This is a genomic window from Thiorhodococcus minor, assembly GCF_010820565.1.
GTDB classification, from domain to species: domain Bacteria; phylum Pseudomonadota; class Gammaproteobacteria; order Chromatiales; family Chromatiaceae; genus Thiorhodococcus; species Thiorhodococcus minor.
This window is the reverse complement of sequence record NZ_JAAIJQ010000007.1, coordinates 1-106,309: the sequence shown is the minus strand read 5'-3', so window position 1 is coordinate 106,309 and position 106,309 is coordinate 1. Positions and strand designations below refer to the sequence as shown.

Sequence of the window (106,309 nt, the reverse complement as noted above, 5' to 3'; positions counted from 1 at the left end):
CGATACTGGGCTCGCGGCGCACGATTACCCAGGCGGGAGTCACACCCGCTAGAACACGCGGCCTTGCCAGGCCGCACTGACCCGTTTCGCCATCGATCGCGGAATCGACCTCAGCTTCATCGAGGAGATGCCGATCGGCGCCCTCGACGGCCGCGATCGGCCCCTGACCTATCATCCTAGATCCGGCAGTTGACCGCTTCGCACTCCATGCAACACATGGATCATTATCGAGACCCTGGCTTTCTGCTGCTTCACCCGCAGGGTGAAGGTCGCTACGGCCCCCAGTGCACGCCCCGCGCGGCGCCTGACTGCGTTGCAACGCCTTGTCGTAGAACCACTACGACGCCTGGTTGCGCCTTGCCAGACACCACGCTGGACGCACCCTGGAGGCCGTCCAACCGCCGGATCTAGGATTATCCCTGCGCCGCGATCCTGCGAGATCTCGAAGCCGCCGGCCTCGCCCTGGCACCCAGGGTCGAGCGCACTGGAGGCCCCTCCAGGTACTACCGCGTTATGGGAACGGATACCCGCGTCGGCTTCATCTCGCCGCACAGCCAGAGCTTTTGCGCCGACTGCAATCGCATCCGTGTGACGGCGGAAGGCCGCCTGCTGCTCTGCCTCGGGCAGAAGCACTCCATCGATCTGAGACGCCTCCTGCGCGCGAATCCAACCGAGGACACGCCGCTCAAGACAGGGATTCGCGCCAGCTTGGAGAGAAGCCGCGAGGTCATGATTTCGGCCGCAGGACCGGATCCGTCTTGGCGCGGCACATGAATGCCACTGGCGGCTGACCCACCGCCCCCGGCCCTGACCGCAGCGGCAGCGACGCCCTGCGGCGGCTTCCCTTTACCTGCGCTCAGCCCCATTCTGCTGCTCAGAGCCGAGCATCCAGCTCGAGCAGCCAAATCGACATCGGCGGATCCTGGATCGATTCCGGAGGATCCAAAGAAAGAGGCGAATCCCATGTCAGACAAGTCCAAGCTGTTCAATTTGCTCGCACACGGGCACTACGCATCGAGCTTCGAGCCCGAGCATGACGAGGAGGTTTACGATCCGAAAAAGGAGGCCCTGGTTCGCAGCATGCTTACGGAGATCGGCGAAGACCCCGACCGAGAGGGGCTGAGGCGGACCCCCCTGCGCGTCGCAAAGGCCATGGACTTCCTGACGAGCGGCTATACGCTCTCGGCGGAAGACATCATCAAGGGCGCGGTCTTCGAGGAAGAGGTCAAGGAGATGGTGATCGTCCGCGACATCGAGTTCTACTCCATGTGCGAGCATCACATGCTGCCCTTCTTCGGACACGCGCACGTCGGCTATTTGCCGAATGGCCGCGTGGTCGGTCTCAGCAAGGTCGCCCGCGTCGTGGACGTCTTCGCACGGCGCCTCCAGGTACAAGAACGGCTCACCAATCAGGTCGCTGACGCCCTCATGGAGCACCTCGACGCACATGGCGTCGCCGTCGTCATGGAGGCCAGTCACACCTGCATGATGATGCGCGGCGTACAGAAGCAGAGCAGCACGACAGTCTCCAGCGCCATGCGCGGGGCCTTTCAGGACGACCCGAGAACACGCTCCGAATTTATGGCCTTCATCAAGAACTGAAGTGGGCAGTGGGCAGTGGGCAGTGGGCAGTGGGCAGTGGGCAGTGGGCAGTGGGCAGTGGAGGATAGTTGGCTCGCTTGGCTCGTCCCATCTCGGGGTAGCGCCTGAGTGCACAAAGACTCGACCAGCGCCCTCCTGAGATCGACCGCACTGAAGCGACCAAACAAAAGGGGCTCACCCCTCAGGCGAGCCCCCTTCTTGCGTCGATCCCGCGCCCTACCGGGGGCCAGGGCGCTGAGTCATTAGTTCTTGCTCTTGTCGACCAGCTTCTTCTCGCGAATCCAGGGCATCATCTCACGCAGACGCTCGCCGACCTCTTCGATCTGGTGCTCGGCACCGAGACGGCGCATCGCCTTCATGGAAGAGGCGCCGGCCTGGTTCTCCAAGATGAACTCCTTGGCGAACTGCCCGGTCTGGATCTCGCCGAGAATACGCTTCATCTCGGCCTTGGTGTCGCTGGTGATGACACGCGGACCGCGCGTCAGATCCCCGTACTCGGCGGTGTTGGAGATGGAGTAGCGCATGTTGGCGATGCCGCCCTCGTAGATGAGGTCGACGATCAGCTTCACCTCGTGCAGACACTCGAAGTAGGCCATCTCGGGCGCATAGCCAGCCTCGACCAGGGTCTCGAAGCCGGCCTGGATCAGCGAGGTCAGACCACCGCAGAGCACCACCTGCTCGCCGAAGAGGTCGGTCTCGCACTCCTCGCGGAAGCTGGTCTCGATGATACCGGCACGGCCGCCACCATTGGCGGAGGCGTAGGCCATGGCGAGGTCGCGCGCCTGGCCGGTGGCGTCCTGGTAGACAGCGATCAGGCTGGGAACACCGCCGCCCTGAGTGTAGGTCGAGCGGACCAAGTGACCCGGCCCCTTGGGCGCGATCATGATGACGTCGAGGTCTTCGCGCGGCGCGATCTGGCCGAAGTGGATGTTGAAGCCGTGCGCGAATGCCAGCGCCGCGCCCTGCTTGATGCTCGGCGCGACCTGATCTCGATAGAGGGCCGCCTGGTGCTCGTCGGGAGCCAGAATCATGACCACATCCGCGCCCGCGACGGCTTCCTCGATCGACTTGACCTCGAGACCGGCGTTGGAAGCCTTGGCGGCGGACGCAGAGCCCGGGCGCAGACCGACGGTGACAGAAACCCCGGATTCCTTGAGGTTGTTGGCGTGGGCATGGCCCTGAGAGCCATAGCCGATGATGGCAACCTGCTTTCCTTGGATGAGGGAGAGGTCGGCGTCTTTGTCGTAATAAACGTTGATGGTCATTGCGTGGATCCTAGTGGATTAAACGATCGACCCGGGACGGCACGCGGCCACCGCCATGATAGCGGCGTTCCGGACGACCATCCCGGGCGACTGATTCAGGGCTAGAGTGACAGTCCCTTCTCGCCGCGCGCGATACCGGTCGGACCGGAGCGCACGACTTCGATGATAAGGCCTTCGGGCACGGCGTCGATGAAGGCATCGAGCTTCTTCGAGGCGCCGGTTAGCTCGACGACATAGCTGGTATCCGTCACGTCGATGATCTTGGCGCGAAAGATGTCGGCGAGCCGCTTGAGCTCCTCGCGGTCGTCGCGCTCGGCGCGCACCTTGACCATCATCATCTCGCGCTCGATGTGTGGCCCTTCGGAAAGATCGAGCAGCTTGACCGTATCGATCAGCTTGTTGAGCTGCTTCTTGATCTGCTCGACGATCTCGTCGTTGCCCGTGGTCACGAGCGTCATGCGCGACAGGGTCGGATCGTCGGTCGGGGCCACGGTGAGTGACTCGATGTTATAGCCACGGGCCGAGAAGAGGCCTGCGACGCGCGACAAGGCGCCCGCCTCATTCTCGAGCAGCACGGCAATGATATGTCTCATGGGTGGATCTCGTTTCGAATCAGGTCAAATCTGCGACGGCGTCAAGCCAGCTCCCGGTCGGTCAGGCTGGGCGAGAGATGCATCTCGTGATGTCCCTTGCCGGCCGCGATCATCGGATAGACGTTCTCGGTCGGGTCGACGATGACGTCCATGAACACGAAACGGTCCTTCATCGCGAAGGCCTCACGCATGGCGTCTTCGAGATCCGCTGGCCGCTCGATCCGCATGCCGACGTGGCCGAAGCTCTCGGACAGCTTCACGAAGTCCGGCAAAGCGTCCACATAGGAATGCGAATAGCGGCTCTCGTAGAAGAGCTCTTGCCACTGGCGCACCATGCCCATGTAGCCGTTATTCAGTAGCAGAACCTTGATCGGCAGCTGGTATTGCTGACAGGTCGCCAGCTCCTGGATACACATGAGGATACTGGCATCACCCGTGATGCAGGCGACCTGCGCATCGGGATAGGCCAACTGCGCGCCGATGGCTGCCGGAAGCCCATAGCCCATGGTGCCAAGCCCGCCCGAGTTGATCCAGCGCCGCGGCTTGTCGAACGGATAGAACTGGGCGGCGAACATCTGATGCTGACCGACATCGGATGCGAGATAGAGCTCGCCGTTGGTGACCTTGTAGAGCGTCTCGACCGCAAACTGGGGCTTGATGGCGGAGCCTGAGCCGTCGTATTTGAGGCAGTCCAGACCACGCCACTGATCGATCTTCGCCCACCAATCGGCCACTGGAGGCTCGCTCGACTTGGGCTTGCGCTCCTGATAGAGACGCAGCATGTCGGCAAGCACGCTCGCCACCTGCCCGACGATGGGGATGTCGACCTTGACGTTCTTGGCAATGGACGACGGATCCACGTCGACGTGGACGATCCGGGCGTGCGGACAGAAATGCTCGATCTTACCCGTCACGCGATCGTCGAAGCGCGCACCCACGGCGATGAGCACGTCCGTCTCGTGCATGGCCATGTTGGCCTCGTAGGTGCCATGCATCCCCAGCATGCCGAGAAACTGAGGATCCGTCATCGGATAGGCCCCCAGCCCCATCAGGGTGCTGGTGATGGGAAAGCCAGTCGCTCGCACCAGCTCGGTCAGCTGGGCGGAGCCCTCGCCGAGCACCACGCCGCCGCCCGTGTAGAAGACCGGACGCTTGGCTTCGAGCATCAGATCCACGGCCCGCTTGATCTGCCCGTGATGCCCCTTCTCCACCGGACTGTAAGAGCGCATCTTGATCTCCCTCGGATAGCTGTAGGGAACCTTGATGCCCGGATCGGTCACGTCCTTGGGAATATCGACGACGACGGGTCCAGGACGCCCCGTGGTGGCGATGTAGAAGGCCTTGCGGATGGTGATCGCCAGGTCCTTGACGTCCTTGACCAAGAAATTGTGCTTCACGCACGGGCGGGTGATCCCGACGGTGTCCACCTCCTGAAAGGCGTCGCTCCCGATGACGGGCGTTGGCACTTGCCCGGTCAGGATGACCATGGGGACCGAGTCCATGTAGGCAGTCGCAATGCCGGTCACGGCGTTGGTCGCACCCGGCCCTGAGGTGACCAGACAGACGCCGCACTTTCCGGTCGCGCGCGCATAGCCGTCCGCGGCGTGCGCCGCGGCCTGCTCGTGCCGGACGAGGATGTGCTTGAGCGAGCCCCGCTTGAAGAGGGCATCGTAAATGTGCAGAACCGCCCCACCAGGATAGCCGAAGACGTACTCGACCCCTTCGTCGATCAGGGCCTGAATGACGATCTCCGCCCCGCTTAGCTGCGTGGTCGTCACCCTTGCCTCCTCCGGCTGCGCCTCAGTTAGTGCCACCTTGAGCGACCTCCGAACGACTCCACCCGCTAGCCCGGGGCGAATCGAATCGCGCGCACTGCCGAGCGGCATGCGCATGCGATCGAGCCCAGCGCGCGACTAGCCGCAGCGGGATTCGTTTAAAGCGTTGAAAAAGAGACTGAAGTTACCGCGATCGCTCGCGACGGTCAAGCCAGACAGCGGGGGAACGCGCAGACGAGCAGGCGGCCGAGCGCGGGACGCCATCGCCGCTCGCTCGATCAAACTGCCGCAGAGCGAGCTCGCATCGCAAAGTCCTTGCAGACGACGGTGGCGACCATGATCGAGCCCAGCTCAGGGCAGTGGCGGCGAGCTCTCCAGCAGTGTCAGATCGCCCTACCGCCCTTCAACAGGGCCTTTCGATTGCCGGACATGCCGTAGGCGCAGTCATGCACGTTCTGCAGCAGCTCGAGCTCCACCCATGCCTCGGTCGGCCAGCCGCCAGGCTGGCCTTGGTCACCCAGCACGAGATCCCGAAACATGATCTCGAAGGCCTCGGGATCACCCCAACCGGCGATGAGCCGCGTCAGCGCCTCGGGGAAATCGCGCTCGAGGGCACTCGGAATCCCCGACGCCCCCGCGCGCCGCGCCGCGTCTGCGCGCGATGGCTTGGCAAGGGGCACGGATCGGATCCAGTCGGGCAGCTCCCCTTCCCGACCCGAGCGATCGCCCGGCTCCGGGAGCTGATCGATCAGCATCTTGGCGAAGGAGCGAATCGCCTTCTTGGGGTGCTCGAACTCCAAGACCAGGGTGTGCAAATTCGTCCAGTCGAAGCCAGTGGCCTTGGACTCCCTAACCTCGACGACCCGGGCGCGCAGCCGGATGCCGGGCAGATCGCGGGTTCCGGTGATGGAGAGACTGATACTCTGGTTTGGCTCGTAGGCGTCGAAGACGGTCACCGTGTGCCGCCCCTTTGCGATCTGGCGGAGCATATGGCGAAGCTCGTCGGCATCGCTCACGGTGACCTCGAGCTCTCGCACCAGTCCGCTGGTATCGCCAACCTCGATGCTCTCGTCGCTCGCGCTCAGCATCTTGAGAAGACGCTCCAGCCTCGATTGGCTGCGCGGCGAGAGACTGATGAAACGAACCGCGATGAGATATTGACCGCCTTGCAGCGGGCGGGCCCGCAGGAGCTGGGCGTGAGCCGTGATCTGCTCGTCCCGCTTCCATGGCAAGGTCAGCTTGAGCGGCCCCGCGTGCGTTGGGAGCGGCTCTGAGATCAGCAGTAGCGCACCACCCCAGGAGATATCCTGATTGATCGCGGTGATGGGCTCGTCATGCCCGGGAAACTTGACCCGAACCGGGATCTGTACATCGATGCGAACCTGGGTTCGACGGTCTGAGACGCTGGGGTCAACGGGTAACTGTTGCTGCAACTGACTCATAACGGATTAACCTAAGGCTACGCTGACGAAGCATCCCTGATCAACAATGTCGATGCGGAGCGAGCAGAATGCTGGGCACAAAAAGTGCCCAGCGGGCAAAGGGTGGCAATTATTCAACGCTTTGTCCATTCTCGAGCATCGGGCGAAGGAAAGCGTCCGACTTTAGTGCGAACGGCAGCCGATCAGGGAAGAACCGGCGACGGACCGCGACGACATTGCCGAGTCTACCCCACCGGACGGCTCGATTCTGAGACCTAGAAGTTGTTTCTGCAGGCCAGGATCAATAGACTTCCGCGCTTTATTTCGACCAAAGGCGTTCTGATGCGCACTTCTCAGTTCCCCCTCCAGACCGTCAAAGAGACGCCCGCCGACGCCGAGATCGCTAGCCATCGGCTGATGCTGCGCGCGGGCATGATCCGCAAGCTCGCCGCTGGGCTCTACACCTGGCTTCCGCTAGGGCTCAGGGTGCTGCGGAAGGTCGAGCGGATCGTGCGCGAGGAGATGGACCGCGCGGGCGCGCTGGAGGTCTCCATGCCGGCGGTGCAACCGGCCGAGCTCTGGCAGGAGTCGGGACGCTGGGATCAGTACGGCCCCGAGCTGCTGCGCCTGCGCGACCGCCACCAGCGGGACTTCTGCTTCGGCCCGACGCACGAAGAGATCATCACCGATCTGGCCCGCAACGAGCTGAAGAGCTACAAGCAGCTGCCGATCAATTTCTATCAGATCCAAACCAAGTTCCGCGACGAGATCCGGCCCCGCTTCGGCGTGATGCGGGCGCGCGAGTTCCTGATGAAGGATGCCTACTCCTTCCATCTCGACGAGGCATCCCTGGCCGAGACCTACCGGCAGATGCACGAGACCTATTGCCGCATCTTCACAGGCTGCGGACTGGATTTCCGCCCGGTGCAGGCCGATACCGGCAGCATCGGCGGAAACGCCTCGCACGAGTTCCACGTCCTCGCGGCCTCCGGCGAGGACGCCATCGCCTTCTCGACCGACAGCGACTACGCGGCGAACGTCGAGCTCGCCGAGGCCGTCGCACCGTCCGACGCGCCGCCCGCCCCCCGGCAGGAAGCGCGCCTGGTCGACACGCCAAAGGCCAAGACCATCGCGGATCTCGTCGAGCAGTTCGAGCAGCCGATCGAGCACACGGTCAAGACCCTGGTCGTCGCGGCGTCCGACGAAGCGCAGGCCGCACTGGTCGCCCTCCTGGTGCGTGGCGATCATGACCTGAACGCCGTCAAGGCGGAGAAGCTACCGCTCGTTGCCTCTCCACTGCGCATGGCTACCGAAGAGGAGATTCGCGCCGCCGTTGGCGCCGGCCCCGGCTCACTGGGTCCCAAGGACCTGCCGATCCCCTGCATCGTGGACCGGACAGTGGCGGTCACCGCGGACTTCAGCGCCGGCGCCAACCAGGACGGCAAGCACTGGTTCGGCCTCAACTGGGGCCGCGACCTGCCGCTGCCGGAGGTCGCCGACCTGCGCAATGTGCTCGAGGGGGATCCGAGCCCGGACGGCAAGGGCACCCTGACCATCGCCCGCGGCATCGAGGTAGGGCACATCTTCCAGCTCGGCCGCAAATACAGCACCGCCATGAAGACCACGGTGCTCGGCGAGGACGGCAAGGCCACCACGCTCACCATGGGCTGCTACGGCATCGGCGTCTCGCGCGTGGTCGCAGCCGCCATCGAGCAGCACCACGACGACCGCGGCATCTGCTGGCCGGCACCCATCGCGCCCTTCGAGGTCGCCCTGCTGCCCATGAAGCTCGGCAAGTCCTATCGCGTCCGCGAGGCCACCGAGCAGCTCTATGCGGACCTCCAGGCCGCAGGTATCGAGGTCTTGCTCGACGACCGCGACGCCCGCCCAGGCTTCATGTTCGCGGACATGGAGCTGATAGGCATCCCCCACCGAATCGTCGTCGGCGACAAGGGGCTTGACGAGGGTCAGGTCGAGTACAAGGGCCGCACCGACGCCGAGATGCAGCTCGTCCCCATCGCGGAGATCGTCGGCTTCGTTCGGGATCGCCTCAGGACCTAGAACCCGGACCGCGGGCGCGCCATGCGGCCAATCCAAGCGCGGGCCTGCGATGCGGCAACGAGCGTCGCGGAAGAGTCCGAGCCCGGTGCCTTTGGGTCAGCAGCACGGCCCTGATGACCGTCGCGGTCTCCTTGTGATCGCACGGCACCAAGGCGCCTTCCCCATTTCATCACGAAGACCCAGGATCAATAGTGGATAACAAAGAAGCTTCTTTCGATCGCGACGCGCTACTGGCCTGTGGGGCCGGCGAGATGTTCGGGCCAGGGAACGCCCAGCTGCCAGTGCCCAACATGCTGATGATGGACCGCATCATCCGGATCGCGAATTTCGGCGGCGCCAACGGCAAGGGGGAGATCCTCGCCGAGCTGGATATCAAGCCAGATCTCTGGTTCTTCCAGTGCCACTTTCCGGGCGACCCTGTCATGCCCGGCTGCCTCGGATTGGACGCGCTCTGGCAGCTGGTCGGCTTCTACCTCGCCTGGATCGGCAACCCCGGACATGGCCGCGCCCTCGGCGTCGGCGAGGTCAAGTTCACCGGACAGGTCCTGCCCGAAGCCGCCAAGGTCACCTATCACATCGACATGAAGCGTGTCATCACGCGCAAGCTCGTGCTGGGGATCGGTGACGGCGTGGTGCAGGTCGACGGCCGCACCATCTATACGACCAAGGACCTGCGGGTCGGCCTCTTCACCTCGACCGAAGGATTCTGACCAAGCCGCCGGCGGGCCTCGCTGCGGGGCCTGCCCGCAGGGCCGCGCTTGGCATTGGAGCAACGCATGAGCAGAGTCGACTTCTACAGTCTCCAGCAGGGCAGTCGCGGCGATCGCTTTCTGCTGGTTTGCCGGCTCGTCGAGCGGATCCTTGCCAAGGGGCTGCGCGCGCTCATCTACTGCCCGAAGGCCGAGGAGGCACGCCACCTCGACCGCTTGCTCTGGACCTATCGCGATGACAGCTTCCTGCCCCATGGGCTGGTCGGCAAGGTCGACACGGCGCTGACGCCCATTCTCATCAGCGCCGATGGTCGTCCGGAGACCGAGCGCCAGGTGCTGATCAATCTCGCCCTGGATCCGCCGGCCTTCCTGGAGCGCTTCGAGCGGGTCTGCGACCTGGTTGATCAGGACCCCGCAGTCCGCAACGCCGGACGGGCGCGTTATCGCTTCTATCGCGACGCCGATCTCGAGCTCAGCCACCACGAGATCAAGCTGTAGCGATTTCGGCGGGAATAGCTCGAACGGCCAGGCGCACCCAAGCAGCGGCCGCATCCGGCCCACCTTGGAGACGCCTCCAGCTTGCTGGACCCAATCAGCGGGGGCTGCGCATCCGCCAACTGCATGTCAGCCAGAAGGCTCCGCTGCTTTTCTTCGGGTCCTTTGCGCCTTGGGGCTTGAGCTACCGATCTCAGGCTGGAAGCTGGGAGCTGGCGTCACATCTCAGGAGGAGTCGTTCTCGCTGAAGCGCTTGGCCACCTGGCAGAATCTCTCGAAGGTCGCCAGGAAGGCATCTGTCACGTCCGGGTCGAAGTGGCTGCCGCGACCTTCGCGGATGATGTCACGCGCGGCCTCGTACCTCATGGCCGGCTTGTAGACGCGCACTGAGATCAGGGCGTCGAAGACATCCGCAAGCGCCATGAGGCGCGCGGAGATCGGAATCCGCTCGCCCTTGAGACCATCCGGATAGCCCGTGCCGTCCCACCGCTCGTGATGATAACGGGCGATCTCCTTGGCGAGGACGAGAAACTCGACGGGTCGCTCGACGTCGCGCTCGGCCAGCTCGATGGCATCGCTGCCGAGCTTGGCATGCGTCTTCATGATCTCCCATTCTTCCGCCGTCAGCTTCCCGGGCTTGAGGAGGATGTGGTCGGGGATACCGACCTTGCCGATATCGTGCAGAGGTGCGGACTTGACCAGCAGATCGACGTTGTGAGGGGTCAGAAAGGCCCCGAACCCGGGGTGGCTCTGCAAATGCTCGGACAAGGCACGCACATAGCCCTGCGTCCTGCGTAGATGGTTGCCCGTCTCCGGATCCCGGATCTCCGCCAGATGAGCCAAGGCATGGATGCTGACCTCCTGGACGACCAGGTTCTCGTGCAGACGACGCTGAAGCTCGGTCTCGAGATAGGCGTTCTGATTCTTGAGCCAATCCCGCGCCTGCTTGAGCTCCAGCTGCGTGTTGACCCGTGCCCTGAGGATGGGCGGCACGATGGGCTTGGCGATGTAATCGACCGCGCCGACGTCCAGGCCGTGGATCTCCGCCTCGGTGCTGTCCATGGCGGTCACGAAGATCACCGGGATGTCCGCCGTCTCCGGATCCGCACGCAGCCGCTCGAAGACCTCGTAGCCATCCATCTCCGGCATCATGACATCGAGCAGGATGAGATCCGGCGTGGGCGTGGTCTTGACGACGCGCAGCGCCTTGACGCCAGAGGTCGCGGCCCGCACCCGGAAGTCGGGCTGCAGAAGCTCGTTGAGGACGGCGAGATTCTCGGGCGAGTCATCGACGATGAGGATGGTCGCAAGCGTCTCGCGCGCCGCGCCGAGCACACCCGAGGCCGGCGTGCGAGCACCGAGCAGCGCAGATTCGCCGGCCAACTGCGAGCCCTCGGCCTGCTCTTTGTGTAGCCTCAGATAATCTTGCATCCGCCTATTCAAAGCCTGTGTGTCGGAGGGCAATCCGCGCCTCTAGCTCGCAAGAGGTCGCCCAAAGGCTGCCGGGCGCTTCGCAGAAGACGATCCCTGTAGTCCCAAGTCTAGCCCAGCCTCGGTCTGCGATCCGTCTTACCGGCCCGTTTCGGCCGTGGTGGAGGAGGCGTCAGCGGGCGGCAGGCACCCCGAATCAACCTGCCTGCTCCGCGATGAGGGATTCGACGCGCTGGAATCCACGCGGCAACAGCCGCCCCCGTCTGCCACGCTCGCCCCTGTAGAGCTCGAGATCCGCTGGCTTGAGGGTCAAGGTGCGCTTGCCCGAGACCACCATCAAGCTCGCGCCTTCGGCCAGCACCGCAACCGCGATCATGATCTCCTCGCGTGTCTGAGCCTTGGGCGTGGGAATACCGACGATCTTGTTTCCCTTCCCGCGCGCCATCTCAGGCAGCTCGGAGAGCGGGAACAGCAAAAGGTGCCCGGCGCTGGTCGCCGCGGCGAGCAGAGCGCCAGCGCCAGCCCCCTCCCCGGCCCGGACCGGACGCAGGACCTCCGCACCCTTGGGCAGCGTCAGCACCGCCTTGCCCGCCTTCGGCTTGGCGATCAAGTCCTCGAAGCTCGCGACGAAGCCGTAGCCGGCATCGGAGGCGAGCAGATAGCGCGCCTGAGGAGAATCGCCCAGCACGGTGACGAAGCGCGCACCCGACGGTGGATCCAGACGCCCGGTCAGCGGCTCGCCCTGCCCCCGGGCGGAGGGCAGCGTATGGGCTTGCAGCGCATAGCTGCGGCCGGTCGAATCGAGGAAGACAACCGCTTGATTGCTCCGCAGGCGCGCGGCGCTCAGGAAGGTGTCGCCCGAGCGGTAGCTCAAACCGGCGGGATCCACCTCATGCCCCTTAGCGGCCCGCACCCAGCCCTTCTCGGAGAGGACGACAGTCACCGCCTCGCTCGGCGCCAGCTCGGTCTCGTCGATGGCAGCCGCCGCGCTGCGCGCGACCAGGGGCGATCTGCGCGCATCGCCGTACTTCTCGGCATCCGCGGTGATCTCATCGCGGATCAGCGCCTTCAGGGCCTGCTCGTCGCCCAGCACCCGCTGCAAGCCATCCCGCTCCTCGGCCAGCTCCGCTTGCTCGCCGCGGATCTTCATCTCCTCCAAGCGCGCGAGCTGGCGCAGCCGCGTGTTGAGCACATACTCCGCTTGGGTATCCGTGAGTCCGAAACGGGCCATGAGCACGGGCTTGGGCTCGTCCTCGGTGCGGATGATCCGGATCACCTCATCGATGTTGAGGAAGGCGATCAGCAGGCCGTCCAAGAGGTGCAGCCGCTCGAGCACCTTCTCCAAGCGATACTGGAGCCGGCGACGCACCGTCTCGGTCCGGTAGATCAGCCACGCGACCAACAGCTCGCGCAAGTCCATGACGCGCGGGCGGCCGTTCAGGCCGATCATGTTCATATTGACGCGATAGCTGCGCTCCAGGTCCGTGGTCGCGAAGAGGTGCGACATGAGCCGATCGACGTCGACGCGGTTGGAGCGCGGCACGATCACCAGACGTGTCGGGAACTCGTGATCGGATTCATCCCTGAAGTCCTCGATCATCGGCAGCTTCTTGGCATTGAACTGGGCGGCGATCTGCTCAAGCACCCGGCTGCCCGAGACCTGATAGGGCAGCGCGGTGATGACGATGTCGCCCCGCTCGACCTCGTAGCGGGCGCGCTGCTTCACGCTCCCGCTACCAGTCTGGTACATCTTCACCAGCTCATCCCGCGCGGTGACGATCTCTCCGGCCGTCGGGAAGTCCGGCCCCGGGATGAAGCGCATCAGGTCGCTCAGGGGCGCATCCGGATGCTCGAGCAGATGGATGCAGGCCTGCGCCACCTCGCGCAGATTGTGCGAGGGGATGTCGGTCGCCATGCCGACCGCGATTCCGGTCGCGCCGTTCAGCAGGAGATTCGGCAGACGCGCAGGGAGCAGACGGGGCTCGCTCAGGGTGCCGTCGAAATTGAGCTGCCAGTCGACGGTGCCCTGCCCGACCTCCCCAAGCAGGACCTCCGCATAGGGCGCCAGCCGCGACTCCGTATAGCGCATGGCGGCAAAGGACTTGGGATCGTCCGGTGAGCCCCAGTTGCCCTGCCCATCGACGAGCGGATAGCGGTAGCTGAAGTCCTGGGCCATGAGGACCATGGCCTCATAGCAGGCGGAATCGCCGTGCGGATGGAACTTACCCAGCACGTCACCCACAGTGCGCGCGGATTTCTTGAACTTGGCCGCCGCCGAGAGACCCAGCTCGGACATCGCGTAGAGGATGCGCCTCTGCACGGGCTTGAGGCCATCGCCGACGTGCGGCAGCGCCCGATCCAGGATGACGTACATGGAGTAATCCAGGTACGCCTTCTCGGTGAAATCCTTCAGGGGCCGACGCTCGAGGCCCTCCGCGTTATAGGTGGCTATATCCGACATCTGCAAACGGCAATTTGATCAAGAGAAGGGCGCGCATGATGCGGCAAGGCGGGCGCAAGGACAAATCGAAAGGTCAGGCGAGGCCCTGACGGGCGCCCTTGATCGCGGCAATCCGCACGGCGCGGATACGCTCCGGGATGAGGCGTCGCTCGCTGGTCGCGCGGGCGATGCCGCCGACATCCACGGCCGTGACGGCGCGCAGCAGCAGGCGCAGGGTATCGGCCTGAGGATAGGGCCGCTCCGCGTGGCCGGTCCGGCCACGATAGTCGGCCTCGCAGGCGATCAGCATCTGCTCGAAGCGGGCAGGCCGACGGATGCCATCGGCACGCTCCAGCAAATCCAGGATGGTCGAGGCACGCAGCTCATCGACCTTGTGCACCAGACCATGACTGCCGGCCGTGATCCGCGCCAGCTCGCGACAGCGGCTCGGGATCTTGAAACGCTCGCAGACATCGTCGACGAGTGCGACCCCGCGCTCCTCGTGACCATGATGCCGGGGCAGGATGTCGGCAGGCGTCGTGCCCTTGCCGAGGTCGTGACAGAGCGCGGCGAAGCGCACCTCCAGATCCCCGGACAGACGCGCGGCCATGTCGACGACCAGCATGACATGGACACCCGCATCGATCTCCGGATGCCACTTCTCCGGCTGAGGCACGCCCCAGAGCCGCTCCAGCTCGGGCAGCAGGCGCGCCAGCGCACCACAGTCGCGCAGCACCTCGAAAAAGCGCGACGGCCGATCCTCCATGAGCGCGCGGGACATCTCCTGCCAGACACGCTCCGGGACCAGGGCATCGACCTCGCCGGCATCGACCATGTCGCGCATCAGGACCAGCGTCTCGTCGGCGACCTGGAAGTCGAGATCGGCATAGCGCGCGGCAAAGCGGGCCAGGCGCAGGATCCGCACCGGATCCTCGCAGAAGGCTGGAGACACATGGCGCAAGATGCGGGCCTCGAGATCGGCGAGACCGCCATAGGGATCGATCACCCCCCCATTGGGGTTCAGGGCGAGCGCATTGATCGTGAGATCCCGGCGCATCAGATCCTGCTCCAGCGTGACATCGGGCTCGGCGTGGACCTGAAAACCGTGGTAGCCGGGGGCCGTCTTGCGCTCGGTGCGCGCCAAAGCGTATTCGTCCTTGGTCTCGGGGTGCAGGAAGACGGGGAAGTCCTTACCGACCTGGAGGAAGCCGCGATCCAGCATCTCCTCGGCCGTGGCGCCGATCACGACGTAGTCGCGCTCCCGGGCGGCGCGCCCCAGAAGCTGGTCGCGGACGGCGCCGCCGACCAGGTAGGTCTCGAGCCCTTGCGTCGCGCTCACGCCAAGCGCTCGCACGCCACGCAGTCGCTCCAAGGTGCTGGAGGCCATGCATCGAGGCGGGTTGTGGGGATTTCCTGCTGCATCCGAAGGTCCAGTGGGCGATCGCTGCCGACGCGGGATTATATCCGCCGCGGCGATCCGGTTAGAATCTGAATGGACTGACTCCAGTACTCAACATGGACCCGAGCCCCCCACTTCTCCACCAATGTCCGCGAGCCCCCCTCGATGCGGTATATCGGATACATCCTTCTTCTAGCACTCATCGGCTATGGTCTCTGGCCTTATTTCGGCGTCTACCGCCTGGACGGAGCGATCAACGCGCCAGGCACCGCCGAGCTGGCCGAGATGGTGGACCTCCCCGCCATTCGCGCGAATTACAAAGACCGCGTCTCCGCCGGCGTCAAGGGCGTCCTGCCCTCGGACGACCCCGACAGCGTGGTGAGCTGGATTCGTCAGAATCTGGAGCGCCTCGGCGACTCGGCCCTCGAGCAGGCCATCACCCTGGATTGGGTCCGCGACACCCTGCGCGGCGCGGTCACTCAGGCCACCGGCCAAAGCCCGCCCTACCTGCTCGCCGGAATCGACTGCGCCTTCTTCGAATCCTACAACCGCTTCCTGATCAGGATTGGAGAGCTCGGCCGAGGAGCGACCCATGTCCGTCTCTCGCTGGTCGACGGCCAGTGGAAGATTACGGACATCATTCCCTGACGCTGAAAAGGACCTTCAGCCACGCGGCCAGCAGCTGACCGCCTCGGCCTGGCGGACGGCATGCGAGCGGAAGCTCGGCACCCAGACTCACAGGGGCCTCAGCGCCACCAGCGTCATGTCGTCGCGCCGCGACTCCTCACCGCGATAACGCTCGAGCATGGCGCACAGACCGCGCACCTGGTCGCTCAGATCGAGGGCGGCGCTGCCTTGCAGCCATTCCACGACGCACCGACGCCCAAGAAGACGGCGTGGCGTCGTGCCCATCTGATCCGTGATTCCGTCCGTCATGAGATAAAAGGTCGCCCCAGGCTCGATCTCTATCTCGTGATTGAGGATCCGACGCGGCGACGACAGGCTCTGATAGCCCAGATGCCCGCGCGCCCCTCGAATCGTGCTCGCCTCCCCGGTCGGAGCGATCTTCACCAAAGGAATGCCGCCCACGCCCGCAAACCGCATCCGCCGGTCGCGACCGCCCCACAGGAGCAGAGCCGCATCCAGTCCGTCATCGGACTCCCAATCCGCGCTGGCCGGCCCCGCTCGATCTTGATGCAAACGCGCCCGGACCTCTCGATCCAGTGCGGCGAGGATCTCGGCCGGGCTCCAGTCTGGAGACTCACGCAGCACCTGCTGCGTCGCCGAGGCCAGGACCAGGGTGATGAAAGCGCCGGGCACACCATGCCCCGTGCAATCTGCGACGAGAATCAGGTTGAGATCGCCACGCCGCTCGAGCCAATACCAATCCCCACCGACCAGATGCAATGGCTCCCAGAGGATCTCGATCTCCGCCACCACAGCGTCCAGGGCGTCCTTTGGCGGCAGCATGGCGGTCTGGATGCGGCGCGCATAGCGATGGCTCTCCAGCAACCGACCATTCGCCTCGCTCAGCCGCTGATGCGCGCTATCGAGCTGCCCGAGCGCGCGCTCGACCTCGCGCTTCTGTCGCTCGAGATCGCGGGTCCGCGCCTGGACCCGCGCCTCGAGCTCCTGAGTGAGCGCGGTGAATTCACGCTCGGCACGATCACGCGCATCGAGTCCATCTTGAGACGCTTGAAGAAGGGTCTTCAGATGACCGAGCAGCAGGCCAAGCTCATCTCGCCTGCGCCCGAGAGCGGGCGGCGGCGACCAGGCACCCGGCAGCGCCGGGTCCACCCTGGCGATCGCGCCGGACAGCGCCAGCAAGGGGCGCGTAATCATAAAGTAGAAGATGATCACCACCAGGACGGAGATGAAGAGCGCCCGCGCCAGGCCGAGGATCGAGTCGCGCAGGGCCTGCCGCAGGAAACGCTGAGCAAGGACGTCCGCAGACAGGTCCAGCTCGAGGACGCCCACCGCGGTGAGCCCGCCCCCGGGCACGTCATATTGCAGGCGTCGCTGGAAGTGGATGACGTCGGCGAAGAGCCAACGCCAGGCGCGCATGTCGCCGGAGGTCCGGCGTTCGCGCTCTGCAGAGGCAAGCACCTGCCCGAAGTCGTCGCGAAGCTCGACGCGGCGCACCGTATCGAAGGCGAACAGGCCTTCGACGAGCTCACGCCCGAGCGCGGGATGCAGCTGGTAGGCCGCCTCGGACGCGGAGCCTTCGACCAGTGCCAAGGTCCTCTCAGTGCCCTGCTCGACGTCTTCGCGAACCATGCGCCAGTCCAGCACGAGCTCGATGACACCAATGATCATGCCCAGAGCCAGCACGATGAACAGGGTGACGGCCGCCTGCTTGAAGGTCAGCCCCCGCAGGGGAGGCACGGCGCCAAGATGCGGTCCCGCCCGCTCAGGGGTGCCGAGGCGAGGCCCCGAGCTAGTCTTGCCAGACATCGTCCAGTCCGGCGCGGCGGACTAGCCCGGCGACGACCTCGGACTCGGCCTGCATCCAGGCATTGAGCCTATCGATCACCTCGGGATGGCGCAGCGTCGACAGCCGATAAGACCCCTGAGTGGACGGCAGCCCCGGATCGAAACGCAGCGCATCGGGCCGACCGAAAAGCCGCATCGACTGATCGCGCGCAACGGCGACATTGGCGTAGACGGCATCGACACGGCGATTCGTCACTTGATGAAACAAGGCCGAGAAGTCTGCGTTCTCCAAGAGTGAGACCTGTCCCTGACGCAGCCGCGGCTGCCAGGCGATGGGCGTGAACCCGACGACGGTGCCGAGGGCTCGGATCTCATTGACCGGCCGCCCCAGATGCCGAGGCAGCACCAGGGTCCCGTCGACATAGCCGACGATGGGCCTGCTGTAACGGATCTCATGCCCCTCGCGTCGAGCTGGAGCCCAGGCGGGATCGTCCGGGTACTTGAAGTCGATCCGCCCCCGGAGAAGGCTCGGAAGCAGCCTGGACGGCGGAAGCGGCAAATAGTCGAGCTCGAGGCGCTCCGCCGCGGCGAAGGCGTCCAGAAGCTCGCGGCCGAATCCCTCGAATGCGCCTGTATGGCCGGCCTGATAAGGTCGGTAGTCGATGTTCTCCACGCCGACGATATAGCGGTCCGCGAAGGTCTGGCCCGTCGGCACCACCCACAAGAGGGCCAGGACAGCCAGCAAGAGGGGCGCCTGCAGGGTCTTCACACCGAGCTACTCCGACCCAGAACTGGCTTGCCCGATCATCACCCGATCGCGCCCCGCGGCTTTCGCGGCATAGAGGGCGTGATCCGCGCGCCCGATGACCTTGTCGAGGGTTTCATCGGCGCATAGCGCCGCGACCCCCACGCTGACGGTCACGGACAGCGTCCGACTGTTCCAGAGTGTCTCGTTGGCGCGCACGCGGGCGCAGAGACGCTCGGCCACGGCCTTCGCCGTCTCGAGGTCCGTTTCCGGGAGTATGGCCAGGAACTCCTCGCCGCCGAAACGTCCAGCGATATCGCCCTTGCGCAGACTCGAGCGCAACAGAAACCCGAAATCCCGCAGGAGCTGATCCCCGGCCGCATGGCCGAAGCCGTCGTTGATCCGCTTGAAGTGGTCGAGATCCATCATCAGCACGGCCAAGGCATGCCCGTGGCGGGACCGGCGCCGCTGCTCATGCTCGCCCAGCTCGAGCAGGTGCCGCCTGGTATGGGTGCCGGTCAGCTCGTCGATGGAGGCGATGCGCCTCAGCTCCTGCTCGAGCTGCTCGCGCCGCTCGATCTCCGCCTGCAGCGCCGCGTTCAATCGCTTGAGGTCTTCGGCCTGCGAGGTCAGCTTCCGATTTGCCTCGTGCAGATCGAGCTGCATGCGATCGCTGATCCGCACCAGCCGGGCCGTCTCGCGATAGCCCTCGCGGTAGGCCGTGGCGAGATCACGCACGCCCCCCGAGACCTCTTCGAGCTTGTCGAGCATGTCCTCGGCCCGACGAATCACCGACTCCTCACGGGCGTAAAGCGTGTAGCCCTCGTCGACCTGGCGCATCTCTTTGGCTGCCATACCGCTAGGCCAGCTCGGTTTCAGAGGCGCACAGGTTGAAGCGGACCGACTCGAAGTCTTCGCTGAAGTCTTCCCCGAACTCCATCATGGTCTCGTCGTCCAGGTGGTAATGCCAATTCACGTCGATCTCGACCCCAGCTCGGGCCGTCGACTCCAGACGCTGGAACACATTCATTAGGGCCTTTGCGCTGCTGCTGTTGAAGTACAGTAGGCGAACATCCATTACGATCGGCGAGTCCGGCGGAGTCGGCCGGCACTGCCCCAGATAGGCATCGAGCCAAGCGAGAATGGGACCAAAGAAGGCGGCGGCGTCCTCTGGGTAGGACTCGCCTTCGATGCGCAGTCGATGGCTGTCGACATCCAGCTCAACGAGCGGCGAGCGATCTGTCCGGGGCAAATAGAGTCTATCCATTATCGCGCGACTCGCCAGAGGTCAAATGTAGGCCTTGAGACAGAAAAAGGCGCGGCCATCGCCGAGATCGGCCAGCCCGAACTCGATCGGCCGCGTCGAGCGCCGGGCGATCTCGATCAGCCCGATACTGGCGCCTCGGTCGCTCTCTTCGGCTGGCTCGCGCAGCTTCTCGCGATAGTGGCTCCTAATGGCCGCGGAATCCATGGCCGCGAGCGCCTCGAGCCGGCGGCACAAGGATGCACCTTCGTCATGCTTCACGATGTTGCCACAGACGACAAAGAAGTGCGCCTCGTCGCGACCGACCGTCACCATCCCCGAGCCCATCTCCGAAGGCCGCCCACTGCCGGCCTCTAGACGCTCGTCGGAATAGCGAATGATGTTCTGAACCTGCTCGACGAAGACGGAAAAGAGGCGCTTGGTCACATTGGCGTCCGTCGCCTCCAACCGCATCTTCTGCTTCAGCGCCTCGCCGAGGGAGAAGAGGATGGACTCGGACACATAGCCGACGAACGAGAAGATGACACCATGACCGAGCATCCGCTGATGGAAGTACAGATAATCATCGGCGATGGACATAGGCTGCTGACTCCATCTGAAAACCGGGCGCGACGAGGATGGGAGCGACCCCGCTCCGGAGGCCGACGCAAGCCCGGCCTCTAGCCTTTCGCCTCTATTCTAACCCGGCGGATTGGGAGATTTGGACGGACCCTGTCGAACAATCTCGGACTCTGGGCACGGCTCACAGAAGTCCGCGACGGCACCAGATCGGCCGACAGCCCTGTCAGCAACACCTGCGGCCTATCCACGCGGCGCTTCACCCGCTGAGGTTTCGCCGAGCGAGCCAGTAATGGTGCATCCACATCCGCACGCGCTTGTAAGCACGACCGGTCGAGAGTATCGCAACCAAGATGGCTCGATGCCCCAAGGCCAGATCGCGTCTGTGCCAGAGCCCGGAGGTCCATTGCGTCTGCTTGATGTAGAGGATGACCTCGCGTCGATCCCGCGACGAGATGAGACCGCGCAGGATCTTGAGAGGCGATGGCACCTGACGTTTGTCGACGAAGGCTCCCACACCGAACACATCATTGTGATTCAGCCTGGCGTAGGCCTCGGAGATCTGCCGCTCAGGCTTGGTGATGAGGCCGCCCCAGACGCCGCAGGCGAGCTCACGCAGCTCGGCGCTGCGGATCCCGTGACGCGCGCGGGCCTGCGCCCAGTGATCGCACGCAAAGAGCACTCCGTCCTGAAAATGCCTGACGATGTCGTCGTGGATCCGCGTCTCGGAAGGCTCGGCGAGCCGCCTCGCGGTCGGATGTCCGTCAGGGTCGACGCCATAGCCCATGACGCTGCCGTTGGGCGAGCTACAGAGCATCTCCATCGGCGAGACGGCGTCGAGCAGATGACTGAAGCCGAGACCGCGATTCGCGTCTGGCCCATAGGCATGCTTGAGGCAATTGGGCGGCTGGACATTGAGGAACCGCTGCAATCCCAGGTAGTAGCCGACGAACCGGTTGCGCGGAAACATCAGGGCCAGATTGTCTTGAATGGTGCCCCGCCAACCGATGTCCACCACGCCCACGGCGCTGCCATCGTTGACGAGACCGCGGCGCGCGAGCAATGCAAGGGCCGCATCCCGGTCGGCGCCGATTCGGTCGGCCAGGATGGCGCGAAACGCCTCATCGGCGAAGAGCCGCTTGACACGCTCGTCTTGCCAGGGGTGCAGGATGCTCTCGTCGAGTAAGATGCCGTGGCGAGCGCAGGAGCGCTCGATCGCGCAGGGCTCAAGCCGCAATGATCGCGCGAGCGCGAACATGGATTGACTGCTGTACAGACTCCAGAGGCGCATCAGCTCCTCGATGCTCACCGTCCTCAGCGAAACCGAAAAGGTCGCGAGCCGGCTGACTTCCAGGATGGAGGAAGCCGGCAGCTGGCTGCCATCCAAGCAACCGTCCTGGAAGAGACGCCGAAAGACGCCGTGGAAGAGCTCCCCTTCCCGCGTGAAGAAGAACAGCCGATCGACGCCGTCGATCAGGCTCCGCTCGGCGATGAAGAGGCCGTAGCCGAAGAACAGGGGTGCCGCGCGCACGCCGAGCCGGAAGATGTCCCGCTGGGTGTCCGGCATGGCGCCAAGACGATCGGCCGCACACTCGAGCGCCACGCGCTCGATATCGTGGAAGAGAGACCGGCGATCCGCGTAGCGCTTGTTCAATAGTCTGGAGGTCGTCCGCTCGTCCTCGGAGAGGTCATTTGCCGCGTGCCAGCCGTAAGGACCTGGCTGCGCCCTAGGCCGCCCCGGCGATCATCCGCATCAGTCCCCGGAGCGACGATCTGCGCCGGCTCCCGACCGCGGGCGAGCGCGGACACCCTTGGCTGGCGCCGCGAGCTTAGCATCATTCTCACTTTCGTTGGCGGGCGCGACCATGGCGGGCAGACTGCGGCTAGCCGCCGCTTCGAACGCCCGCACCGGCGAAGCAGACCGCAAGTTGAGGCGCACCCGGACAAGAAGCCTGCATCCGAGGGTCTCGACCTAGATCCGCAAGATCGACCGACAGGCACGCAGCATGGGCGCCGGAAATGTACGCTTCACCCAGGAGATCATGGGGTAGGGCAAGAGATGCACAAGGCCACGTGGGTGGAGCCCTTTGAGCAAGGCGAAGAAGGCCGTGGACTTGGACGAGAGCAGATAGCGGACCCAGGGGTCGCTGTTGGCGAGACTCCCCTGGCGCCAGCGCGTGATGCGCCCGCGTCGAGTCCCGGAGCTCATCTGGAACCGCATGGCGTCGAGCCCGTCGATGGGTGGGGCGAAGGGGAGGAGCATCCCGGTCGGATCCGGCGAGTAGGGAAAGCGTCCCATGGCGCTGGCCAGGACCCGGCTCGGCCGCTGAATGAGGTGCTCCAAGCGCCTGAAATAGTAGGGCATGAGCGCGAGGATCTCATCTTGCCCCAGCATCCCGATGATGCGGCCGACGAAGAAGTCCACGCCCCGCCTGAAGTCTCGAAGACCCCAGGCGAGCACCTCGGGACCCTCGGCGTTGAGGATGGGCTCAATGCGTCCGCCGTTCTCGCGGTACCCGAGGGTGCTGCCATGATCGGCCGCGGTGAAGCACTCGACCAGCTCGCGTAGCGCCGCCGGGTCGCGCCAAAAGCTGTCCGGATGGAAGGCGAAGGAGGACTTGAGGTTGGCACCGAGGTCGGTGAGCGTATGCCGCTGCAGTCCCCAGTAGTAGCCGGCGAGCGGCCCGCCATCGACCGAGCCATGTGTCCGCAGCACCTGAAGCAGTGAATCTTGAATGCTCCCGCTCCAGCCGATGTCGACCACGCAGGCATCGTCGAGGCGCGCGAGCCCTTCCTGATCCAGGTAGCGCAGCACCCGCTCGCGCTCGCTGGACACGAGCCCCATCACTCGCGCCCTGAGATCGGGATCGGACTTGAAGCGATTCCGCAGCGCCATGCGCTGCTTGTCCGTGAGCAGATCCTCACGACTCAAAGCCGCGTCCACACAGCCCAGCAAGTGGTCGACCAGATCGCCAGGGTCTGAGGTGACGCGGTGAGCGACGTCCTCGATCGTCATGCCCTGATGTGAGACGAAGACCCAGTCCAGGAAGGCCTCGAAGTCCGTATTGACGCAGCGATGCAGGGCCAGACGAGAGACGTGCAGGTAGCGCAGCTCCAGATCCTCGACCGATAGCCGCCGCGCGATCTCCAGGAGGATCTGTCCGTCGCGCGCGAAGAAGTACAGCCGCTTTCTCCCTGCCTCGCGGGCCTGGTCCAAGACCCAGAGGACGAAGGGCAGCAGCACCATGGCCGCGTAGCTTCCACCGACCCGTGCCGCGTCGGTGGGTAGAGAGAGCCGCGATTCGCGAAAGAGGCCGACCGAGACCTGCCAGCCGAGATCGTCCTCGTTGCGCTCGAAGGACTCGTCCAGCGTCAAGTGGCAAGCGTCGAAGAAGGTCACCTGACAGCCGCGCTCGCGCGCGCGACGGACATCGCTATGGGGGTTGTCGCCGATATGGTGAATGGCGCCCGGCGCGATGCCCTCTTGCGCCGCGACATGGTCGAACATCAGACCCGAGGCCTTGTTCAGCTTGACCTCGGAGGAGAGATAGAGGCTGGCGTGCTGGAGGAGCGCGGGGTCGACCTTGTCGAGCAAGCGCGCCAAATCCTGCCGTCTCAGGTACATATCCGAGAGCAGGAGAATGCGCTCGCCCTTGGCCACCAAGGCGCGAAAGCGCGCGAGCATCTCTGGCACGCCGATGATGAAACGCTCTTCGGCCGCCAGCTCGATCTCGATGAAGCGCGCGATCCAATCCGCGTCGAGCCCATGCTGACTCACGAGCCAGCGATAGACGTCCTCGATGTCGATCTCTTCCGGAATGAGGCCTGTGTCCGCTGGGGCCTGCTCCCGCGCCTGGATGCGCGCACTCTGCTCGGCGTGCATCCGCTCGTGGGCGAAGCGCTCCAGCAGGGGTCTCGGCAGCTCGGGATGCTGCGCCGCGAGCTGCCGCTGCATGGCGACGAAGACACCGCGCGGCGTCGCGACGCGGCGCGTGATCAGGGTGTCGAAGACGTCGAAGGAATGGATCATGGCGCGCGACTCATTGATGCGACTGGAGCCAGCGCCAGGCATGCGTAACGGTCTCGGAGAGCTCGGTGTAGCGCGGCGACCAGCCGAGCAGGCGCTGCGCCTTCTGGGCATCCGCATAGAGCACTGGCGGATCGCCGGCGCGGCGCTCGACGATCTCGCGCGGCACGGACCGGCCCGAGACCCGCTCGATACAATCGATGACCTCGAAGACGGAGGCGCCCTTGCCGGTCCCCAGATTGAAGGCGCCGCTCTCACCGCCATCGCGCAGATAGCCCAGGCTTCGGACGTGGGCGTCCGCCAGATCGCTGATGTGGATGTAGTCCCGGATGCAGCTCCCGTCCGGCGTCGGATAATCGTCGCCGAACACCTTGAGGACAGGCTCCCCGCTCAGGGCCGCTTGCAGCGCGAGCGGGATGAGATGGGTTTCGGGATCGTGCGCCTCCCCCACCTCGCCGTCCGGATCCGCCCCAGCCGCGTTGAAGTAGCGCAGCGCGATCCAGCCAAGGCCATGGGCCGCCTGAAAATCCGCCAGCATGCGCTCGACCATGAGCTTGGAGGCGCCATAGGGGTTGATGGGCCGCTGCGGGTGATCCTCGGCGATCGGTGTCGTCTCGGGATTCCCGTAGGTCGCGCAGGTGCTCGAAAAGATGATGTGCGGAATACCCTGATCGCGCATCGCCTCGAGCAGCGTCAAGGTGCCTGCCACATTGTTGCGATAGTAGCGGCCCGGATCCCGCGTCGACTCCCCCACATAGGCATAAGCGGCGAAGTGGATGACCGCCTCCGGCTTGTACTTCTCGATGACGGCGTCGAGGAAATCGCGATCTGAGATGTCGCCGACCTCCAGTGGCCCCCAGCGCACCGCCCAAGGGTGGCCATAGACCAGATTGTCGACGGCGACTGGCGCATGGCCCGCCGCGGCCAGTGCCTTGCAGGTCTGGCTGCCGATGTAGCCCGCGCCGCCCGTCACCAGAATCTGAGTCATAGCAGCCCTCGGCCCAGTAGCTTTTCGAAATAGTCGATGGTCAGGCGCAGGCCCTGATCGAGTGGAATCTTGGGCTGCCAGTCCAGATGCTCGCGCGCCAGGGTGATGTCGGGCTGGCGCTGCTTGGGATCGTCCTGAGGCAAGGGCCGCTGCTCCAGCTTCGCGCGCGAGCCGGTGAGCTGGAGGATCTTCTCGGCGAGCTCGCGCATGGTGAACTCGGTGGGATTACCGAGATTGATCGGACCCGTCACCACATCCTCGGTCGCCATGAGCCGCACGAAGCCCTCGATCATGTCGTCGACATAGCAGAAGGAGCGCGTCTGCATGCCGTCGCCATAGAGGGTGATGGGCTCTCCCTTGAGCGCTTGGACGATGAAGTTGGAGACGACGCGCCCATCGTTGGGGTGCATGCCTGGGCCATAGGTGTTGAAGATGCGCGCCACCTTGATGCGCAGGCCATGCTGGCGGTGATAATCGAAGAAGAGCGTCTCGGCGCAGCGCTTGCCCTCGTCGTAGCAGGCCCGAGGTCCGATCGGATTCACCCGCCCCCAGTAGCTCTCCGGCTGGGGGTGGTACTCGGGATCGCCATAGACCTCGCTGGTCGAGGCCTGAAAGATCTTGGCCTTGGTCCGCTTGGCCAATCCCAGCATATTGATGGCGCCATGCACGCTGGTCTTGGTCGTCTGGACAGGGTCGAACTGATAGTGCACGGGTGACGCCGGGCAGGCGAGATTGTAGATCTCGTCGACCTCCAGATAGAGCGGGAAGGTCACGTCGTGCCGCATCAGCTCGAAATGCGGATTGCCGAACAGGTGGCTGATGTTGTCCTTGGTGGCCGTGAAAAAGTTATCGACGCACAGCACCTCGCAGTCCGCGTCTAGCAGCCGCTCGCACAGCCGGCTCCCCAGAAAGCCTGCGCCGCCGGTGATCAGCACTCGTTTGTGAAGTGTCTTCATGCCAAGCTTCTCATCGTCACGCCTCCCCAATAAACCTGAAGGTCATTCTTCTCTCGCCCCATGGGTCCGCGTCGCACCATTGGCTGGACAAAGGCAAGCTGCGGCGCTCGCCGCGCAGCAGCCTCTCAGTCGCTTGCGCGCCCACCCAGGCTCGCGAGCGGCGGATAGCACAGCATCACCATGTCCGAGACGGGCGCCTGCATATCGATGCGCCGGAACGCGAAGCAGTAGCCAAGATCGAGCGACTCCAGCCAAGGCTTGATCTCGAAAAAGTCCTTCGGGTGATGATACACACTGACGATGAGCGCGGGACGATAGCGCATCAGCGTCTCTCGGGCACCGAGCAGCGCCTCCTTCTCGACCCCTTCGATATCCAGTTTGATCAGCACTGGACGCAGGCCGTGCTTCTCCACCAAGGCGTCGATGGTCGTCAGCTCGCAAGTGATGAGGTCCGCGCCCTGATCGCCATCTTCCTGCCGAAAGTCGTTCAGAAGGCTGGTCCCCTGATCCGGGAAGTCCGTGACCCCGTGATGGTGCATCTGGAAGCTGCCTTGGTGGTCATGGAGCCCCACGGGCTCGGGGATGATCCGCCCATCCAGCCCGAACTGCTTGACGTTCTCCTGCAATCGCTTGAAGTTCACCGGGTCGGGCTCGAGCGCGAGCACCCGGGCATTGGGGCAGAAGTCGGCGAATTGCACCGCCGAATCGCCGATGAAGGCGCCGGCGTCGATCACGTCGCCATGGGCTCGGAGACGCCCCCGCAGGTCACGCGGAAAGCAGTGCGTCCCGTAGAGCGCCGCGAAGACATCGGCGGACAGCCAGGGATACTCGTCGAGGAAGGGCTGGTAGCGGCTGTCGACCTGGACTGCCGGCCGGGTGCTCTGCAGGAAGCGCTCTTTCGGGCGCCAGAGCAGGTCCTTGTGCAGCATGAACTTGCTGTAGTCGGCGCATTCCGGAAGATATTTCTCGTAGATCCGGTAGAAGACATCGACCAGCGCCTGATCGTTCTCCGACAGACCCCGCTTGACGTCCTCCAGCAGCTTGGGCATCTCGTCTTCGCGCTCACGCAGGTAGGAGCGCCAGAAGTCGATCCAGTAGGTCGCCACGCTCTGATAGTCGTTGGCACGGGCCGCAAGCTCGGCGCACTGAGGATCCATGATCAAACGGCGTCCCAGCACGCGATGTTTGATCGGCTGCATCCAGCGCCAGCCCGAGACGCGCGCGCGGGCCCGCTGCAGCGCGGAGCGGGTCCGCGCACGTGCCGAGGAGAGATAGCGCCGCGCCACCAGCATGGCAACGGTCGGCACGCGGCCAGCATGCCGATAGAGCCTGGAGGCGAAGAGCCGCCGGTAGAAATGCAGGGCCTCGGGATCCAGCAATTCCTCGCCATGGTCGCGAACGAAGCGCTCCTCGTCCTCCGTCATTCCCTCCAGGATGCCGCTGTATCCCTGCCAGCGGAAACGCGGCTCGATATCGCGCATCCAGAAATACTGCAGGCTCATCTTGTACTGCATGAAGTCGCGGAAGACTGCGTCATAGACGCCCCGCTCTTTGAAGACCCGCTTGCCTTCGCCAAAGATGTAGAAGATGTCCAGATGGTGTCGACCACGGTGCCACATGATCGACCCGCTGCGCATGCGATAGCGGTAGAGCTTCTGCGGCAGGATGACCACCTTCTTCGCCGCGAGAAGCACCTGCCAGTGATAGATGTTGTCGTCGAACTGCAGTCCGTCCGGGAAGCGGAAGTCGTGCTGCTTGAGGAAGTCCATGCGGAAGAACTTCGACCAGGTGTAGTGGTAGTGGAGGATCTCCAGCTTCTGCTCCAGCGTCGCCTTGGGCTCGAGGCTCCACTGGTCGAAATCGTAGTACCAGGAATCGAATTCCCGATCGCCCTCGATCATGCTGTGATAGAAGACGATGAAATCCGCCTGGGTCCGCTCACACTCCTCATAGAGCAAGGCCACAGCGTCCCGCCTCAGGATGTCGTCCGAGTCCACATGCAGCAGATAACGCCCGCGCACGTGCTGCAGCGCCGTATTGCGTGTCGAGGACAGCCCCTTGTTCGGCTGATTGACGATGCGGATCCTCGGATCCTTGGCCGCATATTCCGCCAGGATCTCGGGCGACTCATCCGTCGAGCCATCGTTGACGCAGATGATCTCCATGTCTTGGAATTCCTGCCCGATGATGGAGTCTAGGCAGGCCCGCAGATGGGGAGCGACGTTATAGACGGGCAGCGCAACGCTGACGGCGGGAGAGCTCATTGATCTCAGTACTCCAGGGCGGACGCCCCCGGCGGCCAAGGGGCTTAGTAGGCGGGATGCTTCTCTGCTGTTCCCTTATTCTGTGAAAGAGCGGTCAGCTTCCAGCCTTCAGCGGCCAGCTCTTTAGGTGCGACAGCTGGCTTGCCGGCGCATGGTGCTTGACAGTGCCGACCGAGCGGATGAAGTCGTCGCCCGGTGCCCCTCTCGACACGGCCGCGGCTGGAAGCTGGCCTCTGGTGGCTGACTGCCCATTCTGTCCTCATGGATCCATATCATCGAGGCTCGTGGTCTTGCGGACCCTGAGCGTCTTCAGAGTACGCGCCTCGTATTCGCTGATCAGGTCGTCGAGCGCCGCCTTGAGCTTGTCGATGGCGACCAGCACCGAGTGCTTGAGCGCGAATTTCGCCCCCTGTGCAAGGGGGTGCAGTCTCAGCACCAGCCTCACGGGAAAGGCGCTGCGCGCGAGTGTGGCCTCGTACCACTCGGTCATCAAACGCCGATTTTCGTACCGCTCCGAGAAGCTGTAGGCAAAGGCCTGCCGAAGATCGAAGGCGGGAGCGCTCTCGCGCAGCCTCAGGTCGCAGTGGTCCCCGGAATAGGGAATACTGCCCAGCGTCTCGGCAATCAGCGGGCTTGGCTTCTTCATGGCGCAAAAGAGTCTCGGGATGACACTGAGGAAGCTCTGCGCGACCAGTGGATAGGTGCGCGACAGACGCGCGTACTCCCGGGCGAACCAATCGACGCCCGCATGGAAGTCGCCGACACCCCAGTCGCGCAGATGGGCGCCATCGTCGCGAAGAATCGGCTCGACGCGGCCGTCTTCCTCTCGCCTGAAGCCGATCGTCTGGCCGTGATCGGCCTGGGCGAGCAGCTCGGTGTGCAAGGCGACGATGTTGTCTTCCGTGTGATTCGGGATGATGGCGTAGGCCGTCTTGGCGTTCTTCGTCGATGTGTAGGGCGAATAATGGAAGAGGCCGAAATAGAAGCCTTGGATCTCGACATCCCGCTTGTGCGAGGCGGCGATCTTGTAGAGCGCGTCCTGACTGCCCCCCATCCAGCCGATGTCGACGGTGCCGACACGGTCGACGTCGAAGAAGCCCTCCTGGGACAAATAGGCCACCACTTCCGCCCTCGCCTTCCTGGCATTCTCCAGGATCCGCTGCCGAATCGCCGGGACCAAATTGAGCTGGCGCAGGACGGTCTTGGTGAGCCCCTCGGAAAGAGAGGCATCCAGATCCTGGATACCGCCCCGCAGCCACTCTGGCAGCAGCGCGCGCAGCTCCTCGGGAGACATCTCGACGCGCTCGGCCAGCATCGCCAGGGACAGGGCCGGGATGCGCTCCGCGAGCCAGCCATGCTCGCGCGGCGTGATCTCGAAAACCGAGGGAAGCCGAAAGGCGCGGCGCGAGCCGTAGAGGTATCTGAGCTCGATGTCGATGCCTTGCTCGCGCGCGATCGCCTCGGCCATCTTGAGAAAGACCATGCCGTCGCGGGCGATGAAATACAGCCGGGACAGCCCGAGGGCCTTGGCCCGCAGGAGCACGTCCAGGATGTAGCCGTAGAACATGGGGCCAGCCAGACTGGCGCCCACGATTGCCTGTGGCGAGGCGTCGGGGTGCAGGATGCGATACGTCTTGCCGACACCCGCCAGGAGCTGGGAAAAGAGGTGATTTTCTTCTAGGTAATGGTGCTCGACCTCCAAGAGCAGCGGCGTCTTGTCCAGGGTCGCCCGGATGCCCAGCGCACGCGGCGACTTGTAGTCCGACCTCGGGTTGTGCCCATAGTGGGCCAACTGCCTCGGCCGCAGCCCTTCGGCCTCCAGCACCCGGCGATACAAACCGCCCGAGAGCTTGGTCTCCTTGAAGCGCGAGGAGACATAGATGGGACACTTGGCCAGCCGCTCGTCGACGACCTGGAGCAGGCGACGCAGATCCTCCTCGCCGAGATACATATCGCTGACCAGGATGACCCGATGCCCATCGTCCAGCAGCCGGTGAGCTCGCTCGATGTTCCGCGGAATTCCAACGACGAGCTCGGCCTCGGTGTCCAGCTCAAGCCGCTTGATCTCCTCGATCAGCTCGACAGGCACCTCCGGAAAGCGGCTGGCGATCTGGGCGTAGATCTGGTCGAGATCGATCTCGTCGAGATCCGAGCGCTTGCGCGCGCGCCGCTCTGCGGACGTCCTGATCTCGAAGAATTCTTCGACGAGCTGAAGCGGGAGCTCGGGACGATCACGCGCCCGCAGCTCATGCTGCATCACACAGAAAACCCCAACCGCAGTCGCCGTGCGCCGTGTCAACAAGGTTTCGAAGATGTCGAATGAATAGACCTTTCCTGGACTCATGCTCGCGCACTCAAGGGGGTGCTCTCGTGTCAATAACATACCCGAACATGCCCGGACGCCCGATGACGGCCGAGCACCAACGGCGACCCTCGGATTCGCTGGGGCCGAGCGATGCGCGGCGAGAGCCGGGAGACAGACGCCCAGCGCCGCTCGCGCCCAGGAGTCTCTATCGGCCTTGCCACTTGGCATCGGACAATGTCCAGCCCGGGCGCGATACCGCAGCCAGCACGACGCGGGCTGCAATGCCCGGAGCACTTGGCTCACTCGCGGAGACGGGCAGCAGCCATCCCCGACCGAGCAGCCCGATCGGGATCAGCCGCGTATTCTAAACGCATCAACGGAGCGCGTGACCGATAAACCGAGAAAGAGCAGTCAGCCGCCAGCGGCCAGCCTCCAGCTGTTGGTTTGCCTAGGTCCTCGCCTGGCGAAGCCTTCACCCATTGGGTGAGCTCGGGCGGGCACGCCGTGTCGGCCAACTGATCGATCGGAAAAAGCTGGTCGCTGGAGGCAGGAAGCTGGCAGCTCTATTCTTAGGATAAAGCGGCTTCGCCTCTAAACAGCCTTGGCGCACAGCGCCCTAAGACGCTTGCCGCAAATTCTTATAACAGGTGGCGCCGGGTTGAGGTCCGCCTTCAAGGAGCGCCGACAGGAGCATCACTGGGCGATGTGACGGGCGGGGCGACACAGAAGGCGGGCGTCAAGACAAGCCAGATGGTATGGGAATTGACAGAAATCGCCCAAAGAACGACTTGCCGGGCCACCGCGATGACGGATGTCCCGCGGCACCAGACGGAGTAGCATGGCAGTTGCGACTGGCCAAGCGGGGCCAATCCCCTGAAGCAGCCTGATTCTTGGGTAGGACTGCCGTGAGGGGCGCTTCATCCCTAAGCACGCCCGAGCCCGGCAGAAGCCAGTCGCCAACGACCCAAGAGGCGAATGATCCACGGCCCCCGGTTTCCGCACCTCAGTTGCGGGCTTACCGGGGCCGGCCGAGCGACTTCATCGATGACCGAGGGTTTCGAGATGACGAAGACCTTGCTTCCTTTGCTAGCCTTCACCCTGAGCGCATCCACCGTTGGCCATGCCGCGATCGAGCGCTCAGATGCAATCGACAACGACTCGCCGGGAGGAAGCGCGAGTCGGGTCGCCGTCACCCTGGCGCCTGACCAGACTGCCCGAGCAGGTGGAGCCAACGGCGAAGATCAGGCCATCAGACTGGCCCAAGGCCCTGGGGGACGTCCACCACGAGGGCCTGGCGGCCCCGGCTATAGACCAGGTGGCCCAGGCCCAGGTCCCGGCGGACCCGGCGGACCCGGCGGACGCCCAGGCTGGGCACCAGGACCGCCTGGCTATGGATACGGCTATGGTCCCGGGCCGGGACACCCTCCAGGCCCAGGGCCACGCCCTGCCCCACCAGCCCCGGGTCCGGCAGGCATCATTCCTCACGTCCTGCCGCTGCTGCTGCCACCGCGCGGCCCATAGAACGGAGCGCCAGGCCGGACCTCGCCAAGGCGAGGTCCGGCCTGGGCCGAGCAGCCGAGCTAGCCCCGAAGCGGTCGGCAGTCGCCGCTCGGGACGACGTCGCTCGCGCCTCTCTCGTCCCGGACGATTCAGGGGTCAGAGGTCGCCCATCGCTGGGCCTTCAGGCCCGCCAATCGGACGGTGGGAAGGGTCGCTCGGGATACAGGCCAGGGTCTCGCCACTGTAGGAGCAGCGCCCATCGATACCGCCCCGTGTCGTCTGCACCACGCAGCTCGCACCTGAGAGCAGCATGCGGCAGGCATCAATGGCTTCTTGCGGTGGCAGCTGACGCTGGCCCCGCGACGGTGGGCCCTGAGTGCTGGCCGCGGCAGTGGCCCCACCGAGCACCATGGCGTCTCCGGGAGCGCCGCGCCCGCCTGGCGGCTCGCGGTCGGGAACACAGACCCAGTCCCGACCGCGCTCCTGACAGCTCCCTGTGATCGCATGTCCGTCGTGCTCGAAGTAGCAGGACGCATTGGCCGGACGTGACGCGCATGCATCGAGGGCCTGCGGCGGCGGCCCGCCATTCGGGCCGCCGCGGCGCGGCGGCCCTTCCGCGCATCCTGGCGCGGATACGATTCCAGCGATCAAGACGGCGAGAATGGCCCGGGGGCGCAAGGATGAGAGCTTCATGATTCTAGGCTTCCTGTGTCGCGATGCTCCCCGCAAGCAAGCTCACCTTCCTCATCGGTACCCGAGGCCACTAGCGATCACGCCCGAATCGACGCCCGAGCGCCGGAGTCAGCCAGCCTCGACCCGATAGGGATTGAGCGGCCCGCTTGCGTACTCATCGCGCTCGAAAGGGATGAACTGCTCCGCATGGAATTGATGGCAAATCTCATCGGCGAAGAAAGCTCCCCGCTGCGTCAGCCCCGCGAAACCACCCTTGTCTTCCACGAGTCCATGCGCGAGTAGCTTGGACCAGAGCTCGGGGAAGGACTGCTCGAAGGGGACACCGGTCAGCGCCTCGTACTGCGCCTTGTCGACATCGCGGTTCTTGAGCGGCAGGACGACGGCCCAGCGGCGCTGCTCCTCCGCATTGCGCTTGATTCCGCGGTTGACGGGCAGCCGACCCTCGCCGATGCGGCGATAGTAATCCTCGAAAGTCTGGGTGTTAAGCAGGAAACGATCGTGCAGACTCGAGAAGGCGGTGAGGCCGAAGCCGACCTGGTCATAGAGCTGACAGCACTGATTGTGCGCATAGTGCGAATAGTGCTCGGGCTTCTTCGAGAAGACGCGACGCAGATTCTCCTTGAAGCCGTACTGGCCGAGGATCTCGATCGCGCTCTGCTTCATGCGGATCGCCTCCTCGAAGGGCGGCAGCTCCTCCGGACGCAGGGCGGCGACCTTGCGGATCGGCCCCTGGGCATCGCCGTAGGCCTCGATCTTCAAACGGTAGAGCTGGATCTCGTCGACATCGAGCTGCGCGGCCTCCTCGATCATCCGCGCCCAGGACTCGACCGTTTGGCCGGGGTAGCCGAAGATGAACTCGATGTTGATCTGGAAGCCGTACTTTCGGCACGCCTCGATCGAGGCCAGAGCGGTCTTGACGTCGTGCGGACGATGCATTTTCCGCAAGATGTCGTCGTCTAGCGATTGGATGCCGATGGTGACGCGGTCGACGCCGTGATCGCGCATGATGCGCAGGCGCTCCTCGCCGTTCTCGTCCGTCAAGGTGCCTGGATCGACGTCGAAATTGAACTGGGTCGCCGCGGAGCAATCGACGCGCTCCTTGAAGTCCCGGAACATCCGCTCGAGCTGCACTGGCGCGAGCAAGGTTGGCGTGCCACCACCGACGAGGATGGAGCGCGCCTTGAACATCGGGATGCCGATCCGTTTCCTGAAGAGGTCCATCTCGATCGCCAGGGCGTCCAGGTAGGTCTCGGTCTCGTCCCGGACGCTGTCCCCGAACTTGCCGAACTTGACGGGGTAGTGACAGAAGAGACAACGCTGCTCGCAGAACGGCAGGTGTAGATAGACGTCGAAGACGCCATCCGCCGGGGGCACAAAGTCGCCGAGCAGCTCCTCCTCTTCGGCCTCCGGATACATGGTGATGGGGGGGTAATGCACGGAGGGGAAGAAATCGCCCGACTTTGCGATCAGTCCCAGCTCGCGCAAGGTATTGAAGTCCCTGACACGGCTCTCGACGCTTTCCCTGTGAGTCTGGCCGCTCGAGGTCTCTTTGGTCGCTCTCATTTCGCTCATCGTTCTCTCCTCGCTGCTCAGAGGGATCTAGGCCGCGAGCTGCAGCCCAGCGCGCTCTACGATCTCACGAAGGTGGTCGTCGTTCGGCCGGTAGCGCTTTTCATCGTAGATCGGAAACAGGCTCTGGAAGGCTTGAGGCGTGCCGTCGTGGATGGTGACGGTATTGGCCCCGGCCATGATGCCGAGATACTGCCCATCCGCCTTGAGCTTCTCCAGCGAGCTGGTGGTCGGCATGAGCGCGGTCGGATTCATGACGCGCAGCAGCGCCATGAAGTTGAGCGTGGTCTCGACATCCCCGCAAGGCATGCTTTCGTAGACCGTATGCTGACCGGGAATGAAGACAGATGCGCTCACCATGTGCAGCTGCAGGTCAGACAGGAACCTGAGATCGGCGACCAGATCGTCCTCCGTCTGGCCAGGCAGGCCGACGATGATGCCGCTCCCGACCAAGAAGCCCAGCTCCGCGAGGTCGTCGAGGCAGCGGCGGCGCTCGGCCCAGCGATCGTTCGGCTTCACCCTTTCGTAGAGCGACGGCCTGGACGCCTCGATCTTCAACAGATACCGCTCGACGCCCGTCTCACGCAGCTCCCGATACTGGTCACGGCTCAGGTTGCCGATGCAGACGATCAGCTCGAGATCCGGCATCTTGTCCTTGATCAGACCGCAAGCACGGATGACGTTGGAGACGAAGCGTTTGTCCTTGTTCTCGCCAGACTGCAGCAATAGGACGCGCCGGCGCTTCTCGTGATAGAGGAAGGAGGCGATATCGAGCAGGTCGTTCGATGGAATGACGAACTTCTTCGTATCCTCGCAGCCGATGTTGCAGTAGTTGCAGCGCTGCTTGCAGATGTTGGAGATCTCGACCACGCTGCGAATCTCGGCGCGGCCGTCCGGGAAGCCCTTCAGACGCGCCTCGCGGGCAATTTCGAATAGCTTCTCTTGCGCCGCCCCACGCGCGCTCAGCGCCGCCTTGACGGGCTCGTCGAAAAGGTCTCCGGCGAGGAGCTGCGAGCAGATGGCTGGCAGATCCTGTGGCTGGACCTCTTCATTGGTTTTCATCGATACGACCTCGCTTTACGTCATGATGCTCTGGGCCGAGATGAATCCGACCCCAAGAACACCGATCAAACTCCCAGCCAACCGACGCGGATCCGGCCTCTCCCGGTAGAAAATCGCCATGATCAAGAGCACGAACAAGGGCTCGGTCGACAGCAGCGTGTTCGCGATCGCCAGTGGCGTCAACTTCATGGCCAGCAGCGAGAGGAAGAAGCCGCCGAAGGTCACGAAGGTTGCAATGGCACAAAATCTCAATGCGAGCCGCCAGTCCGACAACAGCGGACTCAGCCAATTCCCCTTGCCGAGATAGAAGAGGGGCGCGAGCAGAAAGAGCGACACCACCCCACCGGAGATCCGTAGGAAGGTGGCCGTCAGCGCGTCGACCTCGTCTAAGACGCCCTTGGCCATGGTCACGGAAGCAGCCATCGATAGAACCGACACCAAACCGAAGAAGACACCGCGTCGCGTCGCGTGGCCGTCACCGTCCTCGGCCGGCCCGAGGAGCACCACGGCCACACCGAGAATCACCAGCGCCACCCCAACCCACTGCAGCCACCCCAGCATCTCGCCGAGAAACACCACCGCCATGCCGATGGTGGCCACCTGGCCCAGGAGCATCAACTGCACCACAGAGTGCGACGATAGCTCGCGGAGCGCCTTGAAGAAGAGGGTGTCCGCCACGCCGATGCCGAGCACACCGCTCAAGAACAGCACCGAGAATACCGGCCAGGTGATGGACTCGGAGCCGATCAGCAGCATGGCTCCACCGAGGAGCACCAAGCCGAAGACACCTTTCGCGAAGGCGAGGCCCATCGCCGGCAGACGCTCGGCGAAGGGCTTCAGCATCAAGGCCCCAACGGCCCAGGTCGCGGCAGATCCAAGCGCGGCAAGAATACCGACAAGCTCGAGGCCCACGACGAACTACCCTAGCCGCCGGACGGCCCGCGCCGCGCGCCGCCCATTCCGATCCTGCGGTCCAACAACTCCCACTGGCTCATACTCCTCGCAATATACGGCAGCGAAGTCAGTCGAATTCACCGCAGTTTTTGTCGTTTCTGTCATGCCTCAAGACCATTCCTCGGAACGGTATCCGAGGCCGCCCAACCGAGCACGGCCCCTGTCTCGGAGCCCGAAAGCGGCTATCCGATTGCGCCCGCAAACTGACAGGTCCCAGCAACGACATATCAGCTCGATCTCAGCGCCGCGGCAAGACTGCCAGATCTCGGTCTACTGGGCGATTTTGTCGCGCAGTTCGTTGACGATGTCCTGCGCCGTCCGCGCGGTCGGCTCACCCATGTCATTGGGCTCCAGGATGATGCTGTCGGACTGCGCGCTCAGGGCGTCGAGCACGGCGGTCGCCTCGTCATAGCGCCCTTCCTCCACGTACTGGCGCGCAAGATAGGTCTGCAGGGTCGGAATGGCGTTGATGCCTTGCTCGGTCACGACTTCCGAGTAGGGCGAGGCCTCGACGAGGGATTCGTAATAGGATTCGGCGCCCTGAGTGTCACGATTGATCGCGGCATCCAGTGCCTGCTCGGCGACCGCGACACTGGTGGAATAGGCCTCGGGATACTCGGTCATGAGCGTGCTCAACGCCGCTTCCCTTGCAGCCTTCTGCTCCGGCGTCGCATTCCCGCGCATGGGGCGGGCCTGCGCATAGAGATCCGCGATCGCCTGGTAGCTCTCATCGCCGTAGGCGTCCATGTCACGCTGGCGCATCCGCTGCGAGCGCTCCAGCAGCTGCTTGCGCCGCTCTTCGAAGCGAGCGCGCGTCGCATATTCCTCGCCGATGTGGGCTAGCAGCGGCCGGGTGCTGCCGGGCGGCGGCAGCAGATGAGGCGCGGCGGCGTCCAGCCCGGCGGAGCGGATCAGACGCTCGAGCTGCGAAAGCTGCCTCTCCAGCATGGCGATACGACGCGCCTGCTGATCCAAGGTCTCGAGGACAGGCTGCTCGGCCGCGGAGTCCTCGGCACTCGCCTCCTCCGGCTCCGAGCCGATCACGGCCTTGACGGAGAGAGGGGCGACGCTGGGGGCTCCCGCGCGCTCCCCGCCCGCCAGGGACGCGACATAGCCTTTCAACGGGGGGAGCTGAATCGTGATCGCGACCAGGGAGGCCGCCAAGGCAATGGAGCTCAGGATGGTCGATGACTGGGGCGTCTTCATGCTTGCTTCTCGAATCGTTTGAATGGGGTAGATTGGCTGATGCTACAAGAGCTCGTCGACCTGCCCTGGCCTTGCTGCGCTGAGGCGCCATGGCGGCCTCGAGAGACACACCTCGCAGTCAGACCGCCAAACTCGCGCTGCGATCCGAGATCCGGCGAGGCAAGGCCCGCCAACAATGGCCAAGCACTCCTATCGGCGCCCCGAGCCCTCTCGAGTGCCAGCACCCGCCGCGGCCTCGCCCGCGCCTCGCGAAAAGACCATGAGGTAGCGCTGCGGAATGATCTGCTGCGCCCACTCGTAGGTGAAGCCATAGGCCTCCAGCTGCGAGCGAATCAGCTCTCGGCGAATATAGGGTCCGTGATAGGGCAGTTTGCCCTGATCGACTGGCCCGTTGTCCACGACGACGAACTTGCCGCCCGGTCTCAGCGCCTTGACGATGCCCTCTATCATACCGTCACGCTGGCTTTGGGAAGAGACCGCATAGATGATGTGGTACAGCGAGCACATGAAGACCACATCTGCCGTGCCCGGCGCATCGACCTCGAACCCATCCGTCTTCGACACGGCGGCGCGAATGTTCTCGATATCCCACTTCTTCGCCAGCTCGCTCAGATAGTCGATGTGCATCTGCTTGGTGTCCCGGGCATAAACCACCCCCTCGGGACCGACCCGCTCGGCAAACTTGAAGCTGAAGTAGCCGGGCCCGCTGCCGAGGTCGACGATGGTGTCACCCGCCTTCAATGGCAGCAGCTCCAGGATGCGCGATGACTTCTCCCAGGACTCCCGGCGCGGATTGTTGAAGAGGATGAAGTCCTCCAACGCCTGACGCCTGACGATGCCGATCTCACGGGTTTTTTCGTCCGTCGCTTCCTCGACCGTGAGCCCCGAGGCCTGCAGCTTGTACTTGCGAGCGAGATAATTCTTCAACAGCTGATAATCGTCGGCGGCGAGATAGGCCAAGAATTCTGCGGCCAGGGGGTCCTGAGTCAGGGCCTTGCGATCGCTCTCGGAGCCGGCGAGATACTCGGCGACCCACTGCAGCGCCGTGTATTCTCCGCCGAAGTTCTCCGTCGGGATGGTCTTCCCGTAGAGATCCACCGCGGCCCGGGCCGCCTCCACGTCGGCGTCGGTTAGCGCCTCGAGCAGCAGCTTCCCCGCGGCGATGCCGGACGGTGTGATGTCGAAGGAGTCCAGACTCCCGATATGGACGACCGAGTCGCTCCCACTGACCGCGATCCGGTCTTGACCCTCAGACACCGCATAGACGGGTGGCTTGGGCGCCTCTGGCGCAGCCTTACGCAGCACCAGCAAGTAGCGATAGGGAGAGAGATTCTCGCTTCGGACCAGCTCGAAACCATAGTGATAGAGCTGCGCGACCGCGAAGTCCCTGCTCAGGAAGGAGTTGTGCAGGGAGGCCCCGGCGTTGTCGCGATTGTCGAGAATGACGAGATAGCCGCCCGGCTTGAGCGACTTGTCCAGGGTCGCCATGAAGGCATCGCGCTGCGTCGGCTGACTCCAGGCGTAGAGCACGTGGTAGAGGGACGAGACGAAGACCAGATCCGTCGGCTCACGCACGCTGACGTCGTCCTCGGTGGAAAGGACCGGCTGCACGCCGCCAATGCCGTACTGCCCGACGATCCGCCCCAACGCCTCCACGTAGGCCTCCTGGGTATCCACGGCGAAAACGGTCGCGCCCTCGCCCAAGGCCTCGGCGAAACGCTGTGAGAAATAGCCGAATCCGGCTCCGACATCGATCACCGACTTCACCGGCGGCTCGAGCGTCTTGACGGTCTCCACGACCTGCTCGGTCGCATCCCATTGCGAGCGCGCCGGATTGTTGAACATCAGCATGTCTTCCAGGAAGGTCCGGCGGTCCATGTGCGCCTCCGGATCGCCCACCTGGAAATCTCCGACCGCGTACTTGCGCTGAAGGTATTCCTTGAAATTCGCCGCGTCCTCGTTGAGGAAGAAGTCGAAATAGACGCGATCCATCACCGGCTCCGGGCGCGCCTGGTCGATACCCTTCGACTTCGCCGCCAGCCATGCCTGAGCGAGCCAGCGCATCGCCGAATAGCTTCCACCGACATTCTCCCGCCCGACGACGCGATCGAGTCGCTCGATCGCGTCGGACACAGGCGCGGGGCTACCCTGCTCGAGCCCCTCCAGCAGCATTCCGGCGATCTCGCGTCCCGTCTCCGTCACCGGATCCGGAACCGCGCCGAGACGCACGATGGAATGCTTGCCTGGCAGCGGCACCTGAAGTGTCTGCCCCGCCGAGACCGTCACCGAGACTGCCAAGGAGGCGCATAGGACGACTGACGCGAGGAACGAAGTTTTCATTGGACGATGACCCAAGCTGGGGCTCCTTCAACTGGTGATCTTGGCAAGTCGAGCATGGACCGATGGGGACGACAAGCGCCCGAGGGCTGCGCGCGCCGTGCAGAGACTATCGCAAAGGTCCGCTCCCGGACCACTCCGGGGCGACGCTGACAACGGCGGCCCGCCGAGATTCAGCGTGACACCGTCCCTTTCGGGGATTGGAAGTAGTAGGTCAGCTTATCAGACAGGTTGAGATACTCGATCTGCTCGGCCGTCAAGTCGGAGCGGCGCAGGCTCTCGCTGATGCCGACACCCTCCTCCGCGAGATCGAGAACCGGCGCCTCCGTCGAGGGGATCTCGGGCGCGTACACCAGGACATTCGGCTTGAGCAGATCGTCCGCGTTGATGGACATGACGACGGCGATGCGGCCGTCGTCGAGCTTCACGATTGTCCCGGGCGGGTAGACGCCGAGGTTGGTGATGAAGGTGGTCAGCACCTTGGGGTCGTACTGCCCACGCTCCTTGGAGTACATGTGCGAGACCGCTTGATGCGGCGACAGCCCGCGATCCGCGGTAAATCCATTGCAGAGGTTGTCGTAGCGGTTCACGACCGTCACGATGCGCGTCAGCGTGCCGATGTCCTTGGCGCTCAAGCCCTCGGGGTAGCCGCTCCCATCGAGGTGCTCGTGATGGCGGGCGATGATCTCGACGACGGCTGCTGGCAAGGTCTTGATCTGACGCGCCAGCTCCGCCCCATAGCGCGGATGCTGGGCATAGAACTGGCGCTCCGGCTGGGTCAAGGCCTCTTTCTTCAGCAGGATCTGGCTCGGGATCTTGAGGTGTCCCAGGTCGTGGAACAGGGCGCCGAGGCCGAGTAGACGCAGCTGGGGCTTGTCCAGCTCGAGCTTCTGGCCCAGGACCATGGCGAGCGCCACGACATTGATCGCGTGATGGTAGCTGCCCTCGTCCTGATTCTTGAGGTTGACGAGCTGCACCGTGGTCTCGGAATCCTCGGTCAGCTGATCGACGATCTGCGCCACCAGCTCAGTCGCCTCCTCGGCCGCCCGAATGGGCGAGGCGCGCAGATGCGACATCAGCTTGCGCGCCGCACCCACTGTTTGGACGTAGCGCTTGGCGCACAGGTTGAGGCGGCTGCGCCGCTCCTTCAGCTTGCGAATCCGCTCGGTCTTCTCCTCCCACAGCGCGGCGGTCAGATCTTCCTTCACCTCAGTGCCCGCCGTCGGAGTAGAATTCTCCTCGGGCTCTGGAAGCGGCTGCCGATCGCTGCGATCGGGGTCGATACGGATCTCGCTCAGCCCGAGGCCCTTGAGGGCCTCCAGCTGCCGACGAGAGCGAATCTTGAAGCTGCTGCTCAGGAAGGGATGGTCCATCCACGAAAGATCCAGCTGCACGAACATGCCGACCCGCAACTGGCTAATGTCGACGATCTTATCGCTCAAACCGCTAAGCCCGCGCAGTGAATCGAATTCCGCTAGGTGAAGTCCCAGCCCCCAACCGCAGCCGCTAGAATAGCATCCCCGAACGGGCCTCCAAGTCTCCCGAGCCACCGCACACGTCCGTCGGCGCATCTGCGCAACGCGCGCGAGGTCGACCCGTCTGCTTGATTCTGCGACGCGCGACTCGTAGCCTGCAGGCCTACCCAGCCCCTCGAACCTTCGACGCTTTCGAGACCGACCTGAAGTGACTGACTACAAAAGCACCCTGAACCTCCCCAAGACCGCCTTCGCGATGAAGGCCAATCTCGCCCAGCGTGAGCCTGAGATGCTCAAGCGCTGGGCATCGCTGGACGTCTACGCCCAGATTCGCGAGGCGCGCGCCGGTGCGGAGACCTTCATCCTGCACGACGGCCCGCCCTACGCCAATGGCGAGATCCACATCGGTCACGCGGTCAACAAGGTGCTCAAGGACATCATCGTCAAGTCGCGCACGCTGGATGGCTTGGACGCGCCCTATGTGCCTGGCTGGGACTGTCACGGATTGCCCATCGAGCTTCAGGTCGAGAAGAAGAAGGGCAAGCCCGGCAAGAAGATCAGCGCGGCCGATTTCAGGGTGGCCTGCCGCAACTACGCCAGCAAGCAGGTGGACAACCAGCGGCAGGACTTCAAGCGGCTGGGCGTCCTGGGCGATTGGGATCGTCCTTACCTCACCATGGATTTCGCCTTCGAGGCGGAGATCATCCGCTCCCTGGGGCGCATCGTCGCCAACGGCCATTTGCAGAAGGGCGAGAAGCCCGTGCACTGGTGCATCGACTGCGGCTCGGCGCTCGCCGAGGCCGAGGTCGAGTACGCGAACAAGGAGTCCATCGCCATCGACGTGCGCTTCCCGCTCGTCGATTCGGACGCCTTGAAGGACCGCTGCCACGGCACGCCATCCGGCTGCGGCGAGGGACCCGCGTCCGTCGTCATCTGGACCACCACGCCCTGGACCCTGCCGGCGAACCAAGCAGTCGCGCTCAACGCGGAGCTGGAGTACGTGGTCGTCGAGACCCAGACCGAGCAGGGCCAGGAGCGCCTCATCGTCGCCGAGGGGCTGCTGAAGGACACCATGGACCGCTGGGGGATCGAGCACTACCGGGTGGTCGGCTATGCGCGCGGCATCGACTTCGAGGGCCTGCAGCTCCGCCACCCCTTCTACGACCGCGAGGTCCCCGTCATCGTCGGCGAGCACGTCACGCTGGACGCAGGTACGGGTGCCGTCCATACGGCACCTGGCCATGGTCTGGAAGACTACCTGGTCGGGCAACGCTACAAGCTAGAGGTCCACAATCCCGTCGGAGGCGACGGCAGGTTCCTGCCGGATACCCCGCTGTTCGCGGGCGAGAACGTCTTTCAAGCCAACGAGCACGTGGTCGAGACGCTCAAGGAGCGCGGCGCACTGCTGCTGGAGACGCGGTTCACGCACAGCTATCCGCATTGCTGGCGGCACAAGACCCCCATCATCTTTCGCGCAACGCCTCAGTGGTTCATCAGCATGGACAAGCAGGGTCTGCGGGAGACGGCCCTCGCCGAGATTCAAAAGGTCCACTGGATGCCAGATTGGGGTCAAAGCCGCATCGACGGCATGGTCCGCGGACGGCCCGACTGGTGTATCTCCCGCCAGCGCACCTGGGGCGTCCCCATCACCCTGCTGGTGCACAAGGAGACGGCGGATCCACATCCGCGCGCTCCAGAGCTGATCGAGGCCGTCGCCAAGCGCGTCGAAGAGAAGGGGATCGAGGCCTGGTTCGCGCTCGAGCCGACCGACCTGCTCGGCGAGGAGGAAGGGGCCCAATACGAAAAGGTGCACGACACGCTCGACGTCTGGTTCGACTCGGGCGTCACCCATGCCTGCGTGCTGGAGCACAGGGACGGGCTACACAGCCCGGCCGACCTCTACCTGGAGGGCTCGGATCAACATCGGGGCTGGTTCCAGTCCTCCCTCATGACCTCGGTCGCCATGCACGGGCGGGCGCCCTACAAGCAGGTGCTCACCCACGGCTTCACGGTGGACGCCAAGGGCGAGAAGATGTCGAAGTCCAAGGGCAATGTCGTGCGGCCCCAGGACGTCATGAAGACCCTGGGCGCCGACATCATCCGCCTCTGGGTCGCCGCCACCGACTATCGCGCCGAGATGAGCGTCAGCGACGAGATCCTCAAGCGCACCGCGGATGCCTATCGGCGCATCCGCAATACCGCGCGCTTCCTGCTCGCCAACCTCAACGGCTTCGACCCGTCCACCAACCTGGTCGCGCCCGAGGAGATGGTCGAGCTGGACCGCTGGGCCGTGGACCGCGCCTATCGGCTGCAACAGGAGGTCATCAAGGCCTATCAGGACTACCAGCTCCACCTGATCTATCAGAAGGTGCAGCAGTTCTGCGTCGTCGACATGGGCGGCTTCTATCTGGACGTGATCAAGGACCGCCAATACACCACGCCGGCCGACAGTCTGCCGCGGCGCTCCTGCCAGACCGCCATGTACCATGTCATCGAGGCCATGAGCCGCTGGCTCGCGCCCATCCTGAGCTTCACCGCCGAGGAGATCTGGAGGGAGATCCCGGGCGAGCGCGGGGAGACCATCTTCACCGAGACCTGGTATCCGGGGCTCGTCGCGCTCGACCAAGGTGATCCCATGGACCGTGGCTTCTGGGATGAGGTCATCGCCACCCGGATCGCCATCGGTCCCGCGCTGGAGGCGGCGCGCAAGGCCGGTCAGATCGGCTCGTCGCTCGACGCCGAGATCGCGCTCTATTGCTCCGAGGACCTTCTCGGCCTGCTCGCGCGTCTCGGCGACGAGCAACGCTTCGCGCTCATCGTCTCGGCGGTGGCGCTCCATCCACTCAGCGAGCGCCCGGAGGATGCGAGCGCGACGGAGAAGGACGGCCTCGCCGTTCGGGTCACGCCATCGGCCCATGGCAAATGCGTGCGCTGCTGGCACCATCGCCCAGATGTGGGAAGCCACGAAGACCACCCGGAGCTGTGCGGCCGCTGCGTCGAAAATGTCACAGGCGCGGGAGAGGCAAGACGTTACGCCTAGCACGGACCCGGGCGGCTGAGCGCCCGACGCTGAAGGCGGCCCGACGACCGTGCGGGACACCACAATCTCGAGGCTTGACTTGAAAAACTGGCTCTGGCTTTCCTTAGCGATCCTGCTGCTGGATCAAGCGACCAAATGGCTGGTGCTGGCGATGCTGGCACCCTTCGAGGTCGTTCCCATCATCCCGAATCTGAACCTGACCCTGATGTTCAACACGGGGGCGGCGTTCAGCTTTCTCGCCAGCGCCGGCGGCTGGCAGCGCTGGCTATTCGCGCTGCTCGCCGTCGTGGTCACGCTGGTGCTGACGCTCTGGCTCCTGAGGCTCAAGCGCGGCGAGACGGCGCAGGCACTGGGCCTGGCACTCCTCATCGGCGGCGCCGTCGGCAACCTCATCGACCGCGTGCTGCTCGGGCATGTGGTCGATTTCATTCAGGTCTATCTGCCGGTCATTCCACTGGCCATCTTCAACCCCTGGCCGGCGTTCAACATCGCCGACAGCGCCATCACGCTCGGCGTCGGACTGCTCATCCTGACCATGCTGCGCTCCGATCGAGAGCCGCGCTAGCAGGGGATCGGTTTTCCTGAGACATCGGTCCGTTCCGCCATGAGACGCCGCTCGGGGTCCGAGCCCCATGTCAGCAGCGTCCGCCTAGCCGGTATTCATCGCGGGATTTCGCTATGATTTACGGGCGGGCGGACGGCGCCTCCAAGGCCAGACCCGGCGCTTGTGCAGGAGGCAATCCGCAACGCAGACCGCCACCCCTGCTCATGAGCCCGCCTTCCACCTCGTGGCGCTCGTCTCACCTAACCTCACTCAACCGCCAGGCCGCCTATGAGAATCGCCATCCTCTCGCGCAACGCCTCCCTCTACTCGACGCGACGCTTGGTCGAGGCGGCACGCACGCGCGGACACGAGGCCAAGGTCATCGATGTGCTGCGCTGCTACATGAATATCACATCGCATGCCCCCTCGATCCACTACAAGGGGGAGAACCTCAAGGACTTCGACGCCGTCATCCCGCGCATCGGGGCCTCGGTGACCTTCTACGGCACCGCGGTGCTACGTCAATTCGAGATGCTTGGGGTCTATCCGCTCAACGAGTCCGTGGCCATCACGCGCGCTCGCGACAAGCTGCGCTCGCTGCAATTGCTCTCGCGCAAGGGGATCGGACTGCCCATCACCGGCTTCGCCCACGCACCGGACGACGTCCAGGATCTCATCAAGATGGTCGGCGGGGCTCCCCTGGTCATCAAGCTGCTCGAGGGCACCCAGGGCATCGGCGTGGTGCTCGCCGAGACGCAAAAGGCCGCCGAGAGCGTCATCGAGGCCTTCATGGGGCTCAAGGTGAACATTCTGGTGCAAGAGTACATTCGCGAGGCCAACGGCGCCGATATCCGCTGTTTCGTGGTCGGGGACAAGGTCGTCGCGGCCATGAAGCGCCAGGCCAAGGAGGGCGAGTTCCGCTCCAATCTCCATCGCGGTGGCAACGCCTCGCTCATCCGCATCACCCCGGAGGAGCGCTCGACCGCGACCCGCGCTGCCAAGATCATGGGCCTGAACGTCGCGGGCGTCGATATCCTGAGGTCCAATCACGGCCCCGTCGTCATGGAGGTCAACTCGTCTCCGGGCCTCGAAGGTATCGAGACGACGACTGGCAAGGACGTGGCCGGAATGATCGTAGAATTGATCGAAAAGAACGCGGCACTTGGCAAGACGCGCACGCGAGGTCAAGGCTGAGCACACAAAGCGCTTGGCGCCTGGCGAGCCCCCGACCGGCATGCCCTCTGGATTCCAGTCCGAGCCCGATCGCCAGGATGACGGCGCCATGCTCACCCGTGCCAAGATCTGGGGTCATCGCAAGCTGCTCGAGCCGCCCATTGAACGACGCCCTTGGAGCGTAAAATGTCAAATGGTTTCGTACTCGTGCTCCTGCGGGAGCTGCGGGAGGGACTTCAAAAATTTCGCCAAGAGACCAGCGAGCGCGTGGACTCCACCGCCGAGCGCCTGGATCAGATCTCGGGAAGCCTCGCGCGCGTTGAAAGTGACCTCAATGAGCTCCGCAAGTACATGCGCCAGCTCGCGCTCAACCAAGCCAAGCACGAGGAGCTGCACTCGCAAGGCATCGATACGGTGGACAAGGAGCTGCGCGAGCTCAAGGAGCAGGTACGCCGATTCAAGCAGGGCGGCCGTTGAGCCCGTCTCGATCGCAACAGAAGAACGCCGAGACGCACCTGCCCTTGATCCCGAGATGACAGCCAGACGCGACCTACTTGGTCGCCAAGGTGAGCTGATTCTTGTCGTCGTCGATCGTCATCCGGAAGCGTCCCAGCAAGCTCATCCCCAGTAGCGAGGTTCCACCGAGCTTCTGATCGTCGATGAAGGCGACCTCGACGTCCTCGACGCGCGTCTCGCCCAGCCAGACCGCGCTCAACCGGCCGATGCGGGCATCCACGGTGCCATTGGCCGTCTGCACCTGCTGAGGCTTGAGCGCATCACTCCCGAGCCCCAGCGCCGAGACGAGCGACATGGGCAGCACGACGCGATCCGCACCCGTGTCGATCAGCATGGCCTCCTCGACACGCTGCTTGCTGGGCCCCTCCAATCCCAGGGTCACGACGTGAGAGGCCCCCTGGCGCCGCGTGGTGAGGATGATCGCGTCGCCACCCTCGTCTTCGCCGGCGCCCGCCTCCGCGTCGTCCGCCCCGCCCTCGACGACCAAGGGCGGTGGCACATAATCCGACTTCTCGCCCAGAATGATGACCCGCTCGATCTCTCCCGGGCTTCCCTGGAGGATGATGTGATCGAAGTCCTCCAACAGCAGATGCAGGCGCTCGACCGGGTCTTCACCGCCCGCGTGACCGATCGCGTCCTGCGTCTGCTCGATCCCCTTCACCTCGAAGTCAAGCTCCTGCATCAGCCTCGCGAGCTCTCCCGAAACCTCCACACGCGGCAAGGGCCTGGTCGGGTCGGCCGAAGCCAGGAGTGCCCCGATGAGGAGCATGAGCGCAACGGAAAAGCGAGTAGCGGGCCTGATCATCTGAGTGGCTCCGGAGTCCTGGGAATCGCATCTCGCGAGGATGCGCGGCAAGCTGTCCAGTGGCGGAGACTACACCACCGCCCTATCGCGTCGCGAGATCGGAAGGCAGGAAAAACCGAGAAATATTAGCAATCATTAACGTATGATCTCTGCCGGGCCCAGAAGCGAAGGGCGCTTCCCGGCCTCCCGAAGGCTCTAAGCGCTGCCATGCGTCCAGCGAAGAAGAAGCCGCACGAGATCTGTCGTAAGAGGGGGACCCGTTCCATGCTCAAAACACTCCGAGGCCTGTCCCAACAGGACATCGCCGCCGCCTTCTTTGCCATTGTTGGGATCTACCTAGCGGGCGTCGTCCCGAGCACGGAGATCGCATGGGTCACCGGCTTCTTGCTGCTGACCATCTTTCTCTTCGCCTTCGAGGTCGTCAGCGTCGATGTCGCGGCCGTGACCGTGATGGTCCTGCTCGGCCTGACCGGCCTGGCCGCCCCCTGGATCGGACTCGAGCAAGGCTTGGTGCCCGTCGAGAACCTCTTCGACGGCTTCTCCAGTAACGCGGTCATCTCCATCATCGCCGTCATGATCGTGGGCGCCGGCCTCGACAAGACCGGGATCATGTCCAAGGTCGCGGCCTTCATCATGCGCATCGGGGGTGCAACGGAGGCACGCATCATCCCGCTGCTCTCGGGCACCGTGGGCGTCATCTCCAGCTTCATGCAGAATGTCGGCGCCGCAGCCCTCTTCCTCCCGGTCGTCAGCCGCATCTCGGCGCGCACCGGCCTGCCCATGTCGCGCCTGCTGATGCCCATGGGCTTCTGCGCCATCCTTGGCGGCACCATCACCATGGTCGGCTCGAGCCCGCTGATCCTGCTGAACGATCTGATCCTGACGTCCAATCAAGCACTGCCGGAAGGCATCGCGCCGATGCGCACCTTCCAGCTCTTCGACGTCACGCCCATCGGCGCCGCTCTCCTCGTCGCCGGCATCGTCTACTTCGTCATCGCGGGCCGATTGGTCCTGCCATCGCGCGGCACCGACAAGCTCGAAGGCAGCGATACCAGTCAATACTTCGCCGACACCTATGGACTCAGCGACTTCGAGATCCGCGAGCTGCGCGTCCCGTCAGAGAGCGCGCTCATCGGTCAGAGCGTCGACGCGCTAGAGCGCCTGTGGAAGGTGCGCATCGTCGGCGTGGAGAAGGGCGATGGTCTGCGCTTCGGCGCCGACGGCATCGACCGCACACTCGGCATCGAGGCCGGCGCAACCCTGTGCCTGCTTGGGGGGCCGGATGCCTTTCCGGACCTGATCGACGCCAACAAGCTCCAACCGAAGCCGGATCTGGACCTCTTCGCGGAGACCATGGCGAATACCAAGGCAGGCGTTGCCGAGATCGTCATCCCGCCCGGCTCTGCGCTCATCGGCAAGACCGCCCGCGACGTCTGGATGCGCAAGACCTATGGGCTCTCGCTGCTCGCGATCAATCGTGGCGGCACTCAGATCACCTACCGCACAGGGGGGGTCCGCAACACGCCTTTCGAGCCGGGCGATGCCCTGGTCGTCCATACCACCTGGGCCGACCTCGCCCGCATCGAGAAGGACCGCAACTTCGTGGTGGTGACGACAGAGTATCCGCATGAGGAGCTACGCCCACACAAGGTCCCAGTCGCCCTCTTGCTCTTCTTTCTCACCCTCAGCCTGGTTCTCTTCACCGACCTGAGGCTCTCCGTCGCCTTGCTGACCGGCGCGGTCGGCATGGTGCTGACCGGCGTCCTATCCATGGAAGAGGCCTATGAGGCGGTCAGCTGGAAGACCGTCTTCCTGCTCGCATCTCTGATTCCGCTCGGCCTGGCGGTCGAGCAGAGCGGCACGGCGGCCTGGATCGCCGACCAGACGTTGGCGGCGCTGGGTGACGTGCCGATCTGGGTCATCCAAACAGCCCTCGCCATCCTGGCGACCTTCTTCACGCTGGTGATGTCGAACGTGGGCGCGACCGTGCTGCTGGTCCCCCTCGCGGTCAACATGGCGATCGGCGCCGGAGCCAATCCCGCCGTCTTCGCGCTCACGGTCGCCATCGCCACCTCGAACTCCTTCCTCATCCCGACGCACCAAGTCAACGCGCTCATCATGGGACCAGGCGGCTACCGCGTTCCAGACTACATGAAGGCCGGCGGCATCATGACCGTTCTCTTCCTGGTCGTCGCCCTCGTCATGCTCAACCTGATCTTCGGCAGCGGCGGGACTTGAGGCGATGCGAATCGCCCCCTGCACCCTAGATCCCGAGAAGCGCTGTCAGCCACCAACTGGAGGCTGGCGGCTCATTCGAGCCCGATCCGCTCGCGACTCGAAGACGGCTTTTGCGGCCTAGCAGGGGCGCCGGCTCGCGACTGTCGAGCATGCTCCGCAGCCCGCATCACAGCGACTCATGCCGTCCTGGCGTAGCGTCCGCGGAAAGAGATACACGGATAGGTGTTCTTCCGGATATTCAAGACGCCGCCAGGGGATAGGATGTGGAAAAGCAGCACGCCTTAAGTCGGAAGGAGTTGAGATGCCAGATACAGTTCCCTGCCCTGCCAATTGTCAGATCGCCAACCTCAACGAGCACCGGCTCCAGCGGCTCGAGCAGTCGATTGCCTCGACGCGGACCAAGCTCGACGTGGTCGGAATCCGGCTGGAGTGGCTGGGACGCAAGCTGCTGAGCACCGAGCTCGAGAAGGCGGAGCTGCGTCGCACGCTCGCCGAGCGGATCTGGGAGCTGAACGTCCTTAGACACCAAATGAGACAGGATAAGCCGCACGATCGGCAAGCCGACAAGCACGAGATCAGCGCACGCGACATCAGCCGAGCCCTGACCATGGCTGATTAGCGGGCCAGGGCCAGCCTGGCACCCGGGGCCGGCGACAGCTTGGCCCCATGCGCAAGGCCGGAGTCGACGAATTCATACTCGAGCCAAGAGGCAGCCCCTGGGCAGAGCCCTGCTACGGCTTCCGCTGCCGTCCTGGCCTGAGCGCCACAGACGACCGCCTCGAGCCCCATCTGGGCACAAGCCACCATGGCCCCCACCATCGCAGCACGCTCGAAGTCTTCGCTCGCGCATAGCCAGTCATACGCTTTTTGACTGGCATCAGGGCCCAGAAACGGCACCGCCATCGGCTGACCTGACGCCCCCCCGAATCCGCCTCCAGTCCTCCGCCTCCCCAGCGCTGCCTCGCCTCGATCCGCCCAGGCCAGGGGGGCCGCGCAGCCGAGCTGCCGGCAACCGGCGAGCTTCGCACGCTCGGCCGCATGCCGCCCAACGCTCAAGGCAACGTCGACCCAGTGACGGGCCGCTGTTTCATGCCGCGGGACATCGACAGGGTCGCCGCCACGCGCCTCCCCGGCAGAGGCTGCCAGGGCGAGCATGCCGGGCTCCAGGATCTCCAGCTCGAGATCCTGGCGGCACAGCCAAGGCAGGAGCTCACCACCCACAGGGGATCGGGCGTTTGCAGGCTGGACCTTCGAAGCGGCAAGCCGAGCGAGCGCGACGGCGAGACGCGGGTCGGACACGAAGATCGCCAGCCGCAGGCCGGTGCCGCCCGCGCCACTCGACCAGCACGCCCGAGCCGAGGCCGTCACCGTCTTGCGTGAGGACTCACCCCAGTCAGCGGCGGGCCTAGCCAGGACCTGGCCGTCATCGACCAGGCTACGCTCATCGTGAAGTTTGAAATGTTCGGCTGCCGGAACTTCGAGCCAGTTCGGGAGCATGACTTGTGCGTCCAAATCGGAGAATCAGGGGCCGCGAGGACGCAAGGCGCCGATGACAGAGGCCGGGTCGGGATAGATCTGCCAGCCTTGGATACCGAGCCTGTCGCGAGCGGACGCGACGACTTCAGAGAGACAGCAGCCGAAGCGCATCCTCGAGACGCTCCCAGTCCGACTCCTCTCCGGGCAGCCCAAACCTCAGGCTAAGAGGCTCCTGGAAGTGGCGCGTGAGAATCCCTCGTGCCGCGAGCCTCTCATGGATGACCCCAGCCCTTTCGGTCTGGACCCACTGAAAGAGCGGCGTACCGCCGCTTGCCGCAAGGCCATTGGTGGAGAGCAAGCGCGCCAGCCTCGCGGAGGCTGCCTGCAGCGCAGAGCGCGTCTCGACCTGCCAGTGACGGTCCTCCAGGGCGCGGGCAGCCGCCCAGCGCGAGGGGCCGCTCAGTGTCCAGGGCCCGAGGAAACGCCCGACAGATGCCCTGACCTCGGCCTCCGCGTAGAGAAAGCCGACGCGCGCTCCAGCCAGGCCGAAGAACTTTCCGAGCGAGCGCAGGATGATCAGCCCCGGACGCCCCGCATGGGCAAGCATGCTTTGTCCTGGCGTCGGGTCCATGAAGGCCTCGTCCAGAATCAGCCAGCCGCCCCGGCCCGCGAGGTGCTCGAGCCAGCCCAACAGGGTCTCCTGCGAGAAGCGGCGACCGGTCGGGTTGTTGGGGTTGATGACGACGAGGCAATCGAGCGCGCCCGAGCCGGCGTCGAGGTAGCGATCCAGATCGCACCCAGGCAGGGACACGACCTCATGGCCGGCACGGCGCCAAGCATAGGCGTGCTCCTGATAGCCCACGTCCGGCACCCCCACCCGGCATGGCGAGCGCAGAAGCGGGAGCGCCTGGATCGCGGCCTGAGAGCCCGCCAACGGCAAGGGCGACGCGGCGCCGTAATAGCGAGCGGCGGCCTGCTCCAGGCCGTCGTCCGCCTCCGGCAAGCGGTGCCAAGCGGAGCCTGGCACCGCGGGAGGCGGCCAGGCCTGCGGATTGATTCCGGTGGAGAGGTCGAGCCAATCCGAGAACGGAATGCCGAAGCGCTCGGCCGCGACGCGCAGCCGGCCGCCGTGCTCTGGTGGAACGCACTGTTGCAGGAGAAGCCCCCCAGAAAACCAAAGCCGGCAAATATCTCACGGGCCTCGCCGTGCCGCAAACGCAAAGACCTAGGTCATGCGGTGCCGGAACAGCCAGCTCGCCGCGGAGAGGGTCGCGAGCGCGATCAGTCCGAGCGGCCACATCTGGTGAAGCAGCAGCTCGAAGCCGGCGCCTTCGAGAAAGACGCTGCGCAGGATCAGGAGGTAATACCTGAGGGGATCCACCAGGGTCAGCAGCTGCACCGCTGCCGGCATATTGTCGATGGGTGTCGCGAACCCTGAGAGGATAACGGCCGGCACCATGAAGAGGAAGGCGCCGAGCAGGGCCTGCTGCAGTGTGGCGGCGAGCGAGGAGATCATCAGGCCCACGCCGACGGCCGCGAGCACGAACAGGAAGATCCCGCAGTAGAGGACTCCCAGCCCACCCGTCAGCGGCACTCCGAACCAGAAGACGGCCAAGGTGACGACCAAGGAGGCCTCCAGCGCGCCGATCAACACCCCGGGCATGGCCTTGCCGATAAGAATCTCGAACGGCCTCAAAGGCGTCACCAGGAGCTGATCGAAGGTCCCCTGCTCGCGCTCGCGCGCGACCGAGAGCGCGGTCACCATCATGGTGACGACCAGGGTCAGCAGGCCGACCAGCCCGGACACGAAGAACCAGCGGCTCTCCAAGTTCGGGTTGTACCAGGCGCGCGTCACCAGGCTCACGGGCATGCCCTGCAGCTGGTGCCGAGCGACCCAGTCCTGATTGAAGCCGGCGAGGATGCGCGAGACATAGGTTTGCACCACCTGGGCGCTGTTGGAGTTGCGACCATCGATCAGGATCTGCGCGGGCGCGGTGCGGCCAGAGACCAGGTCTGCGGTGAAGCCTGGCGGGATCTGGATTACCAAGAGCGCGTCGCGCCGGTCGATCAGCGCCGCGATCTCCTCCTGGCGACGGATGCTGCTCACCAGCTGGAAGCTGGGCGCACCCTCGAAATGCGCCAGCAGCTCCCGCGCCGCATAGCCGCCATCGCGATCATAGACGGCGTATGGGATGTGATTGAGGTCGAAGGAGGCCGCATAGCCGAACACCAGCAGCTGGATGAAGGGGGGAACGACGACGACGAATCGACTGCGCTTGTCCTTCAGCAGCGCGAGAAGCTCTTTCACCGTCAGCGCCAAGATGCGTCCAAGCATGCGCCTACTCCAAGCGTTTGCGCAGGAGCAGCCGGCTGAGGCCGAGGAAGAAGGCCGCCATCAGCAGCAAGGCCACCGCGTTAGGGAGGACGAGGCTCCAGATGTCACCCGCCAGGAAGAGGCTCTGCAGGATGGTGACGAAGTAGCGCGCCGCAACGATGTGGGTGATCACCTGAACGACAACGGGCATGCTGCCGATATCGAAGAGAAACCCCGACAGCAGGAAGGCCGGCAGAAAGGTCGCGACGATGGCGATCATCCCGGCGACGAATTGGTTGCGCGTGACGATGGAGATGAGCAGCCCCATGCCGAGCGCCGCCAGCAGAAAGAGGGTCGAGCAGACGGCGAGCACCCAGAAGGACCCACGCATGGGCACCCCGAAGAGAAAGAGCGCCATGAGCACCGAAAGCACCATACCCCCCATGCCGAGCACGAAGTAGGGCAGCAGCTTGCCGATCAGGATCTCGCCCAGGGTCACCGGGGTCACCATCAGGGCCTCCAGGGTACCGCGCTCCCACTCCCGCGCGAACACCAAGGCCGTCAAGAGCGCACCGACCAGCGTCATATTCACTACCAGCAGCCCGGGTACCAGATAGTTGCGACTGGCCAGCTCCGCGTTGAACCAGATCCGCGTCTCCGGCTCGACCGGGCGGGCGACCTGGATCTGCCGGGCCTGCAGCTCACGCTCCAGCCAGCTCGTCCAGACGCCTTGGACATAGCCTTCCAGCAACCGCGCGGAGTTGGCATCCACGCCGTTCACGATCACCTGGATCGGGGCATTGCGGTCGGCCTTGAGTCGCTGCGCGAAATCGGCGGGCAGCACCAGGAATCCCTTCACCTGGTGCCGGCGCAATGCCTCGCGGCCCGCCTGACGGGTCGCATAGAAGCGCGGCTCGAAATAGACGGACTGCTGAAAGGCCCCTAGGAAGGAGCCCGCCTCGGAGCTGGACTGCTCGACGACGATCCCGACCGGGACATGCTTGGAGTCGAGCGAAACCCCGTAGCCGAACAACAGCAGCAAGACCACGGGCAGCACGAAGGCGATGGCGATGCTGGAGGGATCGCGCAGGATCTGCAGCGACTCCTTGCGCAGCAGACCGACCAGACGACGCGAAACGAGCCGGGCCATCAGACCGGCTCCAGGTGGCGAATGAGGTCGATGAAGGCCTGCTCCATCGTCGGCTCGGGCTGGCCCTCGCGCGCGGCACGCGCCTTGATTGCCGTCGGCGTGCCCAGCGCCAGGATCTCGCCGGACGCCATGATGGCGAGCCGGTCGCAGTATTCGGCCTCTTCCATAAAATGCGTCGTCACCAGCACGGTCACCCCACCCTCGGCCAGGACATTGATCCGATCCCAGAGCTCGCGCCGCGCCAGGGGGTCGACCCCTGAGGTCGGCTCATCGAGAAAGAGGATGTCCGGCTCGTGCATGAGCGCGGCGGCCATGGCCAGGCGCTGCTTGAAGCCCAACGGCAAGGTGCCGCTCTCCGTGGCGCCAAAGTCGCCAAGCCCGAAGGCGTCGAGCGCCCATTGGATGCGCCCCTTGGCCTCGCGGCCGCGCAAGCCGTAGGCCCGCGCGAAGAAATCGAGATTCTGCCGCACCGTCAAGTTGGCATAGAGCGAGAACTTCTGCGACATATAGCCGATGCGCCCACGCGCCTCGGCCGCGGCATGGCGCAGATCCACGCCCGCCACGCGCACGCGCCCGCTACTGACCGGCAAGAGCCCGCAGAGCATGCGAAAGGTCGTGGTCTTGCCCGCGCCGTTCGCGCCCAGCAGGCCAAAGACCTCGCCGGAGCGCACGCTGAAGGTCGAGCGCTTGACCGCCAAGAAATCACCGAAGCGACGCCTGAGATCAGTCACCTCGATCGCGTCCCCGCTCGAGGCCGACTTGGCCCGCAGGCGCGGGAGCTCGCCCCGACGGCGCCCGGAGCCTAGCAGCGCCACGAAGCCGTCCTCGAAACGCGGATCCACCGGCCGCCAGTCGGCCATTGCGGCCTCGGGCGGCCGCTCGTCGGACTGTGCATCGAGGACCACACGGATGCCGTCGCCTTGGAGCACGGCGTCCAGCACGCCCGGCTGCCGACTCAGCTGGGCCTGCAAGGCGCGCCGCTTGCCCGGCTCGATCCGCACGCAAAACGTCTTGCCCCGCATGGGCTCGCTGAACTGGCGGGGCGGACCCTGGTCGACCAAACGCCCCTGGTGCAAGAGCACGACCTGGACGCAGCGCTCGGCCTCGTCGAGATAGGCGGTCGAGAGCAGGACCGACATCCCCTCCTCCTCGACCAGCCGATAGACGATCGACCAGAGCTCGCGACGCGAGACCGGGTCGACGCCGACCGTCGGCTCGTCCAGCAGCAGCAAGCGCGGGGGATCGAGCAGCGTACAGGCGAGACCGAGCTTCTGCTTCATGCCCCCGGAGAGTCGTCCGGCGAGCCGCCCCATGAAGGCCCCCAATCCCGTCATCTCCATCAAGCGGTCATAGCGCTCCTGCCGAAGGCTGGCAGCGACACCCTGCAGATCGGCATAGAGGTCCAGATTCTCGCGCACGCTGAGGTCCTCGTAGAGACCGAAGCGCTGCGGCATGTAGCCGATCTGACTCTGAATGCTCAGCGGCTCGACGACAGCATCCAGTCCAAGCACACTGACGCTGCCCGCGTCTGGCACCAAGAGACCGGCCGCGATTCGCATCAGCGTCGTCTTGCCCGCGCCATCCGGACCGATGAGGCCGGTCACGACGCCAGGCGACAGGTCAAAGGTCACCGCATCGAGCGCTTGCACCAGCCGCCCGCCCGGGCGAAAGACCTTGGTAAGCCCTTGAATAGCGAGCGGTGAAACGGGCACTGGCTGGGGAGACCGGCAAGCGTCGGCGCTAGGGCCGAGGGCTTGGAGCAAGGGGGGCATCGCAGCCAGGGCTCGCGCGCGGCGCCGCTTCGAGGTCGATCTCCACGGTGACCGGCATCCCCTGACGCAGCTCTCCGCGCGGATTGCAGACGAAGACACGAGCTTGATAGACGAGATCCGCGCGCAGCTCAGTCGTTTGCACCGTCTTGGGGGTGAACTCGGCACTGGGGGCGATATAGCCGACCCAGCCCTCATAGCCCTGCCCCGGAAAGCTGTCCGTATAGACGATCGCCGGCTGACCCTGCTGGACCCGCCCCAGATCCGACTCGGCCAAGTAGACGCGAGCCCACAGAGGCTCGGTGAGCGCCAACGTCAGGACCGGCCTGGCGGGCGATGCGATGTCTCCGGGCTCCAGGATGCGGCTCTGAGCCACCGCGCGGGCCGGCGCGACCAAGACCGCATCGTCGAGATTGACCTGCGCCCTCGCCAGGTCGCCCTCCAGGGCTGCCAGCCGGGCCTTTGCCGCGGCGATGTCTTCCGTGCGCGCCCCTGAAAGCGCGAGATCGAGCGCCGCTTGCGCGGCACCGGCATGCGCCTGCGCAGCCTCGGCGGAGGTTTGGGCGTCGTCATACTCCTGCGGCGAGGCGAGCTTGCGTCCGGCGAGCTCCTTGGCGCGCTGCGCGCGGCGCTTGGCGTTGGTCGCCTCGGCGCGTGCCGCCTCGAGGTCCGCCTCGAGCTTTCGGATCTCCTCGGCCCGCGCGCCCGCGACCAGCTTGTCCAGCTCCGAGCGTTGCGCGGCGACCTGCGCCTTCGCCACATCGCGCGCTAGGGTCAAGCGCCGCGTGTCCAACCGCGCCAGTGGCGATCCAGCGCTCACGGACGCACCTTCAGAGACGCTCATCTCGGCGATGCGTCCCTCGACCTCGAAGGCCAAGTTCACCAGCCGCACGTCGATGTTGCCGTAAAGCGTCAGGCTGCTGCCGTTCGCGCCTTGCTGGGGCTGGGACCGATAAACCACATAGGCGACCGCGGCGATCAGGACGAGCCCTAACAAAGCCAGACGCTTCTTCATGACAGCCAGCCCGAGCACGCGGAGCAAGCCGAAACGCCCAGTCGCGATATGCGCTCCCAAGGCGACCCTGGCTCGAATGCCGCGCGGGCGCCCAAGTGACCTGTAGCTGTTCCACTCATGCCGATCCAGCCCCAAGCGCCATCTGCCGCAATGTCAAATAGAAAGAATTGAAGATAACAAGATCATTGGCAAGGCTCTGATAAATAGAAGCGAAAGCCATCCCAGCAGCGCATCGCGCAGGCACGCGGATCATCCAGATGCGCTCGTCACTTGGCGCTGCTACGCCCAGCAGGTATCTTGCTCGGCTGCGTTTTTCGCCCTGAACGATTTCAGCAGCTTATCAAAAGAGACACGACCATGCTTTCTGCCAGAGCCCTTGCACTCGGCGCCTTTGCCCTGTTCATGCCGTTGGCCGCGATGGCGTCGGACTCGGGTCAGGCCCTCGACCTGACGACGCACCCCTTCGGGTACGCGGCCCTCATCATTTTCGGACTTGCCTACGTCTTGGTCATGGCGGAGGAGTTCGTTCACCTACGCAAATCCAAGCCAGTGATCGTTGCCGCCGGCATCATCTGGGCGCTCGTCGCCTGGATCTACGCCGAGCAGGGCCAAGCCCATCTGGCCGAGCAGGCCGTGCGGCACAACTTGCTCGAGTACGCCGAGCTCATGCTCTTCCTCCTGGTCGCCATGACCTACATCAACGCACTGGAAGAGCGTCAGGTGTTCGACGCGCTCCGCGCTTGGCTCATCCGCAAGGGCTTTGGGTTCCGCGCACTCTTCTGGATGACGGGCATTCTCGCCTTCTGCATCTCCCCGATCGCCGACAACCTCACCACAGCGCTGCTGATGTGCGCGGTCGTTCTCGCCGTCGGAGGCGACAACAAGCGCTTCGTCACCCTCGCCTGCATCAACATCGTGGTGGCCGCCAATGCCGGCGGCGCCTTCAGCCCCTTCGGAGACATCACCACCCTGATGGTCTGGCAGAAGGGCATCATCGACTTCTTCGGCTTCTTCAAGCTGGTGGTCCCCTCGATCGTCAATTTCGTGGTGCCGGCTGCGATCATGTTCTTCGCGGTCCCCAAGCTCAAGCCGGAGGCATCATCCGAGGACGTGCACATGCGCCGCGGCGCCAAGCGCATCATGCTGCTCTTCCTGCTGACCATCGCGACCGCGGTGAGCTTCCACCAATTCCTCCACATGCCACCCGTCATCGGCATGCTCACCGGCCTGGGCTATCTGCAATTCTTCGGCTTCTTCCTGCGCATGAGTCACCACAGCTGGCAACAGCGCAACGAGGACAAGGCGGTCCTGGTCGGCGACATGACCCCCTTCGACGTCTTCAACAAGGTCGCGCGCGCCGAGTGGGACACCCTGCTCTTCTTCTACGGCGTCATCCTGTGCGTGGGCGGACTGGGGCAGATCGGCTATCTCGCCATGGTCTCGGAGGTGATGTATACGCAATGGGGACCAACGCTCGCCAACGTCACGGTCGGCGTGCTCTCGGCCATCGTCGACAACATCCCGGTCATGTTCGCGGTCCTCACCATGAACCCGGACATGAGCGAGACCCAGTGGCTTCTGGTGACCTTGACCGCGGGCGTCGGCGGCTCCCTCCTGTCGATCGGATCCGCCGCTGGCGTCGCGCTCATGGGGCAGGCGCGCGGCACCTACACCTTCTTCGCCCATTTCGAATGGACACCGGCCATCGCCCTCGGCTACCTCTCCAGCATCGCCGTCCACATGTGGCTGAATGGCTGAGCCACTCCGGCCCGCGATCCTGATGCCTGCGGCGGCTCTATGCTGAGGGGCCTTGGCAGGCTTCGCGGGAGCCTCGGATCGACCGCCATCGCCCTGCTCCTCCTCGGAGCCTGGGCGGTGGAGCGTTGGGGACCCGGGCTGATACCTCCCGGCTGGGGTCTTCAGCTCGGGGCTCGGAGCTGCCGACTCGACTATGTACTGGACGGCGACTCCATGCGGCTCGTCTGCGCAGGCAAGCCCGTTGAGGTCCGGCTCTATTGCATCGATGCCCCGGAAAAGGGCCAGCAGCCCTGGGCAGACCGCTCTCGGGGGCACCTCAGGGAGCTGGCTACGGGACGCGTCGATCTGGTCGCGATCGATCGTGACCGCTTCGGCCGCACGGTCGGCGAGGTCTATACGAGCGGCGAGGCCCGCATCTCGCTAAACCTGGAGCAAGTCCGCAGCGGACAGGCCGCCGTCTACCACCGCTATTGCGACGATCCCCGCTATTTCCGCGCCGAGCGACAGGCCCGAGAGGCGAAGCGCGGCGTCTGGCGACGACGCGGGCTCCACCAGACCCCATGGGAGTATCGGCACCGAGGCTCTTAGGCGCTTGCCGGAAACTCTTATACCAGGTGGCGCCGGATTGAGGTCCGCCTTCAAGGAGCGCCGACAGGAGCATCGCTGGGCGATGTGACTGGCGGGGCGACACAGAAGGCGGGCGTCAAGACAAGCCAGATGGTATGAGAACTGACAGAAATCGCCTTAGAGGTCGGCAACCTGTGCATCGATCGAGATACGCAGGCTTTGAAAAGCGCGGCGAAACCAATGCTGGGAGCTGCCCCCTGGCGGCCCTGTCTTCGCTCAAGCGCGCAGCACGCGCCCCGTGCGGCCATCGCGAATGACAGAGGGACGCTCCGCGCCCTGGCAATCGCCGACCAAGAGATAGTCTAGCCGAGCACCCAGGGTGCGTCGGACCTCGAGCGCGCTGCGCGCGGGCGGCCGATCGGACCTATTGGCGCTGGTCGAAACGATTGCGCCGCCGAAGGTGCGACACAAAGCCGCCACCAATGGATGCGCCGTCACCCGCACGGCCAGCGTCTCGAAACGACCCGTGAGCCAAGATGGCGTCGTCGGCTTGACGGGGATGAGCCAGGTATTCGGGCCCGGCCAGCTCGCGCGGATCTCAGGCATGCGAGCGTCGCCCAGCCACTCGACGAAGGGCTCCAACTGCCCCATGTCCGCGGCGATCAGGATGAGACCCTTGGCCATGGAGCGCTCCTTGACCTCCAGCAGCCGTCGGACGGCAAATGCATTCCGAGGATCGCATCCCAATCCGTAGACAGCTTCGGTCGGGTAGGCAATAAGCCCGCCCTGCCGTAGAACCCGAGCGGCAAGACGCAGGCGATGGTAGGAATGATGCGGCATGACTCGAGGTAGCCCTCAGGATCGAGCAAGACCTCCGGCACCCAGCTCAAGGCCTTGTTTCCAAGAAAACTTTCAGGTCCAGGCCAGCTCGCGCGAAGGACCCTGCGCCGGCTCTCCCAGAAAAGGCGTCGATGTCTGGCAGAGAATGCCGGACAGCCTCCTTGCAAGACCGAAGGTGCGGCTTGGGCCGACAATCCGGACAGCCGGTGCTGCCGCATCGGCTGTGAAGCCGAAGCACAGCCCAAGCGCCACCGGCGAGAGGCCGCATCGGTGGAAATGCCGCTACCCCTCACCTATAGTTGTGGCCTTACCCCGCCTATGGTCAGACCCCAAGCATGGACATGCAGCCCAAGCGCAGCCTGGACGAGTGGCTGGAGCTGATCCGCCGTCAGGACATGCCGATCTTCGATCAAACCGTCCAGCGCGTGATCACGCTCTCGGGCGACGACCGCGCCCCCATGTCGGAGCTCGCCGAGGTCATTCTGCGCGATCCTTCCATGACGGCGCGTGCGCTCAAGCTGGCCAACTCCATCGTCTACAACCCCAGCGCAAGCGGCATCAACACCATCACGCGCGCGGTCATCATCCTTGGCTTCAACGCGGTTCGCAACATCTGCCTGACCCTGACCCTCATCGACACCCTCGTCAAGGGGGCCGCCAAGGAGCGCCTTGGCCGCGAGCTAGGCCGCGCGATGCATGCAGCCGTGCAGGCACGCGCCCTGGCGGCGGCCCGCGGCGACAAGTCGCCCGAAGAGGTCTTCATCGCCACCCTGCTGTATCGCATCGGGGAGCTCGCCTTCTGGTGCTTCGGCGGTGAGCACGCCGACCGGGTCGAGCAGCTCATCTTTCAGAAGGGCCTGACCCAAGAGCAGGCACAAGAGCGCGTGCTCGGGTTTCGCCTGAGTCAACTGAGTCGCCAGCTGGTCAGCGAGTGGCACATCAGCGAGCTTCTCCAGGAAGCGACCCAGTACCCGACGCGCCAAGACCCGCGCATCCAAAGCGTGATGCTGGGGCAGCAGATCGCCCGCTGCGCCGAGGAGCAAGGCTGGCATTCCGAGGCCATGGAGAGCCTCTTCAAGAAGGCGAGCAAGCTGACCGCGCTACCACAGGACAAGGCTCAGACACTCCTGCTCCAAAAGGCCCACGCGGCCACCAATGTCGCGACGGACTTCGGCGCCGCCTTCGCCGCCCCGCACATTCCACAGCCGAGCGCGGAGATCGCGAATCAGGACGGGCACTCCGAGCCGACCTCGGAGGCCTGCTCTGCGGAGACACCCGCCAGAGATCCGGCGCTTCAATCCAAGATCCTGCGCGAGCTCTCCGCGGTACTGGAGGGCAGCACATGCAGCTTCAACGTCATCATGGAGCTAGTGCTCGAGGGCATCTTCCGCGGCGTGGGAGTCGACCGGGTCGTCTTCGCGCTGACGACCCCGGACAAAGGCGCCATCAAGGCCAAATACGCACTCGGACCGGACGGCGACGAGGTCTCCGAGCACTTCGCCTTCACCCGTCCCAGCCAGGGCCAAGACGTGCTCTTCCAGACCCTGGATCAAAAGCGCCCCTATCTGGTCGACGCCAGCGCGAGACGCACTGATGACAGAATTCCAGAGCGGCTCACCCAGCTGACCAAGGCGACGACCTTCATGGTGGCGCCCATCGTCGTGGACAACCGAAGCATCGGGCTCTTCTATGCCGACCGCAGCCTCACCGACCGGCCGCTGGATGCCGCCAGCTTCGACGATTTCAAGCACTTCGTCCATCAAGCCAGTATGGGCCTGACGCTCGCCAGCGCGCGGAGACAGCAATGAGTCACGATCGCCCAGCCTATTACCGCCCGAGCCGCTACCACTTTGCGATCCTCCTCGCCACCCTGGTCGCCATTCTTCCATGGACCAGCGCCGAGGCGCGCGAGATCGATCTCATCGTGATTCACGCGACAGGCGGACCAGGCTGCAAGCAGGGTAAGCTTTGGCACGCGCCCGGCGGCACCTTGAGCGCCATCCGCCGCTATTTCGCCAGCAATCCCAACATCAGCTACCACTTTCTCATCGGCCGCGACGGCACCATCGTCACAGGCACTCCAGAGACGCAGATCGCTCACCATGCCCGCGGGCACAACTCACACTCCATCGGCATCGAGCTGGTCAATGACGGGAATGGAAAAGATCCTTTTCCCGAAGCGCAGATCGAGACCTTGATCGGCCTGCTCGAGCGGCTGGCCCGCACCTACCACATCGGCCCCTCACAGGTCCGAGGCCATAGCGAGCTGGACGATCGCAGCTTCGACTGCGGCGGGAAACGCTACAAGCAGAAGATCGACCCGGGCGGGGAGTTTCCCGGCTCCGAGGGCAACTTCCCCTGGAAGCGCGTCCGTGACGCGCTGAGGTGAAGCACCGCACCTCGCCTAGGGCTTTTAGGACTCCGCCGGCTCCGCCGCTTCCTGATCGATCGACTCGCGATAACTGCACTCTTTCTGCGGACAGACCTTGGCCGCCCCCTTCGTCTTCGTCACCTTGACGGTCAGCACCGGCCAGCCACAGCGCGGACAGGGCCCATGGATCGGCTCGTCCCAAACGGCGTAGTCGCACTTGGGATAGGTCGAGCAGGAATAGAAGACCTTGCCGCGCCGCGACTTCTTCTTCTGCAGGGTACCCTTCTGGCACTTCGGGCAGGCGATGCCCGTGTCGACAGGCTTCTCGAGCGGCTCGATGTGCTTGCACTTGGGATAGGCGCTGCAGCCGATGAACTTGCCGTAACGCCCGCGCTTGATCTCCAGGGCCGAGCCGCATTCCGGGCAGGAGCGGCCCTCGACGACCTCTGGGGCCTCTTGCTCGGCCTTGTCGGCATTGAGATCCCTGGTGTAGTCGCAGTCAGGGTAGTTGGTGCAGCCGATGAAGCGCCCATTGCGGCCGAGACGGATCGCGAGCTGACCACCGCATTTGGGGCACACCTCATCGATCTTCTCCTGGGTCACGTCGCTACGCTTGACGTTCTCCTGCGTGTGATCGACGCGGGTCTTGAACGGCCGCCAGAACTGCTCGAGCAGGGGGATCCATTCTTCCTCGCCACGCGACACGGCGTCGAGCTCGTCCTCGAGACGGGCCGTGAAGTCATAGTCGACGTAAGAGGTGAAATACTCGGTCAAGAACTTGTTGACCACCCGGCCGACGTCGGTCGGGAGGAAGCGCTTCTTGTCGAGAACCACATACTCTCGATCCTGCAGCGTGGAGATGATGGAGGCATAGGTCGAGGGGCGCCCGATACCGTACTCCTCCAGCGCCTTGACCAGTGAGGCCTCGCTGTAGCGGGGTGGCGGCTCGGTAAAATGCTGCTCGGAGCGAATCTGCTTGAGATCGACCAGCTCCCCAGCTTTCATGTCCGGGAGCATACGATCCTCGTCATCGTCCGCACCCTTGACGTCGTCCCGGCCCTCGAGATAGACCCGCATGAAGCCTGGCTCGGCGACGACGGATCCCGTGGCACGGAAGAGATTGCCTTCTCCCGCGCTCAGATCGATCGCCACCTGGTTGATGAGCGCATGGCGCATCTGGCAGGCCAGGGTGCGCTTCCAGATCAGCTCATAGAGCCGCTGCTGCTCGGGTGACAGGTGTGCCTTGAGGGCCTTCGGCTCGCGCAGGATGGAGGTTGGCCGAATCGCCTCATGGGCCTCCTGGGCATTCTTGGACTTGGTCTTGAACACCCGAGGCTGATCCGGGAGCTCGGACTCGCCATAGCGCTCCGTGACATAGGAGCGAATCTCCTCGATGGCCTCCTGCGCCAGGTTCACGGAGTCCGTCCGCATATAGCTGATGAGACCGACCGCGCCGCCGCCGACATCGACGCCCTCATAGAGCTGCTGGGCCACCCGCATGGTGCGCTGCGCGGTGAAGCCGAGCTTACGCGCGGCCTCCTGCTGGAGCGTCGAGGTGATGAAGGGCGGCGCCGGGTTGCGCTTGCGCTGCTTGCGCTCGACCTGCTCGACCTTGAGCTTGCCGCTCGCGGCCGCCTCCAAGGTTTGTCGGACCTCAGTCGCGCGGGTCTCGTCGACGATGCTGAACTGCTCGACCTTCTCGCCGGCAAAGGTCGTCAGCTTGGCGCTGAATGCCTTCTGCTCCTTCTCGGCGTCTGCCTCGATCGTCCAGTATTCCTGCTGTACGAAGGCCTCGATGTCGGCCTCGCGCTCGCAGATCAAGCGCAGCGCCGGACTCTGCACCCGCCCTGCCGAGAGCCCGCGCCGAATCTTCTTCCAGAGCAGCGGCGAGAGGTTGAAGCCGACGAGATAGTCCAGCGCCCGACGCGCCTGCTGGGCGTTGATCAAGTCGTGCGAGAGTCCGCGTGGATTGGCCACGGCGTCCTGGACCGCACGCTTGGTGATCTCGTTGAAGACCACGCGATGTACCGGCTTCTTTCCAAGCTGACGGCGGCTCTTTAGCAGCTCGTAGAGGTGCCAGGAGATGGCCTCGCCCTCGCGGTCGGGGTCGGTCGCGAGATAGAGGGCGTCGGCCTCCTTGAGCTTCTTGGCGATCGTCTGGACGTGCTTCTCGTTGCGATCGATGATCTGGTACTTCATGGCGAAGCCGTGATCGGGATCGACCGCGCCCTCTTTGGGCACGAGATCGCGCACATGGCCGTAGGACGCCACCACCTCGAAATCCGGTCCGAGGTACTTCTTGATGGTCTTGGCCTTGGCCGGTGATTCGACGATAACGAGATTCATGCAGGACTCGACTCGGGCAGGTCCGGGTTGAAAGGCTAACTAGGGTAAACCCAGCGTTCGTGCCGGCGTCAAGGGACATGCCCAGACGCGGCTGCAGTGGGCGAGACCGCCAAGTGGTGAAGGTGGGAGCAATCGCCCCAGGCGCAAGGCACTGACCGAGGCGATTGGAAATCGATTGCGCGAAGGGCCGCCCAGGAGGCTCAGTGCAAGTAGCTAGGCTCCTCGCTGTAGACCATTTCCTCCAGCTGGCTGAAGGCGTCTTCGCGCCCGGGGCGGTTCATCAGGACCAGTAAGGCAACCCATTTCACCTCGTCCTCGACGACCTGAGGATGGTCGATCGCAAGGAGGCGATCGATCACCAGCTCGCGGCTGATCGGATCGAGAATACCGTTCTGCTCGAGCGAGAACAGCAGGCCGCGCACCTCCACGTCGAGCTTCTGGGACTCTTGCTCCGAGTAGACGCGCACGGAGCCCACCGTGTGCTCGTGGTATTGCGGTGCGTCCACGCCGGCCGCCAGCTCATCGAGCCAGCGCAGGGCCTTGTCGATCTCACCTTGAGTGAAGCCCGCCTGAGAAAGCTCGTCCTCCAGCTCGCTCTGCTCCACGGGTGGCTGATCCTCACCGTCCATATAGTTCTCATACAGATAGATCAAGACATCGACCATATTCTCATTCATCAGCCAACCTCGGTTCATGACGCCGCCCGGTGGGTAGAGGCGGATCGACGCACGCGCGTCACGGAGCCTCAACCATCACCGCGCGTGCGGCAATAACGGCCTCCTGGCAGCGATGATACATGACCCTCGATCTCCAGGAGCAACAACATGGACGAAATCTGCTCGGTCGGCAAACCGCTGCGCGCGATCAGCTCGTCCGGCGCCACGGGATCAAAGCCCATGGCCTCCAGCAGCGCCGTCTGACCAGCGTCCAAGCCGCGCTCTGGAGCCGCCTCGGGCGGGTGATCGCCCCCTTCGCCGGAGCTCGCGATGAGGGCCTTCAGCTCAGACGCCAGCTCGGCGAGGATCTCGTCGGCCGACTCGATCAGCTTTGCCCCTTCGCGAATCAGGGAGTGACACCCCTTGGTAAGCGGACTGCGAATCGAGCCGGGCACCGCAAAGACCTCGCGCCCTTGCTCCAAGGCCATGCGCGCGGTGATGAGGGAGCCGCTTTTCATCGCCGCCTCGGTCACGAGAACCCCGAGGCAGAGCCCGCTGATGATGCGATTGCGACGCGGGAAGTTCTGGGGCAGCGGGCCTTGCCCCGGCGGCAGCTCGCTCACCAGGGCGCCCGAGGCGACGATGCGATGCGCCAGCTCCCGATGCGCTGCCGGATAGACCAGATCGGGCCCCGTGCCGAGCACGGCGATCGTCCGCCCGGCCTCCAACGCCGCCTCGTGAGCGACCCCATCGATTCCGGTCGCCATCCCGCTCGTGATCACCAGACCAAAGCCGCTCAGGGCGCGCGCCAGCTCCCGGGTGACCTCGCGCCCGCCGGGCGTCGGGTTGCGACTGCCCACGATCGCCAGCTGGGGCTCGGCAAGCAGGGACGCATCGCCGCGGACGTAGAGCAGCGGCGGAGGGTCCGCAACCTCCTTGAGCGAGGCGGGATAGGCAGGATCGATCAGGGTTAGGACGCGGGCATCCGGCCGCTGCGCCCATTCCAGAGAGGCGTCTAAGGCGGCGTGATCCGGAGCCCGGATCGCCGAGATGGTCGCCGACTTGAGCCCGACATCGGCCAGCTGCGCGGACGAGGCGTCGAGAACGGCGGCGGGGCTCCCGAAGCGCTCGAGGAGCCTGACGAAGGTCCGCGGACCGACACCCGGCGCCTGCCCGAGCAGGATCCAGTCACGCAGGGCGTCGATGCCGATCTCGGACTCGGACGAGTCCGCCCGAGCAGCCTCAGGCAGGCGGCGGGGCAATCCAATCGCCCACGTTGATGAAGCGGTTGGCGTGCAGAACGATCCCGAAGCTGACGCGATCGAAGGTGCGGAAGACCATGAGCACGCCGGAGCGCTCGAACGGCCTCACATACTCGCCCTTATTGCGACGCCAATCGGCGTGAATCGGAAAGGAGGAGTCTGGGCTCGGCTCGTCGCGCCGCCAACCTTTACGCTCCCATTCTTGACCGAGCCAAAACTCGCTGGACAGCGGGCCTTCCTTGAGCCAGTCGTTCGCAGCCATTCCTCGCCTGACATCGTCGCGGGCCTTCCCGCCGCCGACATAGACCTCGAAGGTATCGCCGGCGGAGACGCGATCGCGGCTCCCCAGATTCAAGACCACCACGTCGTAGCGGCCGATCTGCGACACGCCGTTCAGCACGGAAATGATGCGCCCGCGCGTCCCGCTTGGCGCCGGCTTGGGAAAAAAGTTGACGAGCGGCTGCTCCGCGCTCGCCGGAATGACGCGGTCGCCAATGGAGACCTGGCGCTCCATGCGCACCACTTTCAGCTTGGCCGGATCCCCGACCCGCTCGAGCGCGGCGTTGGCGACAAAGACGGCCTCGTAGCCCAGCAGCTCGTTGGAGTCAGGATCGCGCAGCTCGTCACCCGGCCGCAGCACCTGGAAATCCGTCTGGTCCGCAGAGCGAATCTTGCGCACATAGATGGAATCGTTCACCCCGGCGATCAGATGCTCGTCAGGGAATCCCACCACGTAGGACGCGCGCCTGATGTCGTCCGAGTCGGCCACATAAGGCTGCGTCAGGAAGGGTCCGATCGCAGCGATGGAGATGGTCGGGACAGCCTCCGTGAGGGAGGACGAGCGCACCTGCGGGCTCAGCTTGACGACACGCGGACTACCCCGCCCCGAGGCACTGCGCGAGCGCCGGATGCGCGGCTCGCCCCCGACCATCCGCAGCTCTAGCACATCGCCGGGATAGATGAGATCCGGATCGCCAATCCCAGGGTTGGCCTCATAGACCTCCGACCACAGCCAGGGATCACGCAAGAAGCGCCCGGCGATCGACCAGAGCGTGTCACCGGACTGCACGACATAGGTCTGCGGCGCACCAGCCGCGAGCTCCGCCGCGAGCGCGGACTGCACGCCGAGCACCAGAGAGCAGACGAGAACGGAAGTGACCGCAAGACAGTGGTTCAGCGCGCGCATGGACCCTCCGGGATGGTCGAAACGGGATTCACCCGCCCCTACTGTGGGGTGTAGTATTTGTGCGATAGTAGCGCACCCATCTTCGTTCCTTCTACCCATCAAGCAACCTCTCCGGTTGACGATCTGTTATGCCCAAGCTCGACATACTCACCTTCCCCGATTCGCGCCTGCGCAAGAAAGCGCTACCCGTCGACCAGGTCGACGACGACATTCGCCGTCTCGTCGACGACATGCTGGAGACCATGTACGACGCGCCCGGCATCGGGCTCGCAGCCACGCAAGTGAACGTTCAGCGACGCATCATCGTCATGGATCTCTCAGAGCATCACGACTCGCCGCTCTGCTTCATCAACCCAGAGCTCGTCTGGCAAGAGGGCAAGGAGCAAATGGACGAGGGCTGCCTGTCCGTGCCCGGATTCTTCGAGCCGGTCACCCGCGCCGAGCGCGTCCGCGTCAAGGCGCTGGACCGCAACGGAGAGCCTTTCACCCTGGAGGCCGACGGCCTGCTCGCCGTGTGCATCCAGCACGAGATCGATCACCTCGAGGGCAAGCTCTTCGTCGACCACATCTCGATGCTCAAGCGCCAGAGGATCCGACGAAAGCTCGAGAAAGAACAGCGCCAAGCTGTGACGCAGTCCGCAGAACAGCGACGGGAAGCCATCTGATGGCAAATCCCTGGCTGGGCACGCGCGCTCGGGGGACGCCCACCGCCGCGGCCGCCCGATCGAGCCTTCGCCATCACCGCCTCCCTCAGAAGGTGCCGGCATGAAGGACCTTCGCGTCATCTTCGCAGGAACGCCCGACTTCTCGGTGCCGCCCCTGTCCGCGCTCCTAGAAGCTGGCGTGGACGTGGTCGCCGTCTATACGCAGCCGGATCGGCCCGCGGGGCGCGGGCGCAAGGTGCAGATGAGCCCGGTGAAGCAAGTCGCGCTCGAGCACGGCATCGCGGTCCACCAGCCCCAGAGCCTGAAGCGGGACCCGGCGGCAATCGACACCCTGAGCGCGCTCGGAGCCGACCTCATGATCGTCGTCGCCTACGGGCTGCTCCTCCCCAGCGCCGTCCTGGAGGCCCCGCGTCTCGGCTGCGTCAACATCCACGCCTCGCTGCTGCCGAGATGGCGCGGCGCGGCGCCCATCCAACGCGCCATCCTCGCCGGCGATCGCGAGACCGGGGTCTGCATCATGCGCATGGAGGAGGGCTTGGACACAGGCCCCGTCTACCATCGCCTGCAGACTGCCATCGCGCCACGGGAAACCGGCGGCACATTGCACGACCGCCTCTCGGAGCTTGGCGCGCGCGCCCTCATGGAAGCACTGCCCGGCATCGCCGATGGATCGCTGGCAGCAGAGCCCCAGGACGACACCCAGGCGACCTATGCGCACAAGTTGACCAAGGACGAGGCAGTCGTCGACTGGACCCAGCCGGCGGAGACGATCGAGCGCCAAGCTCGCGCCTTCGCCCCCTGGCCGGTGGCCCACACCCAGATCGACGGGCTGACGCTGCGGATCTGGGACGCCGAGGCCAAACCGAGCCCAGCGCCCTCTGCCCCCCCGGGCAGCGTCGTCCAGGCGGATCGTGCAGGCATCCTGGTCGCGACCGGGAGCGGCGTGCTGCGCATCACCCGTCTTCAACCAGCGGGCAAGAAGCCGATGAGCGCCGGCGATTATCTCAACGCGCGAGACTTGGGCGGCGTGAGACTTGGTTGAGCCCCGGGAACCGCAAGCCCAGCAGGCCAGCGCCGTCGGCGCACGCTCCCGTGCCGCAGCCGCCCGCATCGTCCACAGGGTTAGAGACCGCGGTCAATCGCTGACCCGCGCGCTGCAGGACCAGCACGACGGCGACTCCGCTCGCGACCCCGCCCTGACTCAGGAGATGAGCTATGGCGTGCTTCGCATGCTGCCACGCCTGGAGGCGCTCGCGGCACGCCTGCTCAAACACCCGCTGAAGCCCTCCGACCGCGACCTCGAGTGCCTGATCCTAGTCGGCCTCTATCAGCTCGAGGCGATGGCGACACCGCCGCACGCAGCGGTATCGGCCACCGTCGGCGCGGTGCGCCTGCTCGGCAAGCCCGGCAAGGCCGGACTCGTCAATGCCCTGCTGCGCCGCTTCCAGCGCGAGCGCGCCGAGCTGCTCGAGGCAGTCTTGGAGCAGCCAGAAGCACGCTGGCTCTTCCCGAGCTGGCTGATCGCGCGGATTCGCGAGGACTGGCCGCAAGACTGGGAGCAGGTCCTCAGGGTCAGCAACGAGCACCCGCCCATGGCTCTCAGAGTCAATCGAACGCGCGACGACCGCTCGAGCTATGCCCGCCTGCTCGCCGATGCCGGCATCACCGCACGCCCCATCCCGGGCCTGGAGACCGGCCTGGTACTGGACACCCCCCGCCCCGCTCGCACGCTTCCTGGGTTCGACGACGGCCTGGCTTCCATTCAGGACAGCGGCGCCCAGCTGGCCTCGGTGCTATTGGGCGCCCGGACGGGTCAGCGCGTCCTGGATGCCTGTGCGGCGCCAGGCGGCAAGACCGCAGCGATCCTCGAGCAGGCCCAGAATGCGCTGGACCTGGTCGCCGTCGACAAGGACGCCACCCGTCTCGAGAGCGTGCGTGCGACCCTGGGGCGGCTTGGCCTGGATGCCCGCATCCTCCAGGACGATGCCTCCAGCCCGCAGGGCGCGTGGCGCGACCCGCCCTTCGATCGCGTCCTGCTCGATGTCCCTTGCTCGGCGACCGGCGTGATCCGCCGCCACCCGGACATCAAGTGGCTCCGACGCCCGGACGACATCGCCGCCCTCCAGATGACCCAAGGGCAAATGCTCGACGCGATCTGGACGCTGCTGGCACCTGGGGGCCGACTGCTCTATGCCACCTGCTCCCTCCTCGCGGATGAGAATCACCAGCAGATCGCGGCCTTTCTCTCTCGTCGCGCGGACGCTTGCGAGCTGCCGCTGGAGACCGACTGGGGACGCCCGCTCCCTCACGGCCGCCAGCTACTGCCAGTCTCGGGCGGCCATGACGGCTTCTACTATGCACTGATCGAGAAGCGCGCCTGATGGTCAAAGCAGCAGGGGTGGAGCTCGGACGGGTGCTCATGCTGGGATTCGTGCTCGCGGTCTCCACGGCCGCGCTGGCCCGCGACAACTTCGCGATCGAGGAGCTGGAGACGCGTTTCGAAGACGCCCGGCTCTATCTCAGCGCGCGTATCGACTTCAACCTGAGCGATGTCGCGCTCGAGGCACTGGATAACGGCGTCCCCCTCACGTTCGTCTACCACATCCAGGTCAGGCGCACCAAGGCGTGGCTGTGGGAAAATAGCCTGGTCGACCTGCAGCTGCGCTATGCCATTCGCTACAAGCCGCTCTCGGAGCGCTACGAGGTCTACCACCTACCCGGCGACAAGGGCAAGGATTTCGTGACCCGCGAAGCCGCCATTCGCGCCCTGGGTGAGCTGAGCGACATCCAGCTCCTCTCGCGGGACGCCCTGGAGCCCGATCAGGATTACGAAGTTCAGATGAAGGTCTTCCTGGATGTCGAGGAGCTGCCACTGCCCTTGCGGCCCATGGCCTACCTCAAACCGTCTTGGAAACTCTCCAGCGGGTGGAGCAAGTGGCCGTTAACGCCTTGAGCTGGCGTCGCGGGCTGGGCGCCATTCCAGTCGCCATCCTCATCATCGGCCTCTTCGTCGTCCTGGTGCTGATGCGCGACGCGGTGCAGAACTCCGAGGCCCTCAGCCGCGCCTTCGTCCCCCTGCTCTTCATGGTCATGGCGGGGCTCTTCGTCCTCGCCATTCTGGTCGTCGTAAACATCGTCAAGCTGGTCAGGCGTTATCGCCGCCAGGCCGCTGGCTCACGCCTGACCGCGCGTCTCGTGATCCTCTTCGCGCTCATCTCGCTGCTACCGGTCGGGGTGGTCTACTATTTCTCGCTCGGCTTCCTGCTGCGCGGCATCGACAGCTGGTTCGACGTCAAGATCGGCCGCGCCATGCAGGACGCCCTGGTGCTCAATCAGGCCTCGCTCGACCTCAACCAGCGCCTGCTCGGCAAGATCACCGAGCAGCTGCTCGCCGGCATCGAGGACAGATCGGCGACCGCCATCGCGCTAAGCCTCAGCAGCCTGCGCCGTCAGGCGGGCGCCATCGAGCTGACGGTCTACAGCGATACCGGCCATGTCCTTGCCACCGCCAATGAGGACCCCACCCAGCTGGTCCCCAACCACGCCGAGCGCGAGATCCAGCAGAACGTACGCTCAGGGGCCAACTATGTCGGCCTGGAGAGCGGCCCCGGAGACGAGCTGGTGGTGCGGACACTGGTCCAAGACCCGCGCGGCCGCCCCATGCTGATGCAGGCCATCTTCCCGACGTCGGCACGCATCACCGAGCTCTCCTCCCGCCTGGAGGAGGCCTACAACCGCTACACGGAGCTGGCCTATCTGCGCAAGTCGCTCAAGCTCAGCTTCTCCCTGACGCTCTCTCTGGTCCTCTTGTTCGGGCTCATGGCGGCCCTGATCGCGGCCTTTCACACGGCGCGTCGGCTGGTCGCGCCCATCGCCGACATCGCCCGCGCCACCCGCTCCATTGGCGAGGGCGACTACGAGCAGCAGATCTCGCTGCCCAGATACGACGACGAGCTGACCTTCCTCGTCGCCTCCTTCAACGCCATGTCGCGCCGCATCGCCTCCGCGCGCGACACGGCGGCGCGCAGCAAGCAGGCCGTCGAGACCCAGCGCAACTATCTGGAGACCATCCTCGGGCGGCTCTCCTCCGGCGTCGTCTCGCTCGACGAGGGACTCAAGCTGCGCACCGCCAATCCAGCGGCCCGCACCATCCTGTCGCTGCAATTTGCCGAGGACGCCGGCCCGACGCTGGAGCTGATGGAGCGCGATCAGCCCTGGCTGACGCCTTGGACGGAGACGTTGCGCCGTCACATCGCGGCGGGGCAGGCCTGGCGCGCCGAGGTCGTGCTCCAGCGCGGCGAGGCGAGCCAGACGCTGATGTGCCGTGGAAGCCCGCTGCCCCTGCCGGATACGAGCAAGCGCGAGCACGTGGTGGTCTTCGACGACGTCACCTCGCTGATCACCGCGCAGCGCAACGCCGCCTGGGCCGAGGTGGCCCGTCGGCTCGCCCATGAGATCAAGAACCCGCTGACGCCCATCCAGCTCTCGGCCGAGCGTCTGAGACACAAGCTGCTCACCAAGGCCGAGGAGTCGGACGCCCGCGTCATCGATCGCGCGACCGGGACCATCATCCAGCAGGTCGAGGCCATGAAGGCGATGGTCAACGACTTTTCGGACTATGCCCGCGCACCGCAGATCCAGGCCAAGCCCTTGGTCTTCGACCAGCTTGCGCAAGAGGTGCTGGATCTCTACCGCAGCGCCGGCACGCCGGCGCTCAAGATCAGGCTGCGTGCCCACGGCATCCATGTGCGGGGCGACCCGCTAAGGCTGAGGCAGCTCATCCACAATCTGATCAAGAACGCCCAGGAGGCGCTCGACGGCCGGGCGGGCGGCGAGATCCTGGTCGCGACCAACCTGCACCTGGAGGAGGAGAACCGCGCCCTCGAGCTGGTCGTCGCTGACAATGGGCCGGGATTCGAGGCACACTTGCGAGATCGTCTCTTCGAGCCCTATGTCACGACCAAGGCAAAGGGCACTGGACTCGGCCTGGCGATCGTCAAGAAGATAATTGAAGAGCACGGCGGTATGATCGACGCTGAGAACACGGGCCAAGGCGCCTTGATCAGGGTCCGAATACCAGTCTGGCAAGCTGCTGAGCAAGCGGCCCAAGGTCGGGAGCAAGACAAAGACTCATGAGCGCAACCCACATCCTGGTCGTCGACGACGAGCCTGATATCCGCGGCCTGGTCAAAGAGATCCTAGAAGACGAGGGCTACGACGTCGCCGTCGCCGAGAACGGCGAGGCCGCGCGACACGCCCTGCGGGACCGCCGCCCCGACTTGATCCTGCTCGATATCTGGATGCCGGACATCGACGGCATCTCGCTCCTGAAGGAGTGGGCGGAGGATGACGACCTCCCCTGCCCCGTGATCATGATGTCCGGGCACGGCACCGTGGAGACCGCCGTCGAGGCGACGCGGCTCGGCGCCTACGACTTCCTCGAAAAGCCCCTCTCGATGGCCAAGCTGCTGCTGACCGTCGAGCGTGCCCTGGAAGCGGACAAGCTCCACCAGGAGAACATCGGCCTGAAGCGCCGCGCCCCCCAGGTCCACGAGCCCGTGGGGCGCAGCGCGGTGATGCAGCGGCTGCGCGAGCAGGTCAAACGCATCGCCCAGCACGACACCTGGGTGCTCATCACCGGCGAGGCGGGCAGCGGCCGCGAGACCTTCGCGCGCTACCTGCACTCCCAGAGCGCGCGCAAGGAGCGCCCCTTCGTCGACCTCAGCGTCTCCTCCCTGGCCGGCGGCAATGCCTCGCGCGAGCTCTTCGGCACCGAGGAGGGCGAGCACACGCACTATGGCAGTCTGGAGAAGGCCGCCGGCGGAACCCTGCTGCTGGACGAGGTCGCCGACATGGAGTGGGATGCCCAATCCAAGCTGCTCGGCGCCCTGGACAGCGGCTCCTTCCTGCGCGTCGGCGGCAGCGAGCCGGTGCGCATCGACGTGCGCATCATCGCCGTCACCCAGCGCAATCTCGAAGAAGAGGTACGCGCCGGGCGCTTCCGCGAAGATCTCTTCTATCACCTCAACGTGGTCCCATTGAACATCCCGCCGCTGAGCGAGCACGCGGAGGACGTTCCAGACCTATTGAACTTCTACCTCGACTTTTTCGCCACCCACGAAAAGCTGCCCTATCGACGCTTCAGCGTCGGCGCCCAGAACTTCCTGCGCAACTATTCCTGGCCAGGCAATGTGCGCGAGCTCAAGAATCTCGTTCAGCGCGTGCTCATCCTCGGTGCCGGCGACGAGATCAGTCAAAAAGAGGTCGAGAGCGCCCTGGGCGCGCCTCCTCCGGTACAGGTGCAGGCCCTGGAGGGACTGGTCTCCTTCGACCAGCCGCTGCGCCAGGCACGCGAGCAGTTCGAGAAGGCCTATCTCGACTACCAGCTCGAGAAGCACGCCGGGAACGTCAGCAAGATGGCGAAAGAAGCCGGCATGGAGCGCACACATCTCTACCGCAAGCTGCGATCGCTCGGCATCGAGATCAAAGAGCGTCGATGAGCTTCCTGCTTCCAGCCGCCAGCCTCCAGCTTCCGGCGAAGCGGCTGGCACGCTCAGCGGCTGATCTCGAAGCTCTCCAGAAACCTCCCATTCTGGCGGAAGAGCGCATGCGGCACTCGCTCTTCGGCCGCATGCTGGCGGCTGGAGGCTGGCGACTCCCATGAAAATCATCATCTTGGGTGCCGGCCAGGTCGGGACCTCGGTGGCCGCCAACCTGGTCAACGAGGCCAACGACATCACCGTCGTCGATCATAATCCGGACCTGCTGCGCGAGCTGCAGGACAGATTCGATCTGAGCACCGTCATGGGCCATGGCGCCCACCCAGATGTGCTCTTGCGCGCCGGGGCCGAGGACGCCGACATGATCATCGCCGTGACCAACAGCGATGAAACCAACATGGTCGCCTGCCAGGTCGCCTACACTCTGTTCCACACACCGACCAAGATCGCACGCGTTCGCGCCCAGAGCTTTCTCGACCGCCCGCGGCTCTTTGGCTCGGACGCGCTCCCCATCGATGTCACCATCAGCCCAGAGGCGCTGGTCACCGACTACATCATCCGGCTCATCGAGAATCCGGGCACCCTGCAGGTGCTGGACTTCGCCAGCGGACGCATTCGGCTGGTCGGGGTGCGCGCCTTTCACGGCGGCCCCTTGGTCGGGCAGGAGCTGCGCACCCTGCACGAGCACATGCCCAGCGTCGAGGCCCGAGTCGCGGCCATCTATCGGCAGGACCGGGCCATCCAGCCCGAGGGCGATACCATCATCGAGGTCGACGACGAGGTCTTCTTCGTCGCCGCCCCCAAGCACATTCGCGCCGTCATGGGCGAGCTGCGCCGGCTCGACAAGCCCTACAAGCGCATCCTGATCGCCGGCGGCGGCAACATCGGCACGCGGCTCGCCAAGGCACTGGAGCCCAACTTTCGTGTCAAGATCCTCGAGCGCAACCTCGGCCACTGCAAGCGCGTCGCGGAGGATCTGGAAAAGACCATCGTGCTGCATGGCGACGCCGCCGACCAAGACCTGCTGCTCGAGGAGAACATCGAGAATACCGACGTCTTCTGTGCCGTCACCAACGACGACGAGGCCAACATCATCTCCGCCATGCTCGCCAAGCGCCTCGGGGCGCGCAAGGTCATGGCACTCATCAACCGACCGGCCTATGTGGACCTAGTGCAGTCGGGCAGCATCGACATCGCCATCTCACCCCAGCAGGCGACCATCGGCAGCCTGCTCAAGCACGTGCGCCGTGGCGACGTGGTGATGGTGCACTCGCTGCGCCGCGGCGCCGCCGAAGCCATCGAGGCCATCGCCCATGGCGACAAGATATCGAGCAAGGTCGTCGGCCGCCGTATCGGCGAGCTGAAGCTGCCCCGAGGCGCCAGCATCGGCGCCCTGGTGCGTGGCGATAAGGTGGTGATCGCGCATACCGACACCCTTATCGAGCCCGAGGACCACGTCATCCTTTTCCTGCCGGACAAGCGCCGCATCCAAGAGGTCGAGCGCCTCTTCCAGGTCGGCGTCACCTTCCTCTAGCGCGTGTCGACGGTGATCCGAGCCCCATGAAATTCGCCGCCGTTCAAAAGGTCTTGGGCCTGCTGCTGACCCTCTTCAGCTTCACCATGCTGCCGCCGGCCTTGGTCGCCATGCTCTACCAGGACGGCGCGATCTGGCCCTTCATCTTCGCCTTCGGCCTCATCCTGGTCACTGGCCTGCTCATCTTTCTTCCGGTGAGTCGCTCGCAACATGTCCTGCGTCTGCGCGACGGTTTCCTGGTCGTCGTCCTGTTCTGGACGACCCTTGGCCTGGCTGGCGCCCTCCCCTTCCTGCTCTCGCCAAGCCCCGAGATCTCACCGACCGATGCCGTTTTCGAGTCGCTCTCCGGGCTGACCACGACCGGCGCGACCGTCATCATCGGGCTGGACGAGCTACCCAAGTCCATCCTCTATTACCGCCAGCAGCTCCAGTGGCTCGGCGGAATGGGCATCATCGTGCTGGCGGTGGCGGTGCTTCCCATGCTGGGCATTGGCGGCATGCAGCTGTACCGGGCCGAGATGCCTGGCCCCATGAAGGACTCCAAGCTGACGCCACGCATCACAGAGACCGCCAAGGCCCTCTGGTACATCTATCTGTGGATGACCATCGCCTGCGCGCTGGCCTATTGGGGCGCCGGCATGACCTTCTTCGATGCGATCGGTCATGCCTTCTCGACGGTCGCCATCGGCGGCTTCTCGACCCATGACCTCAGCATGGGCTACTTCGACAGCACCCTGATCGAGATGGTCGCCGTGATCTTCATGCTCCTGGCCGGCATGAACTTCACGCTGCATTTCGTCGCCGTGCACCGCCAAGATCTGCGCGTGTATTTTCATGACAGCGAATTCCGCTTCTATATGCTGATCATGGTCACGGTGGCGACTTTCGTGACCTTCACGCTTCACCAGACCCAGACCTACCTGACCTGGGAAGAATCCTTTACCAAGGGCCTTTTTCAGGCGGTGTCGATCGGTACGACGACGGGATTCACGACGGCCGAGTTCTACTTCTGGCCGCCGTTCCTGGAGATCCTGCTGCTCTTCGCCAGCTTCGTCGGCGGCTGCGCTGGCTCGACCGGAGGCGGCATCAAGGTCATCCGCGTGCTCCTCCTGATCAAGCAAGGGGTGCGTGAGATCGGACGCCTCATCCATCCCAACGCGCAGCTGCCGGTCCGCATCGGCGGCAAGACGGTCAACCACCGCGTTGTGGACGCGGTGTGGGGATTCTTCTCGCTCTATGTCGCCAGCTTCGTGCTCATGTATCTGATGCTGACCGCAACCGGGCTCGACCTGGTGACATCCTTCTCGGCGGTCGCGGCCTGCATCAACAACCTGGGCCCCGGACTCTCGCAGGTCGGCGCGCACTATGCCGACCTTCAGGATCCAGCCAAGTGGATCCTGTGCTTCGCCATGCTGCTCGGGCGCCTGGAGATCTTCACCCTGCTGGTGCTCCTGACCCCCGCCTTCTGGCAGCGCTGAGCCGCCCCGGACAGGCGGACCTAGGCGTCCCTGATCCCGGCATCCGCCAGGGTGAAGTGGAAGGCCGTCCCCTTACCCAGGCCTTCCGACTCGGCCGAGATCCGTCCGCCGCGGACCTCGACGATGCGCCGCACCAGGGTCAGCCCGGTGTCAGTTCCGTCGCCGCCCGAATCGAGCTTCTCGAAGAGGCCGAAGATCTTGTAGCCTAGGTTCGGCAATTGGAACCGCAAAGGCGTGAAGGACACGAAGAAGAGCAAAGGCTTGCATCGCCGCGTCGCTTCACCCTCTGAGCGAGCATCGCTTCGCAGACAAGATAGCGAGGGGAGGCAAAGCGTCAGACCTGGCTCAACCCCCGAGTCCACTGCGCGTCAGGACGAAATCCGCAACGGCGGAAGGTCTCGCCAGCGGCAGCCTCTGGGGATGTGGCGCCCGCGGCAAGGGGTCGTCCGTGGCAACGGCGATGATGTGGGGATCCTCGACATAGAGAGGTGCCTGGCCAAGCGCCGCGCGAAAGACCTCGATCTTCGGGTAAGGGGCATGCTTGAAGCCCTCGACGATCACCAGATCGAGGCTGTCATGCTCGAAACGCGCGAGCATCTCCTCCAGATCCGGATCGACGCCCTTGGTGTGATTTTCGACCTGTAGGGCCCAGCGCTCGCGCGATGCAAGGAGCGTCTGCGCCGCGCCCGCCGCGCGGATCTCGAAGCTATCCTTTCCCGGGAGGTCTAGATCGAAGGAGTGATGGGCGTGCTTGAGATAGCCCACCCGCAGGCCGCGCGCATGCAGATCGCAGACAACGGCGCGCAGAAGCGTGGTCTTGCCGCTGCCGCTCGGCGCAACGAGCCCGATGACCGGCAGCCTGAGGGCAAGCGGGTCCTGGTCGGCGGATATCGCGCCCGAAACGCCCACCCCTAGCCCCGATCGCCGCGGAGCATCGCCATGACGGCGGACAGCTCTTCGCTGGCCTCGGCGACCACGTCCACCTGCTCGCCCTCCGCCTCCGGATAGCCGAGCCCCAGCTTGTAGTAGGCGGGAACCTCGTCATAGCGGGGCAGCGGACCGCGCGTCTCGTTCTGGTTGAGCCGATAGAGGCGTGCCAGGAGGACGATATCGCAGTAGTCCGGCGCGTCCTTTTCATCACGGTGCCAATTGCCAGACTCGCGCACCACCGTGGTGATCTCCGGCCCCAGCCCCCAATAGTCGACAACCAGCTCGCCGACCATGAGGTGCAGCTTGAGGATGGCCGCCTCCAGCTCGTCCTCGTCGACCTCGAAGTGATTGCGGCTGACGAAGTCGAGGATGGGGATGACGCCGACATCGTGGACGAGGCCGGCTAGCATCGCCTGCTCCGGGCTGAACCCCTTGCAATGCCGCGCCAGGACATAGCTCAGCGCGGAGACATGGACGCTGCGATTCCACGCGGCCTTCATGCGATGCTTCATGAGCGGATTCTTCGACCGGAACAGCTGCTGCATCGCCATGCTCACCACGGCCGAGCGGGTCACCTCCATGCCGAGACGGATGATGGCGTTGCGCACGTCGGGAATCGGCTGCGCCGCGCGGTACATGACGCTGTTGGCCAGCCGAATGAGTCCACCGGTCACGGCCATGTCCATCTGAACGATCCGCGCCAGCTTGGCCGAGGTGATGTTGGGATCGCGCATCGCCTCCTGAATGGCCTTGGCGACCTTCGGCAAGGTCGGCAGGGACAGGTTGCCCTTCTTGCAGGCCTGATAGAGCTTGCCGAGCAGGATGCCCTCGGTGTCGTTCAGCTCCAGGTCGCCGAGCGCGTTGAGCGACGGCGGGTGGATGCCGCAGATATTCTCGTAGAGCTGGCGATCCAGGCGCAGCAGCTCGCCAGGGGTCACGAAGACGGCGTGCTCGCGCAGCCGGCTCTCGTTGAACAAGGGCGAGCAAGACCTCAGGGTCCCGGCCTCGATGATCTCCTTCTTGTCACCACTCACCAGGCAAACCTGCCCGGAGAGCAGGTAGTCGATCCAGGGGTATTCCTGGATCGCCGTCAGCTTCTTGCCGGCCTCGATGTCGAACACCTGACCGCTGCGCGCGAGCCGGATGCGCTCGTCCCTGCCCAGCTCGTGCACGGGCACGAGGTCGTCGAGGGTGGTCGCCGAGATGGGGTGTGTCATGCCATGCGTACTCCGAGCTTCAACCGAATCGTCATCGCGCTGAATGAATCATAGTCTCCCGCCGGGATCCAGGGCGTCACCGCCGATTCTGTCACAGAACCGGCTCAGCCCGCCCGCGCTTGGACATTTGCGCATCGACAGCGCAGAATGCGCAGCAATATCCGGGGCGCAACACCCCGCCGCGGCTCGGCCGCGGGCTTCCGACGCAAACACTCCTCGCACCGAATTCCGAACCACTGAACGACGCATTCCGACTCATCCATGGCTCAATATATCTACACGATGAACCGGGTCGGCAAGATCGTGCCGCCCAAGCGCGTCATCCTGCGCGACATCTCCCTCTCCTTCTTCCCCGGTGCCAAGATCGGCGTGCTCGGTCTCAATGGCTCAGGTAAGTCATCGCTGCTGCGGATCATGGCCGGCATCGACACCGAGATCGAGGGCGAGGCGCGTCCGCAGCCCGGGATCAACGTCGGTTATCTGCCTCAGGAGCCGCAGCTGGACCCGAGCAAGGACGTCCGCGGCAACGTCGAAGAGGCCCTGAGCCACGTCAAGGAGGCGCTGGAGCGCCTGGACGCCGTCTACGCGGCCTACGCCGAGCCGGACGCCGATTTCGACGCCCTGTCCAAGGAGCAAGGCGAGCTGGAGAATCTGATCGAGGCGACGGACGGACACAACCTGGAGCGCACCCTGGAGGTCGCAGCCGACGCCCTGCGCCTGCCCCCCTGGGACGCCGACGTCACCAAGCTGTCCGGCGGTGAGCGCCGCCGCGTCGCCCTCTGCCGGCTGCTGCTCTCCAAGCCAGACATGCTGCTGCTCGACGAGCCGACCAACCACCTGGACGCAGAATCCGTCGCCTGGCTGGAGCGCTTCCTGCACGAGTATCCGGGCACCGTGGTCGCCGTGACCCATGATCGCTACTTCCTCGACAACGTCGCCGGCTGGATCCTGGAGCTCGACCGCGGCCACGGCATCCCCTGGGAAGGCAACTACTCCTCCTGGCTCGATCAGAAGGAGCAGCGCCTGGAGCTCGAGCAGAAGCAGGAGCAGGCCCGCATCAAGGCCATGAAGCAGGAGCTGGAATGGGTGCGGACCAACCCCAAGGGCCGTCACGCCAAGAGCAAGGCCCGTCTCGCCCGCTTCGACGAGCTGCAGTCGCAGGACTTCCAGTCCCGCAACGAAACCAACGAGATCTACATTCCGCCGGGTCCGCGTCTCGGCGACCTGGTCATCGAGGCCGAAGGGATCAAGAAGGCGTACGGCGACAACCTGCTCTACGAGAACCTCTCCTTCAACCTCCCCGCGGGCGGCATCGTCGGCATCATTGGCCCCAATGGCGCGGGCAAGACCACCCTCTTCCGCATCATCACCGGCAAGGAGCAGCCGGATGCCGGCAGTCTGAGAGTCGGCGAGACGGTCCAGGTGGCCTACGTCGACCAGAGCCGCGACGCGCTGGACGACAGCAAGACCATCTGGGAAGAGATCTCGGGCGGTGCCGACAACATCATCGTCGGGCGCTACGAGATGCCCTCGCGCGCCTATTGCGGGCGCTTCAACTTCAAGGGAACGGATCAGCAGAAGCGCATCGGCGACCTCTCGGGCGGTGAGCGCAACCGCGTCCACCTCGCCAAGGTGCTCAAGAGCGGCGGCAACCTGCTCCTCCTCGACGAGCCGACCAACGACCTGGACGTCGAAACCCTGCGCGCGCTGGAAGAGGCCCTGCTGGTCTTCCCCGGCTGCGCCGTCGTCATCAGCCATGATCGCTGGTTCCTCGACCGCGTCGCCACGCACATCCTGGCCTTCGAGGGCGACTCCCAGGTCGTCTGGTTCGAAGGCAACTACGCCGACTACGAGGCCGACCGCCACCGCCGCCTCGGCAGCGACGCGGACCAGCCGCACCGGCTCAAGTACCGGCGCCTCTCGGCCTGATCACAAGACCTGCGGTCGAGTGGTCGGGTAGACGAGCCCAAGAGACTGTGAAGAAATCCGCCGTAGGTTGGGCTGAGGTACGAAGCCCAACATGGCGGTCGGCCTAAGGCACTGATTGTTTGGCCTCCTGCGTCGGCCCAACCTACGGTAAGATGCGGTCTTCGCGGTGCGCCCGGAATACTTTCACAGTCTCCCACGCGAAGTCCACCGATGCCGCCACCCGCGCTCGGCCTTCCAACGCAATGGGTCTTTCTCGCCTGAGCCAAGCGCCCGCATTCAGCACTGCCCGATGTCCACCGCCGACCACCTCATCACCCGACTCGAAACCCTCCTCGACCGCATCGAGCCGCTCCTTCCCACCTCGGAGCGCGCCCAGCCCGACTGGTCCGCCCACGCCTTCCGCTGGCGACGCAACGCTGAGCGTGGCTGGCTGCAGCCGATCCACGCACCGCACCGGCTCGCCTTCGCGGACCTGCTCTGCCTGGATCGTCAAAAGGAAGAGATCGCCCGCAACACGGCACAGTTCATCCAAGGCCGAACGGCCAACAATGTCCTACTCTGGGGCTCGCGCGGCACGGGTAAATCCTCCCTGGTCAAGGCCGTCTTCAACGCGCACCGAGATGCCGGACTCAGGCTGATCGAGGTCGACAAGGACGACCTCATCCAGCTCCCGGATATCCTCGACCTCATCGCCGGCCGCCCAGAGCGGTTCATCCTCTTCTGCGACGACCTCTCCTTCGAGGCCAGCGAATCCAGCTACAAGGCGCTCAAGGCCGCCCTCGACGGCTCCATTGCCGCCACGCCCGAGAACCTGCTCATCTACGCGACCTCCAACCGCCGCCACCTCCTCCCGGAATTTCAGTCGGAGAACCGCGAGGCGCGCATTCTGGACGGCGAGCTGCACCATGGGGAATCGGTCGAGGAAAAGATCTCGCTCTCCGACCGCTTCGGCCTCTGGGTAGCCTTCCACCCCTTCAGCCAGGCGCAGTATCTCGAGGTCGTCCGCCATTGGGTCGCTCGTCTGGTGGAGGCGGACCGCGCGCAGCTGGACACCGAGTGGGAGCCGATCGAGCGCGCCGCGCTGCAATGGGCGCTGCGGCGAGGGTCGCGCAGCGGACGCACTGCCTGGCAGTTCGCCCGCGATTGGACTGGACGCGAGAATCGAGGCTAAAACCGCTATCATCGCGTCATGATAGATGACGCCCTTGAAGCCGCGACCGAGCTGCTCGCCTCCTCGGTCATGAACTACCGCGGCCAGCCCGTCGGCACGGTTGCCGCCATGGACCCCGCCGGTGCAGTCGCCGCCAACTACCACGACTGTTTCATCCGCGACTTCATTCCGTCCGCGCTCGTCTTCATGGCAGACGGCAACCACGCCATCGTGCGCAACTTCCTCCTCACCGTCCTAGAGCTGCGCAGCCAGCACAAGTGCATCCACGGCCATGAGCTGGAGCCCGCGATGCTGCCCGCCAGCTTCCGCGTCATCCATGATCTCAAGGCCGGCGAGACCATTCGCGCCGACTTCGGAGACCAAGCCATCGGCCGTGTGGCACCTGTCGACGCCATGATGTGGTGGGTCATCCTGCTCGGCATCTACAGGCGCATGAGCGGGGACCGCGACCTGGCTCGCGACGAGCGCGTTCAGCGCGCGCTACGCAGCATCATGGATCTGACCCTCAAGGAAGGCTTCGAGGTCTTCCCAACCCTGCTGGTCCCGGATGGCGCTTTCATGATCGACCGCCGCATGGGCGTCTACGGCCACCCATTGGAGATCCAGGCGCTCTTCTACGCCATGCTGATCACGGCAATCGAACTGCTCGACGACAAGCCAGAGAACCGCGCCCTCATCGACCTCTCCGCCAAGCGCGCCACCTCGCTGCGCAGCTATCTGCGCTTCTTCTACTGGCTCGACCTCAACCAGCTCCGCACCATCCATCGCTATCAGACCGAAGAGTTCGGCGACGGCAGCATCAACATGCTGAACATCTACCCGGAGTCCATCCCGGAGTGGGTCGCGGACTGGCTGCCCGACCGTGCCGGCTACTTGGTCGGCAATCTGGGACCGGGGCGCATGGACTTCCGCTTCTTCGCCCTCGGCAACCTCCTCAGCATCCTCTTCGGCGTCACGACACGCGACGAGGGCGCGCGGATCATGTTCCTCTACAGCGACCGCTGGCCGGACCTCATCGGCGAGATGCCCTGTAAGCTCGTCTACCCGGCGGTCACCGGCAAGGAGTGGAGCTTCATGACGGGCAGCGATCCCAAGAACGTTCCCTGGTCCTACCACAACGGCGGCAACTGGCCAGTGCTCCTTTGGGCCTTCACCGCCGCCGCACTCAAGACCGGCCGTGGCGACCTCGCCCAGCTCGCCATCGAGACCGCCGACCGCGCCCTCCCCACCGACCATTGGCCCGAATACTACGACGGCAAGCGAGGCAACCTCATCGGCCGCCGGGCTCACCTCAATCAGCTCTGGACCGTCGCCGGATACCTCTTCGCGCACCGGCTCATGGAGAACGAATCCCTCCTCGACTGCTTCCCTCAGGGTCCGGACGGCTGAGAGCTTCGCCGCATCACGGATCCCCGACGCGATTCGATCATACCGCCCGTCAGATCCCTTGAAGCCATTGGGAAGCGCACCCGACGAAAGTCCTAGCGCACCAGGACAGATCGAAAATCGGGCTCGCGCATCGAGGAAAGTCGAGGCAGAATCTCAATTCACGGCCAGCTTCTTTTCTTTCAGTTGGGCGGCTTTCAGATGGGCTTCGGTTTTCGCACTGCGGCGCGGTACCGATGCCAAGGCGAGCTGAAAGCTTCCGACAGCATGCAGAACGCCGCGGGCCTCGCATGCTGGACGCCATACCCGCGCGACAGTAATAGGGAGCAAGCGCAGCGCGCCCCGGAACGTCTTGGCCACTGGGATCGGGGATCGGGCCGAGGCTCGACCCTTGAGAGCGAGCCAGGTGGCGATATTGGCGTCCAACCGATTTGAATCAGCCGCTTAGCTCGTTTCCTAGAAGACCACCCGCTCACCCCTTCCGTGAGTGGCCGGACACGGGAAGGCAGCTCCAAGACAAAGCAGCAAGCTAATCGTTGGTGGCTAGCAGCTCATCGGGATCAACGGCTCAGAGCCGCAAGCGGGACGCTTAGTCCGGCGACAAACGGAGAGGAAGATGAACGGACGAACCAAGGCCTTATTCGATATCACCGTACTGACGGATGCCCTCGCGACCCAGCGCGAAGAAGCGCAGGCGTCCATTCGAGCCTTGACGCTCGCCGCGAATGGCCGCATCGAAGGCTACCTATGCGCATCGGCCCTCGAGGCACTCTACGCAACCTTGTCCAGCAAGCATGGCAAGGAAGGCGCGAGAGAGAGGATCCAAGAGCTCAGGCACATGCTCGCCGTCGCCCCAATGAGCGCGGCCGTGGTCGATGCCGCCATCGCGCGGGATTTCCCTTACCTCGACGATGCAGTCACCATCGAATCTGCCCGGGTCAACGGGCTCGACGTCATCGTGACCCTGAATGCCGAGGACTTCACTGACCAGGCCCTACCCGCGCTCGCGCCTGACGACTTCCTGCGACGGTTCGGGGCCTGAGGACAGCGGCAGTCTGCTAGCGACGACCGCGCCCAGAATCGGTCGCGATCAAAGGCGCGGGGCAACAGTCGCAGCCCCAATCGAGGTGCGAAAGGGATCTCGACGCGACTCATTTTGTTGGACTCGATCCATTGTTGGACTCGATCCATTGTTGGACTCGATCCGTTGATAGACTAGATCCCGTTACCGATCACCGAGGAGTCAGCCATGGCCTTGGCCGAGGAAGACATCGCCTTCATCAAGCAGCATCTCGGCGAATGGCTGGCCGAGCAAAGCCTCGGCAAGCCACCCGCGGTCTACGAGATCGAGCTGCGCGAGCGGATGGTGCGCGTCGAGGAGGAGCTGAAGCACCAGCGTGAGCTGATGCGCCAGGGCTTCGAGGCGATGGAAAGGCGCTTGGAGCAGATCGACAAGCGTTTCGAGCAAGTCGACAAGCGCTTCGAGCAAGTCGACAAACGCTTCGAGCAAGTCGACAAACGCTTCGAGCAGATCGACAAACGCTTGGAGCAAATTGACAAACGTTTCGAGCAGGTCGATAAGCGCTTCGATGAAATGCTCAGGCGACACGACCAGCATTTTCTCTGGCTCGTCGGCTTCATCGCCACCAGCGCCGGTCTACTCGTCGCCGCCATGCGGTTCCTGTCGTAGCGCATCGCCGCTGAGCCTCTGCGCGCGGCAGCCCTCTCTCGATACGCACTTGAGACCCTGTCCCTGGCCACGGACGCGTTTTCCCGAGACAAGGCACCAAGCTCCCTGGAAAAGCAGGCACCCAATCGGTCCTGAGCCCGGGCGGGCGGCGCCCCTAGCCGCGAGACTGACCGAGTGCCGAGATCGGCCTTGATCGTCAGTTGGACCGGGTGGACGAGCGAGAGCGAAGTCCACCGAATCCCGCGCCGGCGTTGGTCGACTGCGCTGCCCTTGCCCATCCACCAGATCGGTGTGGAATTCAGCCGCGAGCAGCGCCAAGTGGTGCGCTTCGAAGTCGAAACGCTGGAGGTGGTCTGAGCCGATCGGCGGGCAGCTTGTGCCCGTGCCCGCCCTGGCCCTTCCCGCGTATACTTGCCCGCTGATTCTCGAACGCCAGGCACCTGAATGAGACTGATCCGAGGCTTGCACAACTTGCGTCCTGCCGACCGCGGCTGTGTCGCGACCATCGGTAATTTCGATGGGGTGCACGTGGGACATCGGACGGTCTTTCAGCGTCTGATGGCGCGCGGACGCGAACTGGGGCTCCCCGCAACCGTCATCACCTTCGAGCCGCAGCCGATGGAGCTGTTCGCGCCGGATGCGGCGCCGGCGCGTCTGACACGCCTGCGCGAGAAGCTGAAGGCGATACGCGCCTGCGGCATCGAGCGTGTGATGGTGCTGGAGTTCAACCAGAAGCTCGCGGCCATGGAGGCCCGCACCTTCGTGCAGCGGCTGCTGATCGAGGGGCTTGGCGTACGCTTCCTGCTCGTTGGCGACGACTTCCGCTTTGGGCGCGGCCGTACGGGGGACTTCGCGCTCTTGCAGCGGATGGGGCGCGAGGCGGGCTGGTCGAATGCCGGTTTCGAGGTCGAGGACCTGCATACCATCACACACGGCGAGGAGCGGATCAGCAGCACCCGCGTACGCGACGCCTTGGCCCGGGGCGACTTGGAGCAGGCTCAGTACCTGCTAGGGCGACCCTACACCATGGAAGGACGTGTCGTTCACGGCGACAAGCGCGGACGTACCATCGGATTCCCGACGGCCAACATCAACCTGCACCGGCGGGTGAGCCCGGTCCGAGGGGTCTATGCGGTCCGCGTGCATGGGCTGGACCAAGCCGGCTGGCCAGGGGTCGCAAACATCGGCACCCGACCAACCGTCGATGGACTCAGCGCCCGTCTCGAGGTCCACCTCTTCGGCCTCGACCGGCAGATCTATGGCCAGCACCTGGAGGTGGAGCTCGCACTCAAGCTCCGGGACGAGAAGAAATTCGACTCCTTCGATGCGCTGAAGACGCAGATCCAGCGCGATGCCGAGGCAGCGCGCGCCTATCTGGGTGTTGCGTAGGATTCGAGCGGCGGCAGCTCGACGCAGAGCGTCGGGAGATACGCAGCACCGCAGAGCGGCGCCGCGAGCGCAAGAGCGCTGCTAACAGCTGGACGCTGGCAGCTGGAGGCTGGTCGCTCCCGTCAATCGTAAATCAGCTCGGACCAGCGGCCATCTTCGATCATCTGCTCCTTGACCTTCAGCCAATCCTCTTCGGAGCCTGCCTGCTCGGCCATCACCTTGCAGAAGACCTTGGCCGCCTTGCTCAGGCCGGAGATGAAGACGTGGGTGTTGGCGTCTTTGATCAGGCGCCAGGCCTCGGTGGCGTGGTCGTGCAGACCCTGCTCGAGCGCCTGGGACGAGGTCATCAGGGGACGCGAGCCGAGCGCGCGGAAGGCCTTGAAGGTCTTCTCGTCATAGTAGTTGGCGAGGTCCGTGTGCTCGTCGTTGGTGTACATGAGGTCGAGACCACTGTGGCCGCCGTAATAGAGGCGCACCTGTCCCTTCCAGTCGCCGCGACGCTCGTAGATGTGCTGGGCGAAGGCGCGGAAGGGGGCAATGCCGGTCCCTGTGCCGATCATGAGGATGTTGGCGCGGCTGTCCAGCGGCATGCGGAAGGCGCTGAGGTAAGGCCCGGTGAGCGTGATCTGCTGGCCCGGCTTGGCGTCGCAGAGGAAGTTGGAGGCGATGCCCGGATAGCGCTCGCCGCTGATCTCGTCGACGTAGAAACAGCGGCGGACCAGGATGTCCAGATTCACGCCCGAGCCGACCGGCACGCTGCGCGCGTTGGCGATGGAATAGCGGCGCAGGTGGTAGGCGTTGCCGAAGTCGTGCGGCCCGGGCACGACGACGCCGATGCTTTGCCCTTCGACGAACTGGAACGCCGGATCCATCACCTCCAGGGTGATATGGCGGACCTCGTCAGTGGTCTCGGGCGTGACGCGCTGAGACTCCTTGATGATGGCCTGGGTGGTCTGGCCGAGGTCTGGGGGGAGAGCTCCTGCCGGGAGGGTTGCAGAGTGGGTTGATGCAGAGACTTGGGTCATCCTCTTGCTCCTCGCTCCGGTGACGCGCGGTCGCCGGGGATTGATGTCAGTGTGATTCGAAAAGAGAGTGCCAGCTATCCGTGCCCCGTAGGGTGGACGAGCGCAAGCGAAGTCCACCGAACCCCGTGCCGGCGTCGGTGGACTGCGCTGCGCTTGTCCACCCTACGAAATCAGCGGCGCTCGCAATGCCCGCTGCCGCATGAGCAGCCGCCGCCTTCCGGGCGATAGGGGCCGAGCTGCGGATGGCTGGCGGCGAAGCGCGCATAGATCCGCTGGACGACCACCCAGCCGGCGAGCACGACGAAGACCACCAAGGGTGCGAGCAGGAACTTAGCCATGCGAGCCTCCCAGCCCGGCGAAGCCCATGAAGGCCAGCGACAAGAGCCCGGCGAGCATCAGACTCATGGCCGCGCCCTGGCTCACCGAGGGCACGCGGGCCAGCGCCAGTTTCTCGCGCAGGCCGGCCATCAGCATCAGCGCCAGCGTGAAGCCCGCACCGGCGCCGAGCGCATAGACGATGCTCTGGACGAAGTCGTATTCCTTGGTCGTCTGGAAGAGCGCCAGCCCGAGGATGGCGCAGTTGGTCGTGATCAGCGGCAGGAAGATGCCGAGCGATCGGAAGAGCGCCGGGCTGAACCGCTTGACGAACATTTCCACCAGCTGCACGGCCGAGGCGATGACGGCGATGTAGCAGATCAGCCGCAGGAAGAGCAGATCCAGCTCGGTCAGCAGCCAGTTGATGCCGAAGGCGGCGGCGGAGCTGACCAGCATGACGAACATGGTCGCCAGCCCCATGTTCCAGGCCGTGTCTTTCTTCGCCGAGACGCCCAGGAAGGGACAGATGCCCAGGAAGAGCGCCAGCACGAAGTTGTTGACGATGGCGGCGTTCAGGAAGATCAGCGAAAGCGGCTCAGCGTGCATCTGCAATCACCCCGGTCGGCTCGGCCGCCTTGCGCTCCTTGCGCAGACGCAGCCAGTTGAACAAGAGCAGCCAGGCGCCGAGGACGAAGAAGCCGCCCGGCGGCAGGATCATGACGATCCAGGGCTGGAAGTCGGCCGGGAAGATGGAGATGCCCAGGATGGTCCCGTTGCCGAGGATCTCGCGCACCGTGCCCAGGCTGAGCAGCGCCAGGGTGAAGCCGGCGCCCATCCCCAGGCTGTTGACCAGGGTCGTCATCAGCTTCTGCTTGGAGGCATAGGCCTCGGCGCGCCCCAGGATGACGCAGTTGGCCACGATCAGCTGGATGAAGGCCCCCAGCGCGGCATAGAGCTCCAGGCTGATGGCCTGAATCGCGTAGTCCACGATGGTGACGAAGGTCGCGATGATGACGATGTAGCTGGCGATGCGGACCTGCTTGGGGATCCAATTGCGCAGCAGCGACACCAGCAGGCTGGAGCAGACCAGCACGAAGGTCGTCGCCAGCCCCATGGCGAGGGCGTTGACGGTGGTGCTGGTCACCGCCAGCACCGGGCACATGCCGAGCAGCATGACGAAGACCGGGTTCTCTTCCCAGAGGCCGCGCAGGAAGGTGTCCGGCGTCAGGCGCTCTCGGGTATCGGGCAATTCAGCCATTCCTATCGCCTCTCAACTTCAATTCTGTCGCGTCAGCGCGGCCAGGTCGCGCTCGATGACCGGGACCGCCCGCTGTGCGGCGTTGTTGGCCGCGTGCCCCATGGCCTTGGACGAGATGGTCGCCCCCGAGATGCCGTCGATCTCCCAGGGCCGGGTCTTGGTGCCGTGCTTGACGGTGACGATGGCGTTCGCGAGTGCGTCGCCCGTGGCGTTCAAGCGGGCATCCAGGGCCTGGAAGTTCTCGAGGAAATCGGGATCGAAGTCCAGCTTGTCGCCAAAGCCCGGCGTCTCGTTCGAATTCAGCACCTTGCTGCCGGTGATGCAGTCGCACTCCGGGTCGTAGGCGAACATGACATTCACTGGACCGGCGTAGCCGAGCGCAGACCCTGTGATGGCGATGCCGATCAGCCCACCGTCCGCGTCGTAGGCCCCGTAGACGAGTGCTCCCTCAGCACCCTCCTCTGCCGGCGCCAATTCACCATCCGCCGTAATCACGAAGTCGCGCTTGGCCACGGCCCCGGGAACGACACGAAAGACCGCCTTCTCGGTGAGGACGCGCTGGTTCTCGGCGATGATCGGCAGGGTGAACTGATAGACCAGCGCCACCAGCAGCCCGGAGATCATGGCGATGCTGCCGAGGGTTCGGAGCATTGCCCAGGCGGGCGTGCGCGGCTGCTGTGTCTGGATCTGAGCTTCTAGATTCATGGCTGCAATCTGGACTTCGTTTGGCTCGACCTGCGGTCGGGACCCGCATTGCCGTCGGCCGGTAAACCGCTGGGAGTATCGGCCTCCAGGCCGACACGCCTGTTGACCTGGAGATCGACACGCCTAGGGCCGCTCGGCCTCGCAAGGGTCGGACTAACGGGCATCCGCTTTGCTCCTCTTGGCTGCGCCATAGACGCGCGGCTGCGTCCAGCTCGAGATCAAGGGCCCCACCGCGTTGCCGATCAGGATGGCGTACATCACGCCCTCCACAAGGCCACCAAAGAGCCGAATGATGACCGTGAGGCTGCCGATGAAGAGTCCGTAGATGACCGCGCCACGGGCGGTCACTGGCGAGGCCACCATGTCGCTCGCCATGAACCAGGCCGCCAGCATCAGACCGCCGGAGCCGAGCACGAACCAGGGGGTCGGATAGTGGCCTGGATCGACCAGCCAGAAGGGCAGCGCCGTCAAGGCCGCGCCGGCCAGCACGCTGACCGGAATGCGCCAGTCGAGCATCCGCTGCCAGGCAAGCCAGAGGCCGCAAATCAGGATGAGGAGCGCCGAGGTCTCGCCCGCCGAGCCCGCGATCATGCCGGTGAAGGCGTCGGTGATGGGCGGCTCGATCTGCTGGAACTTCTGAAGCGCCAAGGGCGTGGCCCCGCTCCAGCCGTCGAGCTGCAGGCCCGCGACCCAAGCGTCGACCGGGATCGGCTGCATGAAGGGCAGCGTCAAGGTCGAGGGGATCAGCTCGGTGAAACGGCCCGGCGCAAAGGCCGGCGTCCAGGTGGTGATGGCGACCGGGAAGGCGGCCTGCACGAAGGCGCGCCCCACCAGGGCCGGGTTCATCACGTTGTAGCCGAGCCCGCCGAACAGGGCCTTGCCCAGCGCCACGCCGACGAAGGCGGCGACCGCAGCCATCCACAGCGGGAAACCGGGCGGCAGGGTCAAGCCCAGCAGGAGCCCGGTGATGACCACGGACCAATCCGAAACCGTATTGCCCCGGCCGCTCAGACGCGCGAAAAACCACTCCGTCCAGATGGCGACACCCGTCGTGGTCACCAGCAGCAAGAGCGCACTGAGCCCAAACTGATAGACGGCGAAGGCGCAGATCGGCAGCAGCGCCAGCACCACGGTCCGCATGATCTTGTCGACGGACACCACCCGCTTGAGGTGGGGTGAGGTCCGGATTTCAATGCCTTTATCCATTGGGTCTTCAGTGGTTAGTGATCAATCGTAGGGTGGACGAGCGAGAGCGAAGTCCACCAAATCCCGCGCCGACATTATTGTGCACTCTCGTTCCCACGCTCTGCGTGGGAATGCCGTCACACCGCTCCAGCGGTGTGTAGACAGCGGGCGCGCCGGCGTTGGTGGACTGCGCTGCGCTTGTCCACCCTACACAGCTTCGCGTCCTTCGCGCCTTGGCGGTTCAATCTCCGCAAGTCAGTGCTGCTTCTGCTCGTGGTGCTTCTGGGCATCCCGGTTGATCGACTTGGCGATGCGGAAGTACTGGGTCAGCGGGATGTTGGACGGGCAGACGTAGGAGCAGCAGCCGCACTCGAAGCATTGGTCGAGGTGGTACTCCTCGGCCATGGTCCCGTACTCGCGCGCCGCGGCCAGCTCACCCAGCATGGATGGATTGAGCGAGATCGGGCAGGCGTTCAGGCACTCGCCGCACTTGATACAAGGGTAAACCTGCCGCCGGGCGACATCCGGGGCCTCGGGCTGCAGCGCCACCACGCCGGAGACGGACTTGGTGACCGGCACGTCGAGCGAGGAGACGGCCATGCCCATCATGGGCCCGCCGAGGATGACCTGCCCCACGGGACCGTTGAGCCCAACCTGGTTCAGCAGGAAGCTGATAGGTGTGCCGATCGGCACCATGAAGTTGCCCGGATTGGCGACCGCAGGACCGCTGACGGTCACCACGCGCTCGATGAGTCCGTGACTCTTCGGCAGCAGGTCGCCCATCTGTGCCAATGTGCCGACGTTGAACACGGCCACGCCGACGTCCGCCGTCAATCCGCCCGGCGGGACCTCCAGATCCAGCAGCGCCTTAATGAGCATCTTCTCGGCGCCCTGCGGGTACTTGGTCTGCACCGCTTCGACCGTGATCGGCAGGTCCTTGGGGATGCGGGCGCGCAGATGGGCGACGGCGTCGAGCTTGTTGTCCTCGACCCCGATGATGGCCCGCTCGGCGCGGGTGGCGCGCAGCGCGATCATGATGCCGCGCAGCAGCAAATCGGTCTGCTCCAGCATGATGCGGTGATCGCAGGTGAGATAGGGCTCGCACTCGCAGCCATTCACCACCAGGGTCTGGATCACCCGCCCGGCTGGCGGGTGCATCTTGACGTGGCTCGGAAAGGCGCCGCCGCCCAGGCCGACCAGCCCGGCGTCCTGCACGGCCTGGATGATCTCCTTGGCGTCCATCTGCTCGGGCTCGCGGTGCTCGCCGTAGAGCACCTCCTGACTGGCCGCGTGGTAGACCTTGAGGTAGATCGCCTGGGTCTTGGGGCCTTCCGCCGTCGGTGCCAGGCCGATAGCACGGATCACGCCGGTCGCCGGCGCGTGCATGGGCACGGAGACGAAGTGGTCCGCCACCGCGATGGGCTCGCCACGCACGACCTCCTGACCAACCTTGACGATGGGCACGGCGGGCCGCCCCTTGTGCTGCTGCAAGGGAATGACCAGCTCGTCCGCGAAGGGCAGCCGACGGATCGGCTTGTGCGCCGTCAACTCCTTGTGCTCGACCGGATAGATCCCGTGATCGAAGGTCTTGTGACGCTGGAAGAGACTTTGAAAACTTGAATTCAACCGCTTCATGAGCCCGGACCGACCCGCCTCCACGGCAAGCTTCGAATCCAATACAGCTGTCTGATGCTTCATGGTGACACCGCCGTTCGCGCTAGAACCTGAGACTGCTCCCTACCCTCGCTCCCACGCTCCGCGTGGGAGTGTCTTCACACCGCTCTGGCGGTGAGTGGCCTCGATCGCGACGCTGGAGCGTCGCTGACCCGGCTCCCCCGCGGCGCGGGGGGGCCGGGTCAGATGGGTCGGCCTATCGGTCTTACTGGTACTTCTCGGCGCGCTTGACCAGCTTGTCCAAGCCCGCTTCCGAGGGGTTCCAGGGCATACCTGGGTGGATGCAGTTCGCCGTGCACTTCTCGGCCGCCTTCACGATGTCCTTGAAGGGACCACCCTTGGGATCGACGATCTCGACCTTCTTGTCCGCGTTGTACTTGAAGATCTTGGGGTTGATGCGCACGCACTCGTCGCAGGCGGTGCACTCGGGCGTCTCGACCCAGACCGGCTCCCAATCGGCCGCGGCGTCGTTGCTGCCCGAGCCATTGGCCCCGGCATGCGCGGCACCATTGCCGTTGTGGCCGTTGCCGTTGGCGGGCGTAGCGCCGGTCAGGCCAGCAAGGCCACCGTCGCCGACGGCCATGGCGAGCAGGCTGCTGGTGAGCTTCTGGGCGATCTCCGCCTTGGCCGCGTTGCGCACGGCCTCGACGTCGACCTTGTTCAGCTCGCCGCAGATGCCGCGCAGCTGGGTCCAGAAGTCACGACGCTCCTCGCAGCTCTGCACCAGCTCCTGAGCGACCAGGACACGCATGAGGCGATTCTTGGCATCGACGCCCCAGACATAGGGGAAGAGGCCGTCGCGCTCATCGTCCGCCAGCGCCAGGAACTCGGCGATGGGGGCCATGGAGTCGTTCCAGGTCTCCGGCGGCGCCTTACGGAAGTGCTTGCGGAAGCGGCCTTCCATCATGGCGAAGTCGACGAAGGTGAAGGGGACCTCCATCTCGGCCTCGTTGCCCTTCTCGTCGGTGTACTTCAGCGTCCAGTCGATCCAGTCGGCCTCGACGTCCGGGTTGCCTTCGATCGAGCAGCACTCCTCGAAGCTCGCCCCGGCGTCCGGGTCGTAGCGGAACAGGGGATAGGCGCGCGACTCGACCGCCATGCGGGCATGCTTGTTGGACATGTCGTCGCCGATGCCGTGCTCCGGCTGGCAGGCGGTGTAGACGTTGAACACGGCCGGACGGCGCGCGTTCAGACCGTCGATGTAGCCCTCCAGCAGGTGCGTCAGGTGCGAGGCGGAGCTGTTCAGCACGAAGCTGGTGCGGTGCGCCATGCCGATGAGGCTCATCTCCTTGCGGATCTCGGTCTTGCCCTTCCACTGCTTACCATAGGGCGCCATGTCCGCGACCTGACCGACAAAGCCGGAGGTACAGGACTGCCCGCCGGTGTTGGAGTAGCTCTGGGTGTCGAGCACGAAGATCTTCACCGGGGTCCCCGACATGAGCGCGCGCGAGAGGTTCTGGAAGCCGATGTCGTACATGGCCCCGTCACCGCCGACCGCGACGACCGGCGGGCAGAGCAGCCATTCATCGTCCGTGAACTGCTTCCAGCCGAAGTAGGTCAGGTTGGACTCGGGATCCTGGGCGTTGAACTGGCCCTCCAGCTCCAGGCGGGCCTGGCGGATTGCCTTGAAGCCCTCGCTCATCTTGCGCATGTGGCCTTCGAAGAGACCCATGGCCATGGACGGCGCGTCCTGGAAGAGGTTGTTCGACCAGGGGAAGGGATAGGGGTTGTAGGGGAAGGTCGCGCCCCAGACCGAGCTGCAGCCGGTCGCGTTGACGATGCCCATGTCCGCGCGGCGATGGTCGCCGGCCCCGCTCAGCGACTTGCCCAGGTACTGCGCCTTGAGGTGGCGCAGCTTGTCGAGCAGCCCGGTGACGAACTTGAGCCACTCGGGGTCGACGGGCTGGGCACGCTGGTCGAGCAGTTCGGCCGACAGCTCGGAGAGGGTCAGATCGTTGTCCTTGTGGGCGTCGAGCGCCTTGGTGATGGCCTCACTGTTGCTCAGGTCCATGCTCTGCGCCAGCTTGAGGCGCACATGGGTCTCCAGCCGGTTGATGAGGTCGTCGATCTCGGCCAGGTGACGCTTGACGCGCGGCTGCATCAGGGCCGTGACCGTGGACGTAAAGAGGTGCATGGCCGTCTTCTCGCCGCAGCCCATGCAGGAGCCGTCGCCCGAGACCATGGACTGGTAGTTGCTCTTGTCGAGCAGCAGGGTCTCCAGGGCACCGACCTTCTCGTCAAGGTCCTCGATGCGGATGAAGTCCGGGTCCGTGGTCGGCAGGTCGAGCCAGAACTGCCAGCGGTCCTGCATCTGCTTGATGCTGTCCGCCGTCTGCGGCTCGGCGACCAGGGCGCCGTCGTTACAGACCTCGATGCACTCCATGCAGCCCTTACAGGTGTATGGGTTCACAGTGATGCTGAAGAGCCCGCCGGCGCCCTTCTGCTTCTTCTCGCGACTGGTCCAGTAGGGCTTGGTGATGGCGAGCTGGTAGTCGCCCAGGGCCTCCATCAGGAGCCCGAACTCCTTCTCGGCCGCGGCCTTCTGCTCGGGCTCGCCCTCGAAGGCGGCCAGGGTCTCGAGCACGGCCTGATCCATGAGCGCATGCATGTCGGCCGCTTCGCCGGCGCCCTCGACGAGGGCGCGCAGACGCTTTTCGACGTTGCGGGTCTCGCGGCGCAGATACTGAGTGGGCATGCCGCGCTCGACGCGAGCGATGGCGGTCGCGAAGACATCCGAGATCTTGCTGACCAGACCAGGAATGGCGCTGTCCGGGCAGACCGCGAAGCAGCTGCCGCAGGCGGTGCAGTTCTCCGGCAGGAACTTCGGATAGTCGAAGCGGATCTGCGTCATGTCGCGATAGACGCCGGTGGACGCCGGCATCAAGGAGAGTGCCATGTGCGGATCGGCCAGGTTGTCGCTGCCGCGCCCGGAGGCGTAGAAGGAGCCGGTCTGCTCCCAGAAGCGGTGAACGTCGGAGACGCGACCCTCGTTCTCCGGCAGGGTCTTGAGCATGACCGGCAGGCCGGGCGCCTTGCGGGACATGAGCTGGCCGGCGACCAAGGTTTTCTCGGTGATCTCGACGATCTCGTCGAAACCGCGGCGCACGATGCGCAGGTTGTCCTGCACCACGCGCTCGCCCTTGGCGCCGAACTTGGAGCGCAGCTGCTCCTCGATGGCGGAGAAGAGACCGGCCTCGTCGAGCCCGGCGCGCTCCATCAGGGGCGAGGCCGCGAAGAAGGCGCCCTGGAAGGCATTGCCCTGCATGCGGAACTGCAGCTCGGCGTTGGACGCCTCTTCACGGGCGATCTTGAAGCCGTCGATGTAGAAGACGCGGATCTCATGATCGACGATAAACTTGCGCGCCGCTGGCGGGAAGCTGGCCCACACCTGCTCGGCGCTCTCCAGGCTGGACTGGATGACGAAGCGGCCGCCGCGATCCAGGCCGGCGAGCGGGTTGGAGTGCGTGAAGGCGTTGGGGTCCGGGCTCAGGACCACGTCGACATAGGTGTACTCGCAGTTGAGACGGATGGGCTCGGGCGCGGCCGAGAGGAAGTAGGTGGTCGGCTGCCCCTTCTTCTCCGAGCCGTACTTGGGATTGGCGCGGATGTCGTAGCCCAGCAGGTCGTAGAGGGTCATGGCCAGGTTCTTGCCCGTGGTCACGGCACCCCAGCCGCCGACCGAGTGCATGCGCACGGTCACGGCGCCCTTCGGAAGCAGATTCGGGTTCTCGCTGCCGCGCAGGGCCATGTCGCCGATCGTCGGATAGGCATCGCGCAGCTTCTGGATACGGATCTCGTCCTTCGGATCCGCCGCATCGCGGATGAAGTCGATGGAGAGGTAGTAGAACTTGCGGCGCTTGCCCTCGGGCAGCATGTTCTCGACGGCCGCGATCAGCCCCTCGGGCTGCAGGTCGCGCGAGCCCAGGCCGTAGCAGCCGGAGAAGAGAGGCGGCATGTCGCCCTGCTTGTAGGCCGGGTAGCTCGGATAGGGCAGCTCCTCGCCCTTGGCGGCCATGCCGTTCTCGATGCACTTGGTCAGGGCCGCGCGGGTCTCGCGCATGATCGGCAGGTCTTCCGCGAGCGGCTGATCGGTGCGCTCGAGGATGGCGACGCCCTTCCTACCCCGCAGCAGACGGGCGATGACATCGCCGGGGAAGGGACGGAACATGGTCATGTTGACCACGCCGATCTTGAGCTTACGGGTCTCGCGCAGATAGTCGACCACGGCCTCCGCCTGCGTCACCATGCTGCCTTGCCCCAGGATGATGTAGTCGGCATCCTCACAGCGGTACGGGGTCGCACGCTCGTAGCGGCGCCCGGTCAGCTCATGGAACTCGTCCATGACCTGATCGGTAATCTGCTCGATGTGGTCGAAGAAGTAAGGCCGCTGCGAGGCGACCGACTGCATGTAGGCGTCCTGGTTCTGCACCGTGCCGGACGTGACCGGGTTGTCGACGTCCCAGACCAGGGGCACGCGGCGGCGGGTCGGGCCATAGACCAGACGCTGGGCCGGGGTCGGGCAGTCGATGACGTCGTCCGGGCGTCCCAGGAGCTCCTCGACCAGGGCGCGCTCGGGCACCATCAGGGGCTCGATCAGGTGGGTGGTCAGGAAGCCGTCCTGGCCCACCGCGGCCGGTGTGAGCGACAGCTCGGCGATCTTGCGGGCGATGAGGTTGAGGTCCGCCGCCTCTTGAGCGTTCTTGCCGAAGACCTGGAAGAAGCCGGTGTCGTCGATGCAGTGGTAGTCGTCGTGGGCGCAGTGGACGTTGAGGCTCGACTTGGTGATGGCGCGCGAGCCGATGTTCAGCACATAGGGCAGGCGCTTGCCGACGGCCGCGTAGAGCGACTCGTGCATGAAGGCCACGCCCTGCGCGGACGAGAAGTTGACCGCGCGCAGGCCGGTCATGGACATGCCGGCGGTCACGGCGGCCGCGGCGTGCTCGGACTCGGGCTCCACAAAAATCAGCGGGTTGCCGGAGATGTTCAGGTGGCCCTTGGCCGTCTCCTCGGCCCAGTATTCGCCCATCTGCGTCGAAGGCGTGATCGGATAGGCGCCAGCGGCATCGGAGGCCTCGCGCTCGCACATGATGACGGCGGTGTTGCCGTCCATCGCCATACGGGTGCCAGGGTACTTGTACTGCTTTTCGTCTTTCTTTCCGAACATCGGCCTTCTCTCGTGTTGAGTCACCCTCGGGCGCACCTTGGCCGCTTGGCGGCGCACGCGCGGGGTGGATCTGTTCGTTATCGTCGGATCAGGTCATCGGCCTCCTTGCACCGAATCTTTGATCGCCCTCTAAATCAATCTCGAGCAGGGGGGCGCCCGGGAGCCTGCTGGCTCAGGCTCATCCCACCGGCAGCGCCCGCTTGCGAAGCACTTTTCGGGCATCGCGTCCCTTGAGGACAGCGCCGTCTTCTTCCAGCCAGACGATCGCGCCCGTGGGGCAGCGCTCGATAGCGACCTTGGAGGCCAGGCTATTGTTGGAGTAGTCGATGACCGCCAGGTTGTTGTGGATGGTGATGAGACCCTCCGGCGAATCCTGCTCGCAGCGGCCACAGGCGGTGCAGGCCACTTCGCAGTGGTGCTCGGCGAGGTCGCCGAACTCCAGATTGAGGCAGGCCACCCAGAGCCGGTGACTCACCGGATGCAAGCTGAAGAGATCCTTGGGGCAGACCGTCACGCAGTCGCCGCAAGCGGTGCACTTGTCCTCGATCACCACTGGAATGCCTTGGGCATTCATAGAGATGGCATCGAACTCACACACCACCTCACAGTCCCCGAAGCCCAGACAGCCCCAGGAGCAGCCGCGGCCGCCGCCCGAGACTAGGGCTGCGGCACGACAGGACTTCATCCCCGTATAGTTGGCACGCACATAGGCCACGTTGCCGCCGCCGGCGCACGCCAACCGGGCCACGCGCTTCTCGCTCGCGCCCATATCCACGCCGAGGAAGTCGGCGATAATCTGATTCATCGACTTGGAGTTCGCCGTGCAGCGCGAGGGCTCCGTCTCGCCCTTCACCAGCATCTCGGCAAAAGGCCGACAGCCGGCCGTGCCGCAGGCACCGCAATTGGCCATGGGCAGCAGGCCCTCGACCTGGTCGATGCGCGGATCTTCGAAAACGTAAAGCCGCTTGTTTGCGATGACCAATAGCAAGGCGAGTAGCGCGCCTAGCGCGGTCATGAAGCCCACGGCGGTCAAAATGGTTGCCATAAACTGCTAGTCCGGCGAAGGGCAAACAGGGGAGCGCGGACCCGGAGGGTAAGTACCGCATCACCAAGCTCAGGATTCCGGCAAGGCACCGGTCATCGCTGAAGAAGGGCAGCGCAGAGACGCCACCGCAAAGAACGTGGGCAGTTTACGGAATTGTTATCTATTAAAATTGGTAATTATGTAAATCGTCAGTATTGAAATCGCACAAAGATCGAGATAAATCAGTCAGTCAGCGACCAAGGGCGACCCGAGCACGGGACGATTTTGGGGCAATGCTGGCGACTGGCGGCGTCGATCATCGTTTCGGCCAGTTGTCTCCCGTGGACAAGCGCAGCGCAGTCCACCAACACCGGCGCGGGATTCGGTGGACTTCGCTCGCGCTCGTCCACCCGCCCGACTGATGACCAAGGCCCGGCTGGCGGCTGGCGGCTGGCGGCTGGCGGCTGGCGGCTGGCGGCTGGCGGCCGAGCTTACTCGAAACCGTCGACGACACCTGTGACCAGGCCGGTCGCCAAGGCCTCGGGGATGGGGATGAGCAGGATCTGGTCGTTGGGAACGGCCGCAGCCGCGATGGCGACATCGGCGTCGATGCCCATCTCGCGCAGATAGAGGAAGGAGTCCGCGACATAGAGCTGTCCGCCCTCGTGCGTGCTGTAGCGGCTCGGCACCTTGCTCTGGTGCACACCCAGCTTTGCATCGCCCGTGACATAGCGCTCGACGCCACCCGCCAGGACATCCACGCAGGCCGAGGCGCAGTAGCCGTCGACCGCGGTGCGCAGGCCGTTCGCGCGCAGATAGCGACCGAGCGTGCGCGCTTCGTAGACCGAGCCGCCCGGGCTATTGATGACGAGACCGATGGCCTTGCGCCGGCGCAGCTCGGCGGCCGTCCGCTTGGCGAAGCCTGGGGTGATCTCGACGCCGTCGATGCGCAGCCAGACGGTGCGCAGCCTGCCATCCGGCTCGAAGCGCACCAAGGCGGAGACCACACCCGTTACCCGCTGGAGCTGCTGGCAGGCAGCGACGGCACGCGCAACCAGATCCGAGGGGCTGTCCTGGTAATCCTGGGCGAGCTGGCTCGAGCGCTCGATGATCGACTCGACGGGGATCTTGTAGGTGTCCGCCGCCACGATGACCACGGTGTCGGTCACGGCCACATCGTTCCACTGCCCGACCCGCAGCAAGTGACAGGCGGCGATCATCGAGAGCCGCTCACCGCGGCTCAAGCTGGCGGCTTCGTCGCCATCCCCCGCCTTTCCAGTCCCGATTGGCGAGCAGCCCGCAAGGGGGAGCAGCCCCAAAACGGCGACGAGGATGACGACGAGCCGCGGCATTCAGATCAGGTCCGCGTCTCGACCCCGTGCTGGCGCAGATAGGTCTTCACGGCCTCGATCGGGACCTCCCGACGATGGAAGATACCCGCCGCCAAGGCGGCCTCGACACCTGTGGCCGCGAAGACCTCGGCGAAATGCTCGACGCAGCCCGCACCGCTCGAGGCGATGACCGGGATGCTCACCGCCTCACGAACGGCGCGAATCAGCTCGATGTCGAAGCCCACCCCGGTGCCGTCGCGGTCGATGGAGTTCAGGAGGATCTCTCCAGCGCCAAGATCCTCGCAGGCACGCGCCAGCTCGACGACGTCCACGTCGCTCCCCTCGCGTCCGCCCTTCACCGTGCACTGAAACCAGCAGTAGCGCTCGCCGTTCGGCCCAGGCACCTGGGTTGCGACCGTGTCGTGGTCGGTCACGCTCGGCGCGTCCACGTAGACGCGGCGAGGATCGATCGAGATAACGACGGCCTGATTGCCGTAGACCTCGGCGATCTGCTCGATGGCGGTGCTACCGTCCTTGACGCCGCCCCGCGCCTTGTAGGCCTCGACGGCATAGACGGCGTCCGAGCCGATGGAGATCTTGTCGGCGCCCGAGCGGAAATACTCGTCCGCCACGCTGAGGGCCGAATAGTGCTTGCCGTTGGCGTCGGTGAACTCACGGATACCGCCGCCGATGGTGAGCGGAACGAAGACGTTCTCCGAGGTCCGCTTCAGAACCTCCAGCATCGGCTGATCCGACAGCGGGAAGTCGCGAAAGCCGGTGATGTTGAGGAAGGTGATCTCGTCCGCGCCCTCCTCGTAGTAGCGCTGGGCCAGCTCGACGGGCTTGCCCAGGTTGCGGACCTCGCCCGACTCGCGCACGTCGTACTGATCGCCCTTGGTGACGACCAAGTCGCCCGCGTCGTTGGAGCGCACGTCGAGACAGGCGATGATGCGCTTGGCAAAGTGCGTCGGCGCCCGCGTGGCTGGGCGCTCCAGGTCCGGGGTCAGCGTATCCTCGCCGGCCAGGAAGTGGCGCAGCAGACGCAGGCCGGCCTCGCCGCTCTTCTCGGGGTGGAACTGAACCGCACCGACCCGTCCCTTCTGGACGGCGCTGAGGAAGGGTGCGCCATAGTCCGTGGTCGCAAGCCGCCAATCGGCGTTCTCAGGACTCGGCTCGGCGCGGTAAGAATGCACGAAATAGAGCTTTTCACCCGCATAGTCGGCGAAGAGCGGAGAGGCGCGCTCGACCCGCACGTCGTTCCATCCCATGTGGGGCACGGAGAGCGCCTCATGGTCGAAGCGTCGAATCCGCCCCGGAATCAGGCCGAGCCCTTCGACGCCGGGAGATTCCTCACTGCCCTCGAACAAGGTCTGCAGCCCGATACAGATCCCGAGATAGGGCCTGCCCTCGGCGAGATAGGCCTTGAGTGGCTCGACATAGCCGAGCCGATGCAAACGCTCCATGGCCGCTCCGAAGGCACCCACACCGGGAAAGATCAGACGCTCGGCCTTGAGGATATCCTCGGCCCGCTCGATCTCGGTCAGGGTGAAGCCAAGGGCGTGAATAGCATTGCGCAGACTGCGGACGTTGCCCGCGCCATAGTCCAGGAGCGAAATCATAGGTTGAATCCAGGGGGCTTGATGAGTGAGCGGAGCACCTAACGCTAAGATCGGGGCTCAGAGCGCTATTCTAGCCCCAAGCGCCCCCTCGAATCAGTCGAGCGCGGGATCCTGCTCCCCTGCCAAGGCGGTGCGCTCCAATGCGGTCTCCATGAGGGAGCGCGCACGGGCCGTGCAGGCGCCGATGTAGGCGATGAGCGCAGGGTCTTCGGAGCCGCGCCCGATGCACTCGGCACTGAAGGTCTCGAAGGCGGTCAAGGCCGACACCAGATCGACCAGGTGCCGGGACCAGTCGCAGTCGCCCTCCGATGAGACGGCGGCGAGCCGCGCGAGCTCCCCATCGTCGAACCTGCGCGGCGGCGAGGCACCCAGCCCCTCGAGCACGCTGGCCTGGCGCTCCGGAGCCGCCCTCCCAAGTCCGGACGACATGGCGACGCACTCCTGGCAGACCGTATCCAGGTCCACTGGCGCGCGCCGGGCGATCATGCGCGCCGCGTCCAGCATGCTCAGCGCGGAGCGGGTCGCAAAGCCGTAGATCACCAAGGCACGCTCCGCGCCACAGCTGTGTAGGAGCGGCCCGATCTCGCGCAGGCGCTCGGCTTGCAGGGTCGGCAGCTCGAGCACCAGGACATCGGCCGTCTGCTCCGGCTTGGCCGCTGTCAGCTCCTCGGGCGAGCCGAACAGCCCGACGAAATCGACGCCCTGACGATGGATGGTCTCGGCCTTCAGACGGCCGGCGAGCTGGTGGCCGCAGACCACGACCCGGCAGGCACGCTCGACGCTCGAAAAGCGCTCCGGCAGCTCCGCACCCCGTATCCGCTCGCGCAAATCCTCCAGCGACAGGTTGGCCACGCTGCTGATGGCATCGCCGCCGTCGACCAAGCGCTTGATCAGCGAGAGGCGGCCGACGTCTTCCGCCGCATAGTGCCGCGTGCCTGCCTCGGATCGCACTGGCGTCACCACATGGTAGCGGCGCTCCCAAACGCGTAGGGTATCGGTCGGAACGCCGGTGAGCCGCGAGACGGTCCCGATTCGAAAGGTTTGTCCCGAATCCGGCAGATCACGATCGGCCAAGACAAAAGCCCTCTTAAAGTGTTGACTTAGCGACTGTTCAATGGGACCGATCAGGCGCAACTCCAAGCCTTCCGCGCCTCGCGCCCCTGTCGCTGGGGGGGACGCTCGGGCATGGCCGCGGCGGCTTGCGCCGGGACAGGGGCAGTTGCCGCGGCAGCCTAGCGAAAACGAGAGAGAAAGGCGCTGCGAGACCCCACCCATCCCCTCCGCGCGCCAGGAGCGCATGACATGCAGTAGGATGAGCACCGAGGACATCTTAACCGGCCAGACCGGATTGTTACGCTCTCATGACGACGAGGTGGCAGTTGACTCATCCACTCAAAGCTCTTGGCACCCTGGCTTGCGCGCTCATACTGGGCCTCTCCACGGCGATTCAGGCCGCGGAGGAGGTGCACGTCTACAATTGGAGCGACTACTTCGCGGAGGACACGCTCGCCAGCTTCCAGGAGCGGACGGGAATCCGCCCCGTGCTCGACGTCTATGACGCCAACGAGGTGCTCGAGGCCAAGCTCTTCGCGGGCAGCAGCGGCTATGATCTCATCTTCCCGACCGCGCGCCCCTTCGCGGCGCGTCACATCAAGGCCGGCCTCTATCAGCCGCTGGACAAGTCCAAACTGCCGGGACTCGACAAGCTGGATCCGGAGATCATGGCAAGCCTGGCAGCAGTCGATCCCGGCAACCGCTACCTGGTGCCCTATATGTGGGGCACCTCCGGGCTGGGCGTAAATCCCGCCAAGATCCAGGCCGCCCTGGGCACTGACGCCGACCTGAGCACCTGGGCATTGATCTTCGATCCGGACAAGGCCGCCAAGCTCGCCAGCTGCGGCATCGCCTTGCTCGACGACCCAACGGAGGTCTTCTCGGCCGCACTCGTCTATCTCGGCAAGGATCCGAACAGCCTGGACAAGGCCGATCTGGATGCCGCCGCGGAGCTGATCCGCGCAATCTATCCGCACATCCGCTATTTCCACTCCTCGCAATACATCACGGATCTCGCCAACGGCGACTTCTGCGTCGCGCAGGGCTACTCGGGCGACGTGCTGCAGGCGCAAGAGCGCGCCGAGGAGGCGGACAAGGGCATCGAGGTCGCCTACCGCATCCCGCGCGAAGGCGCCGCCCTCTGGACGGACGTCATGGCCATCCCCAAGGACGCCCCCAATTCAGAGGCCGCCCACGCCTTGATCGCCTATCTGCTCGACCCGCAGGTGATCGCGGAGGTATCGGACTATCTGATTATTCACGAATCTCAGCCGACTCAGCCCCCACCGGCCTAAACTTCAAGTAGGGCAATCGGGTGGAGAGACGCCATGGCACAGAATCAGATTCAGTTTCAGAAGGGCTTGAGTCTACAGCAGTTTCTGGCGGACTACGGAACCGAGGAGCAGTGCGAGCAGGCCCTTGAGCGCTGGCGCTGGCCACAGGGGTTCATCTGCCCGCACTGCGGTCATCAGCACGAACCGGTGCGCCTGCGCACGCGAGCGCTGCTGCAGTG

At 64.9% G+C, this 106,309-nt stretch carries 86 protein-coding genes and 1 pseudogene; 33 read left to right on the top strand and 54 right to left on the bottom strand.

Going from position 1 to position 106,309, the window contains the following annotated elements; translation table 11 throughout:
* Window positions 1-429 precede the first annotated feature (429 nt).
* Both G3446_RS03970 and folE read left to right on the top strand, forming a co-directional pair.
* Window positions 430-774: a GTP 3',8-cyclase MoaA family protein gene (locus G3446_RS03970; RefSeq protein WP_164451114.1), complete on the top strand. Its 345-nt coding sequence runs from the start codon at window positions 430-432 to the stop codon at window positions 772-774.
* Between the two features lie 189 nt (window positions 775-963).
* Window positions 964-1,602, top strand: a complete 639-nt coding sequence (folE, locus tag G3446_RS03965; protein ID WP_164451107.1) for a GTP cyclohydrolase I FolE — start codon at window positions 964-966, stop codon at window positions 1,600-1,602.
* A 242-nt stretch (window positions 1,603-1,844) separates the two neighbouring features.
* Here the strand turns inward: folE and ilvC are convergent, their stop codons facing one another.
* The 4 genes from ilvC to G3446_RS03945 form a co-directional block, all read right to left on the bottom strand.
* Window positions 1,845-2,861: a ketol-acid reductoisomerase gene (gene ilvC, locus G3446_RS03960; protein WP_342450028.1), complete on the bottom strand. Its 1,017-nt coding sequence runs from the start codon at window positions 2,859-2,861 to the stop codon at window positions 1,845-1,847.
* Window positions 2,862-2,968: 107 nt separating this feature from the next.
* On the bottom strand, window positions 2,969-3,460 hold the full coding sequence (ilvN, locus tag G3446_RS03955) for an acetolactate synthase small subunit (RefSeq protein ID WP_164451105.1): 492 nt from the start codon (window positions 3,458-3,460) through the stop codon (window positions 2,969-2,971).
* 41 nt (window positions 3,461-3,501) lie between these two features.
* Window positions 3,502-5,274, bottom strand: a complete 1,773-nt coding sequence (locus tag G3446_RS03950) for an acetolactate synthase 3 large subunit (protein WP_342450027.1) — start codon at window positions 5,272-5,274, stop codon at window positions 3,502-3,504.
* 344 nt (window positions 5,275-5,618) lie between these two features.
* The gene (locus G3446_RS03945; RefSeq protein ID WP_164451103.1) at window positions 5,619-6,677 is read right to left on the bottom strand and encodes a PilZ domain-containing protein; all 1,059 of its coding nucleotides are present in this window, start codon (window positions 6,675-6,677) and stop codon (window positions 5,619-5,621) included.
* A gap of 321 nt (window positions 6,678-6,998) precedes the next feature.
* Between G3446_RS03945 and G3446_RS03940 the strand changes: the two genes are divergently transcribed.
* The 3 genes from G3446_RS03940 (at window position 6,999) to G3446_RS03930 (ending at window position 9,925) form a co-directional block, all read left to right on the top strand.
* Window positions 6,999-8,717, top strand: a complete 1,719-nt coding sequence (locus tag G3446_RS03940; RefSeq protein ID WP_164451102.1) for a proline--tRNA ligase — start codon at window positions 6,999-7,001, stop codon at window positions 8,715-8,717.
* A 191-nt stretch (window positions 8,718-8,908) separates the two neighbouring features.
* The gene (fabA, locus tag G3446_RS03935; RefSeq protein ID WP_164451101.1) at window positions 8,909-9,427 is read left to right on the top strand and encodes a 3-hydroxyacyl-[acyl-carrier-protein] dehydratase FabA; all 519 of its coding nucleotides are present in this window, start codon (window positions 8,909-8,911) and stop codon (window positions 9,425-9,427) included.
* Between the two features lie 66 nt (window positions 9,428-9,493).
* Window positions 9,494-9,925 (top strand): DNA polymerase III subunit chi, encoded by a 432-nt coding sequence (locus G3446_RS03930; protein WP_164451100.1) that lies wholly within the window; start codon window positions 9,494-9,496, stop codon window positions 9,923-9,925.
* Between the two features lie 222 nt (window positions 9,926-10,147).
* Here G3446_RS03930 and G3446_RS03925 read toward each other — a convergent pair whose 3' ends face one another.
* From G3446_RS03925 to G3446_RS03915, 3 genes are all read right to left on the bottom strand, one after another.
* Window positions 10,148-11,353 carry a response regulator gene (locus G3446_RS03925; protein ID WP_164451099.1) on the bottom strand — a complete coding sequence of 402 codons (1,206 nt, stop codon included), beginning with the start codon at window positions 11,351-11,353 and terminating at the stop codon, window positions 10,148-10,150.
* A gap of 196 nt (window positions 11,354-11,549) precedes the next feature.
* Window positions 11,550-13,814 (bottom strand): DNA topoisomerase IV subunit A, encoded by a 2,265-nt coding sequence (gene parC / locus G3446_RS03920; RefSeq protein ID WP_164451098.1) that lies wholly within the window; start codon window positions 13,812-13,814, stop codon window positions 11,550-11,552.
* 73 nt (window positions 13,815-13,887) lie between these two features.
* Window positions 13,888-15,132 (bottom strand): multifunctional CCA addition/repair protein, encoded by a 1,245-nt coding sequence (locus tag G3446_RS03915; RefSeq protein ID WP_342450026.1) that lies wholly within the window; start codon window positions 15,130-15,132, stop codon window positions 13,888-13,890.
* Between the two features lie 225 nt (window positions 15,133-15,357).
* On the opposite strand from G3446_RS03915, the gene G3446_RS03910 reads away from it, so the two are divergent.
* The gene (locus G3446_RS03910) at window positions 15,358-15,840 is read left to right on the top strand and encodes a DUF2939 domain-containing protein (RefSeq protein ID WP_164451096.1); all 483 of its coding nucleotides are present in this window, start codon (window positions 15,358-15,360) and stop codon (window positions 15,838-15,840) included.
* Between the two features lie 87 nt (window positions 15,841-15,927).
* Here the strand turns inward: G3446_RS03910 and G3446_RS03905 are convergent, their stop codons facing one another.
* From G3446_RS03905 to G3446_RS03815, 19 genes are all read right to left on the bottom strand, one after another.
* Window positions 15,928-17,646, bottom strand: a complete 1,719-nt coding sequence (locus G3446_RS03905; protein ID WP_164451095.1) for a PP2C family protein-serine/threonine phosphatase — start codon at window positions 17,644-17,646, stop codon at window positions 15,928-15,930.
* Window positions 17,630-18,394 carry a type 2 periplasmic-binding domain-containing protein gene (locus G3446_RS03900; RefSeq protein WP_164451094.1) on the bottom strand — a complete coding sequence of 255 codons (765 nt, stop codon included), beginning with the start codon at window positions 18,392-18,394 and terminating at the stop codon, window positions 17,630-17,632. The genes G3446_RS03905 and G3446_RS03900 overlap by 17 nt, the downstream gene beginning before the upstream one ends.
* A 6-nt stretch (window positions 18,395-18,400) precedes the next feature.
* Window positions 18,401-19,225 (bottom strand): GGDEF domain-containing protein, encoded by an 825-nt coding sequence (locus tag G3446_RS03895; RefSeq protein ID WP_164451093.1) that lies wholly within the window; start codon window positions 19,223-19,225, stop codon window positions 18,401-18,403.
* 4 nt (window positions 19,226-19,229) lie between these two features.
* Window positions 19,230-19,637, bottom strand: coding sequence for a DUF1987 domain-containing protein (locus G3446_RS03890; protein ID WP_164451092.1), 408 nt, complete (start codon window positions 19,635-19,637; stop codon window positions 19,230-19,232).
* A 21-nt stretch (window positions 19,638-19,658) separates the two neighbouring features.
* Window positions 19,659-20,213 carry a SiaB family protein kinase gene (locus tag G3446_RS03885; RefSeq protein WP_164451091.1) on the bottom strand — a complete coding sequence of 185 codons (555 nt, stop codon included), beginning with the start codon at window positions 20,211-20,213 and terminating at the stop codon, window positions 19,659-19,661.
* Between the two features lie 238 nt (window positions 20,214-20,451).
* Window positions 20,452-21,846 (bottom strand): hypothetical protein, encoded by a 1,395-nt coding sequence (locus tag G3446_RS03880; protein ID WP_164451090.1) that lies wholly within the window; start codon window positions 21,844-21,846, stop codon window positions 20,452-20,454.
* 318 nt (window positions 21,847-22,164) lie between these two features.
* The gene (locus G3446_RS03875; protein ID WP_164451089.1) at window positions 22,165-24,222 is read right to left on the bottom strand and encodes an HAD family hydrolase; all 2,058 of its coding nucleotides are present in this window, start codon (window positions 24,220-24,222) and stop codon (window positions 22,165-22,167) included.
* A 10-nt stretch (window positions 24,223-24,232) separates the two neighbouring features.
* Window positions 24,233-25,207, bottom strand: coding sequence for a UDP-glucose 4-epimerase GalE (gene galE, locus G3446_RS03870; protein ID WP_164451088.1), 975 nt, complete (start codon window positions 25,205-25,207; stop codon window positions 24,233-24,235).
* On the bottom strand, window positions 25,204-26,163 hold the full coding sequence (locus tag G3446_RS03865) for a UDP-glucuronic acid decarboxylase family protein (protein WP_164451087.1): 960 nt from the start codon (window positions 26,161-26,163) through the stop codon (window positions 25,204-25,206). Before G3446_RS03865 ends, galE begins: the two co-directional genes overlap by 4 nt.
* 125 nt (window positions 26,164-26,288) lie before the next feature.
* Window positions 26,289-28,427: an FkbM family methyltransferase gene (locus tag G3446_RS03860; protein ID WP_164451086.1), complete on the bottom strand. Its 2,139-nt coding sequence runs from the start codon at window positions 28,425-28,427 to the stop codon at window positions 26,289-26,291.
* Window positions 28,428-28,686: 259 nt separating this feature from the next.
* The gene (locus G3446_RS03855; protein WP_164451085.1) at window positions 28,687-30,771 is read right to left on the bottom strand and encodes an HAD family hydrolase; all 2,085 of its coding nucleotides are present in this window, start codon (window positions 30,769-30,771) and stop codon (window positions 28,687-28,689) included.
* A gap of 1,210 nt (window positions 30,772-31,981) precedes the next feature.
* Window positions 31,982-32,185: a hypothetical protein gene (locus tag G3446_RS27540; protein ID WP_209262246.1), complete on the bottom strand. Its 204-nt coding sequence runs from the start codon at window positions 32,183-32,185 to the stop codon at window positions 31,982-31,984.
* Between the two features lie 203 nt (window positions 32,186-32,388).
* Entirely contained in the window at window positions 32,389-32,925 is a 537-nt protein-coding gene (locus tag G3446_RS03845; protein ID WP_164451084.1) for a hypothetical protein, read from the bottom strand.
* Window positions 32,926-33,033: 108 nt separating this feature from the next.
* Window positions 33,034-34,497, bottom strand: coding sequence for a coproporphyrinogen-III oxidase family protein (locus tag G3446_RS03840; RefSeq protein ID WP_164451083.1), 1,464 nt, complete (start codon window positions 34,495-34,497; stop codon window positions 33,034-33,036).
* A gap of 27 nt (window positions 34,498-34,524) precedes the next feature.
* Window positions 34,525-35,556 (bottom strand): biotin synthase BioB, encoded by a 1,032-nt coding sequence (locus tag G3446_RS03835; protein ID WP_164451082.1) that lies wholly within the window; start codon window positions 35,554-35,556, stop codon window positions 34,525-34,527.
* Between the two features lie 15 nt (window positions 35,557-35,571).
* Entirely contained in the window at window positions 35,572-36,468 is an 897-nt protein-coding gene (locus tag G3446_RS28915) for an EamA family transporter (RefSeq protein WP_164451081.1), read from the bottom strand.
* Between the two features lie 312 nt (window positions 36,469-36,780).
* Complete coding sequence (locus tag G3446_RS03825; RefSeq protein ID WP_164451080.1) at window positions 36,781-37,716, bottom strand: hypothetical protein; 936 nt, start codon at window positions 37,714-37,716, stop codon at window positions 36,781-36,783.
* A gap of 189 nt (window positions 37,717-37,905) precedes the next feature.
* Window positions 37,906-40,056, bottom strand: coding sequence for a methyltransferase domain-containing protein (locus tag G3446_RS03820; protein WP_164451079.1), 2,151 nt, complete (start codon window positions 40,054-40,056; stop codon window positions 37,906-37,908).
* Between the two features lie 170 nt (window positions 40,057-40,226).
* Window positions 40,227-41,495 (bottom strand): cyclic di-GMP phosphodiesterase, encoded by a 1,269-nt coding sequence (locus tag G3446_RS03815; RefSeq protein ID WP_164451078.1) that lies wholly within the window; start codon window positions 41,493-41,495, stop codon window positions 40,227-40,229.
* A gap of 241 nt (window positions 41,496-41,736) precedes the next feature.
* Here G3446_RS03815 and ileS point away from each other — a divergent pair, with 241 nt between their 5' ends.
* The 4 genes from ileS to G3446_RS03795 all read left to right on the top strand — a co-directional run bounded on the left by ileS (window position 41,737) and on the right by G3446_RS03795 (window position 46,762).
* Complete coding sequence (ileS, locus tag G3446_RS03810; RefSeq protein ID WP_164451077.1) at window positions 41,737-44,568, top strand: isoleucine--tRNA ligase; 2,832 nt, start codon at window positions 41,737-41,739, stop codon at window positions 44,566-44,568.
* A 79-nt stretch (window positions 44,569-44,647) separates the two neighbouring features.
* Window positions 44,648-45,133, top strand: a complete 486-nt coding sequence (gene lspA, locus G3446_RS03805) for a signal peptidase II (protein WP_164451076.1) — start codon at window positions 44,648-44,650, stop codon at window positions 45,131-45,133.
* A gap of 267 nt (window positions 45,134-45,400) precedes the next feature.
* Window positions 45,401-46,306, top strand: coding sequence for a 30S ribosomal protein S6--L-glutamate ligase (rimK, locus tag G3446_RS03800; protein ID WP_164451075.1), 906 nt, complete (start codon window positions 45,401-45,403; stop codon window positions 46,304-46,306).
* Between the two features lie 165 nt (window positions 46,307-46,471).
* Entirely contained in the window at window positions 46,472-46,762 is a 291-nt protein-coding gene (locus tag G3446_RS03795; protein ID WP_164451074.1) for an aminoacyltransferase, read from the top strand.
* 73 nt (window positions 46,763-46,835) lie between these two features.
* Here G3446_RS03795 and G3446_RS03790 read toward each other — a convergent pair whose 3' ends face one another.
* A complete protein-coding gene (locus tag G3446_RS03790; RefSeq protein ID WP_164451073.1) occupies window positions 46,836-47,606 on the bottom strand; it encodes a retropepsin-like aspartic protease family protein in 771 nt (256 codons plus the stop codon).
* Window positions 47,607-47,870: 264 nt separating this feature from the next.
* On the opposite strand from G3446_RS03790, the gene G3446_RS03785 reads away from it, so the two are divergent.
* A complete protein-coding gene (locus tag G3446_RS03785; RefSeq protein ID WP_164451072.1) occupies window positions 47,871-49,844 on the top strand; it encodes an SLC13 family permease in 1,974 nt (657 codons plus the stop codon).
* A gap of 301 nt (window positions 49,845-50,145) precedes the next feature.
* Window positions 50,146-50,463, top strand: a complete 318-nt coding sequence (locus G3446_RS03780; protein ID WP_164451071.1) for a hypothetical protein — start codon at window positions 50,146-50,148, stop codon at window positions 50,461-50,463.
* Here the strand turns inward: G3446_RS03780 and G3446_RS03775 are convergent.
* The 6 genes from G3446_RS03775 to G3446_RS03750 all read right to left on the bottom strand — a co-directional run bounded on the left by G3446_RS03775 (window position 50,460) and on the right by G3446_RS03750 (window position 57,628).
* Complete coding sequence (locus G3446_RS03775) at window positions 50,460-51,341, bottom strand: hypothetical protein (protein WP_164451070.1); 882 nt, start codon at window positions 51,339-51,341, stop codon at window positions 50,460-50,462. The two genes, G3446_RS03780 and G3446_RS03775, sit on opposite strands and share 4 nt — an antisense overlap.
* Window positions 51,342-51,465: 124 nt before the next feature.
* A complete protein-coding gene (gene cobD / locus G3446_RS03770) occupies window positions 51,466-52,440 on the bottom strand; it encodes a threonine-phosphate decarboxylase CobD (RefSeq protein ID WP_164451113.1) in 975 nt (324 codons plus the stop codon).
* Window positions 52,441-52,545: 105 nt separating this feature from the next.
* A complete protein-coding gene (locus G3446_RS03765) occupies window positions 52,546-53,655 on the bottom strand; it encodes an ABC transporter permease (protein ID WP_164451069.1) in 1,110 nt (369 codons plus the stop codon).
* A 4-nt stretch (window positions 53,656-53,659) separates the two neighbouring features.
* Window positions 53,660-54,784, bottom strand: a complete 1,125-nt coding sequence (locus G3446_RS03760; RefSeq protein ID WP_164451068.1) for an ABC transporter permease — start codon at window positions 54,782-54,784, stop codon at window positions 53,660-53,662.
* Window positions 54,784-56,433 (bottom strand): ATP-binding cassette domain-containing protein, encoded by a 1,650-nt coding sequence (locus G3446_RS03755; RefSeq protein ID WP_342450025.1) that lies wholly within the window; start codon window positions 56,431-56,433, stop codon window positions 54,784-54,786. The genes G3446_RS03760 and G3446_RS03755 overlap by 1 nt, the downstream gene beginning before the upstream one ends.
* A 91-nt stretch (window positions 56,434-56,524) precedes the next feature.
* Window positions 56,525-57,628, bottom strand: coding sequence for an HlyD family secretion protein (locus tag G3446_RS03750; protein ID WP_245232283.1), 1,104 nt, complete (start codon window positions 57,626-57,628; stop codon window positions 56,525-56,527).
* Between the two features lie 297 nt (window positions 57,629-57,925).
* Here G3446_RS03750 and nhaD point away from each other — a divergent pair, with 297 nt between their 5' ends.
* Together nhaD and G3446_RS03740 are read left to right on the top strand one after the other, a co-directional pair.
* Window positions 57,926-59,326, top strand: a complete 1,401-nt coding sequence (gene nhaD / locus G3446_RS03745; RefSeq protein WP_164451066.1) for a sodium:proton antiporter NhaD — start codon at window positions 57,926-57,928, stop codon at window positions 59,324-59,326.
* A 117-nt stretch (window positions 59,327-59,443) separates the two neighbouring features.
* Entirely contained in the window at window positions 59,444-59,914 is a 471-nt protein-coding gene (locus tag G3446_RS03740) for a thermonuclease family protein (RefSeq protein ID WP_342450024.1), read from the top strand.
* Window positions 59,915-60,169: 255 nt separating this feature from the next.
* Here G3446_RS03740 and tsaC read toward each other — a convergent pair whose 3' ends face one another.
* On the bottom strand, window positions 60,170-60,733 hold the full coding sequence (tsaC, locus tag G3446_RS03735; protein ID WP_164451064.1) for an L-threonylcarbamoyladenylate synthase type 1 TsaC: 564 nt from the start codon (window positions 60,731-60,733) through the stop codon (window positions 60,170-60,172).
* A gap of 335 nt (window positions 60,734-61,068) precedes the next feature.
* Between tsaC and G3446_RS03730 the strand changes: the two genes are divergently transcribed.
* Together G3446_RS03730 and G3446_RS03725 are read left to right on the top strand one after the other, a co-directional pair.
* Window positions 61,069-62,541, top strand: a complete 1,473-nt coding sequence (locus tag G3446_RS03730) for an HDOD domain-containing protein (protein ID WP_245232282.1) — start codon at window positions 61,069-61,071, stop codon at window positions 62,539-62,541.
* Window positions 62,538-63,122, top strand: coding sequence for an N-acetylmuramoyl-L-alanine amidase (locus G3446_RS03725; protein WP_164451063.1), 585 nt, complete (start codon window positions 62,538-62,540; stop codon window positions 63,120-63,122). The genes G3446_RS03730 and G3446_RS03725 overlap by 4 nt, the downstream gene beginning before the upstream one ends.
* A 24-nt stretch (window positions 63,123-63,146) precedes the next feature.
* Here the strand turns inward: G3446_RS03725 and topA are convergent, their stop codons facing one another.
* The 4 genes from topA to G3446_RS03705 all read right to left on the bottom strand — a co-directional run bounded on the left by topA (window position 63,147) and on the right by G3446_RS03705 (window position 68,554).
* Window positions 63,147-65,450 carry a type I DNA topoisomerase gene (gene topA / locus G3446_RS03720; protein WP_164451062.1) on the bottom strand — a complete coding sequence of 768 codons (2,304 nt, stop codon included), beginning with the start codon at window positions 65,448-65,450 and terminating at the stop codon, window positions 63,147-63,149.
* 200 nt (window positions 65,451-65,650) lie between these two features.
* Complete coding sequence (locus G3446_RS03715) at window positions 65,651-66,127, bottom strand: Smg family protein (RefSeq protein ID WP_164451061.1); 477 nt, start codon at window positions 66,125-66,127, stop codon at window positions 65,651-65,653.
* Window positions 66,128-66,195: 68 nt separating this feature from the next.
* Entirely contained in the window at window positions 66,196-67,368 is a 1,173-nt protein-coding gene (gene dprA / locus G3446_RS03710; protein WP_245232281.1) for a DNA-processing protein DprA, read from the bottom strand.
* Complete coding sequence (locus tag G3446_RS03705; RefSeq protein WP_164451060.1) at window positions 67,349-68,554, bottom strand: LysM peptidoglycan-binding domain-containing protein; 1,206 nt, start codon at window positions 68,552-68,554, stop codon at window positions 67,349-67,351. Before G3446_RS03705 ends, dprA begins: the two co-directional genes overlap by 20 nt.
* A 128-nt stretch (window positions 68,555-68,682) precedes the next feature.
* On the opposite strand from G3446_RS03705, the gene def reads away from it, so the two are divergent.
* From def to G3446_RS03665, 8 genes and pseudogenes are all read left to right on the top strand, one after another.
* Window positions 68,683-69,219 (top strand): peptide deformylase, encoded by a 537-nt coding sequence (gene def / locus G3446_RS03700; protein WP_164451059.1) that lies wholly within the window; start codon window positions 68,683-68,685, stop codon window positions 69,217-69,219.
* 100 nt (window positions 69,220-69,319) lie between these two features.
* Window positions 69,320-70,261 (top strand): methionyl-tRNA formyltransferase, encoded by a 942-nt coding sequence (fmt, locus tag G3446_RS03695; protein WP_164451058.1) that lies wholly within the window; start codon window positions 69,320-69,322, stop codon window positions 70,259-70,261.
* Window positions 70,254-71,600, top strand: coding sequence for a 16S rRNA (cytosine(967)-C(5))-methyltransferase RsmB (gene rsmB, locus G3446_RS03690; RefSeq protein WP_164451057.1), 1,347 nt, complete (start codon window positions 70,254-70,256; stop codon window positions 71,598-71,600). The genes fmt and rsmB overlap by 8 nt, the downstream gene beginning before the upstream one ends.
* Window positions 71,600-72,172 carry a DUF4390 domain-containing protein gene (locus tag G3446_RS03685; protein WP_164451056.1) on the top strand — a complete coding sequence of 191 codons (573 nt, stop codon included), beginning with the start codon at window positions 71,600-71,602 and terminating at the stop codon, window positions 72,170-72,172. The genes rsmB and G3446_RS03685 overlap by 1 nt, the downstream gene beginning before the upstream one ends.
* Window positions 72,154-74,355 (top strand): ATP-binding protein, encoded by a 2,202-nt coding sequence (locus tag G3446_RS03680; RefSeq protein WP_164451055.1) that lies wholly within the window; start codon window positions 72,154-72,156, stop codon window positions 74,353-74,355. Before G3446_RS03685 ends, G3446_RS03680 begins: the two co-directional genes overlap by 19 nt.
* A complete protein-coding gene (locus G3446_RS03675; protein WP_164451054.1) occupies window positions 74,352-75,719 on the top strand; it encodes a sigma-54-dependent transcriptional regulator in 1,368 nt (455 codons plus the stop codon). Before G3446_RS03680 ends, G3446_RS03675 begins: the two co-directional genes overlap by 4 nt.
* Before the next feature lie 145 nt (window positions 75,720-75,864).
* Window positions 75,865-77,253: pseudogene (gene trkA, locus G3446_RS03670) on the top strand (Trk system potassium transporter TrkA); the annotation flags it as partial.
* A gap of 26 nt (window positions 77,254-77,279) precedes the next feature.
* On the top strand, window positions 77,280-78,731 hold the full coding sequence (locus G3446_RS03665; protein ID WP_164451052.1) for a TrkH family potassium uptake protein: 1,452 nt from the start codon (window positions 77,280-77,282) through the stop codon (window positions 78,729-78,731).
* Between the two features lie 20 nt (window positions 78,732-78,751).
* Here the strand turns inward: G3446_RS03665 and G3446_RS03660 are convergent, their stop codons facing one another.
* The 3 genes from G3446_RS03660 to G3446_RS03650 all read right to left on the bottom strand — a co-directional run bounded on the left by G3446_RS03660 (window position 78,752) and on the right by G3446_RS03650 (window position 80,878).
* A complete protein-coding gene (locus tag G3446_RS03660) occupies window positions 78,752-78,988 on the bottom strand; it encodes an ATP-binding protein (protein WP_164451051.1) in 237 nt (78 codons plus the stop codon).
* An 88-nt stretch (window positions 78,989-79,076) separates the two neighbouring features.
* Window positions 79,077-79,640, bottom strand: coding sequence for a molybdopterin-guanine dinucleotide biosynthesis protein B (gene mobB / locus G3446_RS03655; protein ID WP_342450023.1), 564 nt, complete (start codon window positions 79,638-79,640; stop codon window positions 79,077-79,079).
* 2 nt (window positions 79,641-79,642) lie between these two features.
* Entirely contained in the window at window positions 79,643-80,878 is a 1,236-nt protein-coding gene (locus tag G3446_RS03650; protein WP_164451050.1) for an HDOD domain-containing protein, read from the bottom strand.
* Between the two features lie 261 nt (window positions 80,879-81,139).
* Here G3446_RS03650 and ettA point away from each other — a divergent pair, with 261 nt between their 5' ends.
* From ettA to G3446_RS03635, 3 genes are all read left to right on the top strand, one after another.
* On the top strand, window positions 81,140-82,807 hold the full coding sequence (ettA, locus tag G3446_RS03645) for an energy-dependent translational throttle protein EttA (protein ID WP_164451049.1): 1,668 nt from the start codon (window positions 81,140-81,142) through the stop codon (window positions 82,805-82,807).
* Between the two features lie 289 nt (window positions 82,808-83,096).
* Window positions 83,097-83,978, top strand: coding sequence for an ATP-binding protein (locus tag G3446_RS03640; RefSeq protein ID WP_164451048.1), 882 nt, complete (start codon window positions 83,097-83,099; stop codon window positions 83,976-83,978).
* Between the two features lie 18 nt (window positions 83,979-83,996).
* Entirely contained in the window at window positions 83,997-85,367 is a 1,371-nt protein-coding gene (locus G3446_RS03635) for a glycoside hydrolase 100 family protein (protein WP_164451047.1), read from the top strand.
* Between the two features lie 153 nt (window positions 85,368-85,520).
* Here the strand turns inward: G3446_RS03635 and G3446_RS03630 are convergent, their stop codons facing one another.
* The gene (locus G3446_RS03630) at window positions 85,521-85,790 is read right to left on the bottom strand and encodes a hypothetical protein (RefSeq protein WP_164451046.1); all 270 of its coding nucleotides are present in this window, start codon (window positions 85,788-85,790) and stop codon (window positions 85,521-85,523) included.
* Window positions 85,791-85,980: 190 nt separating this feature from the next.
* Between G3446_RS03630 and G3446_RS03625 the strand changes: the two genes are divergently transcribed.
* The 4 genes from G3446_RS03625 (at window position 85,981) to ribF (ending at window position 88,443) form a co-directional block, all read left to right on the top strand.
* The gene (locus tag G3446_RS03625) at window positions 85,981-86,406 is read left to right on the top strand and encodes a PIN domain-containing protein (protein ID WP_164451045.1); all 426 of its coding nucleotides are present in this window, start codon (window positions 85,981-85,983) and stop codon (window positions 86,404-86,406) included.
* Between the two features lie 207 nt (window positions 86,407-86,613).
* Window positions 86,614-87,054, top strand: a complete 441-nt coding sequence (locus G3446_RS03620; RefSeq protein WP_164451044.1) for a hypothetical protein — start codon at window positions 86,614-86,616, stop codon at window positions 87,052-87,054.
* A 189-nt stretch (window positions 87,055-87,243) separates the two neighbouring features.
* Entirely contained in the window at window positions 87,244-87,411 is a 168-nt protein-coding gene (locus G3446_RS03615) for a hypothetical protein (RefSeq protein WP_164451030.1), read from the top strand.
* A gap of 87 nt (window positions 87,412-87,498) precedes the next feature.
* Window positions 87,499-88,443, top strand: a complete 945-nt coding sequence (gene ribF, locus G3446_RS03610) for a bifunctional riboflavin kinase/FAD synthetase (RefSeq protein WP_164451043.1) — start codon at window positions 87,499-87,501, stop codon at window positions 88,441-88,443.
* Between the two features lie 122 nt (window positions 88,444-88,565).
* Here ribF and G3446_RS03605 read toward each other — a convergent pair whose 3' ends face one another.
* The 12 genes from G3446_RS03605 to G3446_RS03555 form a co-directional block, all read right to left on the bottom strand.
* Window positions 88,566-89,468: a ferredoxin reductase domain-containing protein gene (locus G3446_RS03605; protein WP_164451042.1), complete on the bottom strand. Its 903-nt coding sequence runs from the start codon at window positions 89,466-89,468 to the stop codon at window positions 88,566-88,568.
* Window positions 89,469-89,638: 170 nt separating this feature from the next.
* Window positions 89,639-89,806, bottom strand: a complete 168-nt coding sequence (locus G3446_RS27435; RefSeq protein WP_167757064.1) for a hypothetical protein — start codon at window positions 89,804-89,806, stop codon at window positions 89,639-89,641.
* A complete protein-coding gene (locus tag G3446_RS03600) occupies window positions 89,799-90,389 on the bottom strand; it encodes an electron transport complex protein RnfA (protein ID WP_164451041.1) in 591 nt (196 codons plus the stop codon). Before G3446_RS03600 ends, G3446_RS27435 begins: the two co-directional genes overlap by 8 nt.
* Window positions 90,379-91,041, bottom strand: coding sequence for an electron transport complex subunit RsxE (gene rsxE / locus G3446_RS03595; protein WP_164451040.1), 663 nt, complete (start codon window positions 91,039-91,041; stop codon window positions 90,379-90,381). The genes G3446_RS03600 and rsxE overlap by 11 nt, the downstream gene beginning before the upstream one ends.
* Window positions 91,042-91,059: 18 nt before the next feature.
* Window positions 91,060-91,746, bottom strand: coding sequence for an RnfABCDGE type electron transport complex subunit G (locus G3446_RS03590; protein ID WP_164451039.1), 687 nt, complete (start codon window positions 91,744-91,746; stop codon window positions 91,060-91,062).
* A 153-nt stretch (window positions 91,747-91,899) separates the two neighbouring features.
* Window positions 91,900-92,952 (bottom strand): RnfABCDGE type electron transport complex subunit D, encoded by a 1,053-nt coding sequence (locus G3446_RS03585; RefSeq protein WP_164451038.1) that lies wholly within the window; start codon window positions 92,950-92,952, stop codon window positions 91,900-91,902.
* 234 nt (window positions 92,953-93,186) lie between these two features.
* Entirely contained in the window at window positions 93,187-94,566 is a 1,380-nt protein-coding gene (gene rsxC, locus G3446_RS03580) for an electron transport complex subunit RsxC (protein ID WP_245232285.1), read from the bottom strand.
* 244 nt (window positions 94,567-94,810) lie between these two features.
* Window positions 94,811-99,769: a 2-oxoacid:acceptor oxidoreductase family protein gene (locus G3446_RS03575; protein WP_164451036.1), complete on the bottom strand. Its 4,959-nt coding sequence runs from the start codon at window positions 99,767-99,769 to the stop codon at window positions 94,811-94,813.
* 178 nt (window positions 99,770-99,947) lie between these two features.
* Window positions 99,948-100,814 carry an RnfABCDGE type electron transport complex subunit B gene (locus G3446_RS03570; RefSeq protein WP_164451035.1) on the bottom strand — a complete coding sequence of 289 codons (867 nt, stop codon included), beginning with the start codon at window positions 100,812-100,814 and terminating at the stop codon, window positions 99,948-99,950.
* A 470-nt stretch (window positions 100,815-101,284) separates the two neighbouring features.
* Window positions 101,285-102,145: a COG3904 family protein gene (locus G3446_RS03565; protein WP_164451034.1), complete on the bottom strand. Its 861-nt coding sequence runs from the start codon at window positions 102,143-102,145 to the stop codon at window positions 101,285-101,287.
* Window positions 102,146-102,150: 5 nt separating this feature from the next.
* Complete coding sequence (gene hisF / locus G3446_RS03560; protein ID WP_164451033.1) at window positions 102,151-103,743, bottom strand: imidazole glycerol phosphate synthase subunit HisF; 1,593 nt, start codon at window positions 103,741-103,743, stop codon at window positions 102,151-102,153.
* A gap of 93 nt (window positions 103,744-103,836) precedes the next feature.
* Entirely contained in the window at window positions 103,837-104,817 is a 981-nt protein-coding gene (locus G3446_RS03555) for a MerR family transcriptional regulator (protein WP_245232280.1), read from the bottom strand.
* Between the two features lie 335 nt (window positions 104,818-105,152).
* Between G3446_RS03555 and G3446_RS03550 the strand changes: the two genes are divergently transcribed.
* Both G3446_RS03550 and G3446_RS03545 read left to right on the top strand, forming a co-directional pair.
* Window positions 105,153-106,091, top strand: coding sequence for an extracellular solute-binding protein (locus G3446_RS03550; RefSeq protein WP_245232284.1), 939 nt, complete (start codon window positions 105,153-105,155; stop codon window positions 106,089-106,091).
* Window positions 106,092-106,124: 33 nt separating this feature from the next.
* Window positions 106,125-106,309: transposase (locus G3446_RS03545; protein ID WP_164451031.1), on the top strand; the 185-nt coding region annotated here is incomplete at its 3' end.

Bases quoted from the DNA above. Each gene is read 5' to 3' on its own strand.
- folE (WP_164451107.1), top strand. From the start codon at position 964: ATGTCAGACAAGTCCAAGCTGTTCAATTTGCTCGCACACGGGCACTAC.
- ilvN (WP_164451105.1), bottom strand. From the start codon at position 3,460: ATGAGACATATCATTGCCGTGCTGCTCGAGAATGAGGCGGGCGCCTTG.
- G3446_RS03945 (WP_164451103.1), bottom strand. From the start codon at position 6,677: ATGAGTCAGTTGCAGCAACAGTTACCCGTTGACCCCAGCGTCTCAGAC.
- G3446_RS03940 (WP_164451102.1), top strand. From the start codon at position 6,999: ATGCGCACTTCTCAGTTCCCCCTCCAGACCGTCAAAGAGACGCCCGCC.
- G3446_RS03930 (WP_164451100.1), top strand. From the start codon at position 9,494: ATGAGCAGAGTCGACTTCTACAGTCTCCAGCAGGGCAGTCGCGGCGAT.
- G3446_RS03925 (WP_164451099.1), bottom strand. From the start codon at position 11,353: ATGCAAGATTATCTGAGGCTACACAAAGAGCAGGCCGAGGGCTCGCAG.
- parC (WP_164451098.1), bottom strand. From the start codon at position 13,814: ATGTCGGATATAGCCACCTATAACGCGGAGGGCCTCGAGCGTCGGCCC.
- G3446_RS03910 (WP_164451096.1), top strand. From the start codon at position 15,358: ATGCGGTATATCGGATACATCCTTCTTCTAGCACTCATCGGCTATGGT.
- G3446_RS03905 (WP_164451095.1), bottom strand. From the start codon at position 17,646: ATGTCTGGCAAGACTAGCTCGGGGCCTCGCCTCGGCACCCCTGAGCGG.
- G3446_RS03895 (WP_164451093.1), bottom strand. From the start codon at position 19,225: ATGGCAGCCAAAGAGATGCGCCAGGTCGACGAGGGCTACACGCTTTAC.
- G3446_RS03890 (WP_164451092.1), bottom strand. From the start codon at position 19,637: ATGGATAGACTCTATTTGCCCCGGACAGATCGCTCGCCGCTCGTTGAG.
- G3446_RS03885 (WP_164451091.1), bottom strand. From the start codon at position 20,213: ATGTCCATCGCCGATGATTATCTGTACTTCCATCAGCGGATGCTCGGT.
- G3446_RS03875 (WP_164451089.1), bottom strand. From the start codon at position 24,222: ATGATCCATTCCTTCGACGTCTTCGACACCCTGATCACGCGCCGCGTC.
- galE (WP_164451088.1), bottom strand. From the start codon at position 25,207: ATGACTCAGATTCTGGTGACGGGCGGCGCGGGCTACATCGGCAGCCAG.
- G3446_RS03865 (WP_164451087.1), bottom strand. From the start codon at position 26,163: ATGAAGACACTTCACAAACGAGTGCTGATCACCGGCGGCGCAGGCTTT.
- G3446_RS03860 (WP_164451086.1), bottom strand. From the start codon at position 28,427: ATGAGCTCTCCCGCCGTCAGCGTTGCGCTGCCCGTCTATAACGTCGCT.
- G3446_RS03855 (WP_164451085.1), bottom strand. From the start codon at position 30,771: ATGAGTCCAGGAAAGGTCTATTCATTCGACATCTTCGAAACCTTGTTG.
- G3446_RS03845 (WP_164451084.1), bottom strand. From the start codon at position 32,925: ATGAAGCTCTCATCCTTGCGCCCCCGGGCCATTCTCGCCGTCTTGATC.
- G3446_RS03840 (WP_164451083.1), bottom strand. From the start codon at position 34,497: ATGAGCGAAATGAGAGCGACCAAAGAGACCTCGAGCGGCCAGACTCAC.
- G3446_RS03835 (WP_164451082.1), bottom strand. From the start codon at position 35,556: ATGAAAACCAATGAAGAGGTCCAGCCACAGGATCTGCCAGCCATCTGC.
- G3446_RS03825 (WP_164451080.1), bottom strand. From the start codon at position 37,716: ATGAAGACGCCCCAGTCATCGACCATCCTGAGCTCCATTGCCTTGGCG.
- G3446_RS03820 (WP_164451079.1), bottom strand. From the start codon at position 40,056: ATGAAAACTTCGTTCCTCGCGTCAGTCGTCCTATGCGCCTCCTTGGCA.
- rimK (WP_164451075.1), top strand. From the start codon at position 45,401: ATGAGAATCGCCATCCTCTCGCGCAACGCCTCCCTCTACTCGACGCGA.
- G3446_RS03795 (WP_164451074.1), top strand. From the start codon at position 46,472: ATGTCAAATGGTTTCGTACTCGTGCTCCTGCGGGAGCTGCGGGAGGGA.
- G3446_RS03790 (WP_164451073.1), bottom strand. From the start codon at position 47,606: ATGATCAGGCCCGCTACTCGCTTTTCCGTTGCGCTCATGCTCCTCATC.
- G3446_RS03785 (WP_164451072.1), top strand. From the start codon at position 47,871: ATGCTCAAAACACTCCGAGGCCTGTCCCAACAGGACATCGCCGCCGCC.
- G3446_RS03780 (WP_164451071.1), top strand. From the start codon at position 50,146: ATGCCAGATACAGTTCCCTGCCCTGCCAATTGTCAGATCGCCAACCTC.
- G3446_RS03775 (WP_164451070.1), bottom strand. From the start codon at position 51,341: ATGCTCCCGAACTGGCTCGAAGTTCCGGCAGCCGAACATTTCAAACTT.
- G3446_RS03765 (WP_164451069.1), bottom strand. From the start codon at position 53,655: ATGCTTGGACGCATCTTGGCGCTGACGGTGAAAGAGCTTCTCGCGCTG.
- G3446_RS03760 (WP_164451068.1), bottom strand. From the start codon at position 54,784: ATGGCCCGGCTCGTTTCGCGTCGTCTGGTCGGTCTGCTGCGCAAGGAG.
- nhaD (WP_164451066.1), top strand. From the start codon at position 57,926: ATGCTTTCTGCCAGAGCCCTTGCACTCGGCGCCTTTGCCCTGTTCATG.
- tsaC (WP_164451064.1), bottom strand. From the start codon at position 60,733: ATGCCGCATCATTCCTACCATCGCCTGCGTCTTGCCGCTCGGGTTCTA.
- G3446_RS03730 (WP_245232282.1), top strand. From the start codon at position 61,069: ATGGACATGCAGCCCAAGCGCAGCCTGGACGAGTGGCTGGAGCTGATC.
- G3446_RS03725 (WP_164451063.1), top strand. From the start codon at position 62,538: ATGAGTCACGATCGCCCAGCCTATTACCGCCCGAGCCGCTACCACTTT.
- topA (WP_164451062.1), bottom strand. From the start codon at position 65,450: ATGAATCTCGTTATCGTCGAATCACCGGCCAAGGCCAAGACCATCAAG.
- G3446_RS03715 (WP_164451061.1), bottom strand. From the start codon at position 66,127: ATGAATGAGAATATGGTCGATGTCTTGATCTATCTGTATGAGAACTAT.
- G3446_RS03705 (WP_164451060.1), bottom strand. From the start codon at position 68,554: ATGCGCGCGCTGAACCACTGTCTTGCGGTCACTTCCGTTCTCGTCTGC.
- def (WP_164451059.1), top strand. From the start codon at position 68,683: ATGCCCAAGCTCGACATACTCACCTTCCCCGATTCGCGCCTGCGCAAG.
- fmt (WP_164451058.1), top strand. From the start codon at position 69,320: ATGAAGGACCTTCGCGTCATCTTCGCAGGAACGCCCGACTTCTCGGTG.
- G3446_RS03685 (WP_164451056.1), top strand. From the start codon at position 71,600: ATGGTCAAAGCAGCAGGGGTGGAGCTCGGACGGGTGCTCATGCTGGGA.
- G3446_RS03675 (WP_164451054.1), top strand. From the start codon at position 74,352: ATGAGCGCAACCCACATCCTGGTCGTCGACGACGAGCCTGATATCCGC.
- G3446_RS03665 (WP_164451052.1), top strand. From the start codon at position 77,280: ATGAAATTCGCCGCCGTTCAAAAGGTCTTGGGCCTGCTGCTGACCCTC.
- G3446_RS03650 (WP_164451050.1), bottom strand. From the start codon at position 80,878: ATGACACACCCCATCTCGGCGACCACCCTCGACGACCTCGTGCCCGTG.
- ettA (WP_164451049.1), top strand. From the start codon at position 81,140: ATGGCTCAATATATCTACACGATGAACCGGGTCGGCAAGATCGTGCCG.
- G3446_RS03640 (WP_164451048.1), top strand. From the start codon at position 83,097: ATGTCCACCGCCGACCACCTCATCACCCGACTCGAAACCCTCCTCGAC.
- G3446_RS03635 (WP_164451047.1), top strand. From the start codon at position 83,997: ATGATAGATGACGCCCTTGAAGCCGCGACCGAGCTGCTCGCCTCCTCG.
- G3446_RS03625 (WP_164451045.1), top strand. From the start codon at position 85,981: ATGAACGGACGAACCAAGGCCTTATTCGATATCACCGTACTGACGGAT.
- G3446_RS03620 (WP_164451044.1), top strand. From the start codon at position 86,614: ATGGCCTTGGCCGAGGAAGACATCGCCTTCATCAAGCAGCATCTCGGC.
- ribF (WP_164451043.1), top strand. From the start codon at position 87,499: ATGAGACTGATCCGAGGCTTGCACAACTTGCGTCCTGCCGACCGCGGC.
- G3446_RS03605 (WP_164451042.1), bottom strand. From the start codon at position 89,468: ATGACCCAAGTCTCTGCATCAACCCACTCTGCAACCCTCCCGGCAGGA.
- G3446_RS27435 (WP_167757064.1), bottom strand. From the start codon at position 89,806: ATGGCTAAGTTCCTGCTCGCACCCTTGGTGGTCTTCGTCGTGCTCGCC.
- G3446_RS03600 (WP_164451041.1), bottom strand. From the start codon at position 90,389: ATGCACGCTGAGCCGCTTTCGCTGATCTTCCTGAACGCCGCCATCGTC.
- rsxE (WP_164451040.1), bottom strand. From the start codon at position 91,041: ATGGCTGAATTGCCCGATACCCGAGAGCGCCTGACGCCGGACACCTTC.
- G3446_RS03590 (WP_164451039.1), bottom strand. From the start codon at position 91,746: ATGAATCTAGAAGCTCAGATCCAGACACAGCAGCCGCGCACGCCCGCC.
- G3446_RS03585 (WP_164451038.1), bottom strand. From the start codon at position 92,952: ATGGATAAAGGCATTGAAATCCGGACCTCACCCCACCTCAAGCGGGTG.
- rsxC (WP_245232285.1), bottom strand. From the start codon at position 94,566: ATGAAGCGGTTGAATTCAAGTTTTCAAAGTCTCTTCCAGCGTCACAAG.
- G3446_RS03575 (WP_164451036.1), bottom strand. From the start codon at position 99,769: ATGTTCGGAAAGAAAGACGAAAAGCAGTACAAGTACCCTGGCACCCGT.
- G3446_RS03570 (WP_164451035.1), bottom strand. From the start codon at position 100,814: ATGGCAACCATTTTGACCGCCGTGGGCTTCATGACCGCGCTAGGCGCG.
- G3446_RS03565 (WP_164451034.1), bottom strand. From the start codon at position 102,145: ATGCCGCGGCTCGTCGTCATCCTCGTCGCCGTTTTGGGGCTGCTCCCC.
- hisF (WP_164451033.1), bottom strand. From the start codon at position 103,743: ATGATTTCGCTCCTGGACTATGGCGCGGGCAACGTCCGCAGTCTGCGC.